This window comes from Desulfuribacillus stibiiarsenatis, from assembly GCF_001742305.1.
GTDB lineage: Bacteria > Bacillota > Bacilli > Desulfuribacillales > Desulfuribacillaceae > Desulfuribacillus_A > Desulfuribacillus_A stibiiarsenatis.
In genome coordinates this window covers 1-115,343 of record NZ_MJAT01000035.1, presented here as the reverse complement: position 1 = coordinate 115,343, position 115,343 = coordinate 1, and the positions used below count along the sequence as shown (strand labels likewise).

Below are 115,343 nucleotides of genomic sequence, written 5' to 3'. Positions count from 1 at the left end.
AGTAACTAATTTCTCCATCCAATGTAGACTGCCTGTAAAATCATCAACTCCGCAACCTACAACTACTGCTTTCGCATCGTTTGCGGCATCAACTAAAGCATCTGCACTATCAGGAGAAAATGTCCCACCTTCCGAAGCATATCCTCTAAATATAAGTTCTGGGGTTTGACCATTAAAGTAGCGCCGCAATTCTTCAGGAGCATCCCAATATACAAGCCCAGCTCCTATGTGCAAGCTCGCTGTTGCCGCTAATAATCCCGCTCCCATATAGTCAGCAGAACCTGCAATGCAACGCACTCTTCCATAGGTACCCTTGTGGCTATTCGCTGTGCGATGAGGAATCCACGGTTCAATCAATTGCTCCGTTATCAGTTGTCTTTTGATTGGATATTCTTCCTCAACTTTCTTAGGAATCCCTATATCCACGACAACGATATTCCCTGCATAGCCAGCGGCTGGGTATTGATAAAGGCCCTGTTTTGTAAAACCTAGAACTATCGTGTAATCCGCTTGAACAACTGCATCAGAAACTTGCCCATCATCGCCGATTACACCCGTCGGACAGTCAATACTGACAACAACCAGATGATTCTTAGCACGCTTGATCTCATTGATTGTATCGACGGCATCCTTATATAGTCCTTGCAGGTTTCCTTTACTTCCTGTTCCAAGCAACGCATCGATCATGCAATCGTAAACTCCCAATGTGTTCTCCAAGCCCTCTTCTTTCAAGCACTCGATTGGCAACCCCATATTGCGAGCAATCGTATATTGCTGAGCACAATCTCGAGATAAATCCTGAGCGTTTTCTAGTAGGTGAACTTGTACGGAATACCCCATATTATGAAGATACCGAGCAATTACTATTCCGTCTCCACCGTTGTTTCCCTTGCCACATACCACCCCCACACGCATGTCTTTGCGGATGTGCTCTGTGATCCAATTGACAACGGATCTACCCGCATTTTCCATCAATACAGCCGATGGAATACCGATCTGCTCAATCGTATAGCGATCGATTTCACGCATTTCCCTATTTGTAACGACAAACACACTATTCCCTCCTGCGTGTACTAAATTGTATGACAAGTATTGCTCATTCATTACACAAAGGTTGTTTTTATTTCTCAAGAATTGCTTGTGCAATTGCTAAACCCTTATCATGGGTGATACTAACCCATACCGCAGTGACTTCTAACTCCCGTGCTAGCTCCTTAGCATTCCCTTCGAGTGTAACGACTGGCTTCCCATATGCATCCTTGAGAATCACAAGGTCACAGAAGGACACTTTACCAATCCCCGTCCCAAAAGCTTTCGCTAAAGCCTCTTTCGCCGCAAACCGCCCTGCAAGATATTCATATTTTCGAGACTCACTTGGAAGCTGTTGGAATTCCTCAAATTCACGTTCACTTAAGATTCTTTTTACGAAAGCTTGTGGCTGTTTCCCACAAGCTTTCGTAATCCGTTCTATATCAGCTATGTCTAATCCAATACCAACAATCATATAGCGCCTCCATAAATCTCTATTCATTCATTTAGTTCCTATATCGATTAAATCTCTACATATTTAGACCACTAATAATTTTAGTTGTATCCACACACTTCAAGTGGTTACTATTATTACATATATTTCACTACTGATCAGATAGACGTTCAATGATGGCATTCCCGTTTGCCGCTACTCTTACATACGCATACTTCATCGTTCTTTCCACTTCTCCACCAGTACCTTCTGGCACATAATAGTTCTCGATTCCGTAAATAAAACGCCAACCCTGATACTTACCATTCATTACAACATCCATAGGCCCGATTTCTTGCCCTTCATACATTTCTTTAAACTGGTGCACTCCCTGTTCATCTGGTGTTAAGACAATTTGTACTGTTTGACCATGACTCCATTCCTCTCCCATCACAAAGTCAGGGAATTGCTGACCATTTTCAGCGAATAACTGGGAAATTGTATAATTAAGAATTACATAATCGCCCTGCATGATGGAACGCGGATCGAGTGGTACAAGTTCCAACTTAACTGGTTTCCCGTGAACTAATGCTTGTTCACTTGTCCCCACCTGGTAACCCATAAATGCCACTTGCACTACAATAATAAGTAAAATCGTTAGCATTTTACCGCTCCAAAAACAGTCCTGATGGGAGTTTTCTTGAACCATTCCTACGTCCCTACTGTTCCTTTGCTCAAACCATCGCGTAACTGCGAGGAAAATCAAGCCTAATATTAATAAAGCAAGGGATTTATGCAGAAGTTGCCATACTAGGTCATAATATTTGTAGAATAAGAATGCAAACCAGAATGCAAGACCTATTCTCAGTTCATAGCTACGCTCTTGCTGCTGCCCCCAGAAAACTAGTGCCGTTACACCAACAAAGAACAAAACATTATATACGTAGTACGTCCACTCGGAAATGTACGGCGCTTCAATAAACGTTAGTATAAAGAAAAACAGCAATCCGTAAAAGACACTATTCCTATACAGTGAACGCGCTACCTTATCATCGCTTAGCCATTGTCTCTTAAAACGGGTTAGAAGAATTATCACCACATTGACTGCAATTAACGTGATACAAACAAGGTCAAATTCCCGTAGCAGTTCATCCAACTTAAACCCAGCAACTATATGGAATAGTCCGAATAGCAGCATGCGAATTCCGTGATTCGCCACCTTCAATAAGCCTAATACAATAAATATAGCCCATATCACCAGGTATCGATCCGGTGCTGCTAACACAGCGGCTGAACTCATAATATATCCGATACATATCATCGTACCGCCAATAATGTCGTTACGACCGCTCACGTACACGCCTGGCACGAGAAATAGTAATAACCCCATAAAGAAAAAGAACACTGCCATATCATCAAAGGCCGATATTGTATCTGTGATGAGAAAGATAATAGACGACGTTATGACGATAGAGGACAGTACAGTGAATAAAATTGTTGATAGATTCTGCCATGATAACATCTGCCTTGTCTTAGAAATAGCGACACTTCTTGACCCATCTTCGTCAAGCATGGCTTCTGTCTCTGCTTGTAATGTACGTTGCCTTGCTTTCAGTCGCTTTACAATATAGACATTCAAATAGATCACCAATGCGCCCAATAGCAACGTAATGACAAAAATCATCGGGCCAAAATGTTCAATAATAATCTCTATATACTTCACAATTAAATAGACAGTGGTTGCAATACCCGTAACCGTTATATAGAAGTTCTGTTGTCTAACTTTTAAGAAATAATAAAAACAGCCTGCTAGTACAGCAATATATACGCTATTCGTCTGCCATACATACTCTTCTAAAAAGAATCGCATGCTCATCCAAATGAAAAGAACATGACCAATAATAAAACTTAGACCTTTTAAAATTGGAGAATCAATTATTTTCTTTTCTGATGCTAAAAAGCTACCGACATTAATCAGAATCAACAACATAATCGCTTTCAAAATATACGAATCAGGATAGCTAAATGTGTTCGACTCTGGAAAAAAGTAAAACCATATAGTCAAATGTGCAAGGATAAGACTTAAAATATAAAACGGCTGATACCGTGTTACCCATGCGAATAACAGTACTGGTATAAGCCATATACCAAATAAAGTATAGCTGTTTGCATGGGAGTTATAAATCTGTCCGATGAGAGCCACACCAATTCCAAACCCGACGCTACCAGCAAATAGTAACAGCTTACTTAAAAACAAATGCTGCTGAAAAACTTTTGAAAACAGTAATGATAATGAGTAGAATAGAAGCATAATACCTACACTTAACGCTAACTTCGTATACCTGTCAAACTCCGGCCAATTGGCAGCAAAGAAATAAATAAGACCTGCTAACATGAGGGCAATTCCAAGAATATATCCTAAACGGACTAATTTCTCTTTCATACCAACACTCCTCCTCTTATTGATGATTCAACGGCGTTGCCAAGACTTCTATTTCTATCATATCGCAACGACTTCTTCCTAACAAATCATTGAATGACGGCAGTACACTATCACTATATAGACGTAAACCTTGTGGGTTATGTTACAATCGATCTTTTAAGACTTGATAGGTAAGATTATCTTTTTTCAAGCTACTACTATTTTGGGCCTTATCAGATGGCGATTGCAACGATTTCTTTGCATTGGCAAGTTCATTGAATAGCCTCTGCTTTTCTCGTTTCACCTGCTCAGCGTATTGCGGATCAATAATTAGGTCAACCTTCTTTTCTCGAATAAACTTCTGCAACATATCATAAGGAACTTTTGTATCTTGTATCACTTGTGCCACAGAGTGATTTGGATAATCTTTAATATATGCGATAACATCCTCTAGATATTTTTCTTCCTTATCCTTTTCTTTGCAAGCACCACAAATTCTTTCATTCGCAGCTGCAAAAAAAGGGTTCTTACACATTTCACAATATTTCTCCATACCGATACCACCCTTGTCTCGAATCTAACAAAATATATTATCTATTATACAGATAGGATATCCTTTACTACAAGAAACTTGCTTTTCAATAGAAATAGTGGACGGGTACCTCCTGTTTCTATAAAATATAACCAATGAAACTTCAACAGGTTATAATCTGAATGATAGTCACGAGTTATAGTCCAAATTATAGTCAGTCACGAACTAAAAGCAATTACAGGAAAGGTATGAATACGATATGTACAAAGCTAACAATCGAAAATCAGAATACCCAATTGACCCTTTCTTCCTGAATCGCTGGTCTCCTCGAGCTTTTAGTACGGAACCTATAGCAGATGAAACAGTCTTGACAATCCTAGAGTCCGCACATTGGGCCCCATCTTGCTTCAACGAACAACCATGTACATTCATTATTGCCAATACTGCCGAAACTAGAAATGTCTTCTATGAATTTTTGGTCGATTCAAATCGCCTGTGGGCAGACAAAGCTCCTGTCTTAATCGCCATTATTTCCAAAAAAAACTTTGCACGAAACGGTAAGGTGAATGCTTGGCATTCCTTTGATTGCGGGACTGCGTGGGGTTATTTAACAATGGAAGCTTATCGCCAAGACTTGATTACCCATTGCATGGGTGGTTTCAAAAAAGACCTAGCAGCAAAGCTGTTAGAAATTCCAGAAGACTATCAAGTAGAAGTCATTATTGCTCTAGGGAAGCATGCAGACCTATCTGTTTTACCAGCGGAGCTACAAGAGCAAGAAGTTCCCTCTGGCAGAAAGGCTTTACAGGATGTGGTATTTACAGGAAAGTGGACTGCACGTTAAGTACAACGAACAACATATTTTTTACTAAGAAAAAACCATGGAAACGATAAATTCTCGTCCTCCATGGTTTTTTTCGTAATCTTTTATCCTATGATTATTCTAGGATTTTTTTTACTCTATCAACAGCTAAGGTCAATGCGTCTTGCACCGTAGCAGATAGTTCCATAGAATAGCCAATCGACTCTGGCTCAATCCCTACTATTTCCACATCTAAGTTATGACCCAGATACTCCATCCATTGTACAATATCTAGAATCTGCACTTCATGCAACGAAGAAGTCTCACGGATTGTTTCCCCAAGCTGCTTCGGAGTAACATGATAGACCGTGCCAGGTTTATGCCCACCCTTCAAACAATCAATAATAATGATTTTCTTGTATTGAGTGAACACATCCAGCATATCAAAGATAAATGTCCCACCATCCACGAAGTCTACATGATTAGGAAATACACCATAATGTCCTTGCTCTAATTGTTGTATCGCATGGACACCTACGCCATCATCTCCGAGAAGGAGGTTACCGATGCCGATAATGGCAACCTTTGGACTTTCTGTAGTTGTTCTCAAACAATCGATTGCCATAATCAACACCCGCCCCCTAAGTAACATCTATTGTATCTCAATAGAATCACCTAAAATACCATCTGAACACAAGTCTTATATATCCGATTAATTGCCACTAGCCCTACAATGGTGATACGATAAATTGACTAGCAATCTGCTTCTCTGGTGTCATCACATGTACAGCACATGCCGTGCATGGGTCAAAGGAGTGAATAATCCGCATTAATTCTACAGGCTTAGATGTGTCAGCAATCTGTACTCCAGTAAGCGCAAGTTCAATAGGACCAGGCAAATCTGCAGAATCCTTCGGTGATGCATTCCAGCACGTCGGTGTCACAATCTCGTACTTGTTTACAGTGTTATTCTCATAACTTACGAAGTGGACAAGTGCGCCACGAGGCGCCTCTGTAAGTCCGACTCCCATCTTCTTCGCAGCAGAAAGTGTGTGTAAAGCATCGTTATAATCTAGGGCATCCGTTTGACCTTCCGCTCGTAAATTGTCGACCCAACGAACCATTGCATGGGCTATTTTCTTCGCTTCTAACATACGGGCTACATGGCGGTCCATTACAGATACACCTTGTCGATAGTCCCCATTTAGCCACATTCGAGCTAATGGACCTGCTTCATGAGCTTTACCTAGATATCTAGGCGCCTTCGTCCAAGTGTACGCACCCGATTTATTCATCTCTGGTTCTACACTCCCAAGAATGAAACTTTCATTCGGATTCCCAGAAGCATCTGTATACCAAGCATATTTTACGTCTTCAGTAATTTTATATGGATCTACTTCAAATAATTGTTGGTCTGTATATCTTCCACTTCTGAAAAGTTGCTTGTCGTCTTCAACATCAAAAACGCCAAAACTTATAAAGTTCCCATAACCAATACCCACTTGGAAGTAATCCTTATAAACACTAGCAAGCTTTTGTACATCTTGAGCATACTCATTTTCAATGAACGCCTTTACTTCAAGCAATAACTGCTTGTAGGTTGCTATCTCTTGGGCAGTTGGGGTTTTGGTCACCCCACCAGGCATAATGGACATTACGTGTGGTATTTTCCCAGCAAACAACGCTGCCATCTCGTGAGCTTTTCTGCGCATTTCTAACGCCTTTACATAATTAGCAAAGATATCGTCGCTTGCTTTTTGAGAGAAGCGCAAATCGTTTAGCGTCGAACTTTTCCATAGCGTTTTGTTAGGTCCGGCTACAAAATCTGGAACCGTCAAATGATAAAAATGTAAAATATGATTCGAAAGGTAATTAGCACCTTGAATTAAATTTCTCAAAAATTTCCCTTGCTGTTTCGGTTTATAATTTTCCGCACTCTCTATTGCCTTTACTGATGCCATTGCATGAGAGACTGGGCAAAATCCGCAGATTCTTTGAGTAATGTGCACTGCATCTCGTGGATCACGTCTTAACAACAGACTTTCAAATCCACGGAACATATTTCCAGTGCTTTTTGCCGATGTCACACGATTATTTCCATCGACTTCAACCTCTATTTTCATATGACCCTCTAAACGGGTAACTGGATCGAGTTTAATTGTTGGCATAGTATCCCTTCCTTAGTCATCAACTTTAGTTTGGTAAATTTGAGCGAATGGGAAGGCCGTACTTGAGCAACCGATGCACATATTCCCTGTACCAAAGCATCCACGCTTATTCGACCAATTTGTACCCCAGCGGCGAGTATAGCAGGACATCTTTGTCTCATCATGTTTTCCTTTGCAACCCATTTCATCAAAACAGTTGCCGCAAACCCCAAGCTTTTTCGTTTTACTCCTACCCTTTAACGGGCAATTGCTATCATCATGGTGCTTCTTCGCGTTATAAGACCCTAGCGGACGTCTCTTCGTATCTCTAGTGATTGCATCACCAGCCAACAATTTAACAATCGTCTCACCAATAATGTATGGATGAACTGGACATCCTGGCAAATTATAAATCTTATTTACGTGAGAGCTTCCAAGCACTTCTTCGACAGAACGGGCTTGTGTCATATTCGTACCTGCTCCAGATACACCTCGTGAAGAAGCACATGTACCAACTGCTATAATATGTTTCGCCTTCGTCCCTAAATCAATGACTGCCTGTTGAGCTGTCCACGGTTGCCCGTTTCTCTCTCCAATGACACAGTACATGCCATTGGCAGCTGTAGGGATAGCACCCTCTACTATAAGTATAAAATTGCCGTCTCCAGTTGTTTTATCTAACAGTCTCTGAATCGCTTCATTCCCAGAAGCAACCATTAAGTCTTGATGATAATCCAATTCAATTTGGTTAATTAAAATTTGATCTACTTTAGAAACACCATTTGCCGATTGGTTGATTGTATCGTCCACCATATTTAAAAAAGAGATGGTGCAGCCGGAGCAACCGGCTGCTTGTAACCATACAATGGGAGTTGTGTTCATCGATGCTAATACTTCTTTAATTCTAGCTAGCTCCCAGCTACCAATTCCTAGCACGGCAGCAGAAGCGGTTACCCATTTAATAAAGTCGCGTCGTTTCATATTCATCCGTTCTATTCTCCTGTCTATACCATTCTAGAACTATTTGCCGAGCAATCTGTACAGCATTACAGCTGTTTGTGCTCTTGTAGCATTTGCTGTAGGAGCAAAACTTCCGTCTCCCATACCTGTTACAATCTCTTCACGGCTTACAAGCGCGACACCTGCTTGAGCCCAAGTTGCAATCACAGAAGAGTCAGGGAAGTTATGTTCTTGTGAAGTAGTTGCTCTATATCCTTGTTGTTCTAGAACTCTAGCAATCATTACAGCCATTTCCTGTCTAGTAATCTTTCCTTCTGGATCGAATGCTGTAGCAGATTTTCCGTTGATGATTCCGTTTGCGTAAGCGGCTCTTATAGCATCTGCATACCATGCTGATTCCTTCACATCTGCAAATGGAGTTGTAGTTTGGCTACCATCTAGCTTTAACATACGCACAATCATACTTGCAAATTCTGCTCTAGTAACATTCGCATTTGGATTGAATAGTTCACCAGATTTTTCAGCGTTTAGTCCTACTCCGCGGATAATGCCTTTTCCTGCTAATGTTGATACTGCATCGTTTGCCCATGTAATGCTACTAGTATCCACAAAACTCCTAGATGCTGGCATTGCGAAAAACTTACTGAAGTGATTTGTAACAAATTCCACATTGCCTGTAGCTTCGTTATAATTACCACCAACTGCTTCTATTGATCCATCATCTTTTAAGTAGAACGCTGTGATTGTCTTTGGATTCTCACCAGCTTTTAGCGTGTATGGAATTTCGACTTTTACAGGCTTTTGGAACTGACGAATGTTCTGTCCATCTAAAGCAATCTTTAATTCTACTACGTTGCTACTAGAAGGAACATTTTGTCTAGCTACAGCCGATAATTGACTTGACTCAATACGACCTGCACTAATTGTAATATCTGCGCCTCTTGTGCCGTTGAAGATTCCTGTTTGAATGGTAATGTTAGCCGTTTGTATCTGAATTCCTATTCCTTGGATGTTCTTATTTGCAACTTCTTGCATTGCCGTAAATGGAATGACCGCTGTTGCAACATTTGTTCCATCTTCTTTCGGGATTGCAATTCTTACTGACGTTTCAAAAGATTTATTTACAATTATTTGTTCTTTATTTAATGTTGCGTTAATTTCTTGCGTTGCTTGGGATACCTGATTTGCCGAAGTAAGAATTGTATCAACCGTTACTTTTGCAGTTACTTGATCTCCCTGCTTCTGTAGTCCTTCACTCGATACCATCGTTACCCCAGCGCGTTGAATAGCAGTTTGTGCCGTATCTTGGATTGCCTTTTGTACTTCTTGAAGCTCTTTTGCCACTTGAGACCTAGATCCATTCACAGCATTCTTAACCGCCACAGCGTTTTCAATGATATCCTTAGCAATCGATACCGCTTGTTGCGGTTCAACTTTGCTTATGGCATCTTTCGAGCTGTTTAGAACGTTCTTCGTTCCGTCAAGCACCTTTGCTATATCTTCTGCTTTGTCTAACTTTGATACTACTAAAGCTGTTGTTTTTAATGCATCCGATTTCTCTTGTGCAACTGAAGTAGCTTGCGCTGCATTGGCTATTGTAGTTGTTGAGGTAGCCATTGCTTGCAGGGTTTGTGCCGTATTCTGTGCTAGCTCTGTACGCGCTTGTGCGGTATTTGCTGTTGCAGCTTGTTGAGCAATGTTATTGATTGTTGTTGCTTGAGTATTATTGGTTGGCTGTGTTGTTGAACTACTTCCGCCACCACTTGTTGATCCACTACCCGAACTTCCGCTTGAACTAGAACCACTACCTGGTGTTGGTGTGCTTGGTGATTGTGCTAATAGCCCTGATACATCTTGAATTAAACTAAAGCTCGTATTTGAATCATACTGTGAACCAGCAGAGTGAGATCCAGCTATCCCAGCATCTGCCGCTAAACTTCCCAGTGACGGAATACTAGACGGGTCAAACGGCTGTAAGTTTGCAAGAAATGTAAGATTCTTGATTTCTATGAAATCACTATTCATATATTGAATCTTGATATTGGTTGTTTCTGCTTTATCATAACGAAGGCTAAACATATAGGTTCCATTTGCACCTTCTACCACTGTGATACTCTGTCCTTTATTGAGTTTTAATGATTCTGCTACACCTGATACTGGATCGTCATTTATGTCACGTAAGTATAAAATGATATTAAATGTAGAGTTAACAATTAAATCTCCTTGTACGTCTGTGCTACTTTTACTAAGGCTTGGGATTCCTGGACCTTGAGCCATCACAAATTGCAAATCTTTTAACTCTAATATGTCAGTACCACTGAAACGAATTTTAATTGTTTTCTTCTCAATTTTGTCGTAGGTAGCTGTTAATGTATATGTTCCAGGATTCTGCGTACTTTCTACTACATTTACTAGAGTCCCATTATTCAGCGAAAGGGAAGACGCTCCTATAGCAGCTCCTGTTACAGGGTTGTTAGCAAAATCTCGAAGAACTATTGTAAAGATATAAGGCTTATTAACCTCTACGTCCCCTACTGGATACGTTATTGTGCTATTCGCACTAACTGGTACGCCCGCAACCAGAGCTGCTACAAATGTGAGATCTTTTAGCTCTAGTATATCAGTGCTGTTAAAACGTACTTTAATCGTAGTTTTCTCAGCTTTGTCATAGGTTGCAGTTAATGTATATGTGCCTGGATTTTGGCTGCTTTCTACTACATCTACAAGTGTTCCTTTGTTTAATGAAAGTGAAGATACTCCTATGGTAGCTCCGGTTACTACCGTATTTTCAAAATCTCTTAATACAATAGAAAATGTAAATGGTTGATTTACTTCTAACGACCCTACAGGATTTGTGATTGTGCTATTCATCGCCACTGGTACGCCTGGTACCAAAACAGCAGCAAATGTGACGTCTTTTAGCTCTAATATGTCTATGCCATTAAAGCGAACTTTTATCGTAGTTTTTTCAGCTTTATCATAGGTTGCAGTTAACGAGTACGTACCTGGATTGTCCGTACTCTCTACCACATTTAATAATTGACCCTTGTTTAAGGTCAGAGATAACGCTGATTCTGTGACAAGTCTATTGGAACTATCTCTTAAAGTAACTGTAAATTCAAACGGCTGCCCAACTGATAATGTGCCCTGTGGCATTGTAATGTTACTGTTGGCCGTTGTTGGCGGACCTACTACATTACCTACATCACCTGCCGACTGTTCCTCGTGAGATGAAAGGTCTATTTTGTATACTTGTTTTGCCTTATTCCCAACAATAAGTTCATTCCCTACTACAACACTATCTTCTATTTGTCCATTAGGTAACTGAGATGATGATTTACTTTTGATTTGTTTGAATGTTTCACCATCTAAAGAAACATAGATACCGTTTTGCTGTGTTACAACATATAATCGATTATCGTAAATAAATAAATTTCGAATATGTTGGGTAATCGTAGTCGATAACCAAGACGTCCCCTCTTCATTAAGCTTTCTTACTCCTGTATTATTCGATCCAATATAAAAACTCCCGTTCCATGTAACTAAATCATGGATATTATTACTCGCCAAAGTGTTTCCTACTTGTGTCCACTCCGGCGTCGCTAAGTCACCATTAAATTCAAATAACCCAGTATTAGTTGCACCTACATAAACTTTATTGGAAATAGTGAATATTTCTTTCAGTTGTAGTAATGTTGAACCGCTTTTTGGCCCCGATACACTTTGCCATGTAGCGCCATTAAAATAGAATACACCATTACTTTTTGTTGCTAGAAAATAATTATCTTCTCCAACTTGCACAAAGCTTTCAAAATCACTAGATGGCGCAGTTCCACCAGATTTAAAAGAAGTTCCTTTCATATACTTGTTAACATTAAAGGTTACCTTGTAAATGTCTGATTTTTGTAAAACGACATATTGATTTGTCTGCTCGTTTACTCTCTTAATCTTTTTGGGGTCGCTTAAAGTAAAGTCCTGACTCCAAGTCGTCCCATCTTTTGCGATGGAATTCACTGCATTATTAGCTATCGCTAGAATGTGGTCATTCTCACTTGCACTAGCCACATATTTAACCTCACCTGGTAAATTGTTGCCTACCATAGACCAATCATAAACATAATCTTTTTCTTCTGATGCTTGCACCATATGTAATGGCAGCACACTAATTACCATTAGTAAAGCTAGTAAACTACTTACTACTTTTTTCATTGCTCGCCTTCCCCGTAGATTTCTTGTCATCGTTGTCCATCCCATCCAATCTTTTACAAATAGTAATGATTATCATTAATGTATTGTACGGGAATTATACATGATAGTGATAATTATAGTCAATGGCTTTTTGAAGAACCATTCAAATTTTTCGCAAGTATTCTCTGAAATTCAACATTTTTCAGACAGCAAAAAGCCCGGACTTTTGTCCAGGCTCATATCTAGTATACTTATTTCTTCACATTCCTTAAGAACTTACCTAACTCTCTGTCAACCTTGTTAATATGATCGATTAACCAGTCTACTACAATCTGATTAACTTCTATCGCAGTGTGCGGTCCAACAGCAGATTTCTGAATCTGCTCTTTAACAGCTAAGAAGGTCTCTATAAACTTCGTATGCTGCGCTTTATGGGCAGTGTAGTGAGGATAATCGTATTTCAACATTTGCTCCTCTTCCATGCCAAAGTGATCTACCACATATTTCTCTAGAAAAGAAATAATTTCATTAACAGTTCCCTTCCCTTTCCCTTGATTACACGCATCTAGTAAAAGGTTAATTTGACGCACAAGCTCTTGGTGTTGTTCATCGATTGTATCATGCCCTACAGCTAAGTCCGGTGACCATCTGAGACACATATCCATGTTGAACTTAGAGACAGCTTTTGAAAGTTTCTCGGCCATTTTATCTAAATAATCCGCGCCCTTGAGTATCGCCTCTGTTGCATGTACTTGTTCAGAACTTGCCGCCGCTACCTCTTCAGAGTTTGCAGAGAAGATTTCACTAACACTCGTAATATCCATAATTGCCTGATTGACATGATTACTACTGCTTGCCATATTATTCGTACTTTCTCCAACCTGAGAAACGTACTTAAGTAAATTATTCGCTTCCTTATTGATTTCCGAGAAAGCTTGCCCTGTATTTTCAATGACTTTGGAGCCAGTCTTTACTTCGTCTAATCCTTGCTCCATAGCTTTTACTGCATCTGTAATCTCTTTACGAATCTCATGAATGAGATCTGTGATTTTGTCGGTAGCATTCGCAGATTCTTCTGCAAGCTTACGTACTTCTTCTGCTACTACAGCAAATCCTCTTCCATGCTCACCAGCTCTTGCTGCTTCAATCGATGCATTTAACGCTAACAGATTGGTTTGATCGGCAATCCCACTAATGATTGTTACGATGTTTCCGACTTCGTTCGATTTATCTTCTAATATTCGAATCGCTTTTGCAGATTGCCCCACGCGAGATTCTATTACGACCATCTGATCGACCGCTTGTTTTATAGATTTCGTACCTACATCGATATTCTTAGTAACCATTTTCCCTGAGTCTTGCATTTCTGATGCTTTTCCGCTCACAATTGATAGTTCGTAAATCATTGAATCAATATTACGCGCAGCATCTCCAATTTGCTCAGATAACTCAACAGCACCACCAGCAACTTGTTCGATTGCTCCACTTACTTGATGAGAAAAATCTCCTACTTGTTGTCCAGATACTACTAACTCTTTACTAGAAGCCTTTACTTGTTGGGTTGCACTAATAATCTCAGAAATCATTGCTTTCTGATTGTCTAATAAGCTGTTTCCGGATACAGCCATTGATTCTAATTCTGAAGAGCCCTTAATTTTCAATGGTTCCACAGTATAATCTCCAGCTGCAATGCTCGCTTGAAACGCAATAATCTTATTTAACGGGGTAAATAGATTTAATTGAATAAAGAACAATCCTGATATAGCCATCCCTGCAGAAAACAGTGCCCCTATAACTCCTGCGATCGAATTGTCCATACTAAGAAAACCGAAAATTGCCAATCCGCCTAGTCCAACAATAAATGTCATCAATTTAACTTTTAAACTCACGAGAAAGCCTCCCATTCAATTAAAGCTCCTAGTACCCATAGGAATTGTCTAGATATATAATAACAGTTTTGTTCATTTCGTACTATAGAATTATTTAAAATTCTCATGGATTTTCAATAATCTTGTATTCCTATGGATATTAGTGTCTTTCTAACCTTCCTTAGCAATCACTAAGACACCGGGTTTTAATCCATCGATGCGGGGATTCCGTATCATTTGCTGCCCTAGCTCTAGACCTTGCTCTACTACTACTCGATCCGCCGATTCAAACCCCTTATGAATTTTCTGAATTTCTGCTACACCATCCTTGACAACCCATACGGCATCCGCACCATCGTAAGTAAAGATTGATGTTTTAGGTATAATCAATTGATTCGTTTCTTGATGGGTAACAAACGCTACATCAAACACATATCCAAGCCCCAGCCTAACTCCCGCTGGAATATCTTTGTGGTCTATGGAAATTGAAACCTTGACGCGAGTTTCTTTTAGTCCTAGAGTAGAAACCGTTGGTTGAGCAGTCGATGCGATGACACGCACAACTCCCGGAAACTCAATATCTCCTGTTTTACGAGGTTGTGTAATGGTAACTGGTATGCCAACCTCTAAATCGACTATATCTTCCATGAGTACCAACGTCTCTAATTCAAATTGGGTTCCATCATAAATTGTAAAAGCTGCAAACCCTGGCGGGATGACCATTCCCTCTTCAATGTATTTCTCTTGTACAATACCCCCGATTGGAGCATAGATACGTGTATTCGATAACTGATACTCCGCTAGCGCAATTTGTGCTTGAACAAGCTCCCTTTGGCCCATAAATTGCTGGTCGATCCCTGAGGTTGGAATTGCTCTGTCTTTCAATACTTCCAACGCTTGCTCCTGTTGGGCGAGTTGATTACTCAGTGTCACCACAGCCCTTTGTGCTTGGAGATACATTTCTTGACTAATCGCCCCTGCTTCGTAGAGTGCTTCCACTTTTATGACATCCTCTTTTGCCGATTCGAGTTGGATTCTCGCTTGCTCAATGGCTAACTCCTGACTGCGAATTTGACTCGGTCGTAATTCGGGGTACATTTGTCGCTCTTGTCCCTCAAGGCTGATTAGTTGCGCTTTTAATTGAGAAATTTGGTAGCCAAGTTCTCGATTGTCGATTTGAAATAGGAGTGCTCCTTTTTTCACTTGAGCGCCTTCCTTGAAATAGACTTTATCTACTTTTCCTGGTGTTAATGAGTATACAGACCGATCATGCACTGCGACGACGGTTGCTTCTTCTTCAATCTTTTCTTCTAACGATTGCCAAGCGACTTGCATGATATCTACTTCTAATGGTTTATTCGATTCTTGATACATATAAAACGCAATGGCCACACCTATAATCACGAATAATCCCCACTTAATCCATTTCTTCATGACTTCTTCCCCCTAATCCCTCTCTTTAAGAACATCGGCTAATACGAGCTTTCGAATTCTTGAATACGTCGTATACTGTGCGATAAGAATGGAAATCACAGTCCCGATTGCCGCATACACGAATGTAATCGGCTCGAAGTATACTGGTATCGACATAATATCTGAATCGATTGATTGCGCCAATCCCTCTAACATAGAAAACGAAAGTGGTATTCCTACTAGCATCGCTATCCCTGAAATAACCCACTGTTCAAAACTAAGGACTTCAAAGGCTTCCTTAGACGACATTCCTAACACTCGAAGGGAAGCTAACTCCCTTTGTCTTTCCGATAAGGCAATAATACTAGAGCTATAGATAATAGCAAACCCACAAATCCCTGCGAAAAACACTAGAATCCAGCTGGTAAAAGAGTATGACTCTATCAATTCTGTAATTTGCCTCATCGTTTGTCCTTTGTCTTCAATGCCTCCAATAATCGGTGATTCCTGGTAGTTCTTCTTCAGATTCGCAATATCTTCACTAGGAATATTTAATAACATCGATGTAGCAATCGGGCCGTGACCGAGCAACTCCGTCATATACGAATAATCCATAAAGGCATTAGACCCGATATTCTGTGTGATGATTCCTGCTACAGGAACTTGCAGACTCTCCTCTTTAAGATAGGGACTTTCTAATAGTACCTCCCTACCGACCCCTATATCTAACGCTTGTGCTAGATTTTGGGTTAGATAGATTCCATGGGGCTTTAATGTGACTTCATTGCCATCCGAATCAAGCACCCGATACAGACTAGAGTTATTCGCTAGCCCCAGCATTACAACATCTTTTTTGAGCCATTGATTTTCTAGAGACACTGGTACTTCCAGCATTGCCTCCACTTTCTTTACACCTTCTGTACGCCATAGTTCTTTTTCTAATAATTGCTGATATGCAGGTCTTACTAAAGCTATTTTCACATCATAGGTCTGAACTTTCGTAAATTGGTCCTTAAAAATCACATCCCCCATGCTATATAAATAGACAGATACTGCAATCATACTGAATGAAAAAGCAACTCCAATAAGAATAAATACGCTACGCAGCTTATTTCGAAACATATTACGTGTTGCCATTTTTCCTTGCACTGTCAGTAATGACCAAACAAAAGGTAAATGCTCGATTACAATCTTCTTTGCTTTCGGGGGTGTTGGTGGCCGCATAGCTTCTGCCGGTTGAAGCCGCAACAACCCTTTGCTCCCTTGATACGCTGCTATTATGCTAAAAATTAAGGACAAAAGGATACCAAAAAAGAAATAACGCATCGAAAATTCACTCTTCAATCCTGGCAAAGCAAAGAATTGCTGGTATAACTGTGTCATCGGAAACGATAATGCACTACCTGCTAATCCTCCAAGAATTCCGCCAATCAGTCCAATCACCATACCATAGGACAAATAATGGAAAAGAATCTCTCGTTCTGTATATCCAAACGCTTTTAATGTGCCAATCTGTCCGCGTTGCTGTTCTACCATTCTACGTAGCATAATATATAAGACCATCGCCGCGACACCTAGAAAAATCACAGGAACAGTTGCAACCATTGACTCCAATTGCGTAAGTTCTTGTGTTAAGATCACGTTACTCATTTGATCTTTTCTAGGAATGATATATTGTAAGCCATACTTCTTAAGCCTTGGTTTGATTTGTTCTTCTACTTGTTCGTATGTATATCCATCCCTCACCGTAAATACAATATCATTGAAGGTACTTCCGCCTTGAAATAGCTTCATCATCACATCAAGGGGCGCGTAAGCTATACCAAATGTCTCCGGTGCTGGGTAAATGTCTTGCATAGAACGCATGGCATATACGAATTCAGGGCTTTGCCCATGCCCATTGACCGTGAAGTCAACCTTTTTCCCTTCTATTATAGCTGTGATTCCAGATCCTAACTCTATTTGATTCGCCTTTGCAAATGCTGGGTCAAGCAAAATATTCTCAATTCGCGAAGATAAGTGAGTGCCTTCAAGCACGTGCACTCGATTGACACCATCAGCTTTCTCTGTGTTGACAGAAACTAGGCGCAAATACACGCTTTCCGTTCGGTCTGGTGCGTACACCCTTACATCTTGCACGATTCTTCCTTCAATCTGTGCTATCCCATCAATCTTCTCTAAACTCTTCAGTTGTGAAATCGGCATTCCTTCCAGTTTGACAAATCCATCCGCAAAGTTCTGCTCTGAATAAAATCGTTCCTTCGCTGATTCTAAATTCTCATACACGATGGCAATCGATGTGTATACCATGAGACCAATCACAATGACCGCCAAGCATGAAATATATGCAGCCTTATTCAACCAAAGGTCCCTACGTAACTTGCGCCATAACACTACCAGCTCACCTCTTCCGGTGCCACTGGATTTTGATTTACGCGTATATCTGCAAGCTTTCCATCCTTCATAGTAAATACACGGTCAGCCATATCTGCAATGCTTGCATTGTGGGTAATGACCATCACTGTTTTTTGGTATTCCACATTGAACTTTCTTAAGAGTCTTAATACGTGGATGCCCGTTTTATAATCAAGTGCTCCCGTTGGTTCGTCACATAATAATATCTCTGGATTTTTGGCAATAGCACGGGCGATTGCCACACGTTGCTGCTCCCCACCAGATAATTGGGAGGGAAAATGATCGGCACGCTCTGCTAATCCAACATCTTTTAATACTTCCATGGCAGAAAGCGGGTTTCGCGAAATTTCCACCGATAGGTTGACGTTTTCTAGGGCCGTGAGATTCGACATTAAATTATAATGTTGAAACACAAACCCTACCGCCTCGCGGCGATATTTCGTTAACATTCTTTCACTCGCTTTATGTAAAGGGCTCCCATGGTAGTGTAATTCCCCGCCACTAACCTTATCCATACCGCCTATGACATTTAGCATTGTGCTTTTTCCAGAGCCGCTCGGGCCCAAGACCACAATAAACTCACCTTTATATACTTCAAAGCTAGCCTCTTTCAATGCTTCGACACGGACTTCCCCCATTTGGTACCATTTACTCACCTTATTCGCCGTAAATATGATGGATTGATCCATACTATCCCTCGATTCTCTTACATGCTCTCATTTAACATCTTACCAAAATTATGATATATTTTGTTGAGATTACGTTCGATTCTTTCAACTTTTCAACTTTTCAACTTTTGATTATGAATGGACTTGAGGATATATGACAAAATTAAACTTTCCTACCCTCACCAAAGGGATTTATATTCAGAAACGCAACCGCTTTATTGCTGAAGTGCAATTAGATGGTGCTATGATTGATGTTCATCTGCCAACTACTGGACGATTAGATACAGTGCTCGCGCATGGGGCTATCTGTTATCTAAAACCTTCGACGAATCCCAATCGTAAAACAGCGTACTCTCTTTTTCTCGTAGAGGTAGAAGATGGTACCCTAGTATGTATCGATGCATTGGTTGCCAATCAAATGACTGCCCTAATTTTACAAAAGCAACTAATAAATGGAGTACCAGAAGGGGATATTAAAGCAGAGGTTGGGTTCGATCAGCATCGCTTTGATTTTGTCGTGCACAACATTGTCGAGCAAGACTTTTCCGTAACCCACATTATCGAGGTTAAATCAGTTACGATGGCGCATCGTGGAATTGCAATGTTCCCTGATGCCCCTACGGAACGCGGACAAAAGCATATTGCAAAATTGATAGAACTGCAAAAAAAAGAGCAGTTCCAAACGCACATCGTATTCGTTATCCAGCGTAATGATGCCGAATCTTTTGCACCTTGTGTCGACAGAGATCCTAAGTTCGCTCAATTACTTCAACAAGCAAAAGATAATGGTACGATGATTCATGTTTGCTTCACTCGTGTCTCTCCAAAGTCGATGGAGTTAGTAAAGGAGTCTTCATTGTTATGCTAATTCTTGAAATGATGATCATATCGCTTGGGATTTATATAGTTTCTTCCATCACTTTCTTTACAGTAAAATATGGCATATCGCCGATGCCTACATCTGCAGAAGTGCGCAAGCGTGTGTTCCAACTGATTGAGGAAAAACATACGAAAAAACCCATTAGAACCATCGTAGACTTAGGTTCTGGATGGGGCTCTTTAGCGATACCATTAGCAAAAGCAATGCCCCATGTGACAATTTATGCCTATGAAACATCGCATATCCCTTACCTATATTGCAAGTTACGATTATACTTTTCCCCTCAGGAAAATCTCATCTTGCAAAAGGTAGACTTCTTTTCCGTACCATTACAGTCCTATGATATTATTCTGTGCTACTTATATCCGAAAGCAATGAAAAAGCTCCGTTCAAAATTTGAACAGGAGCTAAATGCAAGTCATATCGTGATTAGTCATACGTTTTCCGTGCCAACATGGAAGGCAAATGAAGTATGGCAAATAAATGACTTGTTCCGCACGAAAATCTATCTATATGAACGTAGACTACCTTAAATATCATATATCACGATATCCTAGAACATCCCTGACGCTCGTTTGCGGCTTTCTAATGCAAACAAAAGCTCACCCCATGTTTTATAACGCCGCTTTACTCTTTTCAACAATTCACACAAAAGATGTGCGGTTGTAACCGCATCCCCCAAGGCTGTATGGCGACCATGGACAGGAATCCCGAAGTCAACTGCATACGCCTCAAGGTCTTTTCCCTGTTTAAATAACCCAAGGATTTGTAGTAAGTCCATCGTATCTAGACTTTTCGGTTTACAACAGCCAAAACCAGATAGCTTTAATTCCCTCTCGATAACTTGTAAATCAAAAGCAAGACAGTGTGCCACCAGTGCACAGCAGCGATTTTTCTCTACATACAGAAAGAAGCTTTGGATGCCTTCCAGTGCAACAGGGGCATCCTTTACTTTTTCTTCCGTAATACCCGTTAACTCTTTAATAAGATCCGGTATATCCCTTTGCGGATTAATATACGTCTGAAAAGAAATATCCGTCACTTCCAGATGATTGACAAAGACAGCCCCTATCTCAAGCAGTCGATCTTTCGACGTAATCTGAAAACCTGTAGTCTCTGTATCAAAAACAATGAACGACAAACGTTCCACTGGGGTTAACAGTGGAATGTCATCGTCGAGTTCATAGGTATATTGTTTCTTTTTCCAAAACATGGGCCGTACCTCCTTTAAAGGCCAAATTCTATTAGCATATGACCTTGTAAAGAACGCATAGTCTTTAATGCACTGACTAATTCTTCCTTATCCCTATTCTTTAATTGGTTGAATGGAACCACGGAATTACTTTCTTCGTTGCGACGGAAGCGACCCCACGCATGCTCTACTCGGACACGCATGACACTTGCATATGCCGTCAATATATCATCGGCAAACTCGTTGGTCATGACTTGTTTATCCACAAGCTGACGAATCCTTTGCGTTGGTGTCCCATCAATAATCCCGTATTTCAGTGAAAGAATCTGAATCGCATGGTGAAATTGGAATAATACTTCCTTTTTTAGGTCAAGATTTTTCTTTTCGAAACCAAAGAGTGAACGAATCGGTGCTCCAACTTGACTTACGGGGTTGAGCTTTTCTAACTCTGCCATGCGGTATAAAAAGATACTGGACCTGGAAAGCTGTTGCTTTATGGTATGCAGAAATTCTTCATAAAGTGGCTGATCGCCATATACAAAGCGATACGAGAAGAAGTTGTTCGCAACCATAATCTTCTCATTCGTTGAACGTAGCATCCAGCTTCTTAGGCGCTCTTCCCATTTCGAAAGGCTGCCTCTCCAAATCGGGTTATTGGACATCATATCACCCTTACAACGATGATACCCTGCCATCTCTAGAAACTTAACGATTTCTTCACCAAGGAACGAGAAATACCACTCCGCTTGCTCGTTCTGTGCTTCCGCTTGTGGATCTCCTTGCATTTCATCGATTTCTTGGTAGACGAGGAAATGATCTTGATCGGTTAGGATAAATTGTTCCCTTCGACCACCGCTACCCATCTGAAACCAACAAAACGGCACTAGCGGCTTTCCGTGACCTTGTTTATCCAATGATTCAATCGCTAAATCAATACAATGTTTGACTAATCGGTCGAACAGATTCGTAATCGTCTCCAGTATATGAGTTACAGGAATCCCGTCGTTAATCAACGAGTTTAGCACATCGTAAATAGCATCTTTCACATCTAGTAGATTCGTTTCGTTAGAGTCTTCAATCGTCTGTAATATCTTTACTGTGCCGCGATTTTTCCTGCGGAACAAGTCTGATAAGGTAACGAGACCCACGATTTTATTATTCTCTACCACTGGTAAGTGTTTCACATTTTCCGTTAGAAATAGTGACAATGCTTCATAATAGTACGCATATTTAGAGATTGTGCACGGTTTATGCGTCATAATACTTGTAATCGGTTTGTCAAGATTCCCACCAGTAGCAATCATTCTACTGACCAGGTCCTTTTCTGTCACAATTCCCGTCAACTCTCCGTCATCCATGATAATCACTGAGCTAACTCGATTGTCTACCATGGTTTTAGCTACGTCACGAATCGTTTTCTGTTGTTCGATTGTCAACACGGGATGACTCATGAAATCCATAACTCGACGTGTGAAGGTCTCACTTTCACCCCACTGCTTCGCAAGCTGGGCGAATTCTGCCAATGAACCATACACGTCCTTCAGACGCACGGCCATCTTGCGCATTAGATAATCTCTAACTGATTCCTCTGCCCAACGAATTTCCAGTACTGAAAACGGTATTTTCAAACACGTCGATTCTTCTACAGCCCTTACCCCAACGTTATTATAGGAATGGTGGTGATGGCTTTCCCCTAAGAAATCAGCAATACATGACAAGCCGAATACATCATTAGCATGAACAACCTCTATGACATCTTCCTTTTCATTCGTGCCGTGTTCCACATAAACCTCTACCATGCCTTGCATAAGCAGTACGATACCATCGCGCGGCGTCTTGGCATGAAAAATCTTCTCTGCCCTAGTATACATGCGCACTTCACAATACTGTAATAACAGGCGTAACTGTTCCAGGGAAACTCCCTGGAACAGTGGATGCTTGAATAATGCTTCATAATTTACGCTTTTATTCGGATTAGCGTGCTGGTTCATCTAACCACACTTCCCCATCTTTGAACGTCATTTGCTCTGGGTAACGTAGATCCATAACTTCCTCTTGTAATTTTTGTGCTGGCGCTGGTGTCATCATAGATACTACATACATTACGATTAAGCTAATTGGTGCACCTACTAACCCTGCTCCCGTATCTGCAATTCCGAACAATCGTACACCGAAATTTTTCGCTAATATAATATACGTCGCGCTGATTAAAAGTCCTGTTAGCATTCCAGCAATAGCGCCCTGTGCGTTTGCGCGTTTCCACCACACTCCTAGGAATAAGACTGGGAAGAAACCTGCTGAGGCCAACGAGAATGCCCAAGCAACGATTTGCGTGATAACTCCTGGTGGATCTAGGGCAACGATACCCGCTACTACCGTAGCAACAGCAATCGATAATCGGGCAATTAACAAACGCTTCTGCTCACTTGCCTTCGGATTGATGAGTCGATAGTAGATGTCATGGGCAAAGGAAGACGATATAGCAATTAGTAAGCCTCCAGCAGTAGATAATGCTGCTGCCATCGCTCCTGCTGCAACTAGACCGATTACGAATACCCCTAATTCTGCAATCTCTGGAGTTGCCATAACAACGATATCATTACTCATCTTAATTTCAGTCCATTGTAGAATGCCATCGGCATTTAAATCTGCAAGTTTTAATTTTCCAGTGTCAATCCAAGCTTTCGTCCAACCAGGTAGTTCCGTAAACGCTTTTCCTGCTACCTGTGTCATTAAGATAAATCTAGAGAACGCTGCATATGCTGGAGCTGTTAGGTACAGCATACAGATGAACATGAGTGCCCAAGCACCACTCCAACGAGCTGCCTTCATTGTTGAAACTGTGTAAAAACGTACAATGACGTGTGGCAGTGCAGCCGTACCCGCCATTAAGCAAAACATAAGTGCAATGAACTGCATCTTACTAGAGGATGCGAACGGAACGAAGAATTCTGTAATCCCGAGATCACGGTCAAGTTCACCGATTTTCCCGACGACTTGCCCATAACTCATCCATGGTAATGGATTTCCTGTGATTTGTAGCGACATGAAGATTACTGGAATTAGATACGCAACAATCAAAACTATAAATTGCGCTACCTGTGTCCAAGTGATACCCTTCATTCCACCAAATGTTGCATATATCGTGATAATGACAACACCAATCATCGTTCCAACCATAGTATCAATTTCAAACAATCGGCCAAGTACAACCCCTGCGCCAGAAAGCTGACCTACAATATAGATGAAGCTGATGACCATTGTCCCAAGCGCTGCAATCAAACGCGCCGTATGGCTGTCAAAGCGGTCACCGATAAATTCTGGCACTGTATAACGGCCATATTTGCGAAGTTGTGGTGCTAATAAGAATGTTAATAATAGATAACCACCGGTCCAACCCATTATATACGCTAGACCATCATATCCCATAATCATTACCGTTCCTGCCATACCAATAAAGGAAGCAGCACTCATCCAGTCACCTGCAATCGCCATACCGTTCCAAATCGGCGGTACCCCACGACTTGCTACATAAAAATCCGAAGTTTGTTTTGCTCGATTAAATATTGCAATTCCTATATATAGTGCAAATGATGCTACGATAAGTCCGACACTCGTAATAAATTGCATATCCATATTGCTTCCTCCTTTTCTATTGAAAACAATCGCTAATAATTTGCGTTCCTAATTTGCGTTCCAACGTTAACTTCATTGTTATTTAGTGGTCAATTGCCTTGCCACTCCCGAGTCTTTCATTCGCTTCTTCGTCGATTCCAAATTCTCTATCCACCTGATCACTTCGCACTGCATTGACGAACAGTAACACTACGAAAACAAGTAATGAACCTTGTGCGCCCATGAAATAATGGAACGGCATCCCATTGATTGTGTACTTAGATAGCGGTTCAGCGAACATTACAACTCCAAACGATACGACAAACCAGATTGTGAGGTATACGACAATGTGTGTAACCCTTTTGCGATAGTACGCGTCTGCAACTTCTTTATCGATTTTTCTCATAAAACTTCACCCTTTCTTAGATATTCATTTCTAACGTAAGTTGAAAATCAATTGTACTGTGTCCAAAAAACCCATGGGTACCATTGCTATTAGGACAACCACATAAAGGAAAATTGCAAAAAATGGAACTGTGAGTAACAATGGTTTCTTCATGCGTATGGTAAAGATGACACTTAGTAACGTTACTGCTAGAAAAAGATATACGATAATCATCGCCTCCCATATAATCAATCTTGCATTTTATAATTGTATTTGAAACACATTCGCTTTTCTGTTTCTGTATTATAACAATACGATATTAATTGCTTTTTGTGTTAAAAATCGTCCGAATGGTAGAAATCGATGTGTGAAATGCAAAAAACCAGGTTTCAATGGCGGGTCTTACAAGCCACCATGATAACCTGGTTTTCGTATCGCATGTTCTATTCTCTTAATCACCAATGCTTTATTTCTCTAATTTTTGGAACACATCCTTAGCTGACGAGCGACTCACAGGAATCTTTACTTCTTCTAAGCCTTTAAGAATAATATTGTACGTGCCATTAAACCATGTCTCTACTTCTTTAATGTAATCTAGGTTGACTAGATAACTCCGGTGCGAACGGACAAAATTGTATCCCACAAGCTTATCTTCTAAATCCTGTAGGGAGAGTTTTGTTTGGATTGTGCGGCTATCAGTGCAGATTAGAGTAAAACGATCTTCCTTCACTGCGTACAATATAGATTCAGGTTTGATTACTACTAACTTGTCGCCTTCCTCAATTAGTAGATTCGATATCTTCTTTTCTTGTAATGGTGATGCTTGATGGATGAGTTGGGATTTTTGCTCTATCAATTTACGTACTCTGTTAATAGATTCTTGCAACCGTTTATGTTCATAGGGTTTCAGTAAATAATCAATGGCATGGACTCTGAATGCCTGAATCGCATAATCCTCATAGGCTGTCGTAAAGACAATCCACGGCGGGTTATCTTCTTTCATCAAATGTTTCGCAACCTCCGTGCCTTCCATTTCTGGCATCTCTATGTCAAGGAATACCAATTCTGGCTTGTGTTGTTGATATAGTTCTAAGAATTGTTTTCCATTACAAGCGCTAGCTAAGAGAACTATGTCCTTTTCTTGCTGTAACAGGTATTCCAGTTCATCTCTTGCTAATACTTCATCCTCAGCAATCATTACTCGTAGCCCCATTTACAAGCCCCTCTCTTCGTTCAAATTCGGAAGATAAAACTTAATCTCGCAACCAGCCTCTGGTAGATTCCTAATTCGTAGCTGTGCATTCTCACCTAAAAGTGCCATTAAGCGTTGGTTGACATTAAACACTCCTATGCCAGTACCTTTTTTACTTGCCATTTGCTGTTTCGCTAGACTGTGTAATCGATCTTCTGGAATTCCCGTTCCGTTATCGCTAACAATCACTCGAAGACCATTCTCCTCTGTTTTTTCGATGGAAATCATTACTTTTCCACCCGTTGCCTTCTTCTTCAAGCCGTGTTGGATGCTATTCTCTAACAAAGGCTGAATCGTAGCAGGAGGAATTTTATAATAGGTGAGATTGTCTTCAATCAGTAAATCTATCGTTAGCTGCTCCGAAAAACGAACCTCTACAATTTTAATATATGATTCTAGTAAAACTAATTCTTGTTCTAATGACACAAGCGGAGATGACATAAGCTTTAAGTTCAAACGCATAAAATTTGCTAAATGAACCATCACCGCACGTGCTTGATCTGGGTTGATGCGAATTAGCGTTACTATAGTATTTAATGTGTTAAATAAAAAATGTGGGTTAATCTGCGCTTGCAACGAGCGAACCTCAGTGTCCTTTAATAACACCCGTAGTTTCTCTGTTTCTAATAATCCTAGCTGGTAAGATATCAACTTCCCTAGACCTTCAGCAAACACTATTTCCACCGAGCGTATATGCTTTGTTTCTCTAAAATACAACAAGATGAGTCCCGCGACATGTGTACTACGGCTAAAAGGAATGATTAGTGCCGAGAAACCATTCCCCTTTCGTACCACTTGTAAAGTACCTGTCGATACTGCTTGTGAGACTTCCCGTTCCTCAAATAATGTCTCGATTTTATGTTCTTTCAGGAAATCATTCGTTTGAAATAGAATCTTCTCCGTATCCGTTACGACCACCGCCACTGCGCGAAACTCTTTGAGAAACATTTGCGCGATTGACTGGGCTGTTTTCGGTGTAAGTCCTTCTTTCAAGTAACCTAATACTTGCTCGGAAATTGTAAACGCTTTCCCGGTTTCTACTGCTACACCTAACTCTTTCTCATTGAGGGTTGTCCGAATCATCATTGTTAGAATGATAATCGCTAGACTATTGGTAATTACCATCGGGACCGCTATAAGAGTAACAGCATCAATTGAAAACTCGAAAGGACGAACCAGCACAGTGATCAAGATCATATAAATACATGTAGATAATATCCCTAGGTACGTAGCCCTTGCTGTATGGATGATATGATTACTAACAATGAATCGATACGTGTAACTAGCAACAAACCCTGTAATCAATACGGCCAGTCCAGATGCAATACCAGCCGTTGTATCAAACCACATTAAATGAACACCGGCAATGATAGCAGACCCTATCCCAACCATAGGCCCACCCAATAATGCAGCAAATATTACGCTTACAATCGTCACAGGAGCAAGGATTTGCCCATCTGTAATACGGGGTAGCCAAAATGCCGAAACAAGCTGCTCTTCCGTTATCACCGTACCAGCGTACGTACCAATCATTCCAAATAAGCCAAAAATCATCGTATAATACACATACGTAGTTCGCTGTGCCTCATAATCTAGTAAATATCGGAAATGTGGGGCCTTCATGATTAAGAATGCAATAATTAACAATATCCCAATACGTTCTAACAAAGAAATCAGGACTTCTAGCATCATAAAGCGCCCCTTCCCCTTCCCCTCAAAAAAATGATAAACCCGTTCTTAGCCATGTGTTGCATCAATTATACTATGTTACGTGTCTAAAACCAAACAAAAAAGGAACGCACGAGTGAAGTGCATCCCCTTGCGTTCCTGATTTTTTACTTACGTGCGCGCCATATATGTCGCATCAATTCAATAACCTCTATGACAATCTGGATATACCCAACCGCTCCCCCCGCACTCCCTTTACCAAAGGCTGACGCGGTTTCAGAGATTGTTGAACCAATGGCATTTATCGATTCACTCGTTCCATTGATATTGTCTAATATATCTGGTACTGCATCCAGTGAACGATCAATATTGTGTCTATGATTCTCTAGAAATATTTGAACTTCTTTCAAGATTTTATTCAAACGCCATAAAACAGTAATTAGATAGACTCCAGCTACAACTAAAATCGAAAACAGAAGAAAATATGCTACATCTATAAATGAGATTGTTATTGTCATATAAGACCTCTACTCATTGGCCGTTTGTGCTTTTTTCTTCGTTGTTACCGTTTGGTCTTCTTGCTCAATCGCTGTAGCTACCTCGCAACATGCTTCATTCTTAAGAGCTGTTATCTTTTCTTTTTGTTCTTCGACAAATTGTAAAATTTTAGCTTTGGAATCCTCTAAGGTCTCTTTGGTAATCTCTACGCTTTCTTTTGCTTTCGCTGCAATTTGTTCGCGAGTTTCTTTCCCCGATTTTGGTGCAAAGAGAACCCCAATCACAGTTCCTATAGCCAAACCTACACTCGCGCCGATTGTAAGGTTCTTACACGCCTCTTTACGTTTTTCACGAATTCTGTTTTCTTTACTAAGTAATAAGAGATCTCTAATAGACATCTTAATTCCTCCCCATATTTTGTTTTCCTTATATTTCTATTATTATGGGAGAGAGCAGGGGTGTCAAATGATAAGATGCATTTCTACATGCTTATCACCGATATCCTTACTTTTTAATTTTCACAGGTTTGCAAAGATTCTTTTCCTTGTGCGCTGTTCTGCCACATTTCTTGCATACATACTTCGGTTCCTTGATGAGCTCTACATAGTCGTCAAAACATTTTTTCAAACAGTCATCTTTACACAGTTTACACAATACCTTGTTGTCAATTTTATCTCCCATACTATCGCCCCATTTCTATATTTTCTGACTCACTTACGTGCTGATTCTATAATTCATGACGCTCGACTTCAAATCGATACATGACGATTACTTCTGACTCCCCAATCCCTGCCTTTTCCCTCGCAATTGCTACTTGCTCAGCTACCTCATCAATCCCCGCTAAGTTCGGCAATAGCAGTCCCCGTCTACCCTTCGATTCTACGATTACGCCATACTTCTTTACATCTAATTGTGATAAAGACTCAATTCTTTCACTTGGATGCAAAATATCAACTTTTACTTCTAAATGTTCTAATTCCTGAATACGAATTGGCACAAACCTTGGGTCTTCAGTCGCTGCTGCAATCGCATTACGGATAATCTCGGATGCTAAATTCTCCGTCGTTGCTTGAATCGTACCGATACAACCACGCAATTGACCGTGCTTATGAATTGATACAAAGACTCCCGCTTGTTCCTGCTCCAGCCTAGAAACTGTTGTACTTTCTCGATATTCACTCCATTGTAATTCTTGTTGATCCCACACATACTTCTCAATCGCTGCCCTTGCTAAACGAATATACTCATCCTGTATTTCTATTGGTTGGTTTCTCATTCCATGCAATTGACGCTCGATTGATTGTAGCAGACTATTCGCCTCTTGATGTAATGGTATCATAATTGCATTCATATAGCCTACTCCAAATGGGCCTTCATAAGAAATTAGTTTTGTTTCAAGCTTTGTTCCTTCAAACGCCCCCACGGCCATAATAATTGATTCCATAGCACAGGTTGCTGCTGACTCTGCAACGTTTTCTGGAATTGTAAATAGTTCCTCATACTTGCCATCGCGAAATATGCGCACGAGCATCTCATCGAACTGTGGTCCTTCGGGTTCATATCCATAGGGACCGTCTTCTTTTAATGTATGAGACAAGTCACCACTTGCCATTATCAGAGTAGATATGTCTGTTGCTTCGATGGCATCCCGTAAACGGATACCTATCTGGTATAATTCCTTGGCATGTAGCTTCCCGATACTGATATGGACTATCTCATACTCTTGGTATTCTTGGTTAATATAATATAGCGGTACGAGACATCCATGATCTAGCTCCATACTAGCTTGATATTGCCGGGCAAGGGTTTCATTCATCATTACTAGAGGAACATCAGCATCCGCTAACTCTCTCTCGATAGCATGCAATAGTGGTTGATTGACTCGTTTCTCCATTGATACGTTAGCTCGTCCAAAGTTACCAAAGTTCCCTTTTAATTGTTCTGCCTCTAGAATGCATATCCCATCGGCAAACACATTTCCATGGGGCGTGATACAAACGATTACCTTTGGCTGTAATTCTTTTATATGTCTAGCGATTTGTTGTAAACCATCAATCGTTTTCTGTGCTGTTATCTCATTTCCTTGACCAATCTCTGGCACGATAATCGGTGGGTGTGGAACAATCACCGCTCCTAAGAAATTGCTGATTGAACGATCTGTTCTGTTGTTTAACATATGCCTCACTCCTCCATAAAACCTTAGTATACATTGCCAAGATGCACATATTTCAACTGTTGTTTCGCCATATCTTGCATCCGATACATAAAATCGACATCAGTAGCTTGCTCATGGTATTGATACTGTGGGAAATACCTGGATAGATGCAACGGGATATTCGGATTGACTTCTGCAATCCAGTCCACAAGCTCACGTAACTCTTCCTCTTGATCATTCATATTAGTAACGATTAATGTCGTGATTTCTACATGGCACATTTGCGCTGCAAGCATAATCGTCCGCTTTACTGGCTCTAGTAAACCACCACAAATCGTTTGATAATTTTCATTACGAAATGTTTTCAAATCGACATTCATTGCATCAATATACGGTAGTAATTGTATCAATGGTTCTTCCTCTAAATATCCATTGGTCACTAGGATGTTTTTAATGTCTTCTTGATGGGCCAGAGTCGCAGTATCATACACGAACTCATAAAAAGTAGATGGCTCATTATAGGTAAAAGAAATCGATGGTGTCTGATAAAGCTTTGCTAATTGAACGATATCATGCGGTGTGTAGTCCTCTGTCGTCCCTGCAAAATCTTTGGCATGAGCGATATGATGGTTTTGGCAAAAGCTGCAAGTAAAGTTGCAGCCTATACTGCCAATGGATAAGGTCCTAGTCCCAGGCATAAAATGATAGAGCGGTTTCTTCTCCATCAGATCAATCTGAATCGCAGCCACCTTCCCATAGTTCAATGCCATGAGCTTACCTTGTAGATTCTGTTTTACTTGGCATTTCCCAATCTCGGATTCCTTGAGATTACAGTGATGGGGACAAAGGGTACATGTTACTCGGTCGCCTTTTTGAATATAATATCGCGCTTCCTTCATTTCCATACACCTCACGTTGTAGTTCTATTTCCTAAGAAATCGTATAGACATGTATATGTCTAGATTATATGACTAGTATGTACCTACAGCAAGTTTCCTACAGCATTCGATAGAAAGTTCGTATAGGAACAATTTTTTTTAAAACTTCAATTGACTAAAAAAGGAAAATCACTACGCAATGGAGAAAGTAGTACAAACCAATCAAATCATTGTAGGAGGCATCTGTTTATGAATGTGGTCATGTTTTCTCCCCACTTCCCTAAGAATTTTCAAAATTTCTGTTTGCGATTGAAAGCACACGGAGCTAATGTTTTTGGCATTGCCGATGTATCCTCCGAACTGCTAGAACCGTCTTTACAACAATCTTTTACGGAATATTTTCAAGTCAGTGATTTGCACAACTATGATGAAATCTTGCGAATTTGTGGCTACATTACCTACAAGTACGGAAAAATCGACAGAATTGAATCGCATAATGAATACTGGCTGGAGCAAGATGCCGATCTTCGTACTGATTTTAACGTCCCGGGCATTAAAGCGGATGATATTGCTTATTATAAAAAGAAGTCATTAATGAAAGAACTTTTCAGAAAAGCTAAAGTCCCTCATGCAAAAGGTAAAGTCGTCGAGACAATCGAAGATGCCCAAGCATTCATTGAAGAAGTCGACTATCCCGTTGTCGTCAAACCTGATATCGGAGTTGGGGCTGCTAATACGTATCGATTAGACAATAGCGAGCAACTTGTACAGTTCTTCGCTACTAAGGATAGCCGCGAGTATATTATGGAAGAATTCATCGAAGGTGGTATTTGCTCTTTTGATGGATTGGTGGACCAGGATGGAAACTTAGTATTCTATACCGGACATCAATATAGCCAAGGGATTATGGAAACGGTAAACGAAGATCGACACGTATCCTACTATTCGTACCGTGATCTACCAGAAGATTTAAAGACTTTGGGACTACGGTTACTTAAAAGTTTTAAAGTCCGTGAACGCTTTTTCCACTTTGAATTCTTTCGTACGCCTAAATCCAAACTACTCGTATTGGAAGTGAATATGCGACCTCCTGGTGGTCTAACTATGGATATGTTTAATTACGCTTGCGACATTGATTTATATGATGTGTGGACGAGAATGCTCACGAATCAATTGGATGGGTTGGATTATGAGCGCAAATATCACTGCTGCTACATTGGGCGAAAATTTAAACATTCGTATCGTTATTCCCATGAAAACATCTTAGAACACTATGGTTCAAAGATTGCTTATCATGAACCAATCAACTCTATTTTTGGTGCTGCATTAGGAGATTACGGTTATCTTGTAAGATCAGAATCGCTTGAAGAATTACAGGAAGTTGTGAATTACATCCAAGATACGACGGATGATCACTAGGAGGTAGGAAATGAACGTAGAATACCATAAGTTATATAGTCATAGTTTGGGTCAAGACATGGAATTCAAAGTCTATGGTCATGCTGGCAAGCCAGTGATTGTGTTTCCGTCGTCTGGTGGACGATTTTACGAATATGAAGACTTCGGCATGGTAGAAGCGTGCAAAGACTTTATTAATGCTGGCGCTATTCAAATCTTTGCGGTCGATAGTGTCGATTCGCAGTCATGGCTGAATGAAAGCATTGATCCAACCCAACGTGCAATCCGACATAACGACTATGATGTTTACATCACTAAAGAATTCGTGCCTTACGTGCGCGCAAAAAACTCTTTTGCAGGGAAGCTTCTTGCTACTGGATGTAGTATGGGGGGCTATCATAGCGCTAACTTCTTTTTTAGACATCCTGACATTTTCGATACGTTAATTGCCCTAAGTGGCGTGTATAAATTAAATTTTGCTGTCGGCGATTATATGGACGAGAATGTCTATTTCAACTCTCCACTTGCCTACTTACCTAACTTAAATGACCCACACTATTTAAAGCAGTATTCAGAGAGTTGTATCGTTATAGCTGCTGGCCAAGGGAAGTGGGAAGAAGAAATATTAGAAGATACCTATGCCCTGAAATCAATTCTTGAGGCGAAAAATATCTTTGCATGGGTCGATATTTGGGGATATGACGTGGACCACGATTGGCCGTGGTGGAGAAAGATGATGCCTTACTTCCTGAACCATAGTAAATTACATTGTAAAACGATACTATAAAAGAACCTGGAAGTAAAATAATAAAACGAATTAGAAAAAGCGAAAAGCCCCAAGATGTGGGGCTTTAATTTTTGTTTGCAAACTTATTGATTGTTAGCCTTTTATAAGCTAACCCTTTATTGCGTGTGCCATCTTTTTGTCTAATTCATCGATATGATCAACAAACAACTCGACCATCATGAGTTTTAAATCATCAACAAACTCTTCCGTGACACCATTTTCTTTCAAATCCTTGTTAAATTTGTTAATTTGTTTTAGGAAATGCGTATGGGCTGCTTTATGTGCCTCATAGTCTTCGTAATGATGCTGTTTCATTAGCATTTCTTCGTTGTTAAAATGCTCAAATACATAATTCACCAAGTATTTGAAGGTCTTTATAACCTCTTCCTGGTCTACATTGTCAGTTGTTAAATGAAATACGACATCTGCTTTTCTAAAAATTTCCTTATGCTGCTCGTCAATCAACTGATTCCCAGTTGCCAACTCTTCAGTCCAAGTGAACATAGAACCATCCTCCTGCTCCAGATGTGTCTATTATACCATTGACTAAGCTTATCTAGAACATAATTTTTGAGTTATCCCCAAATTATTTTTATCATACAGAAGCTTATGCATGTGGTTGTTCGGGTTGGCTTTGATGAAAATACTGAATCATATCATCAATGTCGGTAATTGGTGACTGACATGACTGGTTTTCGCATATATATGCCGTAGCTTTGCCAGCAATTGCATCTTTTCCTAGGATAAAAGGGGCTATTTTATCAATAGGCGTTTTTGCATCTTGTTGTTCTGGTCGGAATAAAATCACAGCATCAGGCAAAAAGCTGGAACGCAATGTATCAAGCATTCTTAAAGTGTCTATATCTTCTTGTTTGCCAACAATCACTATTTCACGAGTATCACCCAACGCAAATTGGATTGCTAGTAAGAAGAATGAATACGCCCGTGGGTACTCATTGATGGTGCCTGCAAAACTTTCAATAATCTGTTCTGCTCGTTTCTCTAGTTCCTGATTTCCTGTCAACCGTGCTAAACGAATCGTATTAAAAGCAATAACAGAGTTCCCAGCAGGAATCGCTCCATCATAAATCTCCTTAGGACGAGTCAATAATTGCTCCCCATCCGTTCCGTAGAAGAAATATCCGCCATCCTTATCATCCCAGAATAACTGATCAGTCTGTTGTTGAAGTTGCAATGCCATCTCCAAATATTTCGCATCAAAAGTTGCTTGATACTGTTCAATAAGCCCCCAAGTCATAAATGCATAGTCGTCTAAGTACGCTAGGAACTTAGCTTCCCCATCACGATAGCGCGCTAATAAACGTCCATCCTCGCGTCGCAAGTTGTTCATAATGAATTGAATCGCTTTTTCTGCCGTTTCTTTATAAATTGGGCGTTTCAAGACTTGTGCCCCTTTTGCAAATGCGGCAATCATAAGTCCATTCCAAGCTGTTAAAATTTTGTCGTCTTTATGCGGATGAACGCGCTTTTGTCGATGCTCTAACAACTTACTTCTTGAAATTTCTAAACGCTCTTCTAGTTTCTCAATGGTAATTCCATATTCATGGGCAATTCTAACAAAGGATGCACGAATCAGATTCGGTATACTATAATTTTCAAAGTTTGAACAATCCGATATGTCATAGGCTTTACAATATAGCTGCCCTTCTTCTTGTCCTAAAACTTCTAAGACTTCTTGCGGTTTCCATACATAGAACTTCCCTTCGACGCCTTCTGAATCGGCATCTTCCGCCGAGTAAAAGCTCCCTTCGGGATGCGTCATGTCACGTAATACATAGGTGAAAATCTCTTCCGCCACACGGGCAAATTCCTCTCGCTGGGTCGCTTGATAGGCCTCTAAATATGTGTACGCCATTAGAGCGTTGTCATAAAGCATTTTTTCGAAATGCGGTACCAGCCACTCCTGGTCCGTGGAATATCTTGAAAAACCAAATCCAATATGATCGTAAATTCCTCCGCGATACATTGAATCTAACGTCTTCTCAACCATTTTTAGTGCATCCTCTGAGCCTGTTTGTTTCCAATAACGCAGTAGGAACATAAGATTGTGAGGGGTAAGGAACTTCGGTGCACCACCGAAACCACCGAACATTTCATCATAGTCTGCCGCAAATTGCTTATACGCACGGGTAATCGTCCGTTCTTCAGCAGTTCCTGGTTCAAATTCTGTGAATCTAGGCTGAATCGCAGTCGTCATTTGCTCACTGGCTTCTAACACTTGTTCATGATTGTTCTGCCATTTCTCGTTAATTTGATTCAATACTTCCATGAATCCAGGTCTACCCCACTTCGTTTCAGTCGGGAAGTATGTTCCTATGTAAAACGGTTTCTTATCATGCGTCATAAAGACAGTCAACGGCCATCCGCCGTGTCCAGTCATCGCTTGACATGCGGTCATATAAATATGATCGACATCTGGTCTTTCTTCTCGGTCGACTTTAACCGATATAAAGTGCTCATTCAAAATTGCCGCTACTTGTTCACTCTCAAAGCTTTCCTTTTCCATGACGTGGCACCAATGGCAAGTCGAATAGCCTATGCTTAAGAATATAGGTTTATTTTGTTGTTTTGCCGTTTCAAATGCTTCTTCAGACCATGCAAACCAATCTACAGGATTATGGGCATGCTGAAGTAAATAGGGAGATTTTTCTTTTGCTAATCTATTTTGTTTCCCATGATTATGAATCAAAGCTTACACCACCTAATTAAAAGTTACTTTCGCCTTTATTGTTTCCGATTTCAAGTTATATCCATGCAAAAGTTTACTTTTTCAATTATGCAATATATGTAATTTTATCAGATATAAAAAACTATAAATATTCACATGGGATTTTGCCCGTTCTTCGTAATATCCACGATTACCCATACCATTACAACTCATACCTGCATTAACTGTAACTAAAAGGAGGCGATTTTATGTCACGTTGCGGCGGTTTAACAAGTCAGCAATTAGCTTTCTATGGATTTTTGTTAATTGCTTTAGGTTATTTGTTAATTGCTTTCTCTCAGTACTACGTATAATTAGGCAACTTGAATTATGCCCATTTAAAAAGAATGCTCTCGTGAATCGGGAGCATTCTTTTTTTATACGAAAGACTGGCTATTCAAATGTATTCTCGCAGAGATATCGTTTGATCGCTGCAATTAACTCTACTTTTTTAATTGGCTTGCTCATATGGCAGTTGCAACCAGATCGAATACTCTTATGTTGCTCTTCTTTGAGTGCATAAGCAGTCAGTGCAATAATCGGAACTTCTTGCAACTTGTTCCCTCGTTCCCATTCGCGTATCTTCTGTGTTGCAGTATAACCATCCATCACTGGCATTTGCATATCCATTAATATGAGGTGGATTTGTTGCTCCGAGCGCTTCGATGCTTCCTTATATTGTTCCAATGCATCGCTACCATTGACAGCAAAAATTATTTCGCATGGAACTTGTTTCAAAAACACTTGCAGTAGTAAACGATTATCAGCCACATCATCGACTATTAAAATTCTCTTATTGTTTTGGCTCAATGTATCATTACACTCTGTACTTTCATAATATGCTCCAGAAGATTTCTCTACATTCTCGTAATTGCTGACTCTGCTAAAGCTAACTTCCATAGGAAGATTAAAGAAGAAGGTGCTACCAACTCCAGCTTGGCTTTCAGCCCATATGCTACCTCCCATTAAATGCACTAACTTTTTTGAGATGCTTAGGCCTAGGCCTGTTCCACCATAGGTTCGTGTCGTTGAAGAATCTACTTGAACGAAGTCATTAAATATAATATCTAGTTTATGCTCTGGGATGCCGATTCCTGTATCAACCACTTGAAACTGTAAAAGTTGATGATTAATTTTGCGAATGATTAATCGAACATGACCTTTTTCTGTGAACTTAATCGCATTCCCTATTAGGTTGACTAGGACTTGTCGCAATTTATCGATATCTACTAGCACATATTCATCCTTACCGCTATTGTCATAGTCTAATTCGACTAAAAACTCTAAACCCTTACGATGTGCTAACACTTGATAAATATTAGAAAGCTCTGATATAAACGCGACCATATGGACCGGTAGTTTATGGATATGAATCGCACCTGATTCAATCTTAGCTAAGTCTAGTACAGAGTTAATTGTGTATAATAAAAATTCTCCATTTCGACGGATTACCTTAATATATTGTTTAACCTCTTCACCTATAACAATTTCTTCTAACACTTCAGTCATCCCTATAATTGCATTCATCGGGGTTCGGATTTCATGACTCATAGTAGATAAAAATTGACTTTTTGCACTATTCGCTTCTTCTGCTTCTTTTCTTGCCGCGATTAACTTTCTTTCTATTTCTTTTTGGTTATCATGATTCGAAATGTAACCATGCCATATAACACTGCCATTTGGCAAGTATTCCGGCGTGGATTGTCCATGTCGCCAGCTCTCTTTTAAATTTCCATTGTCGTCAGGAAAGATGACTCTATATTCATCAGACCATATGTCACCGGTTTTACTGGAACGACTAATGCTATCTCTGATTTTCTCGATATCTTCAGGGTGTATGACTTCAAATACCCTAGTTGCGTCCAATTTCACCTCTTCAGGATACACGTTATAAATATCCTTCATTCCTTCGCTAGCAAACGGAAAACAGGAAGACCCATCTTGGTTTAGCTGATATTGAAAAATCACTCCCGGAACATTCTCTGATAATTTGCGAAGCAATTCGTCCCGGGCTTCCAGTTCCCTATTTTGTTGTTTTTGCCTTGTGATGTCTGCGTATACAATATAACCGCCCACTATTCCCTCATCTATAATTACAGGTCCGCCCTTGACTAGTACATCAATCATTGAGCCTGTTCTACTGTAACGACTGGTTTCAACCTTGATACGTTTTCCCTCGATAATAGCGTCCCATAAATAATCATTACATTTCTTTTCTGGATCTATGATCTCGTTAATCTGATTTCCTAATACTTCCTGCACTTGGTACCCGAACATATCACAGAACTGTTGATTTACTTTTTGAATTATCCCTTGTAAATCAAAAAACACAACACCATCGGAAGTATATTTAAAAAGAGCCTGAAATTGTTGATTCTGATAGTGCTTACTATGTTCTTCTAGTTTACGCCTCGTTATATCCACATGAGTTCCTATCATGCGAAGAGGTTTGCCATCTTCCGTCCAAGACATAACCTTCCCTCGGTCATGAACCCATATCCAATGTCCATCTTTATGGCGCAACCTACATTCATAGTCATAATGCGGTATTTCACCAGCAAAATGCTGATTCAATAAAAGGTTAGATTGTTCTAAGTCGTCTGGGTGTGCATATCGAATCCAAGTCTCAATGCTTATTGGCTGCAGGTCCTCCACTGTATAACCAATCATTTGCGCCCAACGTTCGTTAAATACCGTGTCGCCCGTTTGCACATTCCAATCCCAAAAGGCAATATCTGTTCCATCGATGACTAGTGCTAGTCGCTGTTTCTGGTTTTCATTTTCTCTATGCGCATTGACCTGATCATTGACATCCACAATATATCCATTAATCATTGCCCCTTCTTGTTGCGAATCGTAAATGACATAAGTATAGTCATCCACCCAAATATACTGACCATCTGCACGCATTAGCCGATATTGCTGTTTAAAGTCGCTTCTACCCTCATCAAGGTGCTGTTGTACCTCTGCCTCAATCCTACCGATATCATCCGGATGTATTAATTCAAAAAAACTTATCTCACCAAGTATCAGTTGCTGCTGTTGATACCCTAATACTTGATACACGTTGGGTGATACATAAGAAACAGGCCATCCCACTTGTGGTGACCATTGAAAAATTACACAGGGACCATTTGCAAATAATGTCTCTGTAAACGTATGGTTGTATTGGTGCATATCACACCTCCGATGCTCTTTCATCTTATAATAAGCTTGTAATAGGTCATAAGCAATAGCTCATTATACCTATGGGCTTTTGCACAATTTTTTAGACGTATTCCCCATTTATTTACTCATTCATAATATATAGGGATTTAACTATTCTGGAGGTGTAATCCCCTATGTCTTACCAGCAAAACCCTAACGACTCACATGAGACACAGCAACAAATACCACCCGTCTTACAACCATTGTTCCCGCAACCTGGACCACCGTTCCCACAACCTAGACCACCATTCCCACAACCTGGACCACCGTTCCCGCAACCTAGACCACCATTCCCACAACCTAGACCACCATTCCCACAACCTAGACCACCGTTCCCGCAACCTAGACCACCGTTCCCGCAACCTAGACCACCGTTCCCACAACCTAGACCACCGTTCCCACAGCCTAGACCACCGTTCCCACAGCCTAGACCACCGTTCCCGCAACCTAGACCACCGTTCCCGCAGCCGATACCGATTCCGATTCCAATACCAGTGCCACCATACCCACAACCACTGCCACCAGTGATACAGCCACGCCGTCCATGGGCTTGTCCTAGTGACTATTCTGGAATTTACACCGTTGTCGTAGGCGATAACATATATTCTATTGCTCAACGCTTCAGAGTTCCTGTTGCAAACTTAGTTGCTGCAAACCCTCACATATCAAACCCTAATATCCTATACCCTGGCGATCAGTTATGTGTTCCATATTGGTATTAAGCCATAAAAAGTGTACAAAAAAGAGTCCCTACATTTATATGCAGGGACTCTCTCTACTTATGTACCTTATAGTATAAGTTTCGTCTTGACTGAATCAATTTTATCACTCATTTGTTGTTTCTTATCTCTACGGTCATCAATCTTAATGCTTGTCAAAATCCTTTTCGCACCATTCTCGAAAGGTACCTCGTGTAACTTTTGTACAATTTCCATTATATCCGCTAGATTTCCTTCAATAATTGTACTCATCGGTGTTAATTGATAGGTAACTCGTTCTTTATAATCCTCTAATACTTTATGCACTGCTGCAACGTAAACACTTATACTTGTGCTTTGTGTTCCTAGAGGTACTATCGAAAATTCAACAATCGGCATGTTCTATCTCCCCTAGTCTAATTTCACTATCGATCGAAACACAGTAGCAATTCGAGATGCAATTGCTTGGTAGCCAGCAGCATTTGGATGAATCCCGTCCCGTGACATAAACTGCTCTATATTCCATTTGAACAAATCGTAAGTAGGCACGAATACTCCAAGATTGTCTTCTTCTACTAGCAGCTGTGTCTGATAATTCCAATCTTTAAGAAATTCTATAAGATCAATGTCGCTATAATCGTCATCTAATGAATAGATATCAAACGGATTGTACAGTCCTACAAATGCAATATAACTCTCTTCGTTGAGTTCACGAATGTAGTCAATGGAGTTGCTTACATTATCTAAGTACCCTTCTTGAATTTCATCAATTTCCCCTGTTTTTAAAATGCTCATATCGCCTCTAAGCACTCCGCGCAGATCATTGCCGCCTATGGAAATCAGAATCAAATCTGCCCTTTGTAATAATTCATCTGTTTGCTCCGATTCTATTAGCTCCAATAGCTCATCGGATTCTAAACCGTCGACAGCGATATTTACGACTTCAACCTGTTTCTCATTTTCTTGAAAAAGATTGACTAGTTCACTTGTCAGTCCATCTCCAGTCTCGTCACCCATACCCCTTGCAATAGAATCACCCATTACTACAACAACAATGGTATCTTCCCCGAATCCTTTGAGCGCTGCTCTTCTTTCCCGTTCAATCGGATCCTCTATAGGTTCTCCTTGATATACGGAATGAGGAGTCACCATGAAAGCGTACACAATTCCTGAAAGCAGAATCATGCTTCCAAAAACACATGTAAAGGCTAATAGTAGCCATATTTTCCTTGCAAGCATCTCTTACCTCCTAAGATAGTACGTCTTGGCGTTGAAACGTAATAAAGCTTATGACAATACTGATCGCTGTCCATATCAGCAGATTGCTAACTGAGTACAATAAAGATATACCTTCCACTGGTTGAAAGCCACCTGATAAATAACTCGTAAGATTTAAATGTACAATGAAGAAATATTGAATGAAGGGCCAGTCCTCGATATACATCGTCAGAAAGCTCCCAGCAATCAAGGTAGACATGACGATACCAATGGTAATTCCCGTATTCTTCACAAATATCCCAACCATGATCGTCATAAAGCCGATGCATATGCCGACCAGCCACGCCAAGCCATATACCATCATGATATATTGCCACTGGGGTACATTAATGACTTGGGACACATCTAACATGCCATCAACCACAGCAAAGCCTGTGGTCACAGGTGCATTCCACCCACCATACCCAAACACAAAGCTAGATAAGATGGCAGAGATAATGACAATAAGGAAAATCAGTGCAGTCACCATCACAATCATGGCAAAAATTTTGCTCAATAAGATTCTCCACCTAGGAATTGGCTTCGTCAGTAGCAATTTAATCGTCCGACCGGAGTATTCACCAGATATTAAATCACTGACTAAGATGAGTACGAGCAGCGGTAAAAACAGAATAATCGATTGCTCCATGAAAAGCCGTGTAAACGTAGCGCTTCCCACCACGGTCGGATTAATGTCTTGGTCCAAATGATACTGCAGTTGCTCCTTCTGTACTTGCAATCGCGCCCTACGCTCATTCGTTATGTACGGATTATCTAACCTGCGATTCATATCATTTAATTGGAATTCCACGTATGTGCGCCAGTCTGTTATTTCTTCAATTCCTAGCCGTTCCTTTAAACGCTCTGCCACCTTCTCCGCACGTTCATGTTCTCCATACGCGAACAATCCGACGAAGAACGCTGTGATGATGAGAGTTATTAGTAGTTTTCGTTTATATATGATTTTAAGGACTTCATTTTCAACTAGTTTGAGCAATTGTTTCACCCTTTGCTTTTGTTAAGTGTAAGAAAATCTCTTCCAAACTCTCTGATTCTTTGCTTACATATGCGATTTGTATAGCGTTCTGGACAAACATCTGATTAATTTCCATTAACTGTTGCGGACTGATACTAGCTGATAACTTAGCATCTTCAGTAATTTGCGACGAAATCCCAAACTTTGATTCTAGAAGAACCTGCGCTTTTTTCGGTTGATCTAGCTCCCAAATTGTCTTACCTTCCTGTATAAGTTCTGAAACTTCCGCAACTGTTAGAACTTCACCCATCTGGATGACAGCCACTCGCTGACACATCAGTTGGATTTCCGATAAAATATGACTGGAAACGAAAACACCCATTTTCTCTTCCCGTGCTAAGTGAATAATTAGCTCTCGGAACTCACGAATACCACTGGGGTCCAAACCATTGGTCGGTTCATCGAGAATCAGCAGCTTGGGCTTACTGAGGATTGCTTGCGCTAAGCCAAGCCTTTGGCACATCCCAGTTGAATATTCTTCTACTTTATCGCCGATACGTTTCGTTAAACCGACGAGTTCTACCACTTCGTCGATTCGCGATTGCGTGATGTTACCATACATATTTGCAAAATGCTTTAGATTGTCCGTTCCCGACATATATTTATACATATCAGGGCTTTCTATAATACAGCCAACGTGCTCCATAGCCTTTGTGAAATTGTCTCTAATGTCGTAACCACAGATTTTCACTGTTCCTGCTGTTGGTTTAATAAGCCCCATGATCATACGTATGGTTGTAGTCTTTCCTGCACCGTTATGCCCTAGAAAACCAAATACCTCGGATTCTTTCACGGATAGGGTAATCCCTTTGACTATTTCATGGTCTTTAATCTTTTTCTGTAGGTTGATTATCTCTAGTACATTCTTCGTCATCAAGGTAATCTCCATTTCCTGAATTTTCTAACCTCATTATATCTTTATTTTCACAAAAATAAACAAAAAGAACCCGTTATTTCTAACGGATTCCTTATGCGAAAATGTATGCAATGCTTTATAGCTGCTCTGCAATTCTTGTTAAACTACGGACTACTTCCTGTACCTCATCTGCTAGACGAGCAATATCTTGTAATGCTTTCGATTGTTCTCCTGCTATGACGCTCGTTTGTTGAATATCAACAGATACAGTCTCAATAACGGACTTCAGGGTCTCTAGGATATTCGCGATATCATCGGAAGACTTCCGACTTTCTTCCGCTAATTTACTAACTTCCTTCGCAACAACCAGGAATCCTCTGCCGAATTCTCCTGCTCTAGAAGCTTCAATCGCTGCGTTTAATCCAAGCATTTTCGTTTGCTGTGCTATTTTGGCTAGTAAGTCTAAAATATTATTGGTGTTCTGCACATATTGAGAAGCTCTTGTTGACGATGCAGCAACGGTTTCACTTGTAGACGCTAGCTCTTGTGATGAAGCGGTAATCTGCTCAATGGCAGCAACTGTTTCTTGCGCGGAGTCATTAAGCCTACCTACATAGTCAATTAATGTGATTTTCGTCTGCTCATCACGCAAGCGTGTCGAAATCAACTCTGCTGCAATGCTGGCAACAGGGACCGTAAAATTCAAATCTCCTGCAATCCCGAATGTCCCTATCTTAGCTCCGTTAAACTCAATCGGTAAGTTAACACCTTCCTTTATTGAGCCATTGGATGCAATCGCATCTTCTGCAGTAATTTTAATAATTGTCGTGTTAGAAGTCAGCAGTTTCTTCGCACCTGCATGTTGAATTCCGAAACGAGTCTTAGCCGAATCACCGATGATTTCCGCTTGGTCATTACACACAATAGAATGGAAGCCAGTTCGGTTATAAATAAAATCTACTATTTCTTGTGCAATTTGAGCAGATATCTTCATGGTAACTCTCCCCTAATTTATATATAAATACATATATCAAAAGCATATACAATTACTTGTACAAAAAGTGCAAATATAATAATTTCATTATAGCACATTTTCACAAAATGTAGTGCTTTTTTAGTAGTCATTACTATGACTAAAAGTTGGTAGATTCGCACGGTGGATTTAGTAACCTTTGTATTTCTTCGCATGGTAAAGGTTTACTGAAATAGTAACCTTGGTAGAAGTCACAACCTACCTCTTTCAAGATATCCAGTTCCTCGGCAAGTTCTACACCTTCTGCTAGTACTTGTAAACCAAGGGTATATGCCATCGCAATAATTGCTGTAACAATTCCTCGATTTTTTTCATTTTGATGAATATTTTTTATAAAGGAGCGGTCAATTTTAATTGTTTTAATTGGAAACTCCTTCAAATATTTAAACGAGGAATAACCTGTACCAAAATCATCAATAGAAATTGACACACCTAATTCTTTAATCGATTGCAAGATTTCTATCGAGCTCTCTCCGTCCATTGCAATTTGTTCCGTGATTTCTAAATCAAGCAATCCTGCGTCCAATCTTGATTGATCCAGGACATTCTTCACTATTTCATGTAGATTCGAATTTTTAAATTGTAAAGCCGATAAATTCACGCCCATGCTAACTTCTGGCAAACCTTGCTCTTGCCATTGACGGTTCTGCGTACAAGCTGTTTCTAGAACCCATTCACCGATTGCTACAATGAGTCCCATTTCTTCTGCCAAAGGGATAAACTGTGCTGGCGATACCATTCCTAACGCCGGATGCTGCCAACGAATTAAAGCTTCCATTCCAATGATGTGATTCGTATGCACATCAAGTTGCGGCTGATAATGTAATACAAATTCCTTGCGTTCTAACGCAAGCCGCAGATTGTTTTGCATCGAGAGTCTTTCCACAGCACGCTGATTCATATCTGGTGCGTATAGACGGTAACAATTCTTGCCGTGACGCTTCGCATCTTGGGTAGCGCTCTCTGCATTCTTCAGTAAGTATTCCCATGCTTGTCCATCCTGTGGATATATACTTATTCCGATACTAGCAGTGATAAATATTTCCTCTTGATTGATAGAAAAAGGTTTTTGGAAAATATTCCAGATTGATTGCGCAAGTGTTGTGAATTGTTGTTCGTTTACTTCTGTTGTAAACCTCGGAAACGATTGAACAACGATGAAGATATCCCCACTATACCTGGCAATTGTCAATTGATTGTCAATGTTGACAAGTCTAGATGCTACTTCTTTTAGAACCGTGTCACCCCAATCATGACCGAAGCATTCGTTAATTTGCTGGAATTCATCTAAATCTATTAAATATACACAAAATAGATAATCTGAATTTTGGCCATCGATAAGTAATTGTTTCATATGTTGTACGATAAATGCTCGATTCGGGAGCTCTGTTAATGGGTCATTTAAGGCTAAATAGTTTGCTTTATCTTCGAGAAACTTCTCTTGTGTTATGTCAGATGCGAACACAATATAATGGGTGTTCTCACCAGTTTCATTTTTGACAGAGCTGATCGTAATCCGCGCTAAGTATTGTTCTCCATTTCCCTTTTCTGCCCACATCTCTCCAGACCAATTGCCTGTCTTAACAATCTGCTCCCATATTTCAGTCTGGAAATTTTCCTCATTAAACTTAGACATTAGTTCTGTTGCAAACTTACCTATTAAATTTTCTTTTGGAATGCCAGTGATTTTTGTGAGTGCTTTATTAATGGAGTATATTTTCCAATCTTTATCTACAATCATAACTCCCTCTACTGCATTTTCTAACACAGAGGCAGTTAATGCTGCTTTCCTTTTTTGTTCAAGTATCTCTCTTACATATATATAAATCAAAACGAACAAAAACGCGGATGTGACAAAAATAAAGAACCATCCTTTTAGCGTTTGTGCTGTTGTTAAAGCGTTAGGATCAGTAATAAAAACAACTAAAAGACGATCGGAAAAAACGATCCACGCGCTGCTTAAAAAAGCATAGATACCTATTATCCTCGCTGGTATTGTAAGGCTTTGAACCATAATCGTTTTCTTATTACTCTCATTACCCATCCTATCACCCCAATTTCCACATCTAACCCTTAAATTTGACCTTTGTGTCTAATTATATCATGCATTTTACATATATCGACATTTTTCACGATATTTCTCCTTAATTTGCATTCTTTTTTTTGTAGATTGTGACACATTCGCCTATGCATGAATACTATACAAATGATTCCGACCTTTACAATCAAAAGATTCTATAAGGAGTGTGTATAGTTTTATGAGAAAAATGCAGCTTTGCCTTATCATTTTATTGACCGTATCTTTAGTTTTTACTGGCTGTGGCAAATCCTCGACTGAACTCCAGACTGTCCAGGTAGCTGAGGTTACACGTTCAATTTTTTATGCACCGCAGTACGTAGCAGTTTCTGAAGGGTTTTTTGCGGAGGAAGGATTGGATGTGCAGATCACTACCGCTTGGGGTGGCGACAAAACCATGACCACTTTACTTTCCGGTGGCGCTGACATTGCCCTTGTAGGAAGTGAAACGAGTATTTATGTGTATCAGCAGGGGACAGATGACATCGTTGTGAATTTCGCACAGCTCACCCAAACTGACGGCACTTTCCTAGTCGCAAGAACGCCACAGCCAAATTTCAAGTGGGATGATTTAAAGGGTAGTGTATTCTTAGGGCAACGCAAGGGCGGAATGCCTCAAATGGTAGGAGAGTTCGTGTTAAAGAAACACGGGATTCACCCACAGCAAGACCTAGAGCTAATTCAGAATATCGACTTCGGGAATATCCCTAACGCTTTCGCTGGTGGCACTGGGGAGTATGTACAGCTATTTGAGCCACAGGCTTCTATCTTTGAAAAAGAAGGAATTGGTCATGTCATTGCCTCCTTTGGTGCGGAAAGTGGGAACATCCCTTACACGTCCTTCATGGCCAAAGACAGCTATATCCAAAAGAATAAAGAAGTAGTCCAAAAGTTTACGAACGCATTATACAAAGCACAAAAGTGGGTCTATGAGCAACCAGCAGATGTAGTTGCAAAATCAATTGCTCCATTCTTCGAAGATACTGATTTATCACTTATAACTTCTGTCGTGGAGCGGTATAAGGCACAACAGTCTTATGATACAAACCCAATTCTTGATGAAGCTGAATGGATTCTCTTACAAGATATCATTGACGAAGCTGGTGAATTACAAAAACGCGCCGAATACTCTAAGCTAGTTGACACAAGTTTCGCACAAAAAGCTATGAAAAAGTGATTGGTATGGAAAATCCAAAAATTTCAATAGAAAATTTAACCCATGTTTATGTTACGAACAAAGAAGCTAACGTAGCAATCGAAAACATTCAATTAGCAATACAAAGAGGGGAATTTATTAGCCTCGTCGGCCCTAGTGGCTGTGGGAAAAGCACGATTTTATCTTGTATCGCTGGATTACTTCAGCCTACCTGCGGCTCCATTTCAATTGACAATCAATTAATCACAAAACCATCTGCTACCGTTGGATATATGTTACAGTCCGATTATCTGTTTGAATGGAAGTCAATTCTGAAAAACGCCTGCGTCGGCTTAGAAGTAATGGGTCAATTAACGAAGGATTCCATAGAGCATGCCAAGTATCTACTAGATGAATTAGGTCTAGGTAAATATCAGCATCACTATCCTTCTCAATTATCAGGTGGCATGAGACAGCGCGCAGCCCTTGTACGCACTCTAGTATCTAGCCCTGAGGTACTTCTATTAGATGAACCATTTTCAGCCCTTGACTATCAGAATAAATTAAAACTCGAAGACCTCGTATTCGATACGTTAAAGAAACAAAATAAGACAGCCATTCTTGTGACCCACGATATTGCAGAGGCGATTGCGATGAGCGATAAGATCGCTATCCTCGATAACAATCCTGGACGAATCAAAGAAATCATCGAAATCCCTGAGCATATTCGTGAAACCAAACCTTTCCTCGCTAGAGAAGTGGACGGTTTCTATGAGATCTTCCACAAAATTTGGAAGGAGTTGGACCAAGATGAATAATGTCTGCAGTTCAGGGCCCATAGAGCCAAAAAAGATCCATGCGGCACATGTGAAGAACCTACGTATCGAGAAAATCAAAGTATTCCTTGTACAAATATCGATTCTGATTGGTTTCTTCGTATCTTGGGAAATCGCGTCTTCGAACCGTTGGATCAACCCGTTAATCTTTAGTTACCCTTCAAAAATATTCGATCTATTCTTAGTGAAAATTGCTGATGGCTCCCTGCTTCCTCATATCTCTATGACGTTAATGGAGACCGTGATAGGCTTTTTACTGGGAACCATATTAGGAACAGTCCTAGCCACGATTATATGGTGGTCGCCATTCCTCAATCGTGTGTTAGAACCGTATTTAGTCGTACTAAACAGTATGCCGAAGGTAGCCTTAGGACCACTTTTCATCGTCAGCCTTGGTCCTGGATTCTTTTCAATTATGGCTATGGCGTTGGCGATTACCATCATTATCACAACGATTGTAGTCTATACGAACTTCAAAGAAGTAAATCCTAACTATATAAAGGTAATTCAAACCTTTGGAGGATCCAAGAAAGACATTTATTCCAAAGTTATCTTGCCGGCATCTGTGCCTACCATTGTATCTACTTTGAAAGTCAATGTTGGTCTGGCATGGGTTGGGGTTATTGTAGGAGAGTTTTTAGTTGCAAAACAGGGTCTGGGTTATTTGATCATATATGGTTTCCAGGTATTTAATTTCACCTTAGTGATGATGAGTCTACTCATCATCGCTTGTATCGCGACTTTGATGTATCAAGGGGTACATCGCTTAGAGAAATGGATTATGAAAGGTAGGTCGTAACGACCTACCTTTTCTCCGCGTTGTTTAGTTGCTGTATGACATTTAAACTATAGCTCGATATTGTTCGTTCATGCATTTGCCGATACTGCTCCATACCTGTCTCGCCACGATTATAGGCTGTGAGTGCCGTATGCAAATCGCCATACCGTTCCATTAAATCGTTTAAATAAAAGCATCCAAGCTCCATATTATAGATTGGATCAAATAATAATTCTGCTTGGAATGACTTGCCTAGCTTCTCCGCTAACCATTGTCCGGTATTTGGCATGACTTGCATAATGCCAATGGCACCAGCACCGCTGACTGCGTCAGCTTGGTATGTACTTTCGATGAGCATCACTGAAAGTATAAGTTCTACGGAGAGATGTTCGTACTGTTCCGCTTGTTCTATAATTTTTCGGCTGATTTCTTGGTTCAAGCCCGTCTTCACTTGAATGTCCCGCATCAACTGGGAATCCATGTACTGCTTTTCCTCTATATCGGCTGTATCATTCATCTGATACTCACCTTCAACCAGACCATCATACAGCACAAACGATAAGATGATAAGAGTTACTACTACAATTGCATTAAAGCAAGCAATCCATAGCCAGTCACGCTTGTGAATGATGGCTAATGCATTTCGTAAAGATGTGTAAATACGCATCATAGACTACTTGCGGTACACGACATATGTCTTAGCTAACATATCGTGTAGCCCCCGCTTATTCTTGGTAAGGCCAATCATCAAAAACCCAATATAAAAGATAAGCGCTGATAGCATCGTCCCTACATATCTCCCTAAGGATCTCCCGAGCGTCAACGGCTCTCCTTGTAAATCAATAATCTTCATGCCAAAGAGGTGCTTGCCAAATGTCGCTTGAAAAGAAGTAGTAGGCATTAACACGAAATACAATGCGTTAAGAAGTAGGAAGATTGCTTCAAAAGACGTAGTCTCATCGTAGCTCGTTCCTAACGAGTATAGTTCTTCCGCAACAATCGGCTTCCCTGTGACCAAGAACAATCCAGCATTCACCACCATTGCTACGACTCCTACTAGAACTAAATCTAGTAAATAGGCTGCACCTCGATGATACATTTTCCCATAGCGATACCCTTCTGATTGATCATCTGAGCCTGCATCCAAGTTTTCATCTGAGCTCTTATCCAACTGTTCATCTTTTCTATCTTCAACTCTACCTTCTACTTCTTTCCTGATTTTATCTTCCATCGACGAATCCCCCGCCATTCATATAATATAGCAATCTATTTTCTCTGTTTTTTTCTACTATGCACAATTACAGTATAAACGAAGAACGAATACATGACAAATGAGCTAATTATCCTTATAATATGGGTAATAGAGCCTAAATTCGGAAGGAATTACAATATGGATGCTAAGTTGATGATACATTCATTAAAAAACGGAATCGTTCCTAAATCTTCAGTCGATTCGATTCTAGTAAGTAGAGAAGCTGAAATCATAGAATTGCAGCGGAATCTAGATTTAGTAGCCGAAGGTAATGGTTCAATGAAATTTATATCCGGCGATTATGGGGTTGGTAAATCGTTCTTACTTCAACATGTTCACAACATGGCTACGAGGCAGAACTTTATTGTATCACGACTTCAGTTGAATCATAGCTTTACCCTCAACAAATGGGACGAGCTCTATTATCAATTCATGCATAATCTTTCGATCGAGTCAGTTACGATTACCGAGAAGGGCTTTGAAGAGATTTTCAATCAATGGATTAAAAAACTGCAATCCTATGAAGATAGCACTTTAGCTTCGAAGGAAATTTACGAGGTTACACAGGTCATCAGTCAGTATCATGGAGACTTTGCTAGGGTGTTCATTTCCTTTATCCGTGCTAAGATTCAAAAAGATATCGAACTGATGGATGCTACTTCCTCCTGGATAAAAGGCGAAAAAAATATGCCTCAGTCGTTAAAAACGAAATTTGGCATAAAAGGACATGTAGACCGGAACAACGCTTTAGATTTTCTCAAAGCGTTTATTAAACTATCTACACTCTTAGGTTATCAAGGGATAATTCTGTTAATTGATGAGCTAGAAACAGCACTTCATGTTCGTTCGGATATCCGTCAGGTAATCTATGAGAATCTACGTTTTCTTTTTGATAGTTGTATCTCTGGCGAAATCCACAATTGCATGTTCTTACTTGTAGGTACGAACGAGCTGCTTCAAAACAGTGAACGCGGTATCCCAACCTATGAGCCATTAGCACAGCGGTTACGTATTACTGCTTCCTCTCTAAACAATGGTTTCACTGATGTGCAGCCTGTCATACATTTGAAGTCCATGCAGCCCGAAGACCTTACAACCCTGACTGCTAAAATTCTTGTAATCTACGAAGAAGCGAATGACTGGAAATCTCCCTTTCATTATGAAACGATTCGTAACTGGGTGCTATTCTCTTGCCGTGAAGGCAATGAGCTAAAGTTCCCTATGAACATTCGAGTGTACATCCAAAAGTTAATCGACATTCTCGATATCCTCGCACAAGGCAAAGAACTCCCATTATTACGAGTACCGTTGCAACTAGTTCACTTCAATGGGAGATACTCATTCGTTAATAAAAAATCTGAGGTGACAAATTAGACCTTCTACAAATATATCTACATACCTTCAATCTCTATAATCTCATATAAGCGAATCACAGAAAATAGCGTCTTAATTTGTGCATGATTAACATTAATCAGACGTAGGCTACGCTCTTGTTCCTTAAGCCTTTTGTTAAAAACTAGTATTTTCCCTAGGCCCGTGCTATCAATGTTCGTCACGTGTTGTAAATCTATAATCACTGATGGCGTCCCTTCATCCATCACTTGCAATAATGCGTCTTTAAAAGTTTCTGCATTATACAGTGTAATCGCATGATCCAACGGCCTTACGATCACAGTATCTTGATCGATTCTACTAATCTCCATTCATACTCCCCCTATCTATTTAGAATAATGTAAGCTCCCCACCGTCTTCACCGATGTCTAAGGAAGTATCTTCCCATGTGAGTTTCGCAACTGTGCGCTCATAATGGGTCGTTAAACGATTCAATAATTCCATCAACTCTGGACTTTGATTCTCCCAATGAGAGATTTGATGTTTATCTAAAGCAGCTTGGTATTTCGTCTCGATTTCTCCCTCTAATTCCATCAAATTTACTTTTATTTCCTCAATGATTTCATGGAGAGCATAGCGCTGGTTAATTTTTCGTTCTATGTTACCGATTTCCGTAGCCATGTTTTTCCCAGAGTATCCGATTGGTTGAATTGCTTGCATTACTAGAGTACGGATGATATCCATTTGCGATAAGGATGTATCCACTAACACTAGCATCTCTTGAATACTTGTGCGGTTACTCCCCAACACTTCTTGGAACGTCTGTAAATCCTGCTCCAATTGGACACGCAGACGAGCAACAAACTCTTCATTGTCCTTTACTTCTTTAATCACTGCTTCTGAAATATTGTTAATTTCATTGACAAAGGAAGAGCTGTCTCGCGCGTTGATGCGTGCTAATTCAATACGACTAAATAAATTCAGCTTGCTGAGTTGGTTCATGGCCTTCTCTATCTTCATAACCATCTTTTCGATGCCTCGCATGTGTTTCATAAAGGAAATTTCCACACTTGCAAGCTCATCCGTCTCTTTACATATATTCGTTAATTCTACTTGAAAATCGAACAAAAATTTATCGACATCTTCAAAGATAAGTTGAATGACATTTTTGTTCCCTTGACGTTCACCACTCAACAAATCCACCATCAAGCTACCTTCCTCCAGAAGCTCGTCGATTTTTGTCTTTGATTCTATGACTGTTTTCTCAATATCCGTTAGTGATTCTACGAGTCTTCCTTCGATGTCAATGATGAGACGTACAGCTAGGGCCAGCCCTTGATAGTTAAACGTTAGCATGTTTAACTCATCTTCTTTTGATAAATTCGCCTTACCAGCATCCTCGTCGATTTTATTACATACATCACGGATGATTTTGTTTAAGTTTTCCAGACTCTGCTGAATAATATCTTGAATTTGAATCTGCCCCATTAAATGTTGCACTGGCTCTACGGAATTCTGAAGGTTCATAATAATATTATGCAGCAAATCTCTGATAGTCTTGAGTGATTCGAACACTTTTTCATGCATCGATTGGAAGTTCTGTAATTGCTCAGACGTTAAAGTACGGTGATAATGTATGATTTGATCTAAGCTTTTTGTAAAATCGTCATTCCACTGCTCTAAATCAGTGGCGTAGATTTCCATATCGTCATAGTATTCTGCTACCTTGTTCGATATCCCCATGATATGATCGGATATTACTTCAAACGCTCTACCTTCTTCTCCGAGACGAGAAGAATAGATAATCGCGTTCATAGAGATTAATTCTATATCAGAAATTTTATTCTTTATAATAGGGATTATTTTCATTAAATCGCGAACACTAATTTGTGAATTGTCTTCCTTCGCAAGGAATCGTTCCATAATCCGCTTAAATTCTGTTTCATCAGCCATGTGTTCACTTACAATTGACACTTCTGCAAAGACCTTATGTAACACCTGTGATAGATGTAATGCATCTTCATTAGCTTGATTGGTATCTACTGCATCGGAATGAAGAAAAAAATCGAGTAATATATCAACTTCTTTTGAAGTCAATTGAATTTCTTCTTCGAGCATGGGAAGCTTGTCATAGATAGAACCATATATATCTTGGGTTCCTTCCACAACCTGATCAATCTGACCAATCACTTCTATACATCGTTCTCTAACCCATTGCATTGCACGTCATCCCATCTATATGAAAATTCTAAAACAATTCTAAAATGCAACATATCTTTACTGTAACATCGTTACCATCTTCTAGCAATGGTTATTAATCTTTAAAATACTAAAAAATAATAAAAAAACCTTCTCTATCATCCATAGAAAAGGCTTATGTATGTGTTGTTCGAGTTATGCGTAGAAGTCTAGCATGACACCGATTGTCGTCTTCGTCGCACGGTCTGCGATGATTGTTGCAATATCAGGTGGTAGACTTGCTACCTCTTTCCCTGAATTCTTCATATTAATCGATACCTGGCTCATTCCAGAATATTCGTCTATTTTATAATTGACAGAGTAGTCCGTATTCTCTACTAACTTTTTCATGCTGTTATATACTTCTTCCGTGGATTTTCTCACCACAGATTTCACACTCTCATTGGAAACATTGTGCTGTTTTTCCAACTGATCTTGCCTAGGAGTTTTAATTTCCATGAAGGGTTTATCTGGCATTTTGACCATAGGTCTCATAATACTATTCGATGCTTGTAGATTCATTTATATCGCGCCCCCTTCCCTTTATAGTTATTCTATTCTTTTATAAATGTAATATTTCAACACAATTCTGACAATTCCTTCTTTTTTCGACAATAAAGTATTTTCCAACTTTATTCTTGCATGAAATTCCAACGTTGATTGCATCTGGAATAATTTCTAGGATATAATTGGTATCATATGTGAATATCAAGAAACGTTGAGGTGATTTGATGCAAGTGAGAATGGCAGACCTACCTGGAATAGGCAAGAAAATTTCAATTTCAACAGTGGAAGGCAATAAGGTTACCATTATAATCCATCATACAGGAAAAAGAGAATTATACTTTTTCAACGATGCAGATGAAGACGAAGCAGATTATTGCGTAAGTTTAACGGCCGATGAAACGCGCGAGCTTGGTGCACAGTTGTTAGGTGCTACTTATCAGCCAGTTTGTATTGACCAAATGAAAGTATTCCAAAAGCAATTAATCATGGAATGGATTACATTAAAAGCTAAATCGCCTATCGTGAATAAACCGATTTGTGATTCTCGAATCCGTACCCTCACAGGTGTGTCAATTGTTGCGATTCAACGAGGAGAACAAATGATTGTCAGTCCAGACCCAACTGAGATGCTGTTTGTAGGAGATACAGTGATGGCTGCAGGTAAGACAGAACAAATGGCCGCATTTGAATTACTGTGCAGTGGAGAGGAGAAATAACTATTGGACGTTAACCTCCCTGTTTTATTATCTGCTGGTTTAATCCTGCTCTTATTATTCTTTGTTGGTTATATAGGCATGAAGATCCGCATCCCCGGTGTCATTCTATATATTATATTAGGAATTATTCTTGGTGGTTTCTTATCTGATAATAAATTATTGTATGTGTCTGGTGAAATCGGCATAGTCTTATTATTCTTTATGCTCGGAATGGAATTCCCATTATCACGGCTTGTTGGTATAGCCAAACGTGTGGCTCCTGCAGGTTTTCTCGACGTATTTTTAAATCTCGGTATTACCATGCTCATTTGTTATTTCTTTGGCCTCGACTGGTTGACATCATTCTTAATCGGAAGTGTAGTATACGCGACTAGCTCCTCTATCACTGCTAAGTTATTAGAAAGCTCCAAGCGAATGGCAAATACAGAGTCAGAATTCATGTTAGGATTGCTCATATTTGAAGATCTCGTGGCTCCGATTGCCGTTGCCGTCTTAGTAGGTCTCACAGCAGGTACAAGCTTAAGTGGTTTTGACTTCGCAATCATCTTTGTGAAAATTATTGGATTAATCTTAGGCGCCGTGTTTATCGGTCAGGTGATATTTAGAAAGCTTGAGCATTTTGTTGATAAGTATTTAACGGAAGATATTTTCATCCTCTTCATCGTAGGAATCGCATTATCCTATGGTGGTCTCGCATTATTATTAGACTTATCAGAAGTGTTAGGAGCATTCTTAGCTGGGATTATCTTAGCCGAGGTACGCCGCACACAGAATCTCGAACATGTCATCCTACCCGTTCGAGACCTGTTTCTACCATTGTTCTTCGTCTACTTCGGAACAACAGTAGCTTTTGGTGCAGGTATTCCTATGGCTGGCTTACTTATAGTTCTAATCCTCTGGTCTATCGTTGCGAAGATTTTAGTAGGAGTAATCGGTGGGAGAATGTATGGACTTTCGAAGAAGGTTTCATTACGTGCAGGCATTTCCCTTACACAACGTGGGGAGTTCTCGGTAATTATTGCAAGTCTAGCGTTAGATTCAATACGTCTATTTAGTAGTCTCTTCATACTTGCGTCAGCCTTAATTGGTATTCTGTTATTTCAATTCGCACCAAAGATTACTAAAATGATATACCCTTCCACGCCAAAACAGATGAAATACAAAGTCCCTCATTAAGCGAGGGACTTTTGTTTTTCTAGCCATGTTTTCATTTCTGTAGCCGGAAGCGGATACGTTAAGAGATACCCCTGCATCTTCCTACAATGTAAGGAACGTAAGAAATCGCGTTGTTCCTCCGTTTCTACCCCTTCTGCCACACAATCCATTTCTAATGCCTGACTCATAGAAACAATCGTCTTGACAATCGCCGCATCCTTTTGTCGATTGGGTAGATTGCTAATGAATGACTTATCTATTTTCACCTGATTGATGCTAAGCTGTGCTAAGTAGCGGAACGAAGAATACCCAGTCCCGAAATCGTCTACTGAAATCCGTATACCCCAGTTGTTCAACGTTTTTAGCTTTTCTTCTTGATCCTCTAAATTATATAGGGCAACTTCTTCTGTGATTTCAATTTGTAGATATTTAGGATTGAGCTGTACTTCATCTAAAATCCTTTTGACTTGAAACGGGAAAGAGTTCTGAGCGAAATGTTCTGGAGATATATTCACGCTCATTGTCAAGCCTTCAAACCCTATCTTATGCCACTCTAGCAATTGTATGCTAGCATGTTTCAACACCCATTGGCCTATTGAATCTATCATTCCTGCCTCTACGGCAAGCGGTATGAAAACCGTAGGAGATATCATCCCGTTTTGCGGGTGGTGCCATCTTAACAATGCTTCCAAGCCAGTAGTTTTCTCATCTTGCAAGTCGTAAATTGGTTGATAGTAAATCTCTAATTCATTGTTCTCTATTGCTTTAGCTAAATCATTCGTCAATAAGAACCGTTGATGAATTTCTTTCACGTTGTTGTCTTCATTCGTAATGATGATATACGACTTCTTAGAAAGCTTCGCTTGCGTTCTAGCAACACTAATGGTAGATATAATCGACGGAACATCTGTATCAAAACCAGCAGGATAATACACCGTTCCTAGGATAAACCGTAGCATAAGGCTATCTTCGGAAATATCATATGGGCGATTCAACACACGCAACAGCAGGGTTAGTTCTTCTTCCATCTGTCGGAGGTCCGGCACGTTCTTCAGCAGCAAAATAAATTCATCACCGCCAAAACGAGCGGCAAATTCTATGCTATCTGCATGTATTGCCATGCGCTCTAAGCGTTTTGCTACTTCAATCAATAGCTTATCTCCCACTTCAAAGCCGTGTGTCTCATTAATAGTCTTGAATGAGTTAATCGATAGGAGGATTACACCAAAAGGTGCTATATGACGTTTATTGACTGACTTCTCGGAGTTCAAATAATAAGAGAAATACTTTAGGTTTGGTAACTCCGTCAAAGGATCATAGAATGTCATATTCCTTAACCTATCTATCATTACATTGAAACTTTTAGCTGCTTGCCCTAATTCGTCCGAACGATCTTCTTCAGCCCTGACAAACAAATCTCCTGCCGCTGCCTTTTCAAATACTTGCCGCATTCTGACAATCGGGTGCGAAAAAGATGCCGATGCCCAATAGGTGGTGAGCAAACCTATGATAATACCGGCTAGGATTAAATATAGTAAAATTGAGAAAAACGTATTCACTTCTGCAAACAAAATGCTAGATGGAATTTCACTAATTAAAACCCAATTCGGATTTTCCTCTATTCTAGAATAGAAGATATGGGTAGAATCCCCACCATGAAGCCCTTCCCGTATAATCCATCCGTTATCTTCTACAAAATCCTCTTGGGCAAGATGTTCATCCATATTCTGTAGTAGTTGCTCAAAATCGGAATGAACGACATACTGCCCTAGCATATTCACAGCATATATATTGTCTTTCTCAGTTTCCTTAAGAAACAGTTGATTAATATGCTTCAAATGTATCGTCCCGCCAATGACACCGATAACCTCATTTTTAAATCGTATAGGTGCTGCAATCACACTAATCGGTTCCTGCGTTAAGTTGGAGATGTTGGACGATAATATGCGTGCCCGATTGAGCTGCGCTGCCATAGTATATTGCTTTTCTGTTGCTTTTAAGTCTTTCATCCCAAGTGATGAAATCATTCGCATATCTGGCATAATCACGAACAACTGCTCATAAACACCTGCCTGATTCTCTACATAGGTAGTTAGCGAAGACTCCAGATGGAATTGTTCATGCCAATCGTCGGACAGTTCCTCACCGTGTGTGAAACTTTCAAGATTCCAACTCACTTGATTAATGTAACTATCAATATCATGTAACCGTTCTGCAATAAAGCTGTCCAGCAATTCAGCCTGCGCACCCAGCTTTAACGAATAATTTTTCTCCACCATAGGATAAAAGAATTGTTCCGATGCAAACTTCGTCACCCAAATCGTAGAAAAACTAATCACAAACAATCCAACAAGTGCCGACAACATCATTTTATATTTAATTTTTGTCGTTATGAAATCCCAAGGACGTTTCTTATCTCCCATGTGTTCTCCTCTAATTCTCTATAGGTTATGAATTCATACTATTACTCTAGGGATAGTAGGTCAAGAATTTCTTGTTCCGAAAGTTTTGTCAATAAGGTTTCTCCTGATTGTACAACTTGCTGAATCATTTCACGCTTTTTCTGTTGTAGTTCATAGATTTTCTCTTCTATTGTACCTTGCGTAACCATACGAATGACCTGCACAACCTTTTCTTGCCCAATTCGATGCGCGCGATCTGCCGCTTGGTCTTCTACCGCAGGGTTCCACCATAAGTCATACAAGATAACAGTATCTGCCCCAGTAAGGTTCAAACCTGTACCACCCGCTTTTAATGAAATAAGGAATATATCTCGTTCCCCTTCATTAAATTTCTGGGCCATTGCCATACGTTCTTGTGCTGGCGTTGAACCATCAAGATAGAAGTATCGATACTCTTCCTGCTCCATCACCTCGCGGATGATTTTCAGCATACTAGAGAATTGTGAGAAGATTAGGATGCGGTGTCCACCTGCAATCATTTCCCCTAAGATTTCTTTTAACTGCTGAAGTTTCCCACTTTCCCCTGCATAATCTTCAATAAACAGACCTGGATGGCAGCATATTTGGCGCAAGCGAGTAAGCGCTGCTAATATCTTAAGTTTTCCTTTATTAAATCCATCGGTTTGGATGATACTTGAAATTTGCCCCTTAATTTGTTCCAGATATGCTAGATATAGTTTCTTCTGTTCATCTGTTAAAATCGAAACCAACTTATTCTCAATCTTTGGCGGTAGCTCTTTCAGCACATCGGCCTTTAATCTTCGTAAAATAAACGGCTTTACTCGCTTACTTAAATTCTTTGGCTCATTCCCATAAATTCTTTGGAACGATTGGATCGGTGGAAGATATTTCGGTAATACAAGGTCAAAAATTGACCATAAATCGTTAATAGAATTCTCGACAGGCGTTCCCGTAAGGGCGAAGAAGCTCTTGGCACGAATCAATTTCACGGATTGAGCTGTCAAGGTTAAGTGATTTTTCAAAAACTGTGCTTCATCTAAAATACACGTTGCAAATGCAATCTTCTTATAAAATTCAATATCCCGTCGTATTAGCGGATATGATGTTACGACAACGTCCGCATCCGCCACGCTAGCAAAGAGACTTTGACGCTCCACTTGGTTCCCCGACACGACAACTACTTGCAATTCTGGTGCAAACTGCTGGAACTCGCTCTGCCAGTTGTACACGAGCGATGTCGGCGCTATTACGAGAGATGATAAACCCTTCCCTTCTTTTTGCCGCTCCTGATGAAGTGAAAGGATAAAGCTAATTGCTTGTAATGTCTTCCCTAGACCCATGTCATCAGCCAAAATTCCACCGAAACCTAGCTCAGCCAGCGAGCGTAGCCACTGGAATCCTACCTTCTGATAAGGACGAAGAATCGGCTGTAACTGTTCTGGTAGCACATACTCCGTTTCCGAAGGTTCTTTAATCCGTTGTACTAAGGCATTGAAATCTTGTTCGGTATCAAAGAAATGGTCGTCTTGTTGATTCATCTGCTCTAAGTACATCGCCTGATGTAGTGGTAGAGAAATAAACGGCTTATCCCAATCTGTCTTTTTCAACTGTAATTCTTCTTGTAATCTCGCCATATGTAAGAGCTCGGAACTATCTTCATCATGTAAGCTTAAGAACGATCCGTCCTTTAAGCGATGGTATTGCTTTTTTTCTTGGATGGCTGCAAGGACACTAGGTAGCTCCTCAAGTAATATTCCTTCCATATCAAAGGATACTTCCAGGATATTGATATCATGGTTCCAAACGACTTTCCCCTTAGCTTTCGGCTTTCGGGAACGATGAATACTTCTAAAATGGTCACTATAGTAAATGTCTGCTAACGGCTGCAACTTCTGTAAAGACTCAAATAAGAACGAATAAATCCGTTCATCATCTTCTAAATACATGAACTGGCCATTATATTGAAACTCTAATTCTTCGAATACCCACATCACTTGCCGCTCTTTGACTAGGTCGCGGATTAGAATTTTTCCTGTGCTCGAATCAGTCTCCATATTGTTCTCTGAGAATGGTTTCACTACCGTTTCGCCATAATGGTATTGTAAATCACATAGAATCGTACCGTCTTTTGCATCTAAGAACACTTTAATATGTAAAGGCAATTGTAAAATTTGCTCCGTAATTTTCTTATCGACTTCAATCTCTCTATCGATCTTAAAATGTTGTAACATTCCAGAGACAAAATCCTGTTTATAGGTTTCTGGAATACGCATCGTATCGGAACGTAGCTTTTCAAAGCTAGTCAATAACGGAATCAGCTTTTTACTCTGCTGTTCGCTAGTTACATACACTCGATGCTGATAAAAGAATACTCCCCCTTCCTTCAAAAAAGAGGCGATTTTCCCTAGTCTTCGCACCGTCAGTTGTAAATCGTTCTGTACTTGAGTCAGTTCAAAAGTGATTGGAATATCTTGTTGAATCACTGGCACATCTGGAAAAAGCTCTTGGTTAATATCAATATGTATCACTTTATTGATGAAAAGATCAAATAACCGGATGATATAAGGACGAGATAATTGCACCTTTTTCCCTTGGAAAATAGAGCGCTGAACGAAACTACTCGTATTGGCTATCTTCTCATGCTCGAAAATCTCCAACAACAGATCTATCACTAGCTGATCTTGCTCAGAGAAACGGTGGAGCCAAGGAGTATAGGAGAACTTTTTACTAAAGCTATATTCTTCCTTGTTCCATATTGCGTGTAAGAACTTCTCGATATGACTTACGTTGTACATTCTCTCCACACCAATTCTCATCGAAAGGCTACACGAACTCTCTTTGCGATAATAGGAAAGTGGTACTTCATAAGAGAATGTCCACTCCACATCAAGAAGCTGCTGATTCTCTTCATTCGAAGATTGGTGAAAGAAATCAAGAATCTGCTCAATCTCTTGATTTTTCTCTTTCCCCTTTAGAACAGGGTTCTCCACCTGATCTTTCAAAGAAAATAGCGAGGCAACAATGTGCTTGCAATGCCCAGGCGAATCAAAGAACGCCGGACAGTCACATTTTGCTCGTTCCAGTACACCATGTTTATTAAATTCTAAGGAAATATTGTATGGATCACTTCCCGATACGACCGATTGAAAGTTCCCTTCCACATCTGTTTCATTTACGAAATCGACTTTCCCTAAATGGTAATAGTTCTTTCCGCGGTCAAACGTGGTTTCTTTTACACAGCGATTCCGAATCGTATCTTCCGTGATATAAATCTTCTTACTCAAACGCAAAAGCTCCCAACATAGTAGTGTATCATTACATTGTACAATACTTTGAGAGGAATGAAAAATGTTTACGGATTAATTTGTAGAAAGTGCTTACTAATGCATTTGTGTTTTCGCTTAATGTACTCAAAATACATTCTTTAAAATTGAATTTATCTGCCTCTACGTTCAGATGAAACTTTATCATGGCAGTCGTAATTTTAGTTGATATGTTCTTTATATCCCGCTACGTTCAGATGAAATGATAATGGATAGCATGGAAAAGGATAGAGTCATCACTTTATATCCCAACTACGTTCAGATGAAATAAGACATCGAGAACTGTTGCCAAGTACCTCCATACTTTATATCCCACTACGTTCAGATGAAATGAGTTTGTTCCTACCAATCGTCATGTATTCTTACCCTTTATATCCCACTACGTTCAGATGTAATGATTGCCTAAATGTCTTATATGATTCGCATGTATCGCTTTATATCCCACTACGTTCAGATGAAATTCACCGTCTGCATCTGTTACATCTACTTCATAAATCTTTATATCCCACTACGTTCAGATGAAATATTTGCTCGATAAATCGACTTTTAACCAAAGACCTTTCTTTATATCCCACTACGTTCAGATGAAATCATGATTCTTTTGTCATTAAATGGTATCTTCTTACCTTTATATCCCACTACGTTCAGATGAAATACCATCACGCACTAACTTTGCGTAAATGTCTTTAATCTTTATATCTCACTACGTTCAGATGAAATATGTGTTGCAGCACTCTGTAGGTCATGTTTTGCTTCTTTATATCCCACTACGTTCAGATGAAATTTTGTATAATCTTTCAACTGCATAATTCACTAGATTCTTTATATCCCACTACGTTTAGATGAAATCGATACCCCAAACAGCTAAGAAGATTCCAAGAGCCGCCTTTATATCCCACTACGTTCAGATGAAATACTTATACGGTAATGATTAATACACGTTCTCTCCTCTTTATATCCCACTACGTTCAGATGAAATTTGAGTTTCAACTTAATCTTTTGAAAGCCGCTAAATCTTTATATCCCACTACGTTCAGATGAAATTCAGGACTACCTAAATCCGCACCTTCAAATGTTTTCTTTATATCCCACTACGTTCAGATGAAATCTGTTTTCGCTGTAGTCTTTGGAGTTCGAAAATCAACTTTATATCCCACTACGTTCAGATGAAATTATGTGCCAACGATTGCAGTAGCAACCGCGCCTACTGGCTTTATATCCCACTACGTTCAGATGAAATAGGAAAGTCTACGCTGATACGTTGCATTAATCAGCCTTTATATCCCACTACGTTCAGATGAAATTTTGTTGCCTGCTAAATCTTCCTTTTGCTCTGTTTGCTTTATATCCCACTACGTTCAGATGAAATATTTCCTTTAAACATAATTTGCAATTTACTTCTCTCTTTATATCCCACTACGTTCAGATGAAATCAAAGACGGGAGATCAATTAGTAAAAAGCCTGCTTACTTTATATCCCACTACGTTCAGATGAAATTGGCTTGCACAACAACTAAATGGCCATATCCACCTTCCTTTATATCCCACTACGTTCAGATGAAATTCTCATTTTCCCGATGGAAGATATATTGATTATGCTCTTTATATCCCACTACGTTCAGATGAAATATATTAGCTTGTTTATTACTGGTTTGTGGCTTGGACTTTATATCCCACTACGTTCAGATGAAATAAGTTCCTGCTCTGTCATGTCTTTATCCTGCCTTTGTCTTTATATCCCACTACGTTCAGATGAAATGGCATGAGCCTTATTATGTTTAATGATTTCATTGATCTTTATATCCCACTACGTTCAGATGAAATCAGCAATATCCGAAGTTGTCGGACGTCTTAAACATCTTTATATCCCACTACGTTCAGATGAAATTTCTCCTGCACTACGTCAATAGTGTTTTCATCCATCTTTATATCCCACTACGTTCAGATGAAATCAAGTTAGGAAATACAATAAACGATTTAAGAGACAAACTTTATATCCCACTACGTTCAGATGAAATCATACATGAACAAAATATTGAACCTAAGCTATTTCACTTTATATCCCACTACGTTCAGATGAAATCATCAGGATATAAAGGTCCAGAGTAAGTAGGTGATGTCTTTATATCCCACTACGTTCAGATGAAATTGGTACTCGCCTTTTATGCTTGGGCTTTTGTACGCTCTTTATATCCCACTACGTTCAGATGAAATGAGGTAACGCCTGAAAGCGTAGATACCGATGTCGCACCTTTATATCCCACTACGTTCAGATGAAATGAAGAAAGATATCACTATCAATTCAAAGAATCTACTCTTTATATCCCACTACGTTCAGATGAAATTGAATCTTTTGCTAGGCAAGGGATTGACCTTAAGAACTTTATATCCCACTACGTTCAGATGAAATTCTTTCATTTCATTCATGGTATCGAGCATTTCATCGAACTTTATATCCCACTACGTTCAGATGAAATAAGGTTTCAAACTGTCTTGTTCTTATGTCTGAGGTCTTTATATCCCACTACGTTCAGATGAAATTCTTTCACATAACCAATACGAATGCCTTTAACTGTCTTTATATCCCACTACGTTCAGATGAAATGTTTACCTAGATATGAAGGTGAGTTTTACAAAGGTCTTTATATCCCACTACGTTCAGATGAAATCGTACCGTTAGCGTGTGCTGTTAATGGACTTATATACTTTATATCCCACTACGTTCAGATGAAATTCTTGTAGAAATTAACGCCAAACATTTCATATGACCTTTATATCCCACTACGTTCAGATGAAATACTCCTGCCTGTACAAACACAATACTGAATCATCTATCTTTATATCCCACTACGTTCAGATGAAATCATTTCTTTGAAGTTGAATGGGCTCATTTCTTCGTTCTTTATATCCCACTACGTTCAGATGAAATCTGCTATGAAAAAAGTTGCTAACACTCCTATTAACCTTTATATCCCACTACGTTCAGATGAAATTGTTTGCTAGAGTGTAAGCAGCAGCCCTTGCTCGAATCTTTATATCCCACTACGTTCAGATGAAATTAAAACTAATTTGCAATACTCATACAGTTCATAGCACTTTATATCCCACTACGTTCAGATGAAATGGTCAGAGAAGTAAACCGTATCCCCATATTCCTTGATCTTTATATCCCACTACGTTCAGATGAAATGGATTGCCCCATAGAAATACTGCGGTGTCATTAGACTTTATATCCCACTACGTTCAGATGAAATGAGAAAGCCCCAATCTAGGGGCTTCTTTTTTATACCTTTATATCCCACTACGTTCAGATGAAATACGCTTACAGAGCAATTTGGGATGTGTGGGATAGGACTTTATATCCCACTACGTTCAGATGAAATTCTTTTAAATCTACCTCGTTTACATCAGGATCTAACTTTATATCCCACTACGTTCAGATGAAATGATACCAAAGCCAAGAGCCCAAAGAGATAGACCGACTTTATATCCCACTACGTTCAGATGAAATGATTATGATTTTCTTAAATATGAAACTGATAGTAACTTTATATCCCACTACGTTCAGATGAAATTAAACCAGTCGATATTGTCAATGACTCCGAATATCACTTTATATCCCACTACGTTCAGATGAAATTTATTGCCTTTATTATAGCTTTCCTTTTTTTTCTTCTTTATATCCCACTACGTTCAGATGAAATCGGGATCTTTAATTTCGAAATTTATACAGATATCTACCTTTATATCCCACTACGTTCAGATGAAATCTAGGTCGATTTTCTCGGTTTTAATCGTTTTCTTAGGTCTTTATATCCCACTACGTTCAGATGAAATCCTCAAAAGTTAAGCATCAGAAAGCCTGACAGAACAGCATTCTTGTCTGACAAGAATTATACCATTTGCAGTAAATCGGGGGTTGCGATTTTAATTTTATGAAAAAAAAGTTCAGAACCCCTTATTCCACAGGCTTTAGACAAAACTAAGTCACTATTCACATTTGCTGCAAAATGTAATTAAAAAATTTATCATATACGCCAATCATACCATATAATGTAATCGATTATATGAAATTTTACAACACTACCACCACGCTTTTAATGGTTTGTATACTTGATCATCAATAACGTGCTTTACTAATTTATAACATTCTAATCGCAATAAGTATCGATAGGTTGTATTACGATTTAATGTTCTATGTTTTACTGATGTACCTAATTTCTCTTCCCATGCAGTTATAAAGCGTTTTTTCCCTTCTTCATTTAAGTAACAAATCTCTTTTTCTAAGTATTCAAAATGTTTTTTTGTAATGCTTTTCTTGTTTATTAAAGCAAATATAATCGAATCAACAATTAGTGGTTTGAATATCTCTGCTATATCCAAGCATAAAGAGAAGCGTCTCACTGACGGTTCATGCAAGTAGCTTATGGTCGGATTTAGAGGGGTCTTGTATATTTCCCCTAGTATTGCAGTGTACATCAATGTATTACCAAACGATATTAGCGCATTAAGTGGATCTCTAGGTGGTTGTTTCTCGCGCTTTTCCATTAAGAAGTCTTGTTTTAATATATGATTGAATGATTGATAATAAATATGTCTAATCTGACCTTCTATTCCCATAAGAGATTGAATATCTTTAGCAAATTGAAGTTTCTGTGCAATTAATTCTATCTCGTCAATATGGGTTTGTACACTTTCTTTATGTCTTCTAAGGTTTCGTAACATATGATGGACTGCACCTTGCAAGAATTGATATGCTAGAAATTGTCTCTTATCCCTATCTAAGTAGTGAGCACTTTGTTTTACAATTACTAGACCCGACTCTTTTTTCTCCTTTGGATGATATGCACCTGCATAAAATCCATAGTAATTATAGAACTGTAATGATATCCCGTATTGACTGATATAAGTAAGAAATTTACTGTTTAAATCGATTTCGCCGAACAAATGCAATGTTTGAATCGCTTCAATAGGGAGGGCTTTTTTCTGCCCTTGTTCATTTTCGAAATACACTGTGTTGTCCTTACGCTTAAGCCTGCCATTAGAAAAAATATAGTGATCACGCAACATATCTAATCATCCTCCCTAGAATAGCAAAACTCATAATAAGCACACGATTTACAATAAGGGAATTTCTTTACAGGAGGAGCCGTTGGCAGATTTATTATTTCATAGACCCCGCCAATTGCCGAGATGATTTGTTTTTGATTGCTTTCCGTTAATTCGATTTCCTCTGTTCGCCTTTCCTTCGTATAACTTATAAGACCTTTTTTATAAATCCCCCGCAAAGAAAGCTGATAAAGATAAAATAACATCTGCATCTTATCTGCATTCGACATTTTGCTTGATAGCTTAACCTCTCTTACATATTCCCCGTCTATTGCATCGATAGCAAATGCATCATCAATCAACCGTTCTTTATCAAGTAGTCTTGGATACGACCTTTCATGTAATACTTTTCCTTGTAAAACATAATCAGATTCTTCCTCCATATTGATGCCTTTCCTATATAGCCATAACTTCCGTTTACATAACTCATAATATTGTAGATCGATTCCACCTATAGATTGGTCATGCATATACATTCACCACCTATACAAAAAGTTCTACTTCCTCTAATAACAAGCCTTTTTCGTGAGAATACATACAGTCAATTACAAAGATTCCTTGAAGACCATTTATTTCTGATGTTATTTTATCTTTTGCCCTCCACTTATTAACTGATAAAGTAAAAGATTCTAGTACTTTTCTATATTTCTTTCTATCTAATTTTGTCTGACTCGACTCATACAAATATAAAGCATCTGTGTACTCTTCATTCATTAAAAACTGGATAGGCAATACTTGAGTTTGCTGAATATCCCTAAGTAGGTTCTGGGCCTCTTGTTTTTTTAGATCATAGTGCGGTCTATCCTCAAATTGTGCGAGGGTTCTGTCAAACTCATCTTTAAACTTAGTACCTTCTAACCCATTTTCATCATATAATTCCTTTATCATGTTTGCTTTTGTTGATTCTAACAATGGTATTTCATCAATGTAAATATTTAATATCTCTAAGCTTCTTTGATAAATCTCATAATGGTAAACTGAGCCTTTCTTATTCATAATACCAGATACATTGTTAGTAAATACATAGACGTTAGCTTCTTCAAATGACTTTATGCCTTTTCTATTACATCTCCCATATCTTTGAAATTGACTATCTAACGTTGACATCTCAGTAAAAAGAATGTCAAAATCAATATCTAAACTTGCCTCCACCAATTGAGTGGTTACCCAAATACCTGTCTCATTATTATGGGCAAATTCTAGTATTTCTTTTTCTAATCGTTCACGATCCCTTTTAATAAATCGTGAGTGTAATAGCCTTACTTTCGCTCCTAGATGTTTTAATTTATCAAAGATTTCTACTGCTCTATTAACGGTATTACATATTACAAGAACTTTCTTCGATATCCCTTTTTCATACATCTCTTGAATAACTTCGTCGTCTGCAATAGATTGATTACTAAGTTTCAAATGGTGCCTTCTTACTGTATCGTCTATAAATTCTTGAAACATAATAGGACGCCGAGGATTTTTCATTTTTTTAAGCAGTGTTTTGAAATAGTAGTCAGGCAAGGTCGCTGTCATAATCATAAACGATCCCCCGATTTGGTCAATTAGCACCATCGCCCGAATTAGTAGCGCGGCAATCTTCGGGTCATACGCTTGTAATTCATCGATAATAACTTTTGAAGTACTCATCGTAGCATATTCTTTTTCAAAACCTAGATAATAGAAAGGGAATTTAAGAATCTGATCTATGGTAGATATAATTAATTTGTTGGCGAACTCTTTAGACTGATTATGCATTTGGGATAATAATCGCTCGTCCAATATTTCTAGAGTTGATAAATACTCATAACTAGTAGAATGCAAAAGCCCTGTCGCTTCTTCAATGCCGTCTTCACCAACTTTGCTGAAGCCTATATTTTCCATATTCGTAATTCTGCTATACATTGAATTAATGCTGACCCTGAGCGGTAAAGTCAAGAAACCTTTTTTATCCCCAATCCATAGTAGTCCAGCCTCTGTTTTTCCCATTCCCGTTTGTGCAACTATTACTAAATGCGATTCTTGTTGTTCTTCTACAAATCGTTGTAACGGCCTTTTCTCTACTTTAATCTTATCCGTAAAATACCTATTTACATAATGTCCCACATTCATTTCAGAAGCAAGTTCTATAGGCACGTGCGCAGATGCAGCATGATCCAATCGGTGCAGAATCCCTTTTAGTAATACATATTTTAGATACCCGTCGTCACTAGGCGTTAATCTCTTTTTAGTATGAAGAACATTCAATTTAGTACCATAACTAGACTTATCAATCACTGTTCCTAACTGTTTCTCAATCTCATCTTTGAATGGCAAAATATTGCGCTTGTATGTGTCGATTATTTCATCTTGCTCATGTTCTACTGCAACATCTCGTTCATGATGAAACCCAATAATTTGGGACAGTATTTTTCTTTCTTCTTTATCAATCTTTAGAAGGTCATATGGGATTGCCATTACCGATAAAAAACTATGCGGTACGTCAGAATCATAGTTAGTCTTCAGTAGTTCCTCGTTTATAACCGAGCGAATTTTATTTTGGAACACAAGATCAGTTTTCCCGACATCATGATATCTGACAGCTATCTCTAACAGTTCCCAATCCCGTTGGTTAAGCAACGGCAATGATTCATAGTTTACCCGTTTGTATTCTTCTAATCTTAAAAGTAATTCATCTGTATGCTGTGAAATTGTTTCTATGGGCACTGACTTAGCATAGTAAATCATGAAAATCCCCCTCTATGTAAAAGGAGAGCCCAAGGCTCCCCCTTTAATCAATATGGAAAAATACAAGGTCACCATAGGGGTCAATTTTCAATTGTTCATGTTGCTCAATCCACAAGCCTTTTTGAACGTAACCCACTTGGATTTTATTCCACACTCGAACATTATTTATTACTTCATATGTCCAATTCAATTTATAAGGAAAATGCGCCACATCAGATAAATATTCGATTGGAACAAATGCGTTATGGTGTAATGGTCGGGGCTCTCCACAATCTTGCAAATGTATAATCTCACATTCATCTACACGAACTAAGTCTTCCCATCTGCCCAAACTAAAATGGATATTCCGTGAGTTAATTGCACTTTCAAGTTGTTCTAGAATTTCATCTGCTGCCTGTATATGTAGTACTAAATTGACATCGTATAACATGTGCATGTAAATTGGCATTGTTGTGATATCATTAAATTCCCTACTTATCCCTAGTCCATCAGCTGTTAATGCAAATTCCTCTGTTTTATCACGTTTAAAGAAATAATGTGTTTGATAATCAGTAACTATCGTGTCATATATTCCTTGGATGCTTATTTTCATAGGGATAAGTGAATCCGCACCTAATATAGAGTGAACCATACCTTTTACGGTTGAATACGGCGGAAGCGGATATGTCTCTGACACCTTGAACGCAAATGGTTTCTTATAACAGGCAGTCTGCTGATATATTTTTAACCGCAAAGCCTTCATTACACACGTACTCCATAGTAGTTTCCAACCTGCTCTTTTATCTTCTGGAAAAAGCTTTCTACTGAGCTCACGCCAATTACATTTATTTCACTAAAATTCGCTTCGTTACCAAAAATTCCAGCATCAAATCCAACAAAGGTTTGTGAGCCTACTGTATTCCCAGCAAACGTTCTCTCGGTTACAGATTGTAATGTACTTATATTTATATCCCAGCTCTTCTTCATAGGTACAAGATTAATCCTACCTAAGAAAAACGGATTCGCAACTGAGTATACCCCTCCAATTACGAACATAGGCGCTAAACTTTCCTGACGACCGCGTATGTTTCTATTGAGTAACTTGATTATCTCTAAGAGCTGATTCACTCTTTGGGCCCTTTCATTCGTATCTAGCTTAACCTCCCCATCAATACCAACTTTGTCTAAATCAATTGTAATCGTATAAGAATATAGACTCTCGTGCTGTTCAATGTTTGCGAGGTTTGGGGTTTCATCAATTCTTTCTGCTAAACCCATGTTGTTCAAGAACTCTAGGTCACTCTTATATGGTTCTAGGGATACTGCATGCGATAATCTTGCTACTGCTGGTCTCTTTAGTGATTTCTTCCCTGTCTTCAAGTAACCAAAGAAGTCCATTTCAACTGAATCTGCAATTGATATATCCTCTCTAAATTGTAGAGTACCTTTCGTTTTATCTACAGTATTTAGATTCCACTCGAACCACTCGTTCCCTAGCCGCACAATATCGTACCGAATACTTTGACGGGAGGCAAATGTTAGCACATCCCCATTACCACGATGAATTTTCTTCAATTCCGATATATTTGCAATTCCCTCTCCATAATTTAATGAATTCGCCTTAAATATTATTGTCATCGACAGTGCTTTAGCCATTGTTAACCGCCCCTTCTTTCTCTTTTCTTGATATTTCTTGCCCTAACATACCTGCAACGAAGGCTGACCCTATCGTTTCAAATTCTAAGCCGTCTTCCTTAAATGCGTTCACAAAAAAACTGGGAACTCTTAAATCTTTTGCTCCAATATATAATCTGAATATCGTATCCATAAATGCCTGTTTGTTTCCAGCCTTGATTGCATTGATGAGACGGTATGCAATCCCTTCCATCTTTTTACGGCCACTCGCCCTATATACCCCTTCCTCATTAGATCCTTTATCTTGGAATAAAGCCTCGCGCAACTCTACGCCGTGGAAGTATATAGCGGTAATCAACTTGTCGTCTTTCGTCATTTCTTTCACTCCTTTTTTGGCATTTAATACTCTTAGTCGTTCCCGTGTGGCTATATAAGCCCCTTCTCCATAAAAACTATTAGAAATTGATTCTCTTAATAATTCAAATATCGCCTTTTTCGGATCTATCCCTTTTAATAAAGTTCTAAGGTATTCATCCCTAATTTCCCGATTTTGTATTAGCCTCAGTGACTTGCCGTATTTCTTAAGATAGTGCACTAGATACATTGGCATATGGTAGTAGTCTAATAGAGTCTTCTTTGATTCAGAGTGAACCTCTAAAAATTGAAACGCTCTATATATGCGTTCCGCCTTATCTACAGATTCTTCTAATACACCTACAATAGCCTCTTCAAAACTACTATTTTTTGATCGTAGCATACGATATGTGTTGTTATATGACAATACATCCTCAAATGATTCTTCCGTCATGATTAACCCCGCAAAACGTAAATTCTCAGTAGATTGTTGGGAACCCCTTTTACGATTATAGAATGTCATTCCTAAAGGGGACAAAAAGAGAATTAGTCTTGCTACTGCACTCATTGGTATTGGTTGCTTCTTCTCGAAATCCCAATTGAAGTTTACAGCATTATTATTAGAGAACGCTAGCGGTGAAAACATCATTTCTTCATACGTCTGTGTTGCTAGTAAACTATCAATAAACGAACACTTTAACACTTGCTTAGAAAGATACTGTTTAAGTTGAACTGGATCTTTCATTTTCTTAATCTCACGATACCACTCTCGAAACGGTTGATATCCATCTTTGGTTTGGTCCAAATATTTAACCACTCCATCAATATTCTCTTCACTCTTAAGTAGATTATGAAGCTCCAATTCTATTAATGCCGGCATAACAAAGTCTTTATCAATCTGAATAATATGCTCTTCTGTGTTCCTCGAGCTAAACACTGGTTGCAAAATACTTGTTTGTCCAAAAAACGGACTTAAAATTACAGATTTCACATAATTTAACGTTAGCTTTTCTTTAATGAATGAGGTTGATGCTATTTTTTTATATTGATCAATTACATCTTCTAAGATTAGATTGCTTTGTGTATCATTTATTTCTTTCAGTTTTTCTACCAAGTCTCTTACTTGCTGGCACTCATCAGTATCCCCGAAATACTTTTCTATTTTCTTAAGTTGCTCTGCAATTATCTTCTTTACTTCTGTCGCATATAGTTTTAACTTATCAGGATTCTTAACTAGGTTAGTTGAATACCAACGCATTTTCTCAACATCTCGTTCCACAACATTAAATGTTTCGATTAACTTGTAAACCATCTTGCTTGCTAAATCCTCTAAGTTTTCTTTTGAAATGGCAATACCATTTCTATTAATAGCAATTTCTTCTTTTCCTACTACACGGATGAGACCTATTAACCCTGCTATAATTGGCCACTCTTCGGCATCAACCTGTACACCCATTCTTACGCCCCCTCTCTTCTATATTCTAGTAAGCCAAAATATGCAGTTCTCTTACCTAAACCGAACTGATAGAGTATCTTTAGATCCTCTGGATGACCTTGTAGTTTAAAATCTCCCCTATAAGCAGTGTAAAATAATGATTCTTCATTGTGAGTTTGGCGAAATAATTGATTACTTTCCTTAATGACAGTCTTCTTCATTTTGATTGGTGTAAAACGGATAGGCTTGTACAATTCACGCCCCGCCATCTGCTTCAGCTGTAAATTCGCATAATAATTTAATTCATTTTCGTATTCTGGATGGGCAGGCGATAATGGCTTACCCATTCTGTTTTCAATTAAAATCGGGGAAATTGTTGTGAAGTAAACTTCTCCACTAACTATATCTGCTTCTTTTAATAGTTGGATCTTGGTTTGTTTTAATTCTACTCCTTCTATTTCATATGAATGCAGTTCCCGAAATCCATTAAATGCATGGATTGCAAATTCCATAGTTGAGCTTATTGTGATAGTGATTTCTTTAAGATGGATTTTTTTATCTTCGATTTTGAATTCTTTGAGGTAGGTTCCGAAACATAGGGGCTTAATTTCTTTTCGTTGTTCTTCAAAAATCTTCAGATAATAGTCAGGGGCACCGCGTTTGACTGCTTCTTTGATTAGAGAATAAATCTTCATACGATAATGCGTAGGCATTTCAGACACTTGGTACGTAATTGAGAACCTCAATAAAACCACTCCATTTCTTATTTTTATTGTATTTTACTGTAAATTATCATTTTTATCCATTTATGTCAATATTGATTGCATTTATTTTCTAAAATCTTCTATTATATTCAAATATATTCCTTATTTTAAAGAGATTATAGCATGCCAACAGAATGAACACATGTTTATACATAAAAAAATAGGCCAATATTGACCTATCCTTCGCCGAATCCCACGCCGTTCAAATATAGTATTAAAGTAATACAATAAAAATAAGAAATTTTATATCCCACTATGTTCAAATGTTACCAGTATTTGATTATACTATTGAACCTTACTGAAGCACCTGTCATTTACAAAAACATGTCATCAAAGTTTTTCGATTGTCCATACACTTTTTTCGTAATATTTTTGGGGTTATCAATTGTGTAGAGGTATACTGAATCTTCTTTTTTCTTAATAATCTTCTCAACTTCTGACAAACATTCTGTTAACTTACCTTTCGTTATTACTCCTTCAAATACGGAGTTTTGTGTCCAGGTTAAATACTCTCTTAGCTTTTTACATACTTTATGTACCCTTTTTTCTCCGACATCGTATGTAATTATAACATACATATTATCGCCCCCCGTAGGTCTTAAGAACAAATTCCACGACACTATGTATATTTCCTTCTTTATAATCTAACTAGAAAACACAAATTGCCAAAGTAATATAGCAGTTTGTTCTCTTTTACACCAAATTCTCCCCATCGTAGGAAGTGATGATTTTATACAAATCTGGGCGGCGGTCACGGTAGATACCCCACTCAGCGCGTTGGCGTTCCAGTTGATCAAGGTCAAGCTCTGCATAGATTACCGTTTCATCGGTACGATTGGCTTCAACTATCTTCTGTCCTTGCGCTCCTGCGATGAAAGACGAACCATAGAATGTAATCTCAGACCCTGCTTGTTGTTCAATACCTACGCGGTTCGATGCTACGACTGGTACTAAGTTCGCTGCTGCATGCCCTAACATGCAAGTCTGCCAATGATCCTTAGAGTCTACTGTGGAATCTTCTGGCTCAGAACCGATGGCAGTTGGGTAGAAAAGAATCTCCGCCCCTTGTAACGCCATGCATCGTGCTGCTTCTGGATACCATTGATCCCAACAAACGCCTATACCAATCTTCGCGTATTTGGTCTTCCAAACTTTAAAGCCTGTATCTCCCGGGTTAAAGTAAAACTTCTCCTCATAGCCAGGCCCATCAGGAATATGACTTTTACGGTATCTGCCTAAGATTTCACCGTTCGCATCAATCACCGCTAAGGAGTTATACCTTGCATTGTTCTTCTTCTCATAAAAGCTGATAGGAAGTACGATTTCTAGCTCCTTTGCTACTTTCTTGAAGTGCTGGATTGCATTATTCTCCTCTAGTTCCGTAGCATACGAATAGTATTCTGGGTTTTCCTTCTGGCAGAAGTATGGTGTTTCGAACAACTCCTGTAAAAGAATAATCTTCGCCCCATTGGCAGCTGCTTCTTGAACAAGCTTGTCCGCTTTTTCAATGTTCTCCTCTATATTGTTAGAGCAACTCATTTGTGTTGCTGCAACTTTCACTTTTTTCGTCATTTCGAACCCCTCCGTTTCCAGTTTATATGTTAGGGAATATAGCTTCTACAAAAATATTACACTATTCTAATATCCTGATAAATCTTACTATTTAGTACTTCCCTGCTGGCATTTGTTGTGTTGTGCAATGAACATTGCCACCTTCTTTGATGATTGCCATTCCATCTACCTTTCGAATTTTATGCTTCGGAAAAGCTGCTTGTAACGTTTCTCCCGCCAATCGATCTGTCTCTTCCGCATCTCCGCCAAACACAGGTAATATAATGCCACCATTGACGAAATAGAAATTCAAATAGCTTAACGTCAGACGCTCGCCATCGAAATCGCGTTTTGGGGGTTGTTTAATTTTAATGATTTCAAGCTTTCTTGCCTTCGCGTCGATGGTATTTTCTAATACCGCTAAGGCTTCTTGTGTAATCTTATAGTTCGGATCTTTAGGATCATCGCATACTTGTAAAATCACCTTTCCAGGTGCTGCAAAACAAGCGATATTATCGATATGACCATCCGTCTCATCACCATCTAATCCGTTCTTCAGCCATATAATCTTTTTAATATTCAAATATTCTTTTAGTAACCCTTCAATATGTTCTTTTTTCAATGTGTTTCGATTTTCATTTAACAAGCATTCTTCTGTGGTGAGTAGTGTCCCTTCACCATCGGAATGGATTGAACCACCTTCTAGAATGAAGGCAGCGTCAAAGCGTCGGATATCATAATGGTCGAGAATTTTGCCTGCAAGAGCATCGTCTAAGTCCCACGGTGCATACTTGCCACCCCATGCATTAAATCTCCAATTGATACCTGCGATTTGTCGATCGTCTTCTCTAACGATGAACGTTGGTCCATTATCTCTTAGCCATGCGTCATTATGAGCAATTGCAAGTAAATCTACTGGGTATGTACTATGGGCAATTACATCTTCTAATTGTTCTTGGACACTCTCAATATCCTCCGGGTTTATAATCACCGTTATTGGCTCAAACTCTGCGATTGCTTTCACGAGTTCCACATAATATAACTTACATACGTTTTCATAGTCATCTGGAAAACACATGGAACTTTGTATTGGCCAAGACAAAAATGTCTTTTCATGGGTTTCCCATTCGCCTGGCATTCTATAACCTAATTCTCTTGGATACATTCCTACACCTCATATCTTCATTCTATTGTTCTCTGTTCCAAATATCGATTCACTTTTCCAATATTGTATAGTTCTATTGTTTGCCAATATTTCTATCCTTATAGATTTTCTTATAATTTATTGATTTTGCCAAGTAAAAAGTTGCAAATGCATGAAAAAAGTTATCCAAGCACTCTGATCATCGTACTATCAGAATGCCGAATAACTTTTCTCTATTCATATGGAGGGGGCCAAATGTCTATTATTTTACTACAGGGATTGTGTACTGTTCTACTGGAAGTGTTCCGCCGTGGCAAGTTTTGCACGATACTTGCTCAATTACTGGACCTCCAGTATGTTTTGTTGCATCACTTAAATGTTGCAGTGATTTTGTTCCTGGCTTGAATGTCTGTTTCTTAATCGCTGGTACAGAAGACCAGTCTGTGTTCTTAACATCTGTAACTTTCATAGCTTGAATATCTGCTCCACTTCCTTGCTTTCCCCACTTTACTGGAAGTGAAATTTGGTGAGATTGTTGCCCGCCGTTACTATCATGAACGGCAAAGCCCATGTTATATGTTGTGCCTGTAGCTAACCCAGCTAAGCTAACGTCGTTTTTAGATCCAGTATCTAATTTGCGGTACATTGTAACTGTTGCAATCTTGGTTGCAGCGTCGAAGGAACGCACAGTTTGGATATCATGTTGGTCTGAAGGATAATCGAATATTACTGGACGAGGTACCATTGCACCATCCACGATTTGAGCCGCAATCTTATCTTTTTCTGAAGCTGGAAGGTCTTTCACGAATAGAGCATTCTTATTCGCACCTGATGCGATTAAGCTTTGTTGTAGCTTGCCGCTTTGAGCTGCTTCAATCGAGCCTGTTGTGAAAATCTTCTTATAATCTGCTCCTAGTATTAAGTTCTTACCATCGTTGAAGAAGTAGAAACCACTATTCTTCGCTGGGTCAAATACATACTCAGGAAGCTTGAAGTCTTTGCCATTGTATTTCCACTCTACGCCATAGGCCTGGTCTTCACGGAAACGGTCTCCCGCTTCGCGAAGTGTTTTCGTAGTAGAACCTGCTACTGCATCACGTTGACGGCCTTCTACGTCAGAGTAAAGCTTGCCAGCTTTAATCCAAGTGTCTTCCGCATAACCCATTGCACCTGCACGACCACCACGCCAATGCCACATGTCTAGCATCGTACCTTGCCCAGGTTTTGAGTTGTCGATATAGTGAGAAGTTGATTTGCCAGAGTTTTTCGGCATTTTGTCCATATCTTCGTGACATACAGCGTAGCAACCGATTTTATCAAAGCCTACGATCGGATCTGCAGGGTTCTCAAGAATAAAAGAAACTCGGTCTTCATCCACAGTCCCTGGTTTATCCCAAGTCATTTTACTAGAATCATAAGCACGAACATCATGGAAAATACCAAAGTAATCTTTATTTGTTTTCCATTGGAATTGAATTGCTACGTTCTTGTCGTCATATGTAGAACGAACAGAAACTTCAATTGGGTTGTCAATATGTGCAGGTAATGCTTTTACAGTTGAAACGCTAGCTGTCTTCGTCTTATCGTCCCAGCTTACGTTTGCATTCAATGCTTCACTGACGGCACGTAAAGGAATTAATGTTCGGTCCTTCATGATAATAGCAGGAACGTCACTTTGGACTGCTTTCCCGTTTACTAATACATTTGCAATTCTGAAACCTTCAAAAAATCCATTATTGGATGCTACTACTGCACCACCTACCAGCAAAGAACAAGCCACTACTGTAGATGCGATTGCTTTCTTCTTCATCATCTTAAATATTTCCTCCCATTCTTTCTACAAGCTGTAATCATTATCAATTACTTTCCGAGAAAAATGCAGCTTGTTACTATTGACGTAACAAGTTGCAGATTCGATTTCTTGATACTGAATATCATTGCTATAAATATACCCGATAATGATTCTTTATGTCAATATTTTTGTCACAAAAAAGACAAACTTTTTTAGAAACGAAAAGTTTGCCTTTGTTTATACATTTCGAGCTTTAGTGACTTTGGGGAGGGTTAAAACTTGGGGGCTGCTGATTCGGAATTGAATTGCCTACAAAGTTCCCCGGTGTAGATAAGTTGAAGTACAGACGATTGTCTTGATCAATTCCCCAGTCGCGATTAGAACCTATATCTTCAATTTCCTTAAAACACTCTCTGAATAATACACTATGTGCTTCTTCACGATTTAATAAGAAATCGATGGTTTCACGTACATATTTGTCATCAATCTGTCTATGTAAGTACTCGTATACAACCTTGGCACGTTGTTCAGCTGCAATATTTGACAGTAAATCAGCCACTAAATCCCCTGTTACATTCACATAAGCGGCTGTCCATAATTCACCGGATGCATTTGTCAACATAGGATTTAAACCTGATAGAACGTGCGCTTCAATATTCCCTACGGCAGCATTCACTGCGTTTGGCTCATGACCATTGAGAAGATTGATGGTTTGGGCTACCATTTCCATATGACTAAGTTCCTCTGCTGCAATGTCTAAGAAAATGTCTTTAATCTTCGGGTTCTTGATGCGGAAGCTTTGCGATAAATACTGCATGGCAGCCTTCAATTCCCCTTGCGGTCCGCCTAATTGCTCTTGCAACATTGCTGCATAGGTAGGATTTGGACGCTCTACTCGTACTTCTCTAAGTAATTGTTTATCGTGCTTAAACATGTGGATTCTCCTTTGTAGTCATGGTATAAAGCAATTGTACTTAGTTTAGTATTTGTTGTTCGACTCTGTTTATCCGCTCATAAAAAAATAAGAATAACCTGACGCAATCATAAAAAAAGAAGAATGGCGCCCGACATCCATTCTTCAATGACAAAACATAGCTTACACAAAGTCATTATGACACAGGTGAACGCCTTAGTTTTGATGCTTTTTGTTAGTGATTAACCCTAACTTCTCTAATACTTCTGTTAGCTTTGCCGTGTCGATCGGCTTTGACGCATAGGCCTCGCAGCCATATTCAAAAGCCTTTTGCACAAACTTTGCTTCCGAAAGAGCTGTAGTCATTATAATCTTCGCCCTATTTTCTACAGGAACGTTCTTCTGTGCTTCTAAATCGCGAATCGCTTTTAAAGCTTTCACACCATCGACCTTAGGCATCATAATGTCTAGGCAAATTAAGTCATAAGAGGACTCTTCTTTCATAGCCATCATATACGCATCAATAGCCTCCAGTCCATCTACAACCATGTCGCATTCGCCGTACTGAGAAAGGAATTTGTTCAAAAACTTGCGACTGACCATGTCATCTTCGGCAATTAATATTCTCAATTAAAATCCCCTCCTATAAATCTCTTTTTGCTTTTCTCAATTTCTAACCCCAAACGTGTCGCATATTCAACAATATCCTGTAAATTCCCTCGCCTTGCTGCTAACTGAATCTTAAATGATAGGCGTTTGAATTCGTCCGCTTCAATTTGTTCCGATAGCTTTTTAATCTCATCCGCCTGATGTTCAATTTCTATTAACTTTCCATCCGTGATTCCTTGATACACTAGCGACATGTGTTCTGCAATCTTATGGATAACATCTTCGTAGTCTTCATGTCGAGAAAATTCACTCTCATTGACAAACATCAATTCACCATTTTCATCAATTTTCACTCTTTCAGTAAACCCCTTAATCGTTTGCTGGTTTTTTGATTGAATATTCGCTAGTATTTTCGTTAGGTCACCCGCCATTACAGGCTTTGAAATATAATAATCCATACCCTCATGAATAAACTTGTCAAGATCACCATCTAGGGCAAATGCTGTAACTGCAATAATTGGAATATCCTTTTTCGGTCCTTGCATCGCTCGTATCTGTTTCGTTGCTTCTACTCCATCCATTATCGGCATTTGGACATCCATTAATATCGCGTCATAGGTGTTTTCTTCATGCATTTGTATGGCCTCATATCCGTTACTGGCAATGTCTGGCTCATAGCCAATTTGTATCAGTATTTTTTTCAATACCATTTGGTTTACCTGATAGTCTTCGGCAATTAAGACCTTACGTATCTTCCGTGGCTGGATAACATCGATGTCTAGGGGTCTACTTTCGACTGGTTTTTTTCCAACTCTACATTCAATGGTAAAGAAAAATGTGCTACCTTCGCCTTGTGTGCTTTCAACCCACATCGTACCACCCATCATTTCTGCCAACTGTTTCGAAATGACTAAACCTAGTCCCGTACCACCAAATTTCTTTGTAAACGTACTATCTACCTGACTGAAGCTTTTAAATAGTTTATTCTGATCTTCCACAGAAATACCAATCCCTGTATCTGTGATTGAGAATTGTAACACATGTCGATCTTCGGCTTTCTTGACCTGATTGATTGCTACTGTAATACACCCAGAATTCGTAAACTTTATCGCATTATTGATAAGATTATTCAAAATCTGTTTCAGGCGATAGGGATCCCCTTGGAGATACTCAGGAACTTCTTCTGCAACATCAGAGCGGATGGCCATTTGCTTAGACGCGGCATGGAACGAATGGGCTTTCAAAATCTCTTCTAATTCTCCCCTGACATTGAAATCTATAGCTTCCATCGAGAGTTTTCCAGCTTCCATTTTCGAGAAGTCGAGAATGTCATTGATGATTTTCATTAGGCTTTTCGCGCAAGCTTTCGCTGTGTCAAGGTTTTCTCTCTGGTCCTCGTTTAAGTTAGTAGCTAATGTTAAATCTACCATACCCACGATACCGTTTAATGGTGTTCTAATTTCATGACTCATATTCGCCAGAAATTCACTCTTCGATTTGTTCGCTGTTTCTGCTTGCTCTTTTGCTTCGAGCAGTTGTGCTTCTACGCGCTTTCTCTCCGTCATATCCCGAGCTACCGATAAGACGAAACGCTTATTGTCCATCTCAAAATAATGTGACCGAACTTCTACAGGGACTGCTTTGCCTGACTTCGTTATGTGCATTGCTTCATAAATGATAGAACCTTGAATCATAATCTTTGCTAAGAGGGTCCGTTTCACTGTATGGTATTCCGATGTATACAACTTGAGCGGAGATTTCCCCAATATTTCTTCACGTTCGTATTCCAAACGCTTACAAGCCGTATCATTAATCTCAACAATGTTGCTTAGCTCATCTCCATCATCTGTTAACTCATGTAGATATATCGCATCATCTGCTTTATGGAATAGGTTTTTGAACTTCTGTTCACTCTGCTGTACGGCTTTTTCTATTTTCTTGCGATCAGTGATATCATACACAGCGCCTATATACCCAGAAAATTGTCCATCTGTGTTGAAGTGCGGTTTACCTACTGTTACAACCCAGTGATATTCACCCTCACGGTTCTTCATTCGATGCTCCATCTCAAAAGGCTGATGTGCCTCCGTGCTATTAATTAATATATTCGTACATTGTTCTCGGTCTTTAGGATGAATGGTCGACAATAAAGTCTCAGATGTAGCGGTTTCTATCGTTAATCCTGTAAATTCAAACCAGGGTTTATTTAAGTAATCTATGTTCAAGTTAGGAGCTGCCGTCCATACCATCGCCGGAAAGTTATCCATAATCCTCAAGAAGAAATCTTTCGCCTGCATTAGATGGAGTTCCCGCTGCTTCTGGTCAGAAATATCGGTAAAGGTTATTAGCACATGAATGCCACCTTGAATCATCAGTGGAACAGCATTGATCTTGAACCAGATTGTTTTGCCCGTGCCATCCTCTAACGGAAAATCATCTACTGACGTAAGAGTATCCTTCGGGCTTGATTGCAGTATCTTATTGATATTTTGTCGCAGAGTACAGAAACTGCATCTAAAGCCACTGCCGCACCCTTTGTCAAAGCTATTCAGACACCGCACTTCATCTCCAAACACCTTCCCGACTATAGTTTCTGGGTTGTAATTCATCATGGTTATGAAGTTATTGTTGACCTGTTGGATGGCCAATTTATGATCTAGAATCATCATGCCTACTGGTGCTGCATCGATGATTCTTTGTAGATTATTCCTCTCTATATGTAGCTGATCTTCCATGCCTTTCAATCTTGTGATATCTCGAAATACGATAACTGCGCCGCTGACTTCCCTTTTGACATCAAGCGCAGGTGTACAACTAGCTGATACGAATTTATATAAACCATCGGAACTTAGCAAGATTGTATTGTTCTTGAGCCCTACTTTATCTTTCGTTCGCAGCGCTTCCTCTGTCGGCGAAGAGTATTGCTCACCAGTTATGGAGTCAAACAGCTTAAATACCTCTGATATCGGCTTTCCAATAGCTTCCGGCGCCTCCAAACCCAAAATCTCCTGTGCTGCCTGATTCATGTATTCAATGTTCGAATCAATATCTATAGAGATTACCCCGTCACCGATAGACGATAGAATCATTGCAATTCGATCATTTCCTATCGTTACTTCATGGCTTAGAGATGAAAATTCAGTATTTAAATGTCTTCCTTTGCACAATTTCTCTCACCTACTTAGACATTAATCGGCTCGTTGTCACTACTACCTTCCCCTGTAAACACTTCTAGCCAAAACTCTTAGCTCTTATTCCCTACCTTGTCATTGCAAGTAGCATTTGTGGTATTGTTTGCAGTGGCATTTGTCGTTCGACAGCACCGATTTCATAAGAAACCTTTGGCATTCCATAGACTATACTGGATTGCTCATCTTGCCCAATTGTACGTGCCCCTTTCCGCTTCATGGCAAGGAGCCCTTTCGCACCATCGTACCCCATCCCCGTAAGAATAATACCAATTGCCTGATTCCCGACTTCTTTCGCCACAGAATCAAACAGAACATCCACGGAAGGGCAATGGCCACTAACCTTTTCCCCGTGGAAAACCTCAACCTTATATTTATCGGCGACCTTCTTCACGCGCATATGCTGATCTCCCGGTGCAATTAGAACAAGTCCTGGCTCCACATAATCGCCAGTCTCGGCCTCCTTCACTCGTAACCTCGTCTGATTGTTCAAACGCTCAGCGAACATTGTGGAGAATACTGGTGGGATATGCTGGACTATGACAATTCCAGGAACTGAAGGTGGTAAGTGTTTCAAAATACTAAATAGGGCCTCTGTTCCTCCTGTGGATGCACCAATAGCAATCACTTTGTTCGGGTCAAATCTCGATGTTTGCACGGAATCGACTGTCGTTTTCTTATGTTCTGACGTTTGTAATTGCGGCTCGTAGTTGGCTGGCTTATTTACTGTTTGCCCAACCTTAGCATTGGCTACTACTTTTATCTTGGCGATTAATTCAACAATAAATCCTTCTACACCCTTCGGCGATTGCACGTCTGGCTTCGTTACGAAGTCGACTGCCCCAGCATTCATGGCATCAAATACCGCATTACTGATGGCGCTAACTACTATGACTGGTAATGGATATTGCGGCAACAATCTCCTAATAAATTCTATCCCATTCATTTTCGGCATTTCAACATCACAAGTCATTACATCTGGTTGTAATGCAAGAATTTTATCCCTAGCATCAAATGGATCGATAGCTTTGCCAACGACTTCAATGTCCGGGTCTGACGCGATTCCTCTCGCTAATACTTCTCTAAAAATCAGGGAGTCGTCCACGATTAGCACGCGGATTTTCTTATGAATCCCCATCGGCACACCTCTATTCTTTCCTATAGATCGCTGGCATGATATATTTAAATTTCGTAAATTCCTTGGTTAATGATTCCGAGTGTCCGATAAATAAATACCCGCCATACTCCATGTGGTGATAGAGTCGGTTGACTAATTCTATCTTCGTCTTATAGTCAAAGTATATCATGACATTACGGCAAAATATGGTATAAAATTTCTTTTTAAACGGTAAAGTCGTATCCATTAAATTAAATTTTCTATATATGACCTCATTCCTAATTTTATCAATTAGGACAGAATTTTCATTGTCATGTTTCTTAAAGTAATTTGTCTTCCAATGCTTTGGTAGTGGTGCAATCTTCTCGTTGCTGTAAATCCCCTTCTTCGCAATATCTAGCACTTGTGAGGATATATCTGTTGCGAGTAACTTCGTATCCCAGAAAACCTTGTCTTTCCCAAAAAACTCGTCGATGACCATCGCCAATGTGTATGGTTCTTCTCCCGTAGAACTTGCCGCACACCAAATGCGCAAGTCTTTATCTTGCACTGTGTTGGCTAAAAACGGTAATACACGGTCACGGAAAAAATAAAAATGATCCGCTTCCCTCATGAAAAACGTGTGATTCGTTGTGATCTTGTCGACCAATGTAACAACTGCTTGACCAGTTTGATCGTTTAAAATATGGTGATAATAATCTGTAAAATTATTAAAACCCTCTTGTTGTAGAACTTTCTGCAGCCTTCCTGTCAATAACATTAGCTTTTCTTCTTTTAAGTGAATTCCATAATTTACTTTTATATATTCGGTTAATTGCTTAAATTCTTTATCAGTAATGGCAACCATAGACTCTCACCTACCTATTATGTAGGGAGAGCCAAAGCTCTCCCCGCATAGATTAGTGTTGTAATAGCGTTGTTGTAATATCAAAACTATTTTTTAGTACTTACCAAATTCCTTATCGCTAAGAGCGATTTTCTTCGCGCTTGTTGCTGCAGGCTCGGTGTAAAGATCAATACTACGTAATGGTTGTTGCTTCCCACTCAAGTTATCTAACATGCGTAGTACTTCTGGGTTGATCTCATCCATTGAACGGTACGAATTCCCTCTTTGCTGCTTCTTCAAGCTAAACCTAGCAACTTGCTCCTTTAATAACTCAGCTTGGCTTGCAAGCTCTTCACTCGCTGCTGCGCTTTCTTCCGATGTAGCAGAGTTCGTCTGAACAACTTCAGATACTTGCATTATGCCTTGGTTGATTTGGGCAATTCCTGCTGCTTGTTCATTCGATGCTACGGCAATTTCTCCCACTAGATTTGCTACCTTGGAAATACGATCAACAATTTCATTTAAAGCTTCCGCCGTATGATTCGCAATCTTCGTGCCGCCTTCTACTTTCTTAATGGAGCCTTCAATCATATCCGTTGTTTCTTTCGCTGCATTGGCTGATCTTGCTGCTAGGTTTCTTACTTCTTCAGCAACCACTGCAAATCCTTTTCCATGCTGGCCAGCTCTTGCCGCTTCAACCGCAGCGTTTAATGCTAGGATATTCGTCTGGAATGCAATTTCATCAATAACCTTAATAATCTTATAAATGTTACTTGAAGATTCGTTAATATCATCCATTGCCTTTAGCATTTCCCTCATTTGGGTATTTCCTTGTACGGCATTACTCTTTGCAACTTCCGCTAAAGAATTCGCTTCATTGGCATTTTCAGCGTTTTGTTTCGTTTGGGCAGATATTTCTTCTAACGATGATGTTAATTGCTCCACAGAGCTTGCTTGTTCTGTAGCCCCTTGAGAGAGTGCCATACTAGATTCAGATACTTGCTTAGAACCCGAAGCTACTTGTTCAGAAGCGGAGTTAATATTCGTCATTACATCGTTGATGTTCTCTGTCATCTTTCTAAATGCTTCGGAAAGGACGCCAATTTCATCCTTTGAGCTTACTTCAATTGTTACATCTAGATTTCCATCAGCAATTTTATTCGCTGCCCCTACTATTTCTGTTAATGGCTTACTGATTAGGTTTGATACATAGAACCCAAGGGCTAAAGAGATGATGATACCTGCAATAATGATTGCAATTAACACCATTGATTGCCTTTGATAATTTTGTGAATTTAAGTTCAATTTTTCTCTCGCAGAACTTTGGTTATACTGAATTAGCTCATCAATCGCCGCTTGGACCTCGTCACGCGCCTTGGATTGCTGTGGAAGTTCAGCAATTACTCTATCAAATTGTCCATTCTGTAGTAAATTGATATGAGCATTTCGAATCTGTCGGTATTCTAACAAGTCCGCACGCAAATCGTCGTATAAATCTCTTTCTTTCTCTGTTATGATCGTCTTTTCATACTCGTCTAATATTTCATTATTGCGTGCAACAATATTATTAATTTCATCCACACGGTACTGGAATTTAGTCATATCTCTTTCATAAAGCATTAACAGCATATCGGCTCTAATTGTCTGTGTACCAGCATTCATTTCCGCTAATCTTTGTGCCGGCAAGAAGTTATTATAGTACATCTCATCGCCACGGTCATTGATATTCCCCATGTCGTAAATCCCAATAAAACCAACGATTCCTGTTAATATTGCCAATACGATAAAGCACGATATAAGTTTCGTACGAATGTTTAGATTTTTAAACCAGGTCATTTTTCATTCCTCCGTTATCGAATATTTGATAGATTTTCTGCATCGTTCTCATTTAATAGTTTTTCACAATCAAGAATTAGTTTCACTTCACTGCCAACCTTGCCTATACCTTTAATGTATTTATTACTACCTTTACTCACATCTGGTGGGGCAACGATTTCTGTGCTAGGAATGTTGATAACTTCTGATACGCCATCTACGATTAGTCCGATGGAAATGTCATGGATATCGATAACAACAATGCAGGTGCGATCGTTATATTCAAGGAATGGTTTCTTGAAACGTAGTCTCACGTCCATTACAGGGATAATCTTCCCTCGTAAATTGATAATCCCGCGAATGTATTCCGGTAACTCTGGTACATCCGTAATTGCTTGAATTCCGATAATTTCCGTAACGTGCTTTATCTCTAATCCGTAGGATTCCTTGCCTAAGATAAAGGTCAAAAATTTATCTTTCTGGGTATCCTCTTCCTCTTCCAACATGTCATGCTCTAAGACTTCCTTCATTTTCTCTCCCCCTTTTTCAATCAACCATTTTGTTGCAAGTTTCTTGCGTTCGTTAATTCGCCAATATCTAATATTAAGCTAATGCTTCCATCTCCGAGTACTGTGCAACCAGCGAGCCCGCGAATCTTCTTTGTATTCTTGATGTAGTTCGGTAGGGCTTTTACTACTACTTGCTGCTGTCCTAGTAACTGATCTGCAAAGATACACAGTGTTCGGTTGTCTTGCTCTACCATCACTAAAATTCCCTCAGTGAAGCTAGTAATTTCCGTCCTCACCTGATAGTGTTCATGCAATCGAAGGACTGGGTAACATTCGCCGCGCACCATTATCATTTCATTTTCATCAGGGTCTTTAATGATATCCTCTTCGCGAGATCTAAAGGATTCTTTGATAGTTGTCGTTGGTATCGTATAAGAAGAACTACCAACACGGATATTCATGCCATCGATAATTGCTAGAGTTAATGGAATCTTGAGCGTGATAACGGATCCTTTTCCGGGAGTGCTATCGACGGAAACCGAACCACCGACGGCCTCTAGATTCTTCACGACAACATCCATCCCAACCCCTCTCCCAGAGAACTCGTCGATTTTCTCTTTAGTAGAAAAACCGGCAAGGAAGATTAAGTTGTAGATTTCTTTATCTGTCATTTCATGTTCAGGTTTTGATAAAATTCCATTTTCTCTTGCTTTTTTAAGAATCTTCTCTTTACTCAACCCTTTTCCATCATCTTTCACGAGTACAACTACATCGCTGCCAGCGTTTTTAGCCTCAAGGGTAATGGTACCGGCTTGGGATTTCCCATTTTTCACACGGTCGTTCTTGCTCTCAATCCCGTGGTCGATAGAGTTACGTACAAGATGCATGAGAGGGTCTGATATTTGTTCGATAATATTCTTATCGACTTCCGTTTCTTCACCAATCAGCTTGAGCTTGATTTCTTTATCTAATTTCTTACTCATGTCGCGTACAATGCGGTGCATTTTTTGGAACGTCATAGACAGGGGAACCATTCGTATAGACATGACAGTATCTTGTACTTCGTTGATGATTTTTCCTAATTGACGGGATGCTTTATAGAAGTTGTCTAATTGGAGGCCTTTGAGGTCAGGGTTTTGCGTAACCATAGCTTCTGCAATGACCATTTCACCTACTAAATCCATTAGCTTATCCAGTTTTAAGACATTGACACTTATAATACTTGTATTGCCAGCTGTATTGCCTGCACCATGGTTGAGATTCGTTGCTTCTTGCTTTGTTGTACTAACTTTCACTTTCTGTGTAATCAATGGCGCTTTCAAAATATCATCGGCTTCTATATCTGCCATCGAATTGGTTTCTTCTGATGTGGAAAAATCGAAATCGACTACTTCTTCGAAATGCAATTCCCGTAAGAAGATTGTCTGGTTTAATAGCTCTTTCATTTCTTCGTAAGACTTATCTGTCTTAAACCAGATGGAGAAACCTTGCTCACGAATCATCTGTATCGTGTCGAAATTCTCTATAATATCCTCAGGATGGTAAATTATGTCCTGTGTAATATCCTTAAGGTTGTGAACGATTGAGTACGCCCGTATATTCTCCATCTCACAGCCTTCTGTAAAATGAATAGTGGCATGATATGTTTTACCGCCTAATGAATTCAGTGCTGGAGATACTGGAGCAGCTTGTGGTATATAATAGTTCTGTTTCCTAGTAGAGGCCGGTTTCTCGGGTTCATGTGAAGAAGGATTGAGTTGCTTGAGTACTTCAAGAAAGTCTTTAATATTTCCGATGAGTATCGATGGGTCGCCATCCACTGGATCGCTATTCTTGACCTTTTGCAGTTCTACTTTCATGAAATCTACGCTTTCTAGTACTAAATCCGATAGAGTAGAATAATCAAGATTTTCCGGTTTCTTCTCTCTTAAGTAAAAGACTACATCCTCTACAGAATGGGCAAGATTTGCTATATTATCGAAAAGCATCATGGCCGATGAGCCTTTAATCGAGTGCATGTTACGGAAAATCTCGTTAATCGCTTCGTCGGAATAACAGCTAGCCTTCTCACTCGATAAGATACAATTCTCTAGTTGATCAATGTTCTGTGTCGTTTCCGATAGGTACATATCGAGCATGGAGTCGTTACTGAATTGCTCTGACATTACGTCACCTCCTTTAATTCATTGGCTTTTATTTACCTAAAATCGATTGAAATGTTTGTACCACATGTTCTTCTTGGAATGGTTTCACTATGAAGGACTTAGCGCCGTTAATTATCGCATCTTTCACCATCGTTTGTTGTCCCATAGCAGATACCATGACGACCTTAGCTTGTGGGTCAATTTTTCGAATCTCAATTAACGCTTCAAGTCCCGTCATTTCTGGCATTGTAATATCCATGGTTACAATGTCCGGTTGCAGTTCTTGATATTTCTTCACCCCAACCGCTCCGTTCTCCGCTTCTCCCACTACTTCATAGCCATTTCTCTCTAACATTGTGCGAATCGACATTCTCATAAATGCTGCGTCATCCACTACTAAAACTCTCGCCATTACTACCACTCTCTTCCTCTTTAATTTTTTGCCACAAAGGCTTGTATAATCATTTCTAACGATTCTATCGTGTACTTGTTTAATGAAAAACCGTAATCATTAAGTCTCCATTTCAGGTTAATCGTCTGGCAAGTCCCCCATGTAATGTCAGCTAACATTTCTGTATTGACATTTTCATCGATTTGCTTGGCCGCTTTTGCTGCAATAAAGATTTGCTCAATCATGTTCAAGCGCTGATTGTAGATAGCTTTAATTCGTTTCCCTAGCTCTTCGTCGCATGTCATAATATCGTAGGACTGGTTGATTGCTGTAATTGCTGGATAGTTCTCGTAGTAGATACTGTAAGCGGATATGTAAAACCGTAACGCATCTAAAGGGTTATCCATTCTATCTTTCGTCGATTCTATTAAATCCGCATCATATTGCACGTAGTAATCTAGCACTGCGTTTAGCAAATCATGCTTAGTCTTGAAATGTTTAAACACAGTTGCTTCTGAGACTTTCTGCCTACGAGCAATTTCCTTCGTAGAAACATTTTGGATGCCATATTCGTTAATTACATCAATCGTTGTAAAGAGTAGCGTTTCTCTTCTATGTAGTACTGAGTTGACCATCTGACATCCCCCTATCCTAGTGAATTTCGCAGGGTGAGTAAGTTCTTACTCACCTCTTTATACGGTCATTATATTTTACTAGTATATAGTTTGTCAATCACGATTTCGTCATATTTCGACAAATTTCGCGCACAAAAAAAGACCCTTGTTGGGCCTTTATGCTTAGGTCAAGTGTATGTATCCATTGTTAGAGTTGACGCTCGTCTAGGAACTGTATCCCAACCATTTTCATAAGATACTTGGCGTTCGTTGTTCGACAACGTCCTTTTCTAAGCTTGTAATCAAATTTGATTTCATTATTGATATAGTGTTCTGTGAAATGATAGTTCTCAATCTTAACTTTCTTGTCATGCTCTAAATCACATAATTCAAAGTCATGGGTGGAAATTAAACCAATCACCCAATCTTTCGAAAGATTCACCAGAACATTTTTCGCTCCGATGATTCTATCTTGGGAATTCGTACCTCGGAATATCTCGTCAATTAGGAAAAGCATCGGTTTCTCTTCATTCACGTACTCGATGATTGTCTTAATTCGTAGGAGTTCCGCGTAAAAGGATGAAATACCGCTGTTTAAATCATCAGTAATGCGCATGGAAGTGAAGATATCCATCATGGAGCATTCGAACTTCTTCGCACATACGGGCGCGCCGGCATACGCTAGTACAAGATTAATCCCAATCGTTCGTAGCAGAGTTGTCTTCCCAGACATGTTAGAGCCAGTGACTATGCCTAGATGATTTTGAATGGAGAAATCATTACAAACTCTATTTTCTTCTACAATCAGTGGGTGACCCATTTCCCCCGCTATGATTCTTATATCCTTCGTTGCCTGTCGGTTATTCCCGTTCGTTGCATCGTTTGATTCATAAATTTTTGGATAACTCCAGTTTGGTTGAATTCTCTTAATGACTGCGAGGCTTGAAAGGGCTTCTATGGCGCCAATCGTCTCTAGCCATTTTCTGATTTGATGCCTATTCTCGCGTTTCCAATTTTCTAATGCGAATACACAATGGTAATCCCATAAGAACAGCGTATTAAGAATAAAATACAAAAAAGCACTATGTCTCATGTCGATCCTATCGACTAACTTCGATAATTGGATAATCTGCGATGACGCTGTTTGCTTCCCACTACGCACATTCGACTGTATCTTATTGAGATGTGCAGATTGGAACTTTTCCTTCTCAATTAAATGAATAATGTTACTGTATGCTTCAATGCTGCTTTTGCAGTCATAGATTGTGCTGAGTACTTCAGAGACTCGCGCGAAACCAATTGCCGTTAATGCTACTTGAACCACAAGCATCGCCAGAGCGATATATTCGAAATAAGGAACTCGCAAAACCGTTAGTACAATCGATACGATTGTTGCGACAGGTAATGCATAAAATAAGAACCTCCAATTTTCGTTAGGAAACATAGTTTTCGGATTTTCTATGTAGGACAATAAGGGTTCTGGATTGTCATTTATGTTTTCCCCGAGCATGCCCTCACATTGTAGTTCCTGTGCGAATTCGAATGATTCAGCAAGTTCTTGCACGGCACTATGGCGTTCAGTGATAGCTTGAGCATCTTTCTCTGAATTCAGTAAGTAATTGCGTAATATAGTCCTTCCAACAAAGGTACTCGCTACGTTCATCCATTGGAACAAAGATTTCTGCCCAAAGATATCTAAATCACTAGTGTAGGGATGACTCGGTTGCACAAAATCGTTACCGGCATCTTTAAAAGTAATCCAATTGCCATTAGTTCGATCGATGTATTGATTATTGATTGTAATTTTGCAACGGATTCTGTTTAACTGCTTCTTCGCTAGGTTGTGGCGAATCACTGCCCATAGAAAGGCCATAGTAAATATACCAAGCAATAATAATGCAATTACATTCTCGTTCATCCACGAAAAGTAGCCAACGATAGCCGCTCCCACTAGAAATATTCCTAATCGAATATGACTTACCGTGTCTAATTGCTTCTTATAAATTACCTCTTGGTCTCTGTAAGTGTGAATAGCTTTGCGATAATCATGGATACTAGACATATCTTCCTCCTTTGGCCAGATATATTCAGATTATACTCTTTTGCCAATGATTGCAAGGAAGGCAACCTACAGCTTATTTTACTACTAATACAATTTGGCTGTAATTTATTTCACCTTCTAAAATTACTTGATCTCCCCAACTCCCTCTAAAATTGTTTTGACAACGTTAACAAATCGGAGTAAATTCGTAGTATGGTATATTCAAATAATCAGATATACGAATATATAATTAAAGAAGGGTGTATATGCAGTATAAATTAAATTTCAAAGGTAGATACAAGGATTACTCCATTCATTCACTCCAACGGGATGTTATCTCTGGGATTGTAGTTGGGATTATTGCCATACCTCTAGGGATGGCTTTTGCAATTGCATCGGGGGTTAAACCAGAATACGGGATCTACACAACCATAATTGCCGGAATTTTAATTTCATTGTTTGGAGGATCAAAATATCAAATTGGTGGACCAACCGGCGCCTTCATTCCTATATTATTTGGTATTGTTATGACATACGGATATGAAAACTTATTGATTGCGGGTTTTATGGCCGGGATTATTTTGTTTCTGATGGGTCTATTTAAATTAGGTTCCCTCATTAAGTTTATTCCTAAGCCAGTTACAATTGGTTTTACGTCAGGGATAGCAGTTATTATTTTTGTGGGTCAAATTCCAAATTTCTTAGGACTTACCGGTGTTGAAAAACATGAATATTTCATTAAAAATCTTAATGAAATAATTGCAAGTATCAGTAGCATAAACCTATATAGTTTTTTCACTGCTGTCGTTTGTTTAATAACTGTAATTTATACGCCTAAGTTTTTTCCAAAGATACCAGGGCCACTTATCGGGCTTATTTTATCAACTCTAGTTGCCAGTTTTTTATATCCAAGTCATGTAGCAACCATCGGTTCAACTTTTGGTGATATTCCTAGTAATCTCCCGAATTTTAAAATACCTGATTTTTCATTGGAGCAAATTCAAAAACTTATTGGTCCTGCATTTGTTATTGCAATGCTTGGTTCCATTGAATCACTTTTATCTGCCGTGGTTGCTGATGGCATGACAAGTACCAAACATAACAGTAACAGAGAATTGATTGGTCAAGGGCTCGCTAATATGATAACACCCTTTTTCGGTGGTATTCCTGCAACGGGCGCTATCGCAAGAACTGCTACGAATATTAAAAATGGGGCTATTTCTCCAATATCAGGAGTGATTCATGGGATCGTAGTTCTTATTATTCTTGTACTTTTTGCTCCCTATGCTTCAAGAATCCCTTTGGCGAGTATGGCACCGATATTAATGATTGTTGCATGGAATATGAGTGAACATCATGTATTTTTGCATTTATTGAAAACTAAAACAGAGGATTCGCTTGTTTTAGTCGTTACGTTCTTATTCACAGTATTTTTCAATCTTACTTTGGCAGTTGAAGTAGGCCTAGTCTTAGCAGTCATCATCTTCACGAAAAGAATGAGTGATATAATGGTAACCACTAAGGTTTTACCTAATCCTGAAAACAAACAGGGTAAAGTAGAACCCCAGATTGTGACAGATTCTCATGATTGTCCACAAATAAGTATTTATGATGTGGAGGGGCCATTATTTTTTGGTGCAGCTCAAACTTTTGAACATAGTATCATGAATACCATTAATTACAGACCTAAAGTCCTTTTATTAAGGATGGGAAAAGTTCCTTTTATAGATGCAACCGGAGAATCGAATTTATCAAGTATTGTACGTAACTTTTCAAAACACGGAATTGTTTTAATATCCGAATTAAGTACCCAGCCAAAAAAAGTATTAACCAAAACCGGTCTATCTCAATTGATTGGTGAAGATCGCTTTTTTGATCATACTGGAGATGCCATTAATTATGCATTATTACACTTAGACAAAGATAAATGCCTTGGTTGTAAGCATTTTACTTTTAGGGAATGTGAAGTTTTATCTGATGCTAGTAAAACGACAGAAGAACAAATAAGATCCTATTGAACATAATACGGGAGGGAATTCTATGAACCTGGAGATGCAACAATTTAAAGCAGAATTTTTCAAAGCACTTGCCCATCCACTTAGGATAAAAATTCTTGAGTTATTGGCTGAAGGAGATAAAAGCGTAAATGAACTTCAGAATCTTGCAGGTAGCGAAGGCTCCGCGGTTTCACAACAATTAACGATTCTCAGAGGAAAAAATATTGTTACAGGAACGAAAGAAGGGAACCGTGTGATTTATTCCTTACGTGACCCTATGATTGTTGACCTCCTCTCTGTTGCACGTCAAATTTTTAATAATCATTTAGTTGATACGATTAATTTGTTAGACAAATTCTCTGACCAAATTGATCTCCCAACACAAAATGAGGAGTAAATAAGAAAAAGAACCAGCGGGGCGTATTTAGAGATACGCTACACTGGTTCTTGTGGTGTTCTTATGGTGCCTTGATACCAACTGAATTACATCAGATACCGACTGAATTACACGGGTAGGAACTTATTGGCAAAGGAACAACAATTTAATTCTATAGAGATCCGTATTTATTCTACTGTTACTGATTTCGCTAGGTTTCTTGGCTTATCTACGTCATTCCCGCGTAGTATTGATGCATAATAGGCAAGCAGCTGTAATGGGATAACAGATAAGATTGGTGTTAGAAGCGGGTGCGTTTTCGGAATCGTAATCATTTCGTCCGCTACATCCGCTGCTTTCATATCACCTTCATTGACCACTGCTATAATCTTCGCGTCACGGGCTTTCACTTCTATGACGTTACTCATTGTCTTCTCATATACATCCGGTTGTGTCAGTAAGCTAATGACTGGAATCCCATCTTCTATTAAAGCAATTGTTCCATGTTTTAACTCACCAGCAGCATATGCTTCTGCGTGGATATAGGAGATTTCCTTTAGCTTTAGTGCACCTTCTAATGCAACGGTGTAATCCATGCCACGGCCAATAAAGAATGCGCTATTCCAATCAACAACACCTTTTGCCACTTCTTTCGCACGGTCCTTAGCAGCAACAAGCTGTGCTGCTTGCTCTGGGATCATTTGCAGTGCTTGCAGGATTTCCACACGATCTTGCACAGAAATAGTATTACGTTTCTCAGCCATGAAAACTGCTAGTAAATATATTGCTAATAGCTGTGTAGTATATGCCTTTGTTGATGCTACAGCGATTTCTGGACCCGCCCAAGTGTAGATGACGTCATTTGCTTCACGAGCTACAGAACTACCTACAACATTCGTAATAGCCGCTACTCTTGCTCCAGAAGATTTGCCTAGTCTTAGCGCTGCTAAGGTATCCGCTGTTTCTCCTGATTGGCTAATGACTAATACTAATGTCTTATCATTAATAATCGGATCACGATAACGGAACTCTGATGCAACTTCCACTTCCACAGGGATACGAACTAATTTTTCAATCGCGTATTTCCCTACAAGTCCTGCATGGTAGGCTGTTCCACATGCTACGATATGAATTTTTTGGATATCTTGAAGTTCTTTCGCTGTTAATTTCACTTCATCTAGACGAACTTTTCTTTGGCTTTCATCAATGCGGCCTCTTAATGTATCTCTAAGGGCCTTTGGTTGCTCATCGATTTCTTTGAGCATGAAGTGGTCATAGCCACCTTTTTCCGCGGCAACTGCATCCCATTTTACTTCAAATACTTCTTTCACTATCGGGATGCCTGATTCATCATAAATTTGTACATGATCTGCTGTCAAAACAGCAATCTCATGATCATCTAATATATAAGCATTTCTGGTATACTCCAATATAGCTGGAATATCCGAAGCAATAAAATTCTCATTAATTCCAAGCCCGATCACTAGTGGGCTGTCTTTACGCGCTACAATAATCTTATCTTTCTCGTATTCAGAAATAACTGCTGTCGCATAAGATCCTTCTAGGCGAGAAAGGGCTAAGCGAAAAGTCTCAAGTATATCGCCATTAAAAAGCTCTTCCATCAGATGCGCGATTACTTCTGTATCTGTTTCGGATTTAAACTCATGACCAAGCGCCTTTAATTCTGCGCGAAGTTCTGCATAGTTCTCAATAATACCATTGTGCACAACTGCTATTTTACCAGTGCAATCAAAGTGTGGATGGCTGTTTTCATCCGACGGACGACCATGGGTTGCCCAACGAGTGTGACCTACACCGCGACATCCGATTAATTTGTTCTCGCTAACCTTTGATTCAAGGTTCTTCAGGCGCCCAACAGATTTCGTTACAACGATACAATCACCGACGTCAATTGCCACACCAGCTGAGTCATATCCTCTGTATTCTAATTTCTTTAAACCATTGACTAAAATTTCTTGGGCTTGTTGATGCCCGATGTACCCTACAATACCACACATAAAAAAAGCTCCTCTCAAAGCAGATTTTGCCGTTGTGAGCTTAGTTAGACTTAGCCTTGAGAGTCCCTTGTATCCACTGGTCGCCCAATGTTTTTCGTTCATCTCTTGCAGCATAGGCTAATACTGGAAGGCATCCGCCGAATTGTTCGATCACCTTCACCTCGTCAACTGAATATTCAGTCCTGGCGCTATTGACATACATAAAAATCTACTAGCAATATAAAACGGCATACATTACAGTATGCCGCATTTTTGCTTTTTGTGCAATAGTACTATTTCTGGTCATTAATGATTCATTGTTCCATTATTCATCGGATGCTGATTTGTGTTTTGATTTTCTCTATTACCATGGGCTCCATGGCCTTCCCCATCAGCTGATTCTATTTCAACGAGATGATCTAAGTCGCCTTGTTGCTCCCAGCTAATCCAATTTGTCAATCCCACAATGTAAAGGTGGTTATACGGTCCTTCTGTTGGTGTCTGTTGAAACAAAGGTTTCAATTCTCCTAGATACGCTGACAATTGTTTAGGTGCCTGACCAGCTTCCGTCAGCAGCATCGGAGCATGTTTTCCACGATGAGCGAGTGCTGATGCAGCAATTGATTCTTGTGAAAATTGACTATTTGCTAAGATTATACCATGTCCTGGTTTCGATATATTCCAGCCAAAACCTGTTTGTTGGTCATAGTATTGTGCGAATTTTATAGAATTGGTGATTGGATTATCCCCTGCTATCCTAACAACACTTCCGTATTGTCGAAGAACATCCTCTACAGTAGGGTTGATTGCATCTTCAGGACCTAATAGATATATGTTTGCTTTCCCTTGGCGTTTTTCTAACGCTTCACGCGTTTCCCCTGGGACGTCTGCTTGCGTCACATATAATAGTGGTTCTGGCATGTGGGATATCCAAGCTCCTGCCGGCAATGCGTACGCTGCATTTTCTGCCGTCGATATGATTACGGACAGCGGTAACTCTCCGCTTATCTCAGCGTAATATGTATCAATTTCTCTAGCAAGTCCAAAAATATTATCAGCATTTATTGTGTACACCTGAAAATGTCCAGCAAGTAGTTCAACTGCAGTGTCTTCCATGCCTACCGCAATTACTTGTGTGCCATCTTCGGCTCCTAATGGATTGAGTCTCATTAGCTCATTCATAATTGAATCCGATATATCTGACTGACTCGTGACTAGAAGCGGACCATCACTTGGATGATGAACCAAGTTCAAAGCTATCAGTTGTGCCTGCCAACTCTCCACTGGGGCTACCAGTACAACATTCGGTCTTGTTCCTGTATTCGTAGAAGGCCATATCATTCTTGACGTAGAGATCGATATTTCTTCAGCACTGGAACCCACAATTCTAGATGTGTTCTTAGTTGCTATGTACATTGTTTCTTCTGAGAATACTGATTCTGGGTCTGGTTGATGGTCCGTATTATGTCTTGGAGCACAGCCTACAAATAGCAAACTGACAAGTAACCCAACAATACACATCTTAGCTAAAACATTCGTTTTCTTCCATTGTTTATTCATTTTCAAATCCTCCTTAACAATTATTCATATGCATTTATATTGCTTTAAAAATCCCTGTAAATACATAGTATTACTAAGTTTATTGAGTGTCAAAATATTACAAGCAAGAAATTTAACTATACGTTTATTTTTCAGAATTAAAAAAAGCAGCAAGATAATCTAATTCGCTGCTTTAGCTTGTCTTATGATTTGTATTTCATATTACTATTATGCTTCGCTAATTTCTAATTCACTACATCGACAATTTCATTGACGATAATTATGGATAAATTAAAATTATCTGCGATTTGTAACGCCTTTAAAATCCAGTCGCCTTTTCTAGGCAGCATTTGCAAGCAATTGCTTTTCTTTATTTGCTGCTTCCAGTTTCTTAATGTCGGCTTTAAGAAAGATAGAAATCATGAGTGACACACACATCAAGGCGGTAAAAAGATAGAATACAGGAAGGTAACTACCCGTTTGCTCCTTAATAATTGACACTAATAGCGGTCCTAGAATTCCTCCCATAGACCATGTTGTTAGCAGATAGCCATGAATAGCACCTAGCCTTTTTACGCCAAACATATCTGCAATAAAAGCAGGTAGGTTGGAAAACCCGCCACCATAACAGCTCACAACAATCAATATAAGCAGCTGGAACAAAATCGCATTTGTTGTCATCGTAAGCGTGATAAACGCTAAAATTTGTAACACAAAGAATATCATGTATATGTGACGTCGTCCAATATAGTCAGAGATGGTCGCCCACAGGAGTCTACCTCCCCCATTAAAGAGGCCCATAAATCCAACCATTGTTCCTGCTGCTACAGCAGATAATCCAACAACTTCTTGAGCCATTGGGGAAGCTACAGAAATCATCATAATCCCGGCAGAGGTGTTAACAAGCATCATAGCCCATAACATCCAAAAACGTTTGGTTCGAACTGCTTCTCTTTGCGTTAATTGTGCTAAATCTGCTATTTTTGCTCTTCTTCCAGATGCGATAGCGTCCTGCATTCCCTTCGGCATCCACCCTTCTGGTGGAGGTGCTATGTAAGAAGCACCCAAGATCATAATTACAAAATAACTAGCACCAAGAATGTAAAATGTATTCGAGATACCCACTGCCAATATCAACTTTGCAGCTACTGGTGCTGTTAAAAGTGCCCCAGCCCCAAATCCTAAAACTGCCATTCCCGTCGCAAATCCTCTACGATCTGGAAACCATTTCACTAGCGTAGATACAGGAGCAATATAGCCAATCCCTAAACCAAGGCCACTGAGTAGACCATAAGTGAGGATAAAAAGTGCCAGTGAATCCACTGCAATTGAGACTCCAGCACCTGCTTGTCCAATGCTAAATAGCACGGCAGCTGTAATAGTCGACTTCCGTGGGCCCATATTTTCTACAAAACTACCAAAAAAAGCAGCAGATAATCCAGCAAGTGCCATCATAAGCGTAAAAGCAAGGGTAATTTCAGTCATACTCCAGCCCAAACTATCATGGATAGGAATCTTATATACACTGTATGCGTATGCTGCGCCAATAGAGAGGTGAATTGAGATAGCTGAAAATGCGATGAGCCATCTATTTTTATTCGTTTTCATCGTGTTGTCTCCTTCTAAAATGTGCTATATTTATTTGTTTGTACCCTTATATTTTTAATTTTTCATTGGAACACTTAATATTATTTTGTTTCTGTATTATAACAATACGATAATTCCCGCACTTTGTGATAAAAATTGTCCGAATGGTAGAAATCAATGTATGAAATGCAAAAAACCGGGTATCAATGGCGTATCTTGCACCATAATAACCTGGTTTTCTTATCACATATTCTAAAGAAACTTAGTTCAGACAGAGCTTTTACTACACCTGAACTCTAGTTGCTCTTATTTCGCCCTATACTAATTCTTTCTTAATTACATCTACAATTTCATTGACAATCAATAGCAACTGTTCTTCATCTGGACCTTCCGCCATAACCCTTACTAAAGGTTCTGTACCCGACGGACGGACTAACACGCGTCCGCTATTCCCTAGCTTTTGCTCATTCTTAACAATCGCTTCTTTAATTGCAGGGTTGGTGTGTAATGCATCCTTATCATTGACACGAATGTTCACTAACAATTGCGGGTACTTGCGCATAACTTGGCACAACTCATGTAACGGCTTCTTCTTACGTACGACTAAATCAGCAATCTGTAATGCCGTTAAAATCCCATCGCCTGTTTTACCATATTCAAGGAATATAATATGCCCTGACTGTTCTCCACCTAAAGTATATCCATGTTGTATCATTGCTTCTAGCACATATTTGTCACCGACTTTGGTTTGGTCAGTACGGATTTGTAGCTCCTCTACTGCCACGAACAAGCCCATGTTCGCCATTACTGTAGTAACTACTGTGTTATCTACAAGCTTTCCGCGTTCCTTCATATCTTTGCCGCAAATCGCTAAGATATAGTCGCCATCCACTATATTCCCTAAAGAATCGACCGCGATTAAGCGATCAGCATCCCCATCAAACGCGAATCCTATGTCAGCTTGTACTTCAAACACACTGTTCTTCAATTCTTGAATATGGGTAGACCCACAATCTGCGTTAATGTTAATGCCAGTCGGTTGATTAAATAGACAGATAATCTCTGCACCGAGTGCAGCAAATATCTTCGGTGCTAGCTCACTGGCAGATCCATTGGCGCAATCTAAGACAATTTTCATACCTGCAAACGAGCTACTAACTGTCGACTTTAGATGGTTAGCGTAGATGTCTACTCCATCGTGGATGTATCTGCATTTGCCAATCTTATCATGGGTCTGACGCGGAATCTGTTGATACAATGCATCGTCGATTAAGTATTGTTCGATGGATTCCTCTAGCGCTTCTGAGAGTTTAAGTCCTAAGTGATTAAACAGCTTAATGCCATTGTCTGGATACGGGTTATGTGATGCACTAATCATCGCCCCAGCCAATGCCTGATAATGTTGCACTAAAAATGATACTGCGGGTGTAGGTACAAGTCCCAGCTTTAATATGTTAACACCTACAGACATCAGTCCTGATGCTAATGCATTTTCCAACATATCACTTGAAAGCCTAGAATCTTTGCCGATAATGATGCTACACCCTTTAGCTTCTTTGCATAATACATGACCTGCAGCTTTTCCCAAACGAAATGCTAGCTCAGGTGTCAGTTCTTGATTCGCAACGCCGCGGATTCCATCTGTTCCAAAAAATACTCCCATATTGTCACCTACTACTTTCTAAAATCTAACCTACTTATTCCAAATTATACCTTACATTTCACCGAATCCCATCCTACTTATCCGAACACTATCCTACATTTTCCGAGAATTATATTTTGCATTTATTGCTCTACACCAATACATGTATCTAACGTTCTTTATTTCCCTAGTGTTGCCGAAGTCCCATTATCCATCTTGACTATTTGGGTTCCATTATTGAAACGATTGGTTCGAGTAAGACTGGATCATTGATTCTGCTATTTTCAAACCGTCTACGGCCGCACTTATGATTCCACCAGCGTATCCAGCACCTTCCCCTGTGGGGTACAATCCCGCAGTATTGATTGACTCTCCCGATTCCTTACGGTGAATACGCAATGGCGAAGACGTTCGAGTTTCTATCCCCGTCAATATTGCATCGCCAAAATCGAAACCAGGCATTCGTTTACCAAAATCACGGATTGCTTGTTTCAAGGCGTCGATTACGAACTCAGGTAGACATTCCCGCAGGTCAGCGGGTGTGACACCCGGTTTATACGAGGGTATTACGCTTGATTGCGATAAGTCTGTGGTCGGCTGCCCCTCCAAAAAATCACGAACAAGCTGGGCCGGTGCAAAGAAGTTACGACCCCCAACTTCATAGGCTTGCCTTTCCCATTTTCTCAAATATTCTAACCCAAGTAAAGGGGATTTTCCTGGCTGAAACCCATAGTCTTCAGGGTCAATGTTGACCACTAATGCAGAATTGGCGTTTTGTAGATCCCGCGCATGGTAGCTCATACCGTTGGTGACAACACCGCCATCCTCTGATGCCGCCGCAACCACGATTCCTCCTGGGCACATGCAAAAAGAGTAGACAGTTCGGTCTAGTGATTCATCTTTCTTACGGACGAGCTGGTATTCTGCTGCGCCTAGATCTTTATGATCATAATATTCACCATACTGCGATTGGTTCACCATTGTCTGAGGATGTTCAATCCGAACACCTATGGCGAGACTTTTCGGGTCCATCGCTACATTCTTCTCATTCAGCATATGGAATGTATCCCTCGCGCTATGACCAATCGCTAGTATCACGTGATTCGTCTCTATATATGTCGTTTCATGCTTGTCAGAGGCATGTACATGTACTCCTACTACTTTTTGATTCTCAAGTTCGATATCTACTACTTTATGTTCAAAGCGAATTTCCCCTCCGGCATTCAATACCATATCCCGTAGGCTCTTTACTACGTTACGAAGGATGTCTGTTCCGATGTGCGGTTTATTGATATAACTAATTTCCTCTGGGGCACCTGCTTTTATTAAGTAATCATACACATGATCAATTCTTGTGTCACGAATTCTAGTCGTAAGCTTTCCATCAGAAAAGGTCCCCGCGCCACCTTCACCGAATTGAATATTCGACTCTGGATTGAGCTTTCCTGTCTGCCAAAACTCATCAATATCTTTAGCGCGGCGGTCTACATCTTTTCCTCGTTCGAGGATGATTGGGCGATATCCGTATTCTGCTAGGATAATCCCGGCCATGAGTCCCGCTGGGCCGCTCCCAACTATTACTGGACGATGTTGCATAGGCTTATCCCCGATATTAAGTGAAATCGGTGTTGTTTCTTGATATGGTTCTATGTTTTTCAACCGTTTGTTCTGAAGAATTTTTCGTTCATCCTGACAAGTAACTACGACTTGGTATACAAAATGCAATTGATCTTTCTTACGCGCATCGAGTGATCGTTTCAATATTTGATACTGCTGAATTTGTTCTTTATTGACTTTCAACTCCTTTATGATGGCATGAAGAAGGGCATGTGAATCATGCCCTATTGGAAGTTTTATATTTGATATTTTCAACATACTACAATCACCTATCTCCGTTCAATCGTTACTTTTACTTCATTGGTCTGTAAGTCAAATGGTTTTACAAATCTAGGGGTAACAATTTGAATTGGAATCACATGTTCTCCCAAGGTCTTATTGCTTACGTCGATGAAGACTTGAATATCTTCTTTTTTGAGGTTTTTCAAACGCTCTGGTGCCGCTTCAAATGAGACATCAAGATTCTGCAATTCCATTTTGACGTTTATATTATCCCCTAAGCCGTTCATCAATATCGGGATGTTCTCTAGTCTTCTAGTTTCTGACGCGACGACTTCCACAGTAAAAGAAATCGATTCCGGCTGAATCTGTGTGACTCCTTCTAAGACCGGCAATTGCTTGTCAACTGTTGACGTTTGTGATAATCCTTCAATTGAAATTATTGGTACAGGGAAGTACTCATAACGATCGATTTCTTCCTGTGGCCCAAAAATGGTAACCGCTTCGAGTGATGGCAAGACACGACTCACGCTAAACCCTTGCGCAGGGTAACCTTCGTAATGCAAATTCAGTGGCAGTTCTTTAAATGGACTTGAGACTGGTACCGTTACATCGACCACCGCTGGGTTAATGTCTACTTGTACTTCATTGCCTTGTGCATCAAACGCACGAACTCTTACTGTTTGTTCTATGGCCGCCCTTGCATCCTGAATTACAATCTGGGCAGTAATCGATTGGATTCTCTCTAAGTTCTCCTCTGTCCCCGTGACAAAGATTCTGCTCGGAGAGATGATCGGTTGACCAACGGTAAACCCAGGTGCAACAACCCCTTGTAGAACAATCTGGACCGGCATCTCTACTGTTGTCTTACGATCAAGAGCTATCGTCACCTCTGCTGGATGAATTGATGCTTGCACACCTGTCGGAATTCCTTCTAACTGTAATTGCAGAGTATGAGTCCCTTGCTCTAATTCCATGGCATCGGCTACAACTTTCAGCGAACCTGGAAAGACTCTACGGATGTCTAAAGGGTGTCCCCGTAGCAAAATATCTACGTTTTCTGTTTCTACCATGATCGCGAACTGCGTATCATCATAGAGATATGTAATCGGTACCTTATACTCATGCTCAGTCACACTTGGCTGGACCGTTCCGTCATCGGCGTTGACGACTAGCCATAAGAGAACAGCTAGCATAACGGCAAAAATCTTCGCAAACATATTACTCTGTAGCCATTTATCCATTCTTAGACATCCTCCTTAACCAGAAAGGTGCCTTCGTCTTTGGCGTTACCATGTGTTTCATTAATCTCTCTTGCAGAGACTTCTCATCTAAATCACGATATAATTGACCATTTAATGCAATTGAAATCTGTCCCGTTTCCTCTGAAACGATAATCGAAAGGGCATCTGATTGCTCGCTAATTCCAATCGCAGCACGATGGCGAGTGCCTAAGGCTTTGCTGATGAATGGGTTTTCACTCAGTGGCAAGTAACATGCAGCCGCAAGAATCTTATCTTTGCGAATAATAACAGCGCCGTCATGTAATGGTGTATTCGGAATGAATATGTTGATCAGTAACTGAGAGCTCACTTCTGCTCCTAATCCAGTACCCGTCTCTGTAAAATCATTGAGGCCTGATTCTCCCTCAATTACAATAAGACCGCCAATTTTATTCTTGGATAACGACGTAGACGATGTGACAATTTCTTTAATTGTCTCCGCTAGCAAGCCTTCATCTTGATTCGAACTGCGAAAAAAGCTACCGCGACCAAGCTGTTCTAGCGCACGACGTAGCTCTGGCTGAAATACCACCGGAATCGCGAAAAAGAAGGTTGTCAATGTCTTATCTAATAACCAATTTAATGCCCGAAACTCAAAATAGCTACTGAGGGCAGTTGCCAAAATAATGACAATTACCCCTTGCAGTAGCTGAACGGCCCTTGTTCCTCGAATGAGAACTATTAATTTATATAAGACAAAACTGACCAAAAATATATCGATCAGGTCTTTAAAGTCATTGAACATCCCTGTCACTTCGTATTCACCCATAATTCAACCTGCTTTCCAGATAAATCCTTATTTCAATCCTATCACAAAACGGAAGATTTCATAATATATTTCAACAAAATAATTATAAAATCCTTCCAATGCATACGAATGATTTCTGAAAAGCTATCGAATATAGTGAAAAATTACGAGGATAGACCTTTTATTAACACATCGGCAACCTCTGGTCGCGTGAATTGTTGTGGTGGTCTTTGCCCATTTCTTAATAATTCTCTTACTTTTGTCCCGCTTAATGTTAAGCGATCTTCTGCCGTATGCGGACAAGTTTTGAACGACGCCATACCTTCACATTTTTTGCAATAGAAGCTATGCTCAAAAAACAATGGCGTGATCTCTAACTCATCCTTATCGTAGTGAGAGAATATATATTGTGCATCATAGGTACCATAATAGTCTCCTACCCCTGCATGGTCACGGCCGACAATAAAATGTGTACAGCCATAGTTTTTGCGCACGATCGCATGGAAAATAGCTTCCCTCGGACCTGCATAACGCATAGCAGCAGGATAGATACCTAAAAATGTACGATGTAATGGATAATAATTTTTCAGTAGGACTTCATAGCTTTCCATTCGTATATCAGCAGGAACATCGTCTTCTTTCGTATCCCCAACTAATGGATTTAAGAATAATCCGTCAACGATTTCTAACGCACTCTTTTGAATATATTCATGCGCTCTATGAACTGGATTGCGCGTCTGGAAACCTACGATCGTCTTCCATCCACGCGCAGCAAATTCTTTTCTCGTTTGTTCTGGTGTAAAATAATAATCTGAGAATGGTCGATCGTCTCTTGATTGCAATAGTGTAATTGGTCCTGCTAGATAGATTTCTCCGCGATCATATAGTCTTTTTACCCCTGGATGCGCCTCATCAGTCGTTAGATATACGCGTTCTGCCTCTTTTTGCTTATCGTAATTATATGCTTCTTCTACTGTCATTATGGCATATATCTCACTTGTTTCTTTGTTTACTAGACGTACTGCATCGCCAACATTGATTTGGCTCGCTGTAGCCTCATCGACTGCGAATGTTACTGGAATACTCCAAGGAAGACCGTTTGCCAGTCTCATGCTTGCTAGCACATTTTGATAGTCCACGGAACCCATGAATCCAGTGAGTGGGCTAAAGGCACCAATTGCAATCATTTCGATATCAGACAATGTCCAACTATCGATTGGGATTGATAATGCTTGAGCCGTCTGCGCAAGTAATGCATCTTTATCTTCTGCGATTCTATTGATTAATATGCCACCATGAGGCAGGATTTGTTCTGTCATTGCGTTCGTCTCCTTTAGATAGATTCCGTAGGAATCACAAATATATCTTTACGACCATCTGGATATTCTAAGTTCCAGACAATCTGATTCTTCTCAGTTTTTGGCGTAAGCTTCGCCCCATAACCTGCAAGCTCATAAGGTAGCTTCGTCTCGATTGCTTGTTGTGGACATGCTTTGACACATGCCATGCAGTCCCAACAGTCTTGTTTACTGCGGATATATGCTTTATTTTCTTGATTTCGTGTCATTAGGTTTCCAGGACAAACGGTCTCACAGCGACTTTCTACTGCTTTATTACACCCATTACAACGGTGAAGATTGACTACTACTGACATACAAATCCTCCTACCTTGGTAAATAACGATTGCCAGGTACGATTTGTTCGTACGGACGCTCTACCATTTGTATTTCACCTTCTTGGTTGCGATATGAATTCACGAACTTCAACCACTGCATATCGTTTCTCTCTGGGTAATCCGTACGTGACTGGTATGCTGGCCATCTTGTTTCTTTGCGATGCAGTAAGTGTTGCACAAGGACTTCTGCCACATCTAAGCGGTCGATAACTTCATGCACATTCATCAGTTCAAATGTGTCTTTTGCTACTAAAAACGGGATTTGACTTCTAAGTTGCTTGAGACGTTTTTCGGCAATTTTCAAGCGTGGCTCTGACATTTCATAGTAGCTGCTAACACCGCCTGCGTACTCATCCATGATCTTTTGTAGACGACCTTCCATTTCCTCATAAGTTACGCCTGTTTGACCTTCTACATAGCGTTCTAGAGGACCAAAGACTCTGTCTATTTCTTGCTCTGCTAACGCATCGACGTCCAGATTTTCAGAGGCGCTATTAGCTTCAACTTCCCCAAGTTCGGTGATTGCTTTACGGGCCGCAATTACCCCTTCTGCAAAACATCCACTGACGAACTTGAATGGCGCTCCTCCCGCTACATCACCTGCTGCAAAAAGCCCTTCAAGCGTAGTCTTGCGATCTGGATCAATCCAATACCCAGCTTGGTTATGTCCACCCATAATATATGGCTCCGTACCTTGTAATTCAATCGGCTCTTGATCAGGCTCTATGCCGTTTGCAGCCCAATACAGAACAATATCAGGATACATATCTAAGAATGACTTCTTCAGCTCATACGCCTGCTCTTTCGATAAATGTGTCGTGTCCATATAACAAGGGCCGCGGCCCTCTTTCATTTCCTTAGTCGGTCCATATACTCGATACGGTGTAGGTGCGCCTTCTCCACCAACATGTGCGAACTTCGTCTGCATGAACTTCTCTTTATTGGCATTGACTTGTGGAGCACCAAAACCTAACGCCAGTGTTCCCGTTGGTGAAATAATATCCTTGGTGCGGAGCGCGATAAAGCGATGCTCAAATGATGTCATCTCCGCACCAGCACGGATTCCCATTGCGTAGCCCGCACCTGCATTAAATGGTGAATACCAAATTTTATGACGCGAGTCTGCTGTGTTGTTCGGCTTGTAAATGCCTGCTGCTCCACCTGTTGCTATGATTGTCTTTTTCGCTTGAATGACATAGAACTCTTCTTTCTTCGTACTTGCTGCGAACGCACCTTTTACAACTCCATTTTCCGTAATATAATTCGTTGCAAACGCACGATTGATAACTTCTACGCCCATATCTAATGCTTTTTTCGCAATAATTGGTTTTAGTTTCTCTCCGTTGATCTTAATGTTCCAGCGACCACGTGGCTGATAATTGCCTTTATCATCTTTTAGAATTGGTAGACCCCAAGATTCTACCTTTTTCACTACATATTCGAACTCCCTCGCCTGCGATAATACGAGATCTTCACGTAACAATCCACAAGCATCATACCGCACATATTTCGTAAAACTTTCTGCCGTTTCGCCAGGGTTCAAATACGCGTTAATTGCATTCATTCCAGCTGCTAGACAGCCACTACGTTCAATGTTGGCTTTTTCTAAAATAGTAACTTTCACGTCAGGGTTTAGTTCCTTTGCTTCGATCGCTGCTAAACATCCTGCGGTGCCTCCGCCAATGATCAATAAATCCGTGCTAATATGTTGTACGCTATGTTTCAACTTTAGCGACTCCTCTCCGCCTATATCGTCGTTACTATATATACTAATTTCGCCTATTTTTGTGCCTGTACGCGCTCGTTTACTTTTTGCTTAAATTGCTCCCAACCTACGTACTCAATCCATCGTCCTAAGCGCCAGCGCTTCTCCCCGAAAGTTTTCCACTCTACAATTACAGCATCAATCCAAGGAAAGATTTCGTCAATATCCGCATTTCTTAGGAGACGTTTTCCGTTTTGCGGATGACGTCCTCCACACCCTCCGATATACACACTAACGCCAGCTTTCACAATTTCTGCGCTACCTGTTGGACAAGCGCGATTACACATGCCGCAATCCACACATTTAGAGTAGTCAATACTGGCTTTGCCATTGCTGATGTGAATGGCATCCTCTTTACATGCATTGGCGCAATGACCACAACCGGTACAAGTGTCTTTATTAATCTTGATCACTTGAGTACCCATAACCCCAATATCGTGGGCTTGTGCACGTGTACAGCTATTAGGGCATCCTGCTACGGATAGCTTAAACTTATGTGGTAATCCAGTAACGTCTTTGTATCGTTCATTGAGGCGCTTTGCTAAATCAGTAGCATAGATTAACCCATTTCGGCACTCCGGTAACGCAGGACAAGCCACTGTGTTTCTAACCGTTCCACCACGCGGGGATAAGTGTAAATCGACTGCTGCTAACTGGCGCGTTACTTCAAATAAAACGCGGCCATCGACATGGGTTAATTGTAAGCCCTGTCGGTCGGTCCAGTGTAAGTCACCAAGCTGATATTGAGCGGCTAGGTCGACAACTTTGCGCATCTGTTCGATTGTTACATTCCCTTGCTCTACACGGGTACGGACTGTCCACAAGTTCCCTTCGCGTTCCTTGACATAGTCTCTAAATAAGTCGCGTCTTTCTTCCTGCACTGGGTAACGGTCATAAAAACCAGATTTTCCACCCAGACGAAATTCCACGTAATCTTTAAATGTATCTTTCGTAATCTGTTTCCGCTTTTCAATTGACCAATTAAAACCATCCGTACAGCGTGAACAAGAACTTTCATGTTCTGCCACATGATTCTTACATGTGCGGCAGAAACGTGCTTCTTGACCACAACCAGGGCAATACAGATAATCTTGAAGAATTTCACCAGAACAGCTCCAGCAATGAAATTTGTTCTCTTCTTTTACGGCCTTACCGAACAGTTCCTCAACCGTTGGTACAAAACGTTGTTGTTTTAACATAGCTCTACCCCCAATATTCTCTATATTGATTCTATTACAAAAGATATCTCCGTAAATTACAAGTGTTATTCGGCTTGATGTTCTTTTTATTAAGTTGCGGATTTTCATGCCTCAACTTTAATTCATAGTATTCTTATATGATTTAATGTATTTAAATGTACTATGTTTTTGTCGATTCGTCAAGCAAAAAAACAAATAAAGAAAACTTGGCATTCGCCAAACCTCAGGTGAATAGAATGCCTTAGTTGCACTGACGCAAAAACACAATAATTTATTATTGATGTGTTGCTAATGCAAAGCTATGTATATCAGATAAAATTTATAAATCTGATGTACGAAAAAAAATGTGGATTTCTCCACATTATAGTTTCACGCATATATCGTTATTTCTCAATTGATTATGATTATGATTGTTCATTCCATGAGAATTCCTGAACAAATTGTTGTAAAAATTGTTCTTGAAACCGTTGCTTCTCAATTAATAGTTCTTTTCCTTTCGATGTCCAAAAAAAACTAGCGGCATGTACTGCCCGTTTAGTCACCCAATGGTCATAACTCTCCAGCATCTCGTCCAGTGTCTGAAACTTATTGCCAGCTATCGTAAAATGCATAAATACACCTTTTGCCCCAAGTTTCTCGAGTACATCCGCTTCTACCAAAATCTTAGATTCTATAGATGCTTTATTGATATGATCGATTCCGCCTCGACCCGTATGATCACGTATCACTTCTGCCACATGATGATAGAATTCTGAGGAAAACCCCCTGCCCCTTAAAAATTCTATCGCAATTCGGGCTCCGTCCTCTGCATGATTTTCTTCTGTACTTGAGAAACGACAAACATCATGAAAAATGCTAGCAGCCTCCAATACGGGTCCGTTCGCTTTCATATCTTCTGCAATCACACGTGCAAACTCCGCTACTTGCAAGGTATGGCGCCAGCGATAATCTGGCTGTCCAATATAGCCCAAAGACTGCCATTCGGTTAACTCTGGCGATTGGGCATAGGTATTGAATATCCGTTCCTTTACATAGGACTTCATCTCACATATTAATTGCTCAGTGAATTCCATGGGGTCTACTCCTCGGATGCCAAGTTGTATTTCTTCATTTTATATTGCAATGCTTGACGTTTGATTCCAAGCTTATTGGCAGTGCGGGAAATATTAAAGTGCTCTTTATCTAACATCTTCTCTATATATTGTTTTTCAATCGTTTCAAAAATATCAGTCATGTTCTCATCCGACTTATCTAATAGTTCTAGCATTCTAATTATTGTCGAATTCATCGTAAATTCCTGCGTTTCAGAGTTTCCGTGACTTTCTCCCTTTGGGTGATCCGTTTGAATGTTTTTGTTTATACCAATCTGATGCTCTTGCGTGTGATCTGCAGGAATGATTTGTATTGATGCTTGTTCACCGATAATTGGCTGAATGTGCTCAAGCTCTATTGTTCTTTGCCCATATTCACACATACCAACGGCATATCGGATTACACTACGTATCTCCCGTAGATTTTGCGGCCAGTTATACTGGATAAACTTTCTTTTGACTTGTTCGTCAAGCTTAAAGCCTTCAGGGATATATTGATCGACAATTGGCATAATATCAACTTTTCTTTGTCTGATTGATGGAATATCTATATGTGCGATCTGTTCATTGCGTTCATTGTATTCACTGGTTAACGGCTGGCTACCGAAAATCAACCAATGCTTTTGGGCATGTTTCTGTTTTCTCTCATTAATAAAATTTATTACGATTTGTAATACGTCAAGATTCGTAATTTCAATGCAATGATATTCATTATTTAATTGGCTTGAGGGAATTTTATCTAAATCCGTTCCACTACTTACTTTATGCCAGATAGGCTTTTTATGTACACTTTTGGTCAATAACAGATATAGTAACTCTTTAACTCCAACACCTGGCTCTCCATATATATACGCATTTTCGGAGGCTTTTAGATATTTTTTTAGATCACGTACGGCAATCCATGTATTATTATCCCGAGTAGATAAATATAGGCCTTCATCCTTTTCCGTAGAAGGGTCTAGTGACGGTACATTCGTTTCTATTAGCCTTTGCTTGGTTACATTCGCTTCAGCCTCTTCGCTCAAATCGCTATGTCTAGTTTTTTGAGTTTCATTTACAGAGTATGTAGGTTGTGAAACACTTTGATCACTTATTGCATTAGAGGCCTTCTTAATTTTCAATTCTCTTAATTCTGCTTTCGTGGTCTCCAGCATTGCTTGCAGCTTTTCATTCTCTTGATTAAACTTAGCGAGCATTGTAACATCCTGGACAATAACGATTGCCCCGAGTACCTCATTACCTTCTAAGATTGGCTCTACTAGCAAATGAAAGGCGCGTAAATCACCAGAAATTGACTGTATTTCATAGTTTTCAAGCTCATACGGTGTCTTGTTTTGAAAGGTATAGTCCACTTGTTCTTGAAAAGGATACTCTTTAAGCCATGAAAAGTATTCGTGGAACATCCCATTCGTTAAAACAGATTCACGGTTATGCGTTATAATATCTACAGCAATCGGTAGTATATCTATCACAGATTGAAAAAAACTATATGGCACAACATTTTCATTCGTGCTTTGCTCCTGCATCATCTATACCCCCAGATAAAACGGTTTATGTACAAACTATCTATAGATTATGACTTACACAATATTTTAGTAATAGTTCTGAAGAACTTATACCTTTACTTATACCTTTACTTATACCTTTACTTATACCTTCTCTATTAGCTTCTCTATAATATAATAATCCTATATAATTTCTACGGTTGTCTATTAAATTCCTGCTGGCGATATTGGGTAAGAAGTCTTATTTATAAGCAATCTTATGTATGTAAAATCATTCCTATTTATGCTATCCACCTTACTCTGGACATAAAGTATAACTTCAAAGATGCATTATAAGTTCAATTGTTAGTATAGAGCTTACTACATTCCTAAATGGATCTATAATTCTAAAGCCCCTAATACAGTATTGATTAACATAACAGAGAGCATGTATTCGTGAATGCCCACCCAACTATTGACAAAAGACAAGTTAAAATTGATAGCATAATTAATATAAAAAACCTTGTACTTAGTACAAGGTTTTTGTGGTGGAGCCAAGCGGGATCGAACCGCTGACCTCCTGCGTGCAAGGCAGGCGCTCTCCCAGCTGAGCTATAGCCCCATATGGAGCGGGTGATGGGAATCGAACCCACGCATCTAGCTTGGAAGGCTAGTGTTCTACCATTGAACTACACCCGCATAATAAACTTACATGGTCGGGGCAGAGGGATTTGAACCCCCGGCCTCTTGGTCCCAAGCCAAGCACTCTACCAAACTGAGCTATACCCCGGTTAAATCGGTCCCACAAGAGATCTTTATTCGCCTCACAGAACCGTTAGTTAGTGTGTTTTCCTTCGAATCTTATATCGAAGAATAGTTAATAGAAGAAAATGGCGTGCCCTGAGAGATTCGAACTCCCGACCTTTTGATTCGTAGTCAAACGCTCTATCCAGCTGAGCTAAGGGCACATATGCCTGGCAACGTCCTACTCTCCCAAGGACCGACGTCCTAAGTACCATTGGCGCTGGAGGGCTTAACGATCGTGTTCGGTATGGGAACGGGTGTGTCCCCTCCGCTATCGCCACCAGACATTTGGAGCGGAAGACGGGATTCGAACCCGCGACCCTCGCCTTGGCAAGGCGATACTCTACCACTGAGCCACTTCCGCAAATGTTATGTGTTACTATTAAATTTCACTTCTTCTATTTTACTGCTATTGCTTGTCTAATGCAATAGGATTTATTAGTGGTGCGGGTGGAGGGACTTGAACCCCCACGGTTGCCCGCTAGATCCTAAGTCTAGTGCGTCTGCCAATTCCGCCACACCCGCAGGTTTACTAATAAAATTAAAATGGTGAGCCATGCTGGACTCGAACCAGCGACACCCTGATTAAAAGTCAGGTGCTCTACCGACTGAGCTAATGGCTCATCATGGCTGGGAAGGCAGGGATCGAACCTACGAATGCCAGAGTCAAAGTCTGGTGCCTTACCGCTTGGCGACTTCCCAATATTGGAACACTTTCATGTTCACAATCCATAAATATGGTGGATAGAGTAGGATTCGAACCTACGAAGGCAGTGCCGGCAGATTTACAGTCTGCTCCCTTTGGCCGACTCGGGCATCTATCCAATTTTGGTGCCGACGAGAGGACTTGAACCCCCAACCTACTGATTACAAGTCAGTTGCTCTACCAATTGAGCTACATCGGCACGGATGGTGGACGGTGACGGGATCGAACCGCCGACCCCCTGCTTGTAAGGCAGGTGCTCTCCCAGCTGAGCTAACCGTCCACATATAATATTAATGGTGACCCGTAGGGGAATCGAACCCCTGTTACCGCCGTGAAAGGGCGGTGTCTTAACCGCTTGACCAACGGGCCAATTTAGCAGCCTTCTGGAGCTCGTAACCGGGATTGAACCGATGACCTCATCCTTACCATGGATGCGCTCTACCGACTGAGCTATACGAGCATGGCTCCTTCGGTAGGACTCGAACCTACAACCTACCGGTTAACAGCCGGTTGCTCCACCGTTGAGCTACGAAGGAATACTGCATGATTGCCTGGCAACGTCCTACTCTCCCAAGGACCTACGTCCTAAGTACCATTGGCGCTGGAGGGCTTAACGATCGTGTTCGGTATGGGAACGGGTGTGTCCCCTCCGCTATCGCCACCAGACATTCAACTACACGCTAAAACCTACTATCGACATCGAAACATTTTTTGTCTTACTCTGTGTGCGTTTTTGGGTTAACCCTTTTGGTTAAGCCCTCGACCGATTAGTATCTGTCCGCTTAACATATCACTAT

88 protein-coding genes, 14 tRNA genes, 2 rRNA genes and 1 CRISPR repeat array (1 of these 105 running past the window's edge) are annotated in these 115,343 nt (G+C 39.8%); of the genes, 14 read left to right on the top strand and 90 right to left on the bottom strand.

What is annotated here, in order from left to right:
• The 4 genes from BHU72_RS10975 to BHU72_RS10960 all read right to left on the bottom strand — a co-directional run.
• Positions 1-1,053: the 5' portion of a bifunctional ADP-dependent NAD(P)H-hydrate dehydratase/NAD(P)H-hydrate epimerase gene (locus BHU72_RS10975; protein WP_069702666.1), read on the bottom strand. It extends 495 nt beyond the left edge of the window; only the first 1,053 of its 1,548 coding nucleotides appear in the window; the start codon lies at positions 1,051-1,053; the stop codon falls past the left edge of the window.
• Between the two features lie 67 nt (positions 1,054-1,120).
• A complete protein-coding gene (gene acpS / locus BHU72_RS10970) occupies positions 1,121-1,504 on the bottom strand; it encodes a holo-ACP synthase (protein ID WP_069702665.1) in 384 nt (127 codons plus the stop codon).
• Between the two features lie 130 nt (positions 1,505-1,634).
• Positions 1,635-3,905, bottom strand: coding sequence for a GDYXXLXY domain-containing protein (locus BHU72_RS10965; protein ID WP_069702664.1), 2,271 nt, complete (start codon positions 3,903-3,905; stop codon positions 1,635-1,637).
• Positions 3,906-4,047: 142 nt separating this feature from the next.
• A complete protein-coding gene (locus BHU72_RS10960) occupies positions 4,048-4,437 on the bottom strand; it encodes a hypothetical protein (RefSeq protein ID WP_069702663.1) in 390 nt (129 codons plus the stop codon).
• A gap of 238 nt (positions 4,438-4,675) precedes the next feature.
• On the opposite strand from BHU72_RS10960, the gene BHU72_RS10955 reads away from it, so the two are divergent.
• Positions 4,676-5,260 carry a nitroreductase family protein gene (locus BHU72_RS10955; RefSeq protein ID WP_069702662.1) on the top strand — a complete coding sequence of 195 codons (585 nt, stop codon included), beginning with the start codon at positions 4,676-4,678 and terminating at the stop codon, positions 5,258-5,260.
• Positions 5,261-5,354: 94 nt separating this feature from the next.
• Here the strand turns inward: BHU72_RS10955 and BHU72_RS10950 are convergent, their stop codons facing one another.
• The 8 genes from BHU72_RS10950 to BHU72_RS10915 all read right to left on the bottom strand — a co-directional run bounded on the left by BHU72_RS10950 (position 5,355) and on the right by BHU72_RS10915 (position 18,898).
• Complete coding sequence (locus tag BHU72_RS10950) at positions 5,355-5,843, bottom strand: hydrogenase maturation protease (protein WP_069702661.1); 489 nt, start codon at positions 5,841-5,843, stop codon at positions 5,355-5,357.
• A 103-nt stretch (positions 5,844-5,946) separates the two neighbouring features.
• On the bottom strand, positions 5,947-7,386 hold the full coding sequence (locus tag BHU72_RS10945) for a nickel-dependent hydrogenase large subunit (RefSeq protein WP_069702660.1): 1,440 nt from the start codon (positions 7,384-7,386) through the stop codon (positions 5,947-5,949).
• 12 nt (positions 7,387-7,398) lie between these two features.
• On the bottom strand, positions 7,399-8,352 hold the full coding sequence (locus tag BHU72_RS10940; RefSeq protein ID WP_069702659.1) for an NADH-quinone oxidoreductase subunit B family protein: 954 nt from the start codon (positions 8,350-8,352) through the stop codon (positions 7,399-7,401).
• Between the two features lie 33 nt (positions 8,353-8,385).
• Complete coding sequence (locus tag BHU72_RS10935; protein WP_218076129.1) at positions 8,386-12,564, bottom strand: S-layer homology domain-containing protein; 4,179 nt, start codon at positions 12,562-12,564, stop codon at positions 8,386-8,388.
• 200 nt (positions 12,565-12,764) lie between these two features.
• Positions 12,765-14,402, bottom strand: a complete 1,638-nt coding sequence (locus tag BHU72_RS10930; RefSeq protein ID WP_069702657.1) for a bacteriohemerythrin — start codon at positions 14,400-14,402, stop codon at positions 12,765-12,767.
• Between the two features lie 150 nt (positions 14,403-14,552).
• Positions 14,553-15,815, bottom strand: a complete 1,263-nt coding sequence (locus tag BHU72_RS10925; RefSeq protein ID WP_069702656.1) for an efflux RND transporter periplasmic adaptor subunit — start codon at positions 15,813-15,815, stop codon at positions 14,553-14,555.
• A 12-nt stretch (positions 15,816-15,827) separates the two neighbouring features.
• Positions 15,828-18,188 (bottom strand): ABC transporter permease, encoded by a 2,361-nt coding sequence (locus BHU72_RS10920; protein ID WP_083248406.1) that lies wholly within the window; start codon positions 18,186-18,188, stop codon positions 15,828-15,830.
• On the bottom strand, positions 18,188-18,898 hold the full coding sequence (locus tag BHU72_RS10915) for an ABC transporter ATP-binding protein (RefSeq protein ID WP_069702654.1): 711 nt from the start codon (positions 18,896-18,898) through the stop codon (positions 18,188-18,190). The genes BHU72_RS10920 and BHU72_RS10915 overlap by 1 nt, the downstream gene beginning before the upstream one ends.
• 133 nt (positions 18,899-19,031) lie before the next feature.
• On the opposite strand from BHU72_RS10915, the gene sfsA reads away from it, so the two are divergent.
• Complete coding sequence (gene sfsA / locus BHU72_RS10910; protein ID WP_069702653.1) at positions 19,032-19,745, top strand: DNA/RNA nuclease SfsA; 714 nt, start codon at positions 19,032-19,034, stop codon at positions 19,743-19,745.
• The gene (locus BHU72_RS10905; protein ID WP_083248405.1) at positions 19,739-20,290 is read left to right on the top strand and encodes a methyltransferase; all 552 of its coding nucleotides are present in this window, start codon (positions 19,739-19,741) and stop codon (positions 20,288-20,290) included. Before sfsA ends, BHU72_RS10905 begins: the two co-directional genes overlap by 7 nt.
• 20 nt (positions 20,291-20,310) lie before the next feature.
• Here BHU72_RS10905 and BHU72_RS10900 read toward each other — a convergent pair whose 3' ends face one another.
• From BHU72_RS10900 to amrS, 11 genes are all read right to left on the bottom strand, one after another.
• Entirely contained in the window at positions 20,311-20,970 is a 660-nt protein-coding gene (locus BHU72_RS10900) for a 3'-5' exonuclease (RefSeq protein WP_069702652.1), read from the bottom strand.
• Between the two features lie 14 nt (positions 20,971-20,984).
• Positions 20,985-22,940 carry a DUF294 nucleotidyltransferase-like domain-containing protein gene (locus BHU72_RS10895; RefSeq protein ID WP_069702651.1) on the bottom strand — a complete coding sequence of 652 codons (1,956 nt, stop codon included), beginning with the start codon at positions 22,938-22,940 and terminating at the stop codon, positions 20,985-20,987.
• Complete coding sequence (locus tag BHU72_RS10890; protein ID WP_069702650.1) at positions 22,924-24,585, bottom strand: sodium:solute symporter family protein; 1,662 nt, start codon at positions 24,583-24,585, stop codon at positions 22,924-22,926. The genes BHU72_RS10895 and BHU72_RS10890 overlap by 17 nt, the downstream gene beginning before the upstream one ends.
• Positions 24,586-24,667: 82 nt before the next feature.
• The gene (locus tag BHU72_RS10885) at positions 24,668-24,970 is read right to left on the bottom strand and encodes a DUF4212 domain-containing protein (protein ID WP_069702649.1); all 303 of its coding nucleotides are present in this window, start codon (positions 24,968-24,970) and stop codon (positions 24,668-24,670) included.
• Between the two features lie 445 nt (positions 24,971-25,415).
• The gene (locus BHU72_RS10875; RefSeq protein ID WP_069702647.1) at positions 25,416-26,162 is read right to left on the bottom strand and encodes a LytR/AlgR family response regulator transcription factor; all 747 of its coding nucleotides are present in this window, start codon (positions 26,160-26,162) and stop codon (positions 25,416-25,418) included.
• Positions 26,163-27,893 carry a LytS/YhcK type 5TM receptor domain-containing protein gene (locus tag BHU72_RS10870; RefSeq protein ID WP_083248404.1) on the bottom strand — a complete coding sequence of 577 codons (1,731 nt, stop codon included), beginning with the start codon at positions 27,891-27,893 and terminating at the stop codon, positions 26,163-26,165. It lies immediately after the preceding gene.
• Positions 27,894-28,036: 143 nt separating this feature from the next.
• A complete protein-coding gene (locus BHU72_RS10865; protein ID WP_069702646.1) occupies positions 28,037-28,387 on the bottom strand; it encodes a hypothetical protein in 351 nt (116 codons plus the stop codon).
• A 9-nt stretch (positions 28,388-28,396) separates the two neighbouring features.
• Positions 28,397-28,765, bottom strand: coding sequence for a YtxH domain-containing protein (locus BHU72_RS10860; protein WP_069702645.1), 369 nt, complete (start codon positions 28,763-28,765; stop codon positions 28,397-28,399).
• Between the two features lie 106 nt (positions 28,766-28,871).
• Complete coding sequence (locus tag BHU72_RS15900) at positions 28,872-29,048, bottom strand: hypothetical protein (RefSeq protein WP_176720463.1); 177 nt, start codon at positions 29,046-29,048, stop codon at positions 28,872-28,874.
• Positions 29,049-29,094: 46 nt separating this feature from the next.
• The gene (amrA, locus tag BHU72_RS10855) at positions 29,095-30,543 is read right to left on the bottom strand and encodes an AmmeMemoRadiSam system protein A (protein ID WP_069702644.1); all 1,449 of its coding nucleotides are present in this window, start codon (positions 30,541-30,543) and stop codon (positions 29,095-29,097) included.
• Between the two features lie 23 nt (positions 30,544-30,566).
• The gene (gene amrS, locus BHU72_RS10850; RefSeq protein ID WP_069702643.1) at positions 30,567-31,421 is read right to left on the bottom strand and encodes an AmmeMemoRadiSam system radical SAM enzyme; all 855 of its coding nucleotides are present in this window, start codon (positions 31,419-31,421) and stop codon (positions 30,567-30,569) included.
• A gap of 228 nt (positions 31,422-31,649) precedes the next feature.
• Here amrS and BHU72_RS10845 point away from each other — a divergent pair, with 228 nt between their 5' ends.
• Together BHU72_RS10845 and BHU72_RS10840 are read left to right on the top strand one after the other, a co-directional pair.
• The gene (locus tag BHU72_RS10845; RefSeq protein ID WP_069702642.1) at positions 31,650-32,819 is read left to right on the top strand and encodes an ATP-grasp domain-containing protein; all 1,170 of its coding nucleotides are present in this window, start codon (positions 31,650-31,652) and stop codon (positions 32,817-32,819) included.
• Positions 32,820-32,829: 10 nt separating this feature from the next.
• The gene (locus BHU72_RS10840) at positions 32,830-33,585 is read left to right on the top strand and encodes an esterase family protein (protein WP_069702641.1); all 756 of its coding nucleotides are present in this window, start codon (positions 32,830-32,832) and stop codon (positions 33,583-33,585) included.
• Positions 33,586-33,693: 108 nt separating this feature from the next.
• Here BHU72_RS10840 and BHU72_RS10835 read toward each other — a convergent pair whose 3' ends face one another.
• The 3 genes from BHU72_RS10835 to BHU72_RS10825 form a co-directional block, all read right to left on the bottom strand.
• The gene (locus tag BHU72_RS10835) at positions 33,694-34,089 is read right to left on the bottom strand and encodes a bacteriohemerythrin (protein WP_069702640.1); all 396 of its coding nucleotides are present in this window, start codon (positions 34,087-34,089) and stop codon (positions 33,694-33,696) included.
• 103 nt (positions 34,090-34,192) lie between these two features.
• Positions 34,193-36,292: a thioredoxin domain-containing protein gene (locus BHU72_RS10830; protein ID WP_069702764.1), complete on the bottom strand. Its 2,100-nt coding sequence runs from the start codon at positions 36,290-36,292 to the stop codon at positions 34,193-34,195.
• 414 nt (positions 36,293-36,706) lie between these two features.
• Positions 36,707-39,490 carry a PAS domain-containing hybrid sensor histidine kinase/response regulator gene (locus BHU72_RS10825; RefSeq protein WP_069702639.1) on the bottom strand — a complete coding sequence of 928 codons (2,784 nt, stop codon included), beginning with the start codon at positions 39,488-39,490 and terminating at the stop codon, positions 36,707-36,709.
• Positions 39,491-39,654: 164 nt separating this feature from the next.
• Here BHU72_RS10825 and BHU72_RS16030 point away from each other — a divergent pair, with 164 nt between their 5' ends.
• A complete protein-coding gene (locus tag BHU72_RS16030; protein ID WP_069702638.1) occupies positions 39,655-40,242 on the top strand; it encodes a LysM peptidoglycan-binding domain-containing protein in 588 nt (195 codons plus the stop codon).
• Positions 40,243-40,308: 66 nt separating this feature from the next.
• On the opposite strand, the gene BHU72_RS10815 is transcribed toward BHU72_RS16030, so the two are convergent.
• The 6 genes from BHU72_RS10815 to BHU72_RS10790 form a co-directional block, all read right to left on the bottom strand.
• Positions 40,309-40,617 carry an MTH1187 family thiamine-binding protein gene (locus BHU72_RS10815; RefSeq protein ID WP_069702637.1) on the bottom strand — a complete coding sequence of 103 codons (309 nt, stop codon included), beginning with the start codon at positions 40,615-40,617 and terminating at the stop codon, positions 40,309-40,311.
• 12 nt (positions 40,618-40,629) lie between these two features.
• Positions 40,630-41,457, bottom strand: coding sequence for a GDSL-type esterase/lipase family protein (locus BHU72_RS10810; protein ID WP_069702636.1), 828 nt, complete (start codon positions 41,455-41,457; stop codon positions 40,630-40,632).
• A 10-nt stretch (positions 41,458-41,467) separates the two neighbouring features.
• On the bottom strand, positions 41,468-42,472 hold the full coding sequence (locus tag BHU72_RS10805; RefSeq protein ID WP_069702635.1) for an ABC transporter permease: 1,005 nt from the start codon (positions 42,470-42,472) through the stop codon (positions 41,468-41,470).
• A complete protein-coding gene (locus tag BHU72_RS10800) occupies positions 42,456-43,385 on the bottom strand; it encodes an ABC transporter ATP-binding protein (protein WP_069702634.1) in 930 nt (309 codons plus the stop codon). The genes BHU72_RS10805 and BHU72_RS10800 overlap by 17 nt, the downstream gene beginning before the upstream one ends.
• Before the next feature lie 118 nt (positions 43,386-43,503).
• A complete protein-coding gene (locus BHU72_RS10795) occupies positions 43,504-44,361 on the bottom strand; it encodes a methyl-accepting chemotaxis protein (RefSeq protein ID WP_069702633.1) in 858 nt (285 codons plus the stop codon).
• Between the two features lie 139 nt (positions 44,362-44,500).
• On the bottom strand, positions 44,501-46,444 hold the full coding sequence (locus BHU72_RS10790) for a putative bifunctional diguanylate cyclase/phosphodiesterase (protein ID WP_069702632.1): 1,944 nt from the start codon (positions 46,442-46,444) through the stop codon (positions 44,501-44,503).
• Positions 46,445-46,658: 214 nt separating this feature from the next.
• On the opposite strand from BHU72_RS10790, the gene BHU72_RS10785 reads away from it, so the two are divergent.
• The 3 genes from BHU72_RS10785 to BHU72_RS10775 are packed head-to-tail and all read left to right on the top strand — an operon-like array spanning position 46,659 to position 49,247.
• Complete coding sequence (locus tag BHU72_RS10785) at positions 46,659-47,654, top strand: ABC transporter substrate-binding protein (RefSeq protein WP_069702631.1); 996 nt, start codon at positions 46,659-46,661, stop codon at positions 47,652-47,654.
• A gap of 5 nt (positions 47,655-47,659) precedes the next feature.
• Complete coding sequence (locus BHU72_RS10780; RefSeq protein ID WP_069702630.1) at positions 47,660-48,430, top strand: ABC transporter ATP-binding protein; 771 nt, start codon at positions 47,660-47,662, stop codon at positions 48,428-48,430.
• The gene (locus BHU72_RS10775) at positions 48,423-49,247 is read left to right on the top strand and encodes an ABC transporter permease (protein ID WP_176720466.1); all 825 of its coding nucleotides are present in this window, start codon (positions 48,423-48,425) and stop codon (positions 49,245-49,247) included. The genes BHU72_RS10780 and BHU72_RS10775 overlap by 8 nt, the downstream gene beginning before the upstream one ends.
• Positions 49,248-49,251: 4 nt before the next feature.
• Here the strand turns inward: BHU72_RS10775 and BHU72_RS10770 are convergent, their stop codons facing one another.
• Together BHU72_RS10770 and BHU72_RS10765 are read right to left on the bottom strand one after the other, a co-directional pair.
• The gene (locus BHU72_RS10770; RefSeq protein ID WP_069702629.1) at positions 49,252-49,893 is read right to left on the bottom strand and encodes a lytic transglycosylase domain-containing protein; all 642 of its coding nucleotides are present in this window, start codon (positions 49,891-49,893) and stop codon (positions 49,252-49,254) included.
• Positions 49,894-49,899: 6 nt separating this feature from the next.
• A complete protein-coding gene (locus tag BHU72_RS10765; protein WP_069702628.1) occupies positions 49,900-50,457 on the bottom strand; it encodes an RDD family protein in 558 nt (185 codons plus the stop codon).
• A gap of 93 nt (positions 50,458-50,550) precedes the next feature.
• Between BHU72_RS10765 and BHU72_RS10760 the strand changes: the two genes are divergently transcribed.
• Positions 50,551-51,852, top strand: a complete 1,302-nt coding sequence (locus BHU72_RS10760; protein ID WP_069702627.1) for a BREX system ATP-binding domain-containing protein — start codon at positions 50,551-50,553, stop codon at positions 51,850-51,852.
• A gap of 17 nt (positions 51,853-51,869) precedes the next feature.
• Here the strand turns inward: BHU72_RS10760 and BHU72_RS10755 are convergent, their stop codons facing one another.
• The 3 genes from BHU72_RS10755 to BHU72_RS10745 form a co-directional block, all read right to left on the bottom strand.
• Positions 51,870-52,181, bottom strand: coding sequence for an STAS domain-containing protein (locus BHU72_RS10755; RefSeq protein ID WP_069702626.1), 312 nt, complete (start codon positions 52,179-52,181; stop codon positions 51,870-51,872).
• A 19-nt stretch (positions 52,182-52,200) separates the two neighbouring features.
• Positions 52,201-54,030, bottom strand: a complete 1,830-nt coding sequence (locus BHU72_RS10750) for a hypothetical protein (protein WP_069702625.1) — start codon at positions 54,028-54,030, stop codon at positions 52,201-52,203.
• Positions 54,031-54,204: 174 nt separating this feature from the next.
• On the bottom strand, positions 54,205-54,570 hold the full coding sequence (locus BHU72_RS10745; protein WP_069702624.1) for a flagellar protein FlaG: 366 nt from the start codon (positions 54,568-54,570) through the stop codon (positions 54,205-54,207).
• 209 nt (positions 54,571-54,779) lie between these two features.
• Here BHU72_RS10745 and BHU72_RS10740 point away from each other — a divergent pair, with 209 nt between their 5' ends.
• Positions 54,780-55,271, top strand: coding sequence for a cation:proton antiporter regulatory subunit (locus BHU72_RS10740; RefSeq protein WP_069702623.1), 492 nt, complete (start codon positions 54,780-54,782; stop codon positions 55,269-55,271).
• A gap of 3 nt (positions 55,272-55,274) precedes the next feature.
• Positions 55,275-56,447 (top strand): cation:proton antiporter, encoded by a 1,173-nt coding sequence (locus BHU72_RS10735; protein WP_069702622.1) that lies wholly within the window; start codon positions 55,275-55,277, stop codon positions 56,445-56,447.
• Here BHU72_RS10735 and BHU72_RS10730 read toward each other — a convergent pair.
• The 24 genes from BHU72_RS10730 to BHU72_RS10615 form a co-directional block, all read right to left on the bottom strand.
• Positions 56,444-58,849, bottom strand: coding sequence for a bifunctional diguanylate cyclase/phosphodiesterase (locus BHU72_RS10730; RefSeq protein WP_069702621.1), 2,406 nt, complete (start codon positions 58,847-58,849; stop codon positions 56,444-56,446). The genes BHU72_RS10735 and BHU72_RS10730 overlap by 4 nt on opposite strands.
• A gap of 41 nt (positions 58,850-58,890) precedes the next feature.
• Complete coding sequence (locus BHU72_RS10725) at positions 58,891-62,133, bottom strand: DEAD/DEAH box helicase (protein ID WP_083248399.1); 3,243 nt, start codon at positions 62,131-62,133, stop codon at positions 58,891-58,893.
• Positions 62,134-62,474: 341 nt separating this feature from the next.
• A CRISPR array of direct repeats spans positions 62,475-66,009; the repeat unit is 29 nt; unit sequence CTTTATATCCCACTACGTTCAGATGAAAT.
• 246 nt (positions 66,010-66,255) lie between these two features.
• Positions 66,256-67,242, bottom strand: coding sequence for a type I-B CRISPR-associated endonuclease Cas1b (cas1b, locus tag BHU72_RS10720; protein ID WP_069702620.1), 987 nt, complete (start codon positions 67,240-67,242; stop codon positions 66,256-66,258).
• A gap of 2 nt (positions 67,243-67,244) precedes the next feature.
• A complete protein-coding gene (gene cas4, locus BHU72_RS10715; RefSeq protein WP_069702619.1) occupies positions 67,245-67,751 on the bottom strand; it encodes a CRISPR-associated protein Cas4 in 507 nt (168 codons plus the stop codon).
• 13 nt (positions 67,752-67,764) lie between these two features.
• Entirely contained in the window at positions 67,765-69,996 is a 2,232-nt protein-coding gene (locus BHU72_RS10710) for a CRISPR-associated helicase/endonuclease Cas3 (RefSeq protein WP_069702618.1), read from the bottom strand.
• Positions 69,997-70,039: 43 nt separating this feature from the next.
• Complete coding sequence (cas5b, locus tag BHU72_RS10705) at positions 70,040-70,738, bottom strand: type I-B CRISPR-associated protein Cas5b (protein WP_069702617.1); 699 nt, start codon at positions 70,736-70,738, stop codon at positions 70,040-70,042.
• The gene (cas7i, locus tag BHU72_RS10700) at positions 70,738-71,631 is read right to left on the bottom strand and encodes a type I-B CRISPR-associated protein Cas7/Cst2/DevR (RefSeq protein ID WP_069702616.1); all 894 of its coding nucleotides are present in this window, start codon (positions 71,629-71,631) and stop codon (positions 70,738-70,740) included. Before cas7i ends, cas5b begins: the two co-directional genes overlap by 1 nt.
• Entirely contained in the window at positions 71,624-73,420 is a 1,797-nt protein-coding gene (locus tag BHU72_RS10695) for a hypothetical protein (protein WP_069702615.1), read from the bottom strand. Before BHU72_RS10695 ends, cas7i begins: the two co-directional genes overlap by 8 nt.
• Before the next feature lie 2 nt (positions 73,421-73,422).
• Entirely contained in the window at positions 73,423-74,145 is a 723-nt protein-coding gene (gene cas6 / locus BHU72_RS10690; protein WP_069702614.1) for a CRISPR-associated endoribonuclease Cas6, read from the bottom strand.
• A 332-nt stretch (positions 74,146-74,477) separates the two neighbouring features.
• On the bottom strand, positions 74,478-74,741 hold the full coding sequence (gene cas2, locus BHU72_RS10685) for a CRISPR-associated endonuclease Cas2 (RefSeq protein ID WP_069702613.1): 264 nt from the start codon (positions 74,739-74,741) through the stop codon (positions 74,478-74,480).
• A 115-nt stretch (positions 74,742-74,856) separates the two neighbouring features.
• On the bottom strand, positions 74,857-75,735 hold the full coding sequence (gene aguB / locus BHU72_RS10680) for an N-carbamoylputrescine amidase (protein WP_069702612.1): 879 nt from the start codon (positions 75,733-75,735) through the stop codon (positions 74,857-74,859).
• Positions 75,736-75,826: 91 nt separating this feature from the next.
• Positions 75,827-76,879, bottom strand: coding sequence for an agmatine deiminase family protein (locus BHU72_RS10675; RefSeq protein ID WP_069702611.1), 1,053 nt, complete (start codon positions 76,877-76,879; stop codon positions 75,827-75,829).
• 241 nt (positions 76,880-77,120) lie between these two features.
• Positions 77,121-78,671, bottom strand: a complete 1,551-nt coding sequence (locus tag BHU72_RS15895) for an ethylbenzene dehydrogenase-related protein (protein WP_069702610.1) — start codon at positions 78,669-78,671, stop codon at positions 77,121-77,123.
• A 232-nt stretch (positions 78,672-78,903) separates the two neighbouring features.
• Positions 78,904-79,584, bottom strand: a complete 681-nt coding sequence (locus BHU72_RS10665; RefSeq protein WP_069702609.1) for a manganese catalase family protein — start codon at positions 79,582-79,584, stop codon at positions 78,904-78,906.
• A 195-nt stretch (positions 79,585-79,779) separates the two neighbouring features.
• Positions 79,780-80,193, bottom strand: a complete 414-nt coding sequence (locus BHU72_RS10660) for a response regulator (protein ID WP_069702608.1) — start codon at positions 80,191-80,193, stop codon at positions 79,780-79,782.
• The gene (locus BHU72_RS10655) at positions 80,190-83,339 is read right to left on the bottom strand and encodes a PAS domain-containing hybrid sensor histidine kinase/response regulator (protein ID WP_069702607.1); all 3,150 of its coding nucleotides are present in this window, start codon (positions 83,337-83,339) and stop codon (positions 80,190-80,192) included. The genes BHU72_RS10660 and BHU72_RS10655 overlap by 4 nt, the downstream gene beginning before the upstream one ends.
• A gap of 91 nt (positions 83,340-83,430) precedes the next feature.
• Positions 83,431-84,498, bottom strand: coding sequence for a protein-glutamate methylesterase/protein-glutamine glutaminase (locus BHU72_RS10650; RefSeq protein WP_069702606.1), 1,068 nt, complete (start codon positions 84,496-84,498; stop codon positions 83,431-83,433).
• A gap of 10 nt (positions 84,499-84,508) precedes the next feature.
• Positions 84,509-85,324 carry a CheR family methyltransferase gene (locus tag BHU72_RS10645; protein ID WP_069702605.1) on the bottom strand — a complete coding sequence of 272 codons (816 nt, stop codon included), beginning with the start codon at positions 85,322-85,324 and terminating at the stop codon, positions 84,509-84,511.
• A gap of 93 nt (positions 85,325-85,417) precedes the next feature.
• Positions 85,418-87,139 carry a methyl-accepting chemotaxis protein gene (locus BHU72_RS10640; protein ID WP_069702604.1) on the bottom strand — a complete coding sequence of 574 codons (1,722 nt, stop codon included), beginning with the start codon at positions 87,137-87,139 and terminating at the stop codon, positions 85,418-85,420.
• Positions 87,140-87,153: 14 nt separating this feature from the next.
• Complete coding sequence (locus BHU72_RS10635) at positions 87,154-87,648, bottom strand: chemotaxis protein CheW (protein WP_069702603.1); 495 nt, start codon at positions 87,646-87,648, stop codon at positions 87,154-87,156.
• 20 nt (positions 87,649-87,668) lie between these two features.
• Positions 87,669-89,792, bottom strand: coding sequence for a chemotaxis protein CheA (locus tag BHU72_RS10630; protein WP_069702602.1), 2,124 nt, complete (start codon positions 89,790-89,792; stop codon positions 87,669-87,671).
• Positions 89,793-89,820: 28 nt separating this feature from the next.
• Positions 89,821-90,183 carry a response regulator gene (locus tag BHU72_RS10625; RefSeq protein WP_069702761.1) on the bottom strand — a complete coding sequence of 121 codons (363 nt, stop codon included), beginning with the start codon at positions 90,181-90,183 and terminating at the stop codon, positions 89,821-89,823.
• 20 nt (positions 90,184-90,203) lie between these two features.
• Positions 90,204-90,797, bottom strand: a complete 594-nt coding sequence (locus BHU72_RS10620) for a TetR/AcrR family transcriptional regulator (protein WP_069702601.1) — start codon at positions 90,795-90,797, stop codon at positions 90,204-90,206.
• Positions 90,798-90,984: 187 nt separating this feature from the next.
• Positions 90,985-92,838 carry a MutS family DNA mismatch repair protein gene (locus tag BHU72_RS10615; RefSeq protein ID WP_069702600.1) on the bottom strand — a complete coding sequence of 618 codons (1,854 nt, stop codon included), beginning with the start codon at positions 92,836-92,838 and terminating at the stop codon, positions 90,985-90,987.
• Between the two features lie 245 nt (positions 92,839-93,083).
• Here BHU72_RS10615 and BHU72_RS10610 point away from each other — a divergent pair, with 245 nt between their 5' ends.
• Entirely contained in the window at positions 93,084-94,835 is a 1,752-nt protein-coding gene (locus tag BHU72_RS10610; RefSeq protein ID WP_069702599.1) for a SulP family inorganic anion transporter, read from the top strand.
• Positions 94,836-94,857: 22 nt separating this feature from the next.
• Positions 94,858-95,211, top strand: a complete 354-nt coding sequence (locus BHU72_RS10605) for an ArsR/SmtB family transcription factor (protein ID WP_069702598.1) — start codon at positions 94,858-94,860, stop codon at positions 95,209-95,211.
• Positions 95,212-95,378: 167 nt separating this feature from the next.
• Here the strand turns inward: BHU72_RS10605 and glmS are convergent, their stop codons facing one another.
• The 29 genes from glmS to rrf (BHU72_RS10460) all read right to left on the bottom strand — a co-directional run bounded on the left by glmS (position 95,379) and on the right by rrf (BHU72_RS10460) (position 115,212).
• A complete protein-coding gene (gene glmS / locus BHU72_RS10600) occupies positions 95,379-97,208 on the bottom strand; it encodes a glutamine--fructose-6-phosphate transaminase (isomerizing) (RefSeq protein ID WP_069702597.1) in 1,830 nt (609 codons plus the stop codon).
• Positions 97,209-97,493: 285 nt separating this feature from the next.
• Complete coding sequence (locus BHU72_RS10595) at positions 97,494-98,747, bottom strand: cell wall-binding repeat-containing protein (RefSeq protein ID WP_069702596.1); 1,254 nt, start codon at positions 98,745-98,747, stop codon at positions 97,494-97,496.
• 318 nt (positions 98,748-99,065) lie between these two features.
• The gene (locus BHU72_RS10590) at positions 99,066-100,334 is read right to left on the bottom strand and encodes an L-lactate MFS transporter (RefSeq protein ID WP_069702595.1); all 1,269 of its coding nucleotides are present in this window, start codon (positions 100,332-100,334) and stop codon (positions 99,066-99,068) included.
• 295 nt (positions 100,335-100,629) lie between these two features.
• Complete coding sequence (gene glmM, locus BHU72_RS10585) at positions 100,630-101,976, bottom strand: phosphoglucosamine mutase (protein WP_069702594.1); 1,347 nt, start codon at positions 101,974-101,976, stop codon at positions 100,630-100,632.
• Positions 101,977-102,189: 213 nt separating this feature from the next.
• Complete coding sequence (locus BHU72_RS10580) at positions 102,190-103,830, bottom strand: NAD(P)/FAD-dependent oxidoreductase (RefSeq protein ID WP_069702593.1); 1,641 nt, start codon at positions 103,828-103,830, stop codon at positions 102,190-102,192.
• 11 nt (positions 103,831-103,841) lie between these two features.
• Positions 103,842-105,035, bottom strand: a complete 1,194-nt coding sequence (locus BHU72_RS10575; RefSeq protein ID WP_069702592.1) for a CdaR family protein — start codon at positions 105,033-105,035, stop codon at positions 103,842-103,844.
• Entirely contained in the window at positions 105,028-105,843 is an 816-nt protein-coding gene (cdaA, locus tag BHU72_RS10570) for a diadenylate cyclase CdaA (protein WP_245671892.1), read from the bottom strand. Before cdaA ends, BHU72_RS10575 begins: the two co-directional genes overlap by 8 nt.
• 143 nt (positions 105,844-105,986) lie before the next feature.
• Complete coding sequence (gene sat, locus BHU72_RS10565; RefSeq protein WP_069702591.1) at positions 105,987-107,141, bottom strand: sulfate adenylyltransferase; 1,155 nt, start codon at positions 107,139-107,141, stop codon at positions 105,987-105,989.
• 14 nt (positions 107,142-107,155) lie between these two features.
• Positions 107,156-107,476 (bottom strand): 4Fe-4S dicluster domain-containing protein, encoded by a 321-nt coding sequence (locus tag BHU72_RS10560; protein WP_069702590.1) that lies wholly within the window; start codon positions 107,474-107,476, stop codon positions 107,156-107,158.
• 10 nt (positions 107,477-107,486) lie between these two features.
• Complete coding sequence (locus tag BHU72_RS10555) at positions 107,487-109,223, bottom strand: adenylyl-sulfate reductase subunit alpha (RefSeq protein WP_083248398.1); 1,737 nt, start codon at positions 109,221-109,223, stop codon at positions 107,487-107,489.
• 53 nt (positions 109,224-109,276) lie between these two features.
• Positions 109,277-110,461 carry a ferredoxin-like domain-containing protein gene (locus tag BHU72_RS10550; RefSeq protein ID WP_069702588.1) on the bottom strand — a complete coding sequence of 395 codons (1,185 nt, stop codon included), beginning with the start codon at positions 110,459-110,461 and terminating at the stop codon, positions 109,277-109,279.
• 404 nt (positions 110,462-110,865) lie between these two features.
• The gene (locus tag BHU72_RS10545; protein WP_069702587.1) at positions 110,866-111,534 is read right to left on the bottom strand and encodes an HD domain-containing protein; all 669 of its coding nucleotides are present in this window, start codon (positions 111,532-111,534) and stop codon (positions 110,866-110,868) included.
• A gap of 5 nt (positions 111,535-111,539) precedes the next feature.
• The gene (locus BHU72_RS10540) at positions 111,540-113,078 is read right to left on the bottom strand and encodes a helix-turn-helix domain-containing protein (RefSeq protein ID WP_069702586.1); all 1,539 of its coding nucleotides are present in this window, start codon (positions 113,076-113,078) and stop codon (positions 111,540-111,542) included.
• A gap of 504 nt (positions 113,079-113,582) precedes the next feature.
• Positions 113,583-113,658 (bottom strand) — tRNA-Ala (locus tag BHU72_RS10535).
• A gap of 3 nt (positions 113,659-113,661) precedes the next feature.
• Positions 113,662-113,735: transfer RNA gene (locus BHU72_RS10530), tRNA-Gly, on the bottom strand.
• A 14-nt stretch (positions 113,736-113,749) separates the two neighbouring features.
• Positions 113,750-113,826: transfer RNA gene (locus tag BHU72_RS10525), tRNA-Pro, on the bottom strand.
• 101 nt (positions 113,827-113,927) lie between these two features.
• A tRNA-Arg gene (locus tag BHU72_RS10520) sits at positions 113,928-114,004 on the bottom strand.
• Positions 114,005-114,008: 4 nt separating this feature from the next.
• Positions 114,009-114,125, bottom strand: a 5S ribosomal RNA gene (rrf, locus tag BHU72_RS10515).
• Positions 114,126-114,129: 4 nt separating this feature from the next.
• Positions 114,130-114,204, bottom strand: a tRNA-Gly gene (locus tag BHU72_RS10510).
• Between the two features lie 78 nt (positions 114,205-114,282).
• Positions 114,283-114,365: transfer RNA gene (locus BHU72_RS10505), tRNA-Leu, on the bottom strand.
• Between the two features lie 22 nt (positions 114,366-114,387).
• A tRNA-Lys gene (locus BHU72_RS10500) sits at positions 114,388-114,463 on the bottom strand.
• 4 nt (positions 114,464-114,467) lie between these two features.
• Positions 114,468-114,542 (bottom strand) — tRNA-Gln (locus BHU72_RS10495).
• A gap of 36 nt (positions 114,543-114,578) precedes the next feature.
• A tRNA-Tyr gene (locus BHU72_RS10490) sits at positions 114,579-114,664 on the bottom strand.
• Positions 114,665-114,669: 5 nt separating this feature from the next.
• Positions 114,670-114,745, bottom strand: a tRNA-Thr gene (locus BHU72_RS10485).
• A 5-nt stretch (positions 114,746-114,750) separates the two neighbouring features.
• Positions 114,751-114,826 (bottom strand) — tRNA-Val (locus BHU72_RS10480).
• Between the two features lie 14 nt (positions 114,827-114,840).
• Positions 114,841-114,915 (bottom strand) — tRNA-Glu (locus tag BHU72_RS10475).
• A gap of 15 nt (positions 114,916-114,930) precedes the next feature.
• Positions 114,931-115,006 (bottom strand) — tRNA-Thr (locus BHU72_RS10470).
• A gap of 1 nt (position 115,007) precedes the next feature.
• Positions 115,008-115,082 (bottom strand) — tRNA-Asn (locus BHU72_RS10465).
• 13 nt (positions 115,083-115,095) lie between these two features.
• A 5S ribosomal RNA gene (rrf, locus tag BHU72_RS10460) occupies positions 115,096-115,212 on the bottom strand.
• Positions 115,213-115,343 lie beyond the last annotated feature (131 nt).

Bases quoted from the DNA above. Each gene is read 5' to 3' on its own strand.
- acpS (WP_069702665.1), bottom strand. From the start codon at position 1,504: ATGATTGTTGGTATTGGATTAGACATAGCTGATATAGAACGGATTACG.
- BHU72_RS10965 (WP_069702664.1), bottom strand. From the start codon at position 3,905: ATGAAAGAGAAATTAGTCCGTTTAGGATATATTCTTGGAATTGCCCTC.
- BHU72_RS10960 (WP_069702663.1), bottom strand. From the start codon at position 4,437: ATGGAGAAATATTGTGAAATGTGTAAGAACCCTTTTTTTGCAGCTGCG.
- BHU72_RS10955 (WP_069702662.1), top strand. From the start codon at position 4,676: ATGTACAAAGCTAACAATCGAAAATCAGAATACCCAATTGACCCTTTC.
- BHU72_RS10950 (WP_069702661.1), bottom strand. From the start codon at position 5,843: ATGGCAATCGATTGTTTGAGAACAACTACAGAAAGTCCAAAGGTTGCC.
- BHU72_RS10945 (WP_069702660.1), bottom strand. From the start codon at position 7,386: ATGCCAACAATTAAACTCGATCCAGTTACCCGTTTAGAGGGTCATATG.
- BHU72_RS10940 (WP_069702659.1), bottom strand. From the start codon at position 8,352: ATGAATATGAAACGACGCGACTTTATTAAATGGGTAACCGCTTCTGCT.
- BHU72_RS10935 (WP_218076129.1), bottom strand. From the start codon at position 12,564: ATGACAAGAAATCTACGGGGAAGGCGAGCAATGAAAAAAGTAGTAAGT.
- BHU72_RS10925 (WP_069702656.1), bottom strand. From the start codon at position 15,815: ATGAAGAAATGGATTAAGTGGGGATTATTCGTGATTATAGGTGTGGCC.
- BHU72_RS10915 (WP_069702654.1), bottom strand. From the start codon at position 18,898: ATGGATCAATCCATCATATTTACGGCGAATAAGGTGAGTAAATGGTAC.
- sfsA (WP_069702653.1), top strand. From the start codon at position 19,032: ATGACAAAATTAAACTTTCCTACCCTCACCAAAGGGATTTATATTCAG.
- BHU72_RS10905 (WP_083248405.1), top strand. From the start codon at position 19,739: ATGCTAATTCTTGAAATGATGATCATATCGCTTGGGATTTATATAGTT.
- BHU72_RS10900 (WP_069702652.1), bottom strand. From the start codon at position 20,970: ATGTTTTGGAAAAAGAAACAATATACCTATGAACTCGACGATGACATT.
- BHU72_RS10895 (WP_069702651.1), bottom strand. From the start codon at position 22,940: ATGAACCAGCACGCTAATCCGAATAAAAGCGTAAATTATGAAGCATTA.
- BHU72_RS10890 (WP_069702650.1), bottom strand. From the start codon at position 24,585: ATGGATATGCAATTTATTACGAGTGTCGGACTTATCGTAGCATCATTT.
- BHU72_RS10885 (WP_069702649.1), bottom strand. From the start codon at position 24,970: ATGAGAAAAATCGATAAAGAAGTTGCAGACGCGTACTATCGCAAAAGG.
- BHU72_RS10875 (WP_069702647.1), bottom strand. From the start codon at position 26,162: ATGGGGCTACGAGTAATGATTGCTGAGGATGAAGTATTAGCAAGAGAT.
- BHU72_RS10870 (WP_083248404.1), bottom strand. From the start codon at position 27,893: ATGATGCTAGAAGTCCTGATTTCTTTGTTAGAACGTATTGGGATATTG.
- BHU72_RS10865 (WP_069702646.1), bottom strand. From the start codon at position 28,387: ATGACAATAACAATCTCATTTATAGATGTAGCATATTTTCTTCTGTTT.
- BHU72_RS10860 (WP_069702645.1), bottom strand. From the start codon at position 28,765: ATGTCTATTAGAGATCTCTTATTACTTAGTAAAGAAAACAGAATTCGT.
- BHU72_RS15900 (WP_176720463.1), bottom strand. From the start codon at position 29,048: ATGGGAGATAAAATTGACAACAAGGTATTGTGTAAACTGTGTAAAGAT.
- amrA (WP_069702644.1), bottom strand. From the start codon at position 30,543: ATGTTAAACAACAGAACAGATCGTTCAATCAGCAATTTCTTAGGAGCG.
- amrS (WP_069702643.1), bottom strand. From the start codon at position 31,421: ATGAAGGAAGCGCGATATTATATTCAAAAAGGCGACCGAGTAACATGT.
- BHU72_RS10845 (WP_069702642.1), top strand. From the start codon at position 31,650: ATGAATGTGGTCATGTTTTCTCCCCACTTCCCTAAGAATTTTCAAAAT.
- BHU72_RS10840 (WP_069702641.1), top strand. From the start codon at position 32,830: ATGAACGTAGAATACCATAAGTTATATAGTCATAGTTTGGGTCAAGAC.
- BHU72_RS10835 (WP_069702640.1), bottom strand. From the start codon at position 34,089: ATGTTCACTTGGACTGAAGAGTTGGCAACTGGGAATCAGTTGATTGAC.
- BHU72_RS10825 (WP_069702639.1), bottom strand. From the start codon at position 39,490: ATGCACCAATACAACCATACGTTTACAGAGACATTATTTGCAAATGGT.
- BHU72_RS16030 (WP_069702638.1), top strand. From the start codon at position 39,655: ATGTCTTACCAGCAAAACCCTAACGACTCACATGAGACACAGCAACAA.
- BHU72_RS10815 (WP_069702637.1), bottom strand. From the start codon at position 40,617: ATGCCGATTGTTGAATTTTCGATAGTACCTCTAGGAACACAAAGCACA.
- BHU72_RS10810 (WP_069702636.1), bottom strand. From the start codon at position 41,457: ATGCTTGCAAGGAAAATATGGCTACTATTAGCCTTTACATGTGTTTTT.
- BHU72_RS10800 (WP_069702634.1), bottom strand. From the start codon at position 43,385: ATGACGAAGAATGTACTAGAGATAATCAACCTACAGAAAAAGATTAAA.
- BHU72_RS10795 (WP_069702633.1), bottom strand. From the start codon at position 44,361: ATGAAGATATCTGCTCAAATTGCACAAGAAATAGTAGATTTTATTTAT.
- BHU72_RS10790 (WP_069702632.1), bottom strand. From the start codon at position 46,444: ATGGGTAATGAGAGTAATAAGAAAACGATTATGGTTCAAAGCCTTACA.
- BHU72_RS10785 (WP_069702631.1), top strand. From the start codon at position 46,659: ATGAGAAAAATGCAGCTTTGCCTTATCATTTTATTGACCGTATCTTTA.
- BHU72_RS10780 (WP_069702630.1), top strand. From the start codon at position 47,660: ATGGAAAATCCAAAAATTTCAATAGAAAATTTAACCCATGTTTATGTT.
- BHU72_RS10775 (WP_176720466.1), top strand. From the start codon at position 48,423: ATGAATAATGTCTGCAGTTCAGGGCCCATAGAGCCAAAAAAGATCCAT.
- BHU72_RS10770 (WP_069702629.1), bottom strand. From the start codon at position 49,893: ATGCGTATTTACACATCTTTACGAAATGCATTAGCCATCATTCACAAG.
- BHU72_RS10765 (WP_069702628.1), bottom strand. From the start codon at position 50,457: ATGGAAGATAAAATCAGGAAAGAAGTAGAAGGTAGAGTTGAAGATAGA.
- BHU72_RS10760 (WP_069702627.1), top strand. From the start codon at position 50,551: ATGACAAATGAGCTAATTATCCTTATAATATGGGTAATAGAGCCTAAA.
- BHU72_RS10755 (WP_069702626.1), bottom strand. From the start codon at position 52,181: ATGGAGATTAGTAGAATCGATCAAGATACTGTGATCGTAAGGCCGTTG.
- BHU72_RS10750 (WP_069702625.1), bottom strand. From the start codon at position 54,030: ATGCAATGGGTTAGAGAACGATGTATAGAAGTGATTGGTCAGATTGAT.
- BHU72_RS10745 (WP_069702624.1), bottom strand. From the start codon at position 54,570: ATGAATCTACAAGCATCGAATAGTATTATGAGACCTATGGTCAAAATG.
- BHU72_RS10740 (WP_069702623.1), top strand. From the start codon at position 54,780: ATGCAAGTGAGAATGGCAGACCTACCTGGAATAGGCAAGAAAATTTCA.
- BHU72_RS10730 (WP_069702621.1), bottom strand. From the start codon at position 58,849: ATGGGAGATAAGAAACGTCCTTGGGATTTCATAACGACAAAAATTAAA.
- cas1b (WP_069702620.1), bottom strand. From the start codon at position 67,242: ATGTTGCGTGATCACTATATTTTTTCTAATGGCAGGCTTAAGCGTAAG.
- cas4 (WP_069702619.1), bottom strand. From the start codon at position 67,751: ATGCATGACCAATCTATAGGTGGAATCGATCTACAATATTATGAGTTA.
- BHU72_RS10710 (WP_069702618.1), bottom strand. From the start codon at position 69,996: ATGATTTACTATGCTAAGTCAGTGCCCATAGAAACAATTTCACAGCAT.
- cas5b (WP_069702617.1), bottom strand. From the start codon at position 70,738: ATGAAGGCTTTGCGGTTAAAAATATATCAGCAGACTGCCTGTTATAAG.
- cas7i (WP_069702616.1), bottom strand. From the start codon at position 71,631: ATGGCTAAAGCACTGTCGATGACAATAATATTTAAGGCGAATTCATTA.
- BHU72_RS10695 (WP_069702615.1), bottom strand. From the start codon at position 73,420: ATGGGTGTACAGGTTGATGCCGAAGAGTGGCCAATTATAGCAGGGTTA.
- cas2 (WP_069702613.1), bottom strand. From the start codon at position 74,741: ATGTATGTTATAATTACATACGATGTCGGAGAAAAAAGGGTACATAAA.
- aguB (WP_069702612.1), bottom strand. From the start codon at position 75,735: ATGACGAAAAAAGTGAAAGTTGCAGCAACACAAATGAGTTGCTCTAAC.
- BHU72_RS10675 (WP_069702611.1), bottom strand. From the start codon at position 76,879: ATGTATCCAAGAGAATTAGGTTATAGAATGCCAGGCGAATGGGAAACC.
- BHU72_RS15895 (WP_069702610.1), bottom strand. From the start codon at position 78,671: ATGATGAAGAAGAAAGCAATCGCATCTACAGTAGTGGCTTGTTCTTTG.
- BHU72_RS10665 (WP_069702609.1), bottom strand. From the start codon at position 79,584: ATGTTTAAGCACGATAAACAATTACTTAGAGAAGTACGAGTAGAGCGT.
- BHU72_RS10650 (WP_069702606.1), bottom strand. From the start codon at position 84,498: ATGGGGATTCATAAGAAAATCCGCGTGCTAATCGTGGACGACTCCCTG.
- BHU72_RS10645 (WP_069702605.1), bottom strand. From the start codon at position 85,324: ATGGTTGCCATTACTGATAAAGAATTTAAGCAATTAACCGAATATATA.
- BHU72_RS10640 (WP_069702604.1), bottom strand. From the start codon at position 87,139: ATGACCTGGTTTAAAAATCTAAACATTCGTACGAAACTTATATCGTGC.
- BHU72_RS10635 (WP_069702603.1), bottom strand. From the start codon at position 87,648: ATGAAGGAAGTCTTAGAGCATGACATGTTGGAAGAGGAAGAGGATACC.
- BHU72_RS10630 (WP_069702602.1), bottom strand. From the start codon at position 89,792: ATGTCAGAGCAATTCAGTAACGACTCCATGCTCGATATGTACCTATCG.
- BHU72_RS10625 (WP_069702761.1), bottom strand. From the start codon at position 90,183: ATGGCGAGAGTTTTAGTAGTGGATGACGCAGCATTTATGAGAATGTCG.
- BHU72_RS10620 (WP_069702601.1), bottom strand. From the start codon at position 90,797: ATGGTCAACTCAGTACTACATAGAAGAGAAACGCTACTCTTTACAACG.
- BHU72_RS10615 (WP_069702600.1), bottom strand. From the start codon at position 92,838: ATGTCTAGTATCCATGATTATCGCAAAGCTATTCACACTTACAGAGAC.
- BHU72_RS10610 (WP_069702599.1), top strand. From the start codon at position 93,084: ATGCAGTATAAATTAAATTTCAAAGGTAGATACAAGGATTACTCCATT.
- BHU72_RS10605 (WP_069702598.1), top strand. From the start codon at position 94,858: ATGAACCTGGAGATGCAACAATTTAAAGCAGAATTTTTCAAAGCACTT.
- glmS (WP_069702597.1), bottom strand. From the start codon at position 97,208: ATGTGTGGTATTGTAGGGTACATCGGGCATCAACAAGCCCAAGAAATT.
- BHU72_RS10595 (WP_069702596.1), bottom strand. From the start codon at position 98,747: ATGAATAAACAATGGAAGAAAACGAATGTTTTAGCTAAGATGTGTATT.
- BHU72_RS10590 (WP_069702595.1), bottom strand. From the start codon at position 100,334: ATGAAAACGAATAAAAATAGATGGCTCATCGCATTTTCAGCTATCTCA.
- glmM (WP_069702594.1), bottom strand. From the start codon at position 101,976: ATGGGAGTATTTTTTGGAACAGATGGAATCCGCGGCGTTGCGAATCAA.
- BHU72_RS10580 (WP_069702593.1), bottom strand. From the start codon at position 103,830: ATGTTGAAAATATCAAATATAAAACTTCCAATAGGGCATGATTCACAT.
- BHU72_RS10575 (WP_069702592.1), bottom strand. From the start codon at position 105,035: ATGGATAAATGGCTACAGAGTAATATGTTTGCGAAGATTTTTGCCGTT.
- cdaA (WP_245671892.1), bottom strand. From the start codon at position 105,843: ATGGGTGAATACGAAGTGACAGGGATGTTCAATGACTTTAAAGACCTG.
- sat (WP_069702591.1), bottom strand. From the start codon at position 107,141: ATGACAGAACAAATCCTGCCTCATGGTGGCATATTAATCAATAGAATC.
- BHU72_RS10560 (WP_069702590.1), bottom strand. From the start codon at position 107,476: ATGTCAGTAGTAGTCAATCTTCACCGTTGTAATGGGTGTAATAAAGCA.
- BHU72_RS10550 (WP_069702588.1), bottom strand. From the start codon at position 110,461: ATGTTAAAACAACAACGTTTTGTACCAACGGTTGAGGAACTGTTCGGT.
- BHU72_RS10545 (WP_069702587.1), bottom strand. From the start codon at position 111,534: ATGGAATTCACTGAGCAATTAATATGTGAGATGAAGTCCTATGTAAAG.
- BHU72_RS10540 (WP_069702586.1), bottom strand. From the start codon at position 113,078: ATGCAGGAGCAAAGCACGAATGAAAATGTTGTGCCATATAGTTTTTTT.